The sequence below is a fragment of the Paenibacillus soyae genome, assembly GCF_024623455.1.
GTDB classification, from domain to species: Bacteria; Bacillota; Bacilli; order Paenibacillales; family Paenibacillaceae; genus Pristimantibacillus; species Pristimantibacillus soyae.
In genome coordinates, this window is record NZ_JANIPJ010000007.1 from 173,015 (window position 1) to 288,357 (window position 115,343).

Consider the following 115,343-nt stretch of genomic DNA (forward strand, 5'->3'; position numbering starts at 1 on the left):
AGATTGCCGCCATGGCGGAATCCGGCGAGGCGTTCCGCGAGGTTCCGCTCGGAGAAGGTAGCGTGAACTGGGATGCGTACCTGCAAGCTTTGAACGATATCGGGTACAAAGGCTATCTCACGATCGAACGCGAAGTGGGAACGAACCCGGAGCGGGACATACAGCTTGCGGTCGAGTTTCTGAAGAAATATAGAGGTTAACCGAAGGAACACCCTGTCGTATCGATGTTGAATCGGTATGGGCGGGGTGTTTTTTTATCCGAATAGCGATTTCTGCCACAGGAAATAATAGGCACAAGTCGAAACAACAGGTGGTTCCTAGTGGACAGAAACGCAGACAAGCCAAAGGAACAGGATGCGATATCGGCTGATCTGGATCAAAATATACCCAAGCTTATGAGCGTGTTCGCCGGCAGCTCGGATCTCATCCTCAAGCATTGGAGCTATGGTCCGGACTATCGTTATCGCGCTTGCTCCGTCTATTACAACACCCTCGTCCAGCAGGATGCAACCAATTACATGAAGCTGTCCCTGCAGGATCAAGAGGAGCACGAGGTCGGTCCGGGGACGGAAGTGACGTTGGAGGAGCTCCGGCACTTTTTCGAAAACCATGGCGCATCGGCCCGAAAAGCGGAAATCGTTCAAGATTATCAGACGCTTATCGAAGAAGTGTCAAGCGGACGGCTAGTCATTCTGTTCGACGGCTGGAATAAGGGGCTAAGCTTCCTGGCGCAATCCGTGGAAACGAGGCAGGTCAACGAGCCGGTTAACGAATCCGTCGTGATGGGTCCCCGCGAGAGCACGGTCGAGAATCTGCAGAAAAACCTGGGACTGCTCCGCATGCGGCTTAAGACGCCGAAATTCAAGATCGAGATGGTCAAAGGCGGCGGAGACACGCATACGGCCGTCGCTTACGGCTATTTGGAAGGGACCGTGGACGGCGAACTGCTCGCCGAATTCAAGCGTCGGATGAGTCAGATCGAAACGGTAGAAATATTGGAGACGTCCTATATCGAGCAACTGATCGAGGATTCCGTCTTCTCGCCGTTTCCCCAGCACCGTTATACGGAAAGAACGGACATGGCGGTCGCCGCCCTGCTGGACGGGAAAATTATCGTGCTGGTGCAAGGGACGGGGGGCATCTTGTTATGTCCCGGCTTGTTCACGGAATTTTTCCAATCCAGCGAAGACTATTACCAACGGACGGTCATCTCGACGATGATCCGCTGGCTGCGCATCATTGCGTTTATAATCGCTCTGACGCTCCCGAGCATTTACATCGCGTTGTCAACCTTCCATCCGGAGCTCATCCCGACGGTTCTCCTGCTCGCGATTTTGAACGCGCGGGAAGGCATTCCGCTGCCGGCTTTTTTCGAGGCGCTGCTGATGGAGTTTTTTTTCGAGCTGATGCGCGAGGCCGGCGTCAGGCTGCCCCGACCGGTAGGCTCGGCTGTCAGCATCGTCGGCGCGCTCGTCATCGGCGACGCGGCGATCAGTGCCGGGATCGCCTCTCCGATCATGGTTATCGTCGTCGCGCTTACGGGAATCGCCTCCTTCTCCCTGCCGCAATACGGCATGGCGATCGCTCTTCGCATTTTGCGTTTCCCGCTGATGATCAGCGCGGCCATGCTAGGCGGCTTCGGCATGATGATCTGCTTTTTGTTCATCTTGCTGCATCTATGCAAGCTGCGGTCGATCGGCCAGCCTTATCTGGCCGGCATGGCGCCGCTGAGGCTCCGCGATTTGCGAGATATCCTGATGCGCTTTCCGCTCAAGACGCTTATCCGCTCCCCTCGCAATTTGCATAAACGTTAAAAACGGGAGGATCCGATGGCATACAAAACCATCACGTTACTGCTGCTGGTAAGCGTCGTCCTAACCGGCTGTTGGAGCAAAAACGAGCTGACGGAACGCGCTTTCGTCATGGGCGTCGCCCTTGATTTGCGGGAGGACGGAAAAATCGAGATGCTGACGCAAGTGTATCGCCCTTCCTCCGCCGAAATCGGCAAATCGACCTCCACGGTTGTCGGAGCGAGCGTCAACATCAAGACCGTGGACGATACGGTCATGGAGGCGATACGCGACATCCCGATCCATCTAGGCAGGATGGCGCAATGGAGCCATATGCGCGTCATTATTGTCGGGGAAGAACTTGCCAAGAATATGGATATGATGCAGGTGCTCGATTTGTTCTACCGGGACCATGAGCCGAGGTCCAGCGTTTCGCTCATGATCGCGAAGGGTAAGGCGGCCAAGATTTTCGAGAAAAATCCTCTCATCGAACAGACGACGTCCCAGCAAATTTTGCGTACGGAGGAATCCGCCTACCACAATGCCGCGAAGACGCTGGACACAAGGCTGTTGGACCTGGCGCGCAGCATGAAGAGCGCACATCCCGACACGACCATCGCTTACGTATACGAAGACACGAAGACGACGCATATGTTCTCGGCCGCCGGACTAGCCCTGATCCAAGACGGCAAGATGAAGGACACGCTCCCGGCAAGCAAGGTGGAAGGCTACCTCATGCTGGTCGACAAATATAAAACCGGCGTCGTGGAAATTCGCTGCCCGGGAAAGAAGAACGTCGGCGAGACCGCGGAGCTGCTGGCGCTCGACTCCCGCATGAAGCACCGCATGCAAGGCGACAATGTCGCCGCCTCCGTATCCATACAAGGCGAAATATCGATCAACGAGCTGAGATGCACCAAAATCGGGAGCAAAGAAGAGGAAGAGGCGTTTGTAGGCAAAGTTGAAGCTGAAGTGAAGCGGCAAGCGCAGCAGACTCTTCAGATTCTGCAGAAGCAGAAGATCGACGCGATCGGCCTCGGCAACCTGATCTACCGCAAGAAGCCGAAGGAGTGGGAACGGCTAAAGGCGGATTGGAATAACACGTTCGCCGCCATACCGTTCGAAGTGAAGGTGAAGCTTAAGCTGATAACGGGCGGGACGATTAGCAGCAAGACGTTATCGAAACAAGCAGGCGAAGGGAGCTGAAGCGAAGGATGTATGAGCGAATGCTGGTTTTCGCCGCCGCTCTCGTCGGAATGCTGCTGTACGACGCCTTGTCGCTGAGAGGGAAAATGACGCCTCGCGGAAAGCTGCTGTACGGCTTGATCGTCTGCGCGTCGTTGTATGCGGGCATCGACTATGTCATGGCCTGGGACGCCATCGACTATCTGGATGTGATGACCCTTCCCTTCAAATCCGCAGCGGAGGCTATCGAGGCAACGCTGAAAACGAACTGGGACCGCTAAGTATTCGCAACCGACAGGAGGAGGTAAGCCGCATGAACAAGGAGTGGATCAGCCATGTGCAAGCCGGAGTGCTCTTCTTCGTCTTTATGACCGGTTCCTCCATCATCAACATACCGGGGCCGCTGATCGCCAAAGCCGGCAACGGGGCGTGGATATCGCTTCTTCTGTCGGGAGCCTGGGGCTTCGGCGTGCTGGCCATGCTGCTGTACCTGTTCAGACGGTTCCCGGACCTGTGTTACGTGGATTACAGCCGCAAGCTGATCGGCAAGCTCCTGACGCTGCTTTTCGGCCTGATGGCGCTCACCTTTCTGTTCCAAATGCTGTCGGCGATCGTTATGGACGTCGGCTTGTTTATGGTCACCTCGATGCTGAGGGAGACGCCGGTGTATGCCTTCACTTCGCTGATCCTTCTTACATCCGCCCTGACGGCGAGGGCGGGGATCGAGGTCATCGCCCGGATGTTCATGATTATCATGCTGTTCAGCGTTTTTTTTATATCCATTACGCTGATCCTGGCTATTCCGGACTATCATCCCGAGTTCTTGCAGCCCGTCGTTCCGAAAGGATGGAATCCCGTCCTGCACGGCGCTTATTTCACCTTCGGGTTTCCGTATGCCGAGGTGTTCGTATTCGGCATGCTGATGCACCACGTGGCGAAAGGGGACAGAAAGAAGCTGCCCGCATCGATGCTGATCTCGCTGGGGCTTAATTTGATCACCTTAATGGTATCCGCGTTATGCTCGATCATGATTTTCGGCCCCTATGCCGGAGATTTGCCTTATGTCCTGTTTTCGGTCGCGCGGCTTGTGGAATTTCAGGAAATCATTCAACGGATCGAATCCATTATCGGCATGTCGCTTATTCTGGGCTCTTATATGAAGGCAACGATTACGCTGTATGTCATCTGCCTGTTTATCGGACGGCTCTTCGGCATGGAGGATGGCACGGCGCTTGCTTTGCCGGTCGCCTTCTTCTGTTTTCTAATGGGTCTCGTCACCTTCGACGGCCCGGCTGCATGGGGGATGATCGTTACGGCGGTGCACCCGCTGTGGGCATTCACGGTTTTCTTCCTGCCTCTATTGACTCTAACGGCCGTTGCGGCGATCAGGAGGAAGGTGTAGCGTCCATTTTGCTCCCGAATAAATCCGAGTAATGAAATTGACTTTAGGTATAGGAATACGCCGGACTTAAGGTTATAATCGGTAATAGTGTATAATCAATCTAATCGGCCCACGGGCTAAATCTACTCGGTAAGGAGTTAATGGGAAATGGCAAAAACGCTTATTTTCGGGCACAAAAACCCGGACACGGACACAATCACATCGGCAATCGCATACGCGGAGCTGAAAACGAAGCTAGGAGCGGACGTCGAAGCGGTTCGCCTCGGCGAAGTGAACGGCGAAACGGCATACGCGCTTAAATACTTCGGCATCGAGGCGCCTCGCCTGGTCGAGAACGTGGCGGACGAAGCGAAGGACGTTATTCTGGTTGACCACAACGAGCGCCAGCAAAGCGCGAACGATATCGATAAAGTGCGCGTCGTCGAAGTTATCGACCACCACCGCATCGCGAACTTCGAAACGGCGGGCCCTCTGTACTTCCGCGCGGAGCCGGTAGGCTGCACGGCTACGATTCTGCTGAAGCTGTACAAAGAGAACGGCGTCGAGATCCGCAAGGAAATCGCGGGCCTCATGCTGTCGGCGATCATCTCCGACTCCCTGCTGTTCAAATCGCCGACTTGCACGGATCAAGACGTGGCGGCGGCTCGCGAGCTGGCGGCTATCGCAGGCGTTGACGCGGATGCGTACGGCCTGGACATGCTCAAAGCAGGCGCGGACCTGAGCGACAAAACGATCGAGCAGCTGATCTCCATCGACGCGAAGGAATTTTCGATGGGCAGCTACAAAGTGGAAATCGCGCAAGTAAACGCGGTTGACGTGAACGACGTGTTGAACCGCCAAGCGGAGCTGGAGACGGCGCTGAACGGCATTATCGCTTCCAAAGGCCTGGACCTGTTCCTGCTGGTCGTGACGGACATTCTGAACAACGACTCCGTCGGTCTGGCTCTCGGCAACAAAGCGGAAGGCGTCGAGAAGGCGTTTAACGTGAAGCTGGAGAACAACAAAGCGCTGCTCAAAGGCGTCGTATCCCGCAAATCGCAAATCGTGCCTCCGCTGACCGAAACGCTGAGCGCGATGTAAGCTAGGCCATACTTATTCCATAAGGATGCTTGAGGCAGTCCGAAGCTTCTTCGCGAAGCTTAGGGCTGCCTTTGCGTTACCATTGTAATAGAAGAGAGGAAAGAATCGGCATGTTCGAAATTAGAGAATATACCATGGAGAAAATGAAGGATCCTTACGGCATCTTATCCGGCGAGCGCTTCGAGCTGTATTTGGAGATGGAGGTGGACGAGGAGGACGAGCTGCACACGGAGGAAGGCGTCCGTCTACGCGTTGTTTATGTCAAGGAGCAGTCAGGCGCTTCCCGCATCGTAAAATATGAATTTTTGAACGCGGGCAGCGGCGCCTACATCGATATGGAGATGACCGAAGAAGAAGAAGCGTTCATCGACGCCTTCTGCAAGGAGCGTCTGGAATTGCCGTTGGAGGAATAACGCCCGTTTCGTTCCGCATAAGTTTCATAAGAGAGCCCTATACGCTGCAAGAAGTCCCATAATAAGGCATAGGGAGGGGATACTCATGCGGGAGCCGTTCCGGAACGAGCCGTTTACCGATTTCACGATCAGCGACTCCATTGCAGACTTTGGGGCCGCGCTGCGCAGCGTGGAATCCCAGCTTGGCCTCGAGTATCGTCTGAAGATCGGTTCCGACCGCATCGAAACGACGAACAAGCGGAAGTCGATTAATCCTTCCGAATTCAAGCAGGTCGTCGGCATCGTCTCGCAAGGCGACACCGAGCATGCGCACAAAGCGATTCTCGCCGCCGCCGCCGCTTTCGAGGAATGGAAACGGGTGCCGCCTGCCGCGAGGGCAAGAGTTCTGTATAAAGCGGCGGCCATATTGCGCCGCCGTAAGCATGAGTTCTCCGCGTGGCTTGTGTTCGAAGCGGGGAAAAACTGGGCGGAAGCAGACGGCGATACGGCGGAAGCGATCGATTTTCTGGAGTTTTACGGCAGGGAGATGGAGCGTCTTGCGGAGCGCCAGCCGCTTGTGCCGCTTGCGGGCGAGGACAACGAGCTGACCTATGTGCCCCTGGGAGTCGGGGTCGTCATCCCGCCTTGGAACTTCCCGCTTGCGATTATGGCGGGCATGACGATGGCGTCCGTCGTCGCGGGCAACACCGTCGTCTTGAAGCCGGCAAGCCCGACCGCGGTCATCGCGGCGAAATTCATCGAGCTGCTGGAGGAAGCGGGCCTGCCCGACGGCGTCGTCAATTATTTGCCCGGCGCGGGCGGGGATATCGGAGATTTCCTGGTCGAGCATCCGCTGACGCGCTTTATTTGTTTTACGGGCTCGCGGGAGGTCGGTCTTCGCATTAACGAACGGGCGGCCGCGGCGCGGCAGGATCAGAAGTGGATCAAGCGGGTCATCGCGGAGATGGGCGGCAAGGACACGATCATCGTGGCGGAGGATGCGGATCTCGATCTGGCGGCGGACGCGATCACGGCGTCGGCCTTCGGTTATTCCGGCCAGAAATGCTCGGCTTGCTCGCGCGCGGTCATCGAGGAGTCCGTCTATGAGGACGTGCTGGAGAAGGTCGTGCGGCGGACGGCGGCGCTGAAGATCGGTCATGCTTCGGAGCAGGCGACCGCGATCGGACCCGTTATCGACGAGAGGGCCTACATTAACATTCTGAAATATATCGAGGTTGGCCGATCGGAAGGGACGCTCGTGCTGGGAGGCAACAAAAGAGGCGGCACCGGCTATTTTATCGAACCGACGATTATCCGGGACGTCGCGCCGTACGCGAGAATCGCGCAGGAGGAAATTTTCGGGCCGGTGCTCGCTTTCATCAAGGCCGCCAACTTCGACGCGGCACTCGATATCGCGAACAACACGGAGTACGGCTTGACCGGCGCCGTCATCTCGCGCGACCGAGCCAAGCTCGAGAAGGCCAGAGACGAGTTCCACGTCGGCAACCTGTACTTCAACCGCAAGTGCACCGGCGCGCTCGTCGGCGTTCACCCGTTCGGCGGCTTCAATATGTCCGGCACCGATTCCAAGGCGGGCGGCCGCGACTACTTGCTGCTGCTCACCCAAGCCAAAGTCGTATCGGAGCGATTTTAGCGGTTGTTCAACTTTTATTTAAATTTATAACGGAACGGAACTCACAGACCTTATCTGCGCTTAAAATCGCATTTTTGGATTCTTACGGAACTATGAGCCCTTATTCATCCGAAAAGCCCGTGTCTACGACCAGAATGGCGCAGATAGCGGCGTTCAGTTCCGTTAAAGGCCACATACCACCAGAAATAATAAGGAATAACGTCTGTGAGTTCCGTTAGCTTTATAGCCTAATCTTAAAAGATTTCTTAGTTAGGGGGTACAGCCACTTCACGCCGCTCGGCGTGAGGGTATCCGCCGCGAGATGGGACAAGTACCCCAGCGCGGCCGTAATGGCGACGCCTTCAACTCGCAGGTCCTGCTCGAGTCCCGTGCCCAGCCACCACCAGAGCGGAAGGATCCATACGGTGTGCGTCATGCCTCTATGAGCAAGCCATGGCGCCCAGGCGATGAAGAGGCCAAGCCCGATCAGCCATCCTTCTCCCCGCATGGCGCCTAGCCCTGCTGCGCCGACGCCGATGAGGCTGACAAGCGCGTTCCGTATCGCGCCCGAGCTCATGGTCAGGCCGATCAGCATGGCGGCGATGCCGGCGCACGCAAGCTCCAGCCGAACGGAATGTCCGGCAAGGAATAAGTAGAGAACGGCCGCCGCGCACAGGCAGCCGCCCCATAGGGCGAGCTTGCGAATTTGCCTGCTTGCTTTGGTCAGCTTGCCGCTCAGCATGCTGGTCCCGTCCAGATCCGCGGCAAGCGCGGAGAATGCGGCGACGCCGATATACGTGAATCCATTCGATAAATCCGGCGAGAAGTAGACCGCCGCTCCCGCGCCGACGGCGACTCCGATCGCCAAATGCGTTTTTCCCCTCATTGCTTGTCGATTGCCCCCTCTGACTGACTGTCGATGAACGTCCTGCAGCTGCAGCTACTGCTCATCGTTCTATAGATGCTCCTTGTTGATCTGTTCGTTCCGCACCATTTGCTCGAGCTTCTCGACGAGTCTGTCGTGAACCTCATCCCTCTTGCGGAATCCCCAGAACGCCTTCCGTTTCTCCGCCTTCAGCAGCTTTAGCAGATACAGCTTTTCTTTTAAAGTCAGCATGCGCGGCCGCCTCCTTCCTTCGCTTCTATTAGTATAAGCGATTTGAATGCCGATAGGTCTAAATTTCCTTTATTTACCTAGGCTTTTGGACGCCATATAATAGAGCTTAGCAATGTGATTCGAATGGATGAGGGGCGTTGAAAGGCATGAATACCGAGTTTTTGGCAGGGTTTATACAAGCGGCGGAGTTGAAGAGCATAACGAAAGCAAGCGAAGCCATGCATATCTCGCATACCGCGTTAAGCAAGCAGCTGAGAACCTTGGAGACGCAATTCGACGTACGGCTGTTCGTCCGTTCCTCCCATGGCGTGGAGCTTACGGATGCCGGCAAAATCCTATACGCATCCTCCAAGCGGCTTCTGGATCAAGTGGCCGAGCTGGAGCACCAATTAACGCCTTATCGAATAGGCCGCCGCTTAAAAATCGCTTCCGTTCCGGATATCGCGATGAAGTACCTGGTAGCTGCGCTTCCGATGCTTCAGGAGCAAGGCCATGAGGTGGAGATCGTGTATCGGCAATCTACGAAAGAGGTCTACGAGATGCTGATCGAAGGGGAGGCGGACATCTGCGTCGCCGAACGATTCGGCACGCATCCGTCCATCTGGACCGGGGAGCTGGGGAGGGAGCCGCTGCACGTGGTCATGCCGAAGGATCATCCCTTATCCAGCCTGGAATCGGTCACTCTGACCGAGTTAAGCCGCCACCCGCTTGTCTTATACAGCAAAGGCTGCACGATAAGGGCCGCGCTGACCCAAATGTTCGGCGGCAGTCAAGAGTCGATGCACATAAAAACCGAGGTTGGCTTCAGCGAAGTCATCCTCGGTTATGTGGCAAACGGATCGGGCGTCACGGTATTGCCGGAAGGCTTTATGGCCGCCGTATTCGCCGATCAATTGGTGTATCGGCCTCTCGACCACCCCGATGCTCACCGCTCGATTGCCGTGGCCAGCTTGAACCGCGCCAAGGGGCAGCGATTCCTGAGGCTGATCGGTTAGTTAGCCGCGACGGGCGTCTTAATCCCGAACAGCTGCAGGGAGATATAAGGATACGTGTTATAGCGGAAGGCTAGCTCTAATTCAAGCAGGGTGAATCGTTCAATCGTCCGGTTGTTCTCCAGCTTGCCGGCGTGCAGGAAACGGAAGGGCAGAGGGGTGACGGCCTCCATGAACGCCTTAACAGCCTCTTCATCGTTACCTGTAACGAGCACATCGCTTACTTGACCCTCATGAACGGGCTCGTCAACGACCTTGAAGAACGTGTTTTTGAAGGCGCCGATAACCGAGGACTCCGGCAGCAGCGCTTGAAGCTGCTCGGCGGAGGACTCGCCCCAGGCCGTCGTGAATCCGCTGAAGTCGGCGTTAAACGGATTGGAAATATCGACGACGATTTTTTGCTTCAGCTGCTCCTTGTGCGCGATCGCCCATTCCTTCAGGACGGCCGCATGAAAAGCGGGAATGATGATGTCCGCCTGCAGCGCCTCCTCGTTCGTGCTTACCGTTACGTTCGATAGCTGCAATTGACGCGCCAGCTCCTTTGTTTCCTCCGGGCTGCGCGAGCCCCAACGAACCGGATGGTTCCCCTTCTCGCTCAGACGTTTCACCAGCGCTTTCCCCATATTGCCTGTTCCCAGTACCGAAATGTTCATCTTCACTCACTCCTCTTCTTTGATTGCTCTTAGATTACCAAGGATCGGAAGCCTGCAGAAGCGCCGTAATTTCGGAGCGCTGCAACTTTTGGTTTCGACCACGCATGACCCCCCAGGTCAAAATTTTACCTCTCGCAGGTCAGAATCTCGCCTTCGAATGCCCGGCAATTTCATTATTATAGAGTCAACTTACTAGATTGCTGAGGTGATTGTTGGTGGAACCCGCAAAATCGATTCTCCCGCAGGGGCAGGTTAAGCCCCGCAGATTCTGGTCGCCCCGCCGCAAGGAGGCGCTCGTCGGCTGGCTGTTCCTGCTCCCGGAAATCGCGGGCATGCTGCTTCTGAACGTGTTCGCGCTTCTATTCTCCCTATACTTAAGCTTCTCGGAGTGGGACCTCCTCTCCGGCATCAAAGGCATCAAATTCATCGGCTTGGACAACTATGCGAAGATGTTCCAAGACGAGGCGATCGGCCAGGCGCTGAAGAACAATCTGCTCTACACCGTCTTCACCGTGCCGGTCTCCATCGCGGTCGCGCTTGTGATGGCCGTGCTTATACACTCGAAGGTGTACGGCAAGGATTATTTTAAGGTCGTCTTCTTCCTGCCCTACATCTCGTCGATCATCGCGATCGCCGCGGTATGGAGCGCCCTGCTGCATCCTTCGCTCGGACCGGTTAACCAATTCCTGCTTGAGCTCGGCATAACGAACCCTCCGAAGTGGCTCGTCGATCCGAAGACGTCGCTCCTCTCCATCGCGCTGATCAGCACGTGGGCGGGCATCGGGTATACGGTCATCATCTACATGGCGGGTTTGACGAATATTCCTGCCGATCTGTACGAGGCGGCGGACATCGACGGCGCTTCTTCCCTGCAGAAGTTTTTCAAAATAACGGTGCCTCTGCTTCGTCCAACGACGTTCTTCCTGTTCGTCACCATGCTGATCGCGTCCTTCAAGGTGTTCGACATCATCGCCTTCCTGACCGAAGGCGGGCCGCATAATTCCTCGACGGTGCTCGTATTCCGGATTTACGAGGAGGGCTTCCGCAATTACAACATGGGCTACGCCTCCGCAATCTCGTGGCTGCTGTTCGCGATCATCGGCATCCTGACGGCCGCTACGTGGAAGATGAGGAAGGAAGACGCCGCATGAGAACCGTCACGAAGGAGGAATCCGCTTGTTTGCTCAACAGCTGAAAAAAAACGCGTCCAAAATCATCGTCACCGCTATTATGGGGGCTCTGTCCATCTTCTTCCTTGTTCCGTTCATCTGGATGGTATCGTCAGCCTTTAAGTTCGAGAACGACGTCATGCGCTTCCCGATAGAGTGGATTCCCGAGACGATCAACGTCGTCTACAACTTCAAGGCCGTATGGATGGGCAACGTGCCGTTCTACTTGTTTTATTGGAACTCGATCAAGGTGGCGCTCACCGTCACGCTTATCACGCTCGTGTTCTCGTCCATGGCGGCGTATTCGTTCACGAAGCTGCAGTTCAAGGGGCGGGATCTCGTCTTCCTGCTGCTGATCTCCTATATGATCATTCCGGCGCAGGCGACGCTCATTCCGAGATTCATGCTCATTCGGTGGATGGGCTTGTACGATACGCATGCTGCGCTTATCCTTATGGATATGTTCTCGATTTATTTCACCTTCCTGCTGCGCCAGTTCATGCTCGGGGTGAACAACGACTTTATCGAAGCGGCAAAAATAGACGGGGCGGGCTACTTCCGCATCTTCTGGTCGATCATGCTGCCGCTCTGCCGGCCGGTGCTGGCGACGGTCGCCATCATCAAGTTCATCTGGACGTGGAACGACTACCAGAATCCGCTCATCTTCCTGCTCGACAAGAAGCTGTATACGATCCAGCTCGGCATGGCGCTGTTCCGCGACGATTATACGAACAACTACGCCATCATGATGATGGCCTCGCTGTCCGCGATCATTCCGCTGCTCATCGTGTTCGTCATCCTGCAGCGGCAGGTCATCAACGGCATCGCCCTCGGCGGCGTCAAAGGGTAGAACGGCCCCGAAAGGTCAAATATTTTCTCTTCGCACCTAAAAATTGTACACGCCGGGCGGCGCTACGGATTCTATAATCAGTTGCAAGCAAGGCCATTCCATTCACAACCTCAAGGGGGAAGAGCAAGTGAAAAACAAAAACGTCATGCTGATTCTTAGCCTTATGCTCGCCATCGTCACCGTCCTCAGCGCCTGCGGCAATTCGGGCAATTCGGGCAGCAACTACGGCAACAACCCGGAAAGCGGCAGCTCCGCGGTTCCGAGCAACGCGCAAGGCGGCGGCAAGTCCGAAGAGCAAGTCACGATCAAATATTACAACTGGGACAACGAAGCGACGGCTCCGAACACCCGCGCCATGCTGGACGAATTCGAAGCGGCGAACCCGAACATCAAGGTCGAGCACGTTGTGCTCGTGCCGGGCAACTCGGTCGAGATGCTGAAGAAGCTGGACTTCCTCATCTCCTCGGGCGAAGCGATCGACGTCATCAGCGTTCCTAGCTTGGACGCGGTCGTGGAGAGAGCCTCCAGAGGCGCGCTCGAGCCGCTGAACAAGTACTATGAGGCCGAGGGACTGGTGGCGGAGGATGAATATTACGTCAACCCGCAAATCGACGGCCAGTACTACGGCATGCAGAACACGACGACCTACCAATTTATCCTGCTGAACAAAAACGCGCTGGACGAGGCCGGCCTTCCGATTCCGACTTACGGCTGGACATGGGACGACTTCCGCGAGTACGCGAAGAAGCTGAACAAAGGCGAAGGCGTCGACAAACGTTACGGCAGCTACTTCCACACATGGGAGCTGTACATGAACCCGCCGGCTCAGACGGTCATGCGCAACCCGTTCCGTTACGAAGACGGCACGACCAACTTCTCCGATCCGACATACAAATATTTCTTCCAGCTCCGCAAGGACATGGAGGCGATCGACCAATCGGCCAAGCCGTATGCGGACGTACTGGCGGCCAAGCTGAACTACCGTACCGAGTTCTTTAACGACGATGCCGCGATGGTTCTGTCCGGCAGCTGGATGGTTCCGGATCCGGGCAACCTGGAGCAATACCCGCATGACTTCGTGACGGCCTTCGCGCCGGTGCCGCTTCCTCCGGCAAGCGCGCAGCCGAAGGATTACGAAGGCGGCAAATATTTCGTAGGCGGCGGCCATCTGACAATGGGCGCGACCTCCAAGCACAAAGAAGCGTCCTTCAAGCTGATGCGTTTCATGACGACGACCGATTCCGAGCACCGCACGGAGTTCTCCGGCTGGAAGAAAGCCGACTCGACCGCGCTGCTTGACCGCCTCATCGGCGAGAACAAAAACATGTACGACGTGGAATCGCTGAAAAACACTTTGTTCGGCGAAAGCATCGAATACCTCGACGCGTCCCAAGTGGTGACCACGTTCGGCTCGCAGCTCGCGAAGGTGCTGGCCGACAACTTCAGTAAGTTTATGCTGGGCAGCGACTCGGTGGACGATATCCAGAAGGCGATGGCCGAGGAAGCGACGAAAGTGATCGAAGAAAATACGAAGTAAGGCGGCTGCAGAGCCGTCTCTAAAAAAGGCATCTACTCCAGATTTGCGGGGGTAGATGTCTTTTTTGTTGACCGGTACGATTGCCGCGGCGGCTTAACGGAACGGAAAGACGTTATTCGCCGGAAAATGAGAGCTTTTGGGGAGCTTGCGGAACTGAGCGCCTTTATTTCACGCGATTCGACTAGATTTACCTTTGAAACGGGCAAATAACGGCGTACAGTTCCGTTACCTTGAAAAAAATGCTTTTTTATGCGAAATAAGGTCCCTCATTTCCGTAAGCAGCCAGAGTATGACTGACACAGCCATAGCGAATCCGGCAGCGCCGCGGCGGTTTCGACGATCGCGGAGCGCTTTTTCTCGCGAAAAGTAAAAATTTTACCCCCAAAGACAAAAAATCGCACTATCTAAGGCAAGGCTCGCTCCCTATAATGAGGGGTATAACCGACCAGCCAAAGGGTGAAACGATGAAGAGACTATTCCGCAGCACGTACTACAGCAAAATTCAAGTGTCGTTCATCCTTCTCATTCTGCTTCCGATCGTTACGGTCACGATCATTTCGTACACGGTGAACCGGAACGCGAGCATGGACAATATCGCGCTGTCGAATAAGAGCATATTGCAGCTTATGGAGCAGGATATCGAGGAGACGGTCAGCGATCTGGCTTACGCCTCTCTCATTTTCGTCGAAAATGATCTGCTGAAGCCTTATTACAAGCACTACGCGGAGCTGGACGGCATTAGCAACTTCCAGGATTACGAGATTTACAGCGGCATCGAAAGCCTGCTGAACCTCGTGTCGTTCAAAGCGTCGCCCAATCATATTCATCTGTTTATCGCCAACGAGAAAGGGCTGATCATCTCGACTCCCGGCTTCTTCGCAAGGGGGAAGAGCATCGATGAGCTCGAGGATCATTGGAAGCAGATTCAAGCCAAAGATAATTTGGCCAATTCAAGCCATTTCCAATGGCTCGGCGCCGTCTCGTCGGAGAGTTATCCGGAGAAGTTTTTTTACGGGACGCGGGTCATCCGCGACACGGGAACGGGCCGCGTGCTGGCCGTGCTCAACATTGGCATTTCCGAAAACTATTTCAAAGAATTGTTTGATCCGATCAAGACGGGCAAGTTCGCCTTGTTCAACAGCGACGGCGAGCTGTTCGCCGGATCGCCGGACGTGAGCTTATCGGCTCCCGGCGACAAGGGGACGATCATCCGAAGCAGCGCATCCATCCCGATCGTCGACTGGGATCTTGTCTTCGAGACGCCGAAGGCCGACGTCGTCGGCCAGCTGACGAGAACGTTCTATATTAGCGGGATAATCATCGCGGTGTCCATGGTTCTGTTCCTGCTACTGTCAATGCTTCTCGCGCGCAAGCTTCACAAGCCGATCCATAAGCTGCAGCGCATCGCCGTGCAGTTCGGAGGCGGCAACCGCTCGATGCGGTTCCAGGTGTCGGGCGAGGATGAGATCAACGATCTCGGCCGGACGCTGAACGACATGCTCGACCAGATCGAGGAGCTGATCGCGAACATGGCCAGAGAGCAGGACGAGAAACGAAGAATGGAGCTCCAGACGCTCGCGAACCAGATCAGGCCCCATTTTCTGCTGAACACGCTCAACGCGATGAAGATCAGCCTCATTATGGGAGGGGATCAGGTGCACGGGGAGAAAATCAACTCCCTAATGTCGCTTCTTCGCAACTATCTGAAGATGGACGAGCCGTCCTTCCTCCACGAGGAAGTCGAGGTGCTGCGGCATTACGTCAGCCTGATGGAGATGCGCAGCGACATGCGGATTCGCTTCGAAGCGTCGTTCTCCGAGGAAGCGGGCATGTGCCGCATTCCGAAGCTGCTTCTGCAGCCGATCGTGGAGAATGCCATCGTGCACGGCTTCCTGGAGCGGGACGATCATTCCGCCATCGTCCTGCGCGCAGAGATCCAGCAAGGAGATTTGGTCATCGCGGTGGCGGATAACGGCATGGGCATGGACGAGGCGGCAATTGCCGAGATGAACGCCAAGCTGCAGGCGGAGGGAGCGGCCGAGCACCGGGACCCGGATCATATCGGCGTCCGCAATATCTTGCAGCGCATGAAGCTGGTTTACGGGGAGGCGGCGGCCTTGCGTCTGGAGAGGAACGAGGAAGGCGGCTTGACGGTCTGCCTGCACATACCGGTTATGGAACGAAGCTTGCCCGCGGGAGGCGAACACGATGTATAAGGTTCTGGTTATTGACGATGACGCGCTGATGCTTAAATATTTGCGGGGACTGGTAGACTGGCGGTCGCTTGGCTTCGGCCCGCCCCTCGAATCCTATTCGAGCGTGAAGGCGCTCGAGCTGTTCAAGCAGGAGAAGCCGGACGTGGTCGTGACGGATATCGGCATGCCGCAGATGGACGGATTGCAGCTGGCGGAAAAGTTCAAGCAGCTGAAGCCCGACGTCCGAATCGTATTCCTCACCTGCTACGAGGAGTTCGACTACGTGAAAACCGCGCTCCGCATGAACGCGGACGATTATTTAATCAAGGATAAGCTCGTCGCCGCCCAGCTCGAGGACGCGCTCGCGAAGTCGATCGGCAACCTGAAGCGCGAGGAGAAGATGGAGGCGAAGGAATCGTACGAAGAGGATTTGGTCCGGAATCTGGACGTGCTCAAAACTTCTTTGTTCGAGCGGCTGACCCGCGGCGGGGACATGGACGCGACCGTTCAATATGCTAGGCGCCTCGGGATCAAATGGACGTACGGCGCGTTCCGGATGAGCGTCGGCCATATCCCGTTCTCCAGCCTGCTTGACCGGTACAAAACAAAGGACGCGGAGCTGCTCCTCTATTCCGTTTATAATATCGCATCGGAAATAGCGGTCCAGTTCGAAGGGATTACCGTCTTCCGTTACCAAAGCGGAATCGTTGTTCTACTGAACCATAAGAGCGGGACGGCGGCAACGCCGCACAGCTACTTGCAGAGCTTCCTCTCGCTGGTTAAGCGGCAGGTCCACGAGCTGCTGCATATCGGCATTCGTTTCGTTAGTCCCGTCGCCGAGCTGGCCCTGCGCGATATGGCCGATATGTACAGGAAGCTGATGCGAGGGAGGCTGGAGCTGTTCTACGACAACGCTCCCCTCTCGGAGTGGAAGCCGGACCGCGCGGGCATGATCTTCTATCCCGCGGCAAGCGGCGCGGACGTCTACGGCCGGAAGCTGGAGAAGGCGATAGCGGAAGGGGACGGAAGGGCCGTGGGCGAGCTGCTTCGGGCCATGCGAATGGAAGCGGAGGAACAACGAATGCAGCCCAAGGAGTGGATTGGAGCCTGTACCGGAATGGTCCGGACCTTGGAGCTGCGGTTTGCGCCTAGCGCTAGGGACGAATCGTTCTACCAATCGATGGAAGCCGCGCTGAACGCCGACGATTTGGTTGGACTGATGGCTTGGAAGCTGACAGGGCTCGCGGAGCCGGGCAGGAAGCCGGTCTATGCGCCAGGGAAAGTGGAGCCGAAGCTTCAGGCCATCGACCGGTTTATCGCCGACCATCTCGAGGAAAACGTCAGCTCGATCGACATCGCGGAGTATTTGGGACTCAATCCGAGCTACTTCTCCCGGTATTTCAAACGTTTGACGGGCGTCAACTTTACCGACTACGTGCACCGGTACAAAATCGGCATCGCGGAGCAAATGCTCCGGGGGACGGAAGAAACGGTCGAGATCGTGGCGGCCAAGTTCGGTTATTACGAGAGAAGCTACTTCTCCAAAGTGTTCAAGAAGTATACCGGCAAGACGCCAACCGAGCTTCGGGGCGCGTCGTCGAACTAAATTAGAAGAGGGAGAGGAATACGATGTCCAAGTTATCGGCATTGCCCGTTCCAACGGAGCATCAGCTCAAATGGCAGGATTACGAGCTCGGGATGTTCTGCCATTTCGGCATCAATACGTTTTGCGATCAAGAGTGGGGAGAGGGAGGCGACTCGCCCGAGTTGTTCAACCCATCGCGGCTGGACGCGCGCCAGTGGGTGCGCACGGCCAAGCAGGCAGGCTTTCGCTATTTCGTCCTGACGGCGAAGCATCACGACGGCTTCTGCTTATGGCCGACGGCCACGACCGATTATTCCGTCGCGTCCAGCCCATGGAAGGACGGAAAAGGGGATGTCGTGCGGGAATGCGCGGACGCTTGCCGCGAGGAAGGCATCGGCTTCGGCCTGTATTTGTCTCCGTGGGATCGGCATGAGCCTTGCTATGCGGACAAGGAGGCCTATGACGCCTTCTATATGAAGCAGCTCGAGGAATTAATGACGGGCTACGGCCCGCTGGTAGAGGTATGGTTCGACGGAGCGGGGTCCGAAGGCCGAGAATACGATTGGCCGTCGATCGTCGGACTCGTGAAACGGCATCAGCCCGAAGCCATGATCTTCAATATGGGCGCGCCGACGATCCGGTGGGTCGGCAACGAAGACGGTCTTGCGCCCTACCCCTGCTGGAATACGGCGCAGTCGGCGAAGGTCAGCATGTTCAGCGACGCGTCTCTGCAGTGGCTGCCGGAAACGCCAAGCTGGGTGCCGGCGGAATGCGACGTGCCGATTCGCAAGGACCGGTGGTTCTGGCATCCGGACGAAGAGCATTTGCTGCTGTCGCTCGATCAGCTGATGGATATTTATTACCGTTCCGTCGGCCATGGCGCGACCCTGTTGCTTAACGTGGCGCCGGATAACAGCGGCTTGATGCCGGAGGCCGACGTGCGGAGAGTGACGGAGCTTGGAGACGAGATTCAAAAGTTGTTCGGTACGCCGGCCGCGGAGGCGTCGGGGGCGGGCATGCAGCTCGAGCTCGCGCTTGAGGCCGGCACGGCATTCGACCACGTCGTCTTAATGGAAGAGATTCGTTATGGGGAGCGGGTGCGGTCGTATGTGCTCGAGGCAAAGCGGGACGGCGAGTGGCGCGAGCTTGCGCGAGGCAGCGCCATCGGCCATAAGCGGATCGAGAGGACGGGCCGGACGGCCGCGGACGCGATCAGGCTTCGTGTCTTGGAAAGCGTGGAACAGCCTTTGATCCGCAGCCTCTCCGTTTACCGCAACGATTAACCAAAGTCCCCTGGAAGGGGAAGAGGAGGAGCTAAGCTTGCACGCGAGCCGATTGGAATGGAAGGATAAGCAATATGAATTAGGCGGAGAACCGCTGCGCATCATGTCCGGCGCGATTCATTATTTCCGGGTCGTGCCGGAGTATTGGGAGGATCGCCTTCTGAAGCTGAGAGCATGCGGCTTCAATACGGTGGAAACGTATGTGGCTTGGAACGTTCACGAGCCGAAGGAAGGCGCCTTCTGCTTCGAGGGAATCGCCGATCTGGAACGGTTCGTTCGGCTGGCGGGAGAGCTAGGACTGTATGTCATCGTACGGCCTAGCCCGTATATTTGCGCCGAGTGGGAATTTGGCGGCTTGCCCGCCTGGCTGCTCTCGGACAGCGACATGCGTCTTCGTTGCTTCGATCCCGCTTATCTCGCCAAGGTCGACCGCTATTATGATGAGCTCATTCCGCGGCTGGTGCCGCTGCAGTCCACGAACGGCGGCCCGATAATCGCCGTGCAGGTGGAGAACGAATACGGCAGCTACGGCAACGACACGCGTTATTTGGAATATTTGAGAGACGGTCTGCTTGCCCGGAGCGTAGATGTCCTGCTGTTCACATCGGACGGTCCGACGGACGAGATGCTGATCGGGGGGACGATCGAAGGCGTTCATGCGACCGTTAACTTCGGCTCGCGGGTAGAGGAGTCGTTCGGCAAATTCCGGGAGTACCGGGAGACGGAACCGCTCATGTGCATGGAGTATTGGAACGGCTGGTTCGACCACTGGATGGAGCCGCATCACGTGCGCGACGGCGGAGACGTGGCCGAGGTGCTGGACCAGATGCTGTCGGCAGGCGCGTCGGTTAACTTCTATATGTTCCATGGCGGTACGAATTTCGGCTTCTACAACGGAGCGAACCATATCAAGACATACGAGCCGACCGTCACCAGCTACGATTACGACGCGCCTCTGACGGAGTGGGGCGATATCACGCCGAAATACGATGCGATTCGGGCCGTCATGGAGAAGCATGGCTTCGAAGCGGGCTGTCCGCTGCCCGAGCCGCTGCCGAAGCGTTCTTACGGGAAGGTAGCGCTGAGCGAATCGGGCCAGCTATTCCCTCAGCTCAGTAAGATGGGGAGCCCGGTCGACAGCGTCTGGACGCTCCCGATGGAGAAGGTGGGTCAAGCTTACGGATTTATCCTCTACTCGACGTGGGTGAAGGGACCGCGCGCCGGCCAGCAGCTTCATATTCAAGAGGTGCGCGACCGCGCGCAGGTGTTCCTCGGCGGCAAGCCAATCGGCGTCGTAGAACGCTGGAATCCGCAGCCGCTTGCGCTGGAAGTGCCGGCCGAGGGAGCGCGGCTCGATATTCTGGTCGAGAACATGGGACGCGTCAATTACGGTCCGCTGCTCCGCGACGCCAAAGGCATTACGGAGGGCGTGCGCATCGACAATCAGTTCCAATTCGATTGGACGATTACGCCGCTGCCGCTGGATGGCGACATGTTGTCGCGGGTGACGTATCAGGAAGCCGCTGCGCCGAATGAGAATCAAACGGCTGGCATGCCGGCCTTCTACAAAGGAAGCTTCGAAGCGGAAGAGGCTTGCGATACGTTCCTCCGCTTCGACGGCTGGAAGAAGGGCGTCGCGTGGGTGAACGGCTTCAATCTCGGACGCTATTGGGAAGCGGGACCGCAGAAGGCATTGTATGTTCCTGGTCCGCTGCTCCGCAAAGGCGCCAACGAAATCGTCTTGTTCGAGCTGGAGGGCGCGGCCGAAGACGCAGCGGTGACGCTGACGGACAAGCCGGATCTTGGCCGAATCGAGGCCGTGGACGATTCGTTCCTTAATTTCGTCGGCGAGGATGAGGCGGAGCAGGCGTAGGAAAAGGGGCTCGGTTTCTAGCTTCAGGTATTGGCTTGGCTTGGCGTTCATTGTTTTTCGCAAACCAGCTTTGCTTGCTTCACTCCGGCCATTTCGCCTTATCGCCTCGTATGGCGACGGCTCCCGTCAAATGCTATAATGAGCCTTAACGATAAAAGGTTTGGTGGGATGGAACATGACGGTAACGGAGAACGGCATCGCGCAGGCGTCATGCGACGACGCCTGCGGCGGAACGGAAGCGGATATCGGCAGCGTGAAGGAGAAGCTGGTGGACGATCATACGGCCGTCGAGCTGGCGGATCTGTTCAAGGCGCTCGGGGATCCGACTCGCATTCGGATCCTTCACGCGCTGCTGCAGTCCGAGCTATGCGTGCATGATCTGACCGAGGTGCTGGAGATGGGACAGTCGGCAGTTTCCCATCAGCTTCGGCTGCTGCGCAACATGCGGATCGTCAAGCGCCGCAAGGTCGGCAAAACCGTCTATTATTCGCTGGACGACGACCACGTCGAGCAATTGATCGTCCTTACGCTTCAGCATTTGAAGCATGAATAAGACCGACAGGCAGCTCGCCATTATGCTTGAATTACAGCGAAGCAAGGTATTGAGGGCGGAGGATTTGGCTTCTCTATTCGAGACGAGCGTTCGTACCGTCTACCGGGACATTCAGGCCCTAAGCGAAATGGGAATTCCGATCATAGGAGCCCCTGGACAAGGCTATTCTCTGATGGAGGGCTACTTTCTTCCGCCCATCGGCTTTTCGGCCGAAGAAGCGGTCGCTCTCCTCATGGGCACCGATTTTATCGAACAGCGGCTGGATGGGGATTACAAGCAGATGGCAAGGACGGCCAGGCGCAAGATCGAAGCGATTCTACCGGAGCCCGTACGAGTCGAGTCGACGCGCGTCAGGGAAACCATGCGGCTTCTGCATTCTAGCGAACCGATAACCGACCTGAGGGAGAAGGACTATGTAGGACAAATACGCCATGCCATATTGGAACGGAGGAAGCTTAGTTTTACGTACCGGAAAAAAATGCCCGAAGGGGACGGCAATCGGAGCAGTAAACGGGAGGTCGCTCCGTACGGCCTGGTCTTCGCGCAGGGCAATTGGATAGTAATGGCTCGCTGCGATCTGCGGGGGGATATCCGCCATTTCCGCTTGTCGCGAATGACGGAGCTTGCGTTGCTGGATGAGCGCTTTGTCTTGCCTGCCGGGTTTAACCTGAACCAATACCGTCCGCCGGACGACCGCAACGAGCGCGTGTTGATTCGAGCCCATCCGGAATGGATGGATAGAATCATTGAAACCGCCAACTTCTATATCGAATCGGCGGAGGAGCGAGTGGAAGGCATGATCGTCCAGTTTCGAGTTCGATCACCGGAGGAGCTGCTGTATCTGATCCTCGGCTGGGGAGGGGAAGTTGAGGTCTTGGAGCCGGAATCCTTACGCCGCCGGGTTCGGGAAGAGGCCGAAAAAATGTGGAAACGCTACTGACATGCTGTTGTCAGTAGCGTTTTTTTATACTTGGAGTATTCCAAATTTGAATGAGGAGTGGTATAGATATGAAAACGACAACGGAAGCATTGCAGGCGTTTGAAGCAACGGTCGGGCGGTATTTGGCCGAATTGGATAGCCTCGAGATGGAGCAGCTGCGTGCGTTGCCGAATGAAGAAGACTGGTCGATCGGACAAATGTATATGCATTTGATTCAGTCGGCCCAATTCATGCACCTGGCCAATGTTGACCATTGCCTGGCCGGAAACGAAATTGTGCAGGAGGGAGCGGGAGAGAAAACGGACGCTGGCAAGGCCGTGTTCGAGCTTGGCAGCTTCCCGCCTATTCGGATACGGGTGCCCGCCTCTTCGCAGTACACACCGCGGCAGCCGGAAAGCAAGGAGCAGCTAATCGAGGGCCTTCGCGGCGTCATGGAACGGATGAGACGTACGGAAATCGTTTTGAAGCAGGCGCCGGAAGAAAATAAAATCCTCCATCCGCGCCTCGGCGCGCTGAACGCCACCGAGTGGTTCTTGCTGATAGAGATGCATTACAGGCATCATCTGCTGCAGCTGGAGCGTTTGAAGGATTTTTGGGAGAAGAGAGAAAATACTTTAGGGAGAGTAGAGATTGAACATAAACAAACGTGAGGAGCGTGATTATGATTAACGAAGAGATTCAAGAAATCATCGGCAAATATGTAGCGGCCTACAATACATTTGATATGGAAGGTATGATGAGCCTGCTTCATCAAGATATCGTCTTCCGGAATTTCGCAAACGGTGAAATGAATGCAGAGACCTCAGGAATACAAGAGTTTAGAGAGTTGGCAGAGAGGTCTGCGCAAATATTCTCGAGCCGATGCCAGACGGTTACGGATTGGCTTATCGCGGACGGGAACGCGGAAGTACAAATTGACTACGAAGCCATATTGGCTGTCGATTTGCCTAACGGGCTAAAGGCCGGTGAAAAAATCCAATTAAAAGGCAAGTCTGTATTCGAGATTTTCGAAGGAAAAATAGGAAGAATCGAGGATTACAGTTAATCGAGGGATTAGAAAATACCTCGCTCTTTGTGAGCCGGGCGAGAAGCGGGTAGCCGTTTTTCTCCGGCTTTTTTTCTTGCTCTATATATCGATTGCGATCTATTATTCTCATATAAGAGAAAAATTTTCCATAACAGTGCCGAGAGGGGGATTCGTATTGGAAGCTCTAATTAGAGAAGCGCAGACAGATGAAATTCATATGGTCCACCAGATCATGATTATGGCCTTCGAGGAATACCGTGGGAAGCTAACGCCGCCATCCGGGGCGCTTTCCGAAACGGTCGATGATATTATCGGAAAAATAGCGAAGGGTGGCGGAGCCATTATAGCGGAGGTAGACGGAATCCCCATCGGATCTGCACAATACGTGTTTTATGACTCCTATGTTTACATAGGGAGAGTCTCCGTTCTGCCTTCTCACCGTGGATTTGGCATTGGACAAAAACTCGTTCGATACATCGAGCAAGCTGCAAGGGATCGGGGTATAAGCGAGTCGAGACTTGGGGTGCGGTTATCTGTTCCGAGTAATGTGGCGTTCTACAGTAAACTCAATTACGAGATTGTAGAGAAACACGCCTACCCGGAAGAAACCGATTACTGGTACATCATGAAGTGTTCGTTAGCAAGCTAACATCGCAATCTAACACCGCAATCCAACAAGGCGACAGCCGGTCACATGACCGGCTGTTTTCTCATTTGAAGGAGCCCCAACCTCAGCCTTTGACGGAGCCGATCATAACGCCTTTCTCGAAATACTTCTGAAGGAACGGATACAGCACGAGAATCGGCAGCGTCGACACGATGATGACGCCGTATTTGATCTGGTCGGCATATTTCTGCGCATAACCGCCCGCCGCCCCGCCGGTGCCCGCGCCGCCCGCGAACACCTGGTTCGACAGCAGAATATCCCGAAGTATGATCTGCAGCGGCTTTAATTCGTTATCCCGGATATAGATGAGCGCGGTGAAAAAGTCGTTCCAATGACCGACCAGATAATAGAGTCCTACAACGGAGATGAGAGCTTTGGACAGCGGCAGCGCCACCTTCACGAAATAGACGAAATGCGAGCAGCCGTCCATCGCCGCGGCCTCGTACAGCTCAGGAGGTAGAGAAGATTCGAAGAACGTCCGGGCGATAATCAAATAGAAGACGTTGACGCAAAACGGAATAATGAATACCCAGAACGTATTCGTCAGGTGCAGGTCTTTCATGAGCAGGTAAGTCGGGATCAGTCCGCCGTTGAAAAACATCGTGAAGACGAACGCGAACATAATGAAACGCCGGGCCTTGAATTCCTTTCTTGACAGCACATAGGCCGCAGGCAGGGTGAACAGCAGATTGACGAGCGTTCCGGCAATCGTATAAAACATGGTGTTCCGGTAGCCGGTCCAAATCCGTTCGTCTCGGAAAATTTCATTGTACCCGAAGAAGCTGGTTCCCTTCGGAAACAACAAGACCTTGCCGGTCGACACCATCGTGGAGTCGCTTACGGAGGCGATGACGATAAAATAAAGCGGGTAAGCGACCGCCAAAAAAATCAATGCGCATAACGCGATTAGCACGGCCCGAAAAACGATTTCGCCGCTGCTGAGCCGATGACGAACCATTGGCTATTCCTCCTTTGCCTAAGCGTTAAAACAGGCTTGTATTCGAAACGCGCCTGGATATGGCGTTCATTCCAAACAGGAAAATAAAATTGATGACCGTATTGAACAAACCGATCGCGGAAGCCATGCTGAACTGGTTGGACACGATCCCGATTTTGTATACGTACGTCGCGATCACCTCGGACACCGGGAGGTTCAGCGCGTTTTGCATGAGGAATATTTTCTCGAAGCCGGTGCTCAGAATGTTCCCCATGCTGAGGATGAACAAAATGATAATCGTCGGAACCAGCGCCGGAAAGTCGATGTAACGGATCGTCTGCCACCGGCTCGCCCCGTCCATTTTGGCGGAATCGTAAAGCTGCGGATCCACGGTCGATAGCGCCGCCAAATAAATAATGCTGTTCCAGCCGCAATGCTGCCAAATATCCGACAGGACGTAGGTTGGGATAAACGTGTTGGTCGAGGCGAGCAGGTTGATGTGGCCGAGTCCGGCGGATTTCATGAGATGACCGACGATGCCCGTCTCCGGCGACAGCAGGACGTTCAGCATCCCCACGAGCACGATGACCGAAATGAAGTGGGGGAGGTACACCGTCGTTTGCATAAGCTGCTTCGCTTTTTTCCTGCGGATCTGGTTCAAAATAAGCGCCAGGACGATCGGGGCGGGAAAGCCGATGACGATCGTCGCGAAGCTGATGAAGAACGTATTCCGCATCAAGTCGGCGAACAAATAACTGTCGATAAACTGCTTGAAGTAGTGAAGGCCTTGCCATTCCCCGCCGGTAAGCCCCTTGCTGAAATCATAATCCCGGAACGCGAGCTGCACTCCGTACATCGGGATATAGCTGAAAATAAAGATGATCGCGATGGCGGGCAACACCATGATCCATAATTGATAGTCGCGTTTGAGCGTGCTGAAAACCGATCCCGAGCGCATCGAAATCCCTCCTTGCGGAAGAAGCCGCTCCCATTAAGAGCGCGGAGCAGCATTCTTCCGTCAGTGATTTAGTTAATTCGTGCTCTTGTATTCATCATAGTATTTCTGCATGATTTCGAGATTTTGATTGAGACCGGCCTTCTTGCTTTCATTCACGTAGGCATCCCATTCATTCTCGACTCCGCCTTTCGTGACCCACTTGGCAAAGCTGGCGTTGGCCAGATTCATCACGTTCGTGTTGTTCAGGCTCATCGTGTTATTGTCGGCCGTCTCGTATTTGATGAACATGGCCGGATAGACGTCGGTTTCCGGGTTGACCTGCGAGAGCGCGTCCTTCAGCGGCTCCGAATGCGTCAGCACCTCCTGCATGTCCTTGCCGAGCGTCAGCTGCGTCGAGTCGGAAATATAGAAGGCGCCGTTATCCGCCCACGTAGAGGTCCACTTCCACGTTCCCGGATCCATCTTCGCGTCCTGCGGCGGCAGCACGGCATAGGTTCCGTCGCCGTTGTCCTTGATGTTCGGACCGATCGAGCCGAACAAGACCTGGATGCCTACCTTCGGGCTATACAGCTCGTTGATGAATCGCATCGCCGCTTCCTTGTTTTTCGTTTTCGCGGACATGACGATATGATTGATGCCGAAATTCAAGGAATAGTAATCATAGCTCCAGGACAAAGGCCCCGAATAATTAGGCGCCTTAAGCGGCGGCAGCGACGCGTACTGCGGAGCGAGCTGCTCGCCGAACCGGTCCGACGCGACCCAGCCCCAGGTAAAGCCGACCTTCGCCGTATCCCCTTCGCCGCGGGCAACCGATTGGAACTTCGTATAGTCGTGAGTGAACACCTCGGGGTTGATCAAGCCGGCTTTGTACAGCTTGTTGAGGAATATCACCATCTCTTTGTAGCGCTCATCGGTCAGGAAGTTTTTCACTTGGCCGTCCTCGACGAAATAGCCCTGTCCGCTTACATCCGAAGCAAGCGTAATGCCCATGCTCCCGAGAAGCACGGCCGGATTGAAATACCCGCCGATACCGCCCGGCCAGTCCATCGGGATCTCGTCGCTCGAATCCCCGTTGCCGTTAGCGTCTTGCTCCTTGAACGCGACCAATACGTCATAGAGCTCATCCCAGGTAGTCGGCGTGCTCAAGCCGAGATTGTCGAGCCATTGCTGGTTAATGTACTGCCGGTTGACGGTATCCGGCCAGAACGCCTGATATTTCGGCAGCCCGAAGATGCGGCCGTCCCGCTGCGTGGCGATCGCCTTCGTCTCCGGCTTCTCGGAGAACATCTGCTGGACGTTCGGCGCCTGCTCCACGAGCTCGGACAAGTCCTGGAAGAGGCCCTGGAACTGGGCGAAGTCGGCGTCCGTAATGACGTTCGGCCCGACGAACAAGTCCGGAACGTCGCCGCTGGCCAGCATCGTGCCTTTCTTCTGTCCCCAGTCGGCCGTAATTTCCTGCCATTCGATATCGACGCCGGCCGCGTCCTCCACCTGCTGGAGCCATTCCATCTCGCCAAGCGGCTTCGTGAGCGCATGCTTGGTAATGATGGCCGTCAATTTCACCTTCTCGCCGTCTCCGCCGCCGTTGCCGGAGGAACCGTTAACGCTTTCATTTTCGTTCCCCCCATTAGAGCCTGAACAGCCTGCCAGTATTGCGGATACAACCAGAATGAGTGACAGAAGCCCGTAGATCTTTTTCCTCATTACGATACCCCCTTCAATAGTGTGGCAAGCAAAATCTCAAATCTGTCAGCGTATGTTGAGTTCGATTTCGCTTTGCCCCCTCACTCTAGCTCCTCGGCCGGCGGGGAGTAAACGGGCAGTTTTTGAGCGGTCGCCATTTTTTGAAAGCGCTTCTCCTCGCAGATCTTGAAAGCGCTTGCCGATAGTGGGGATTCGGGCCTTCGAAAAACTGCATATGTTCAAAAAATGGAACCGCTACGCTTGCCTGTGGGTATCCCGGTATTGCCCGGGCGTCGTGCCGGCGATTTTTTTGAACGCGCGGATGAAGCTCGACGTATTTGAATAACCGGCCTGCTGCGCGATGGAGTCCAGCGTATCGTCCGTGCTTCGAAGCAGCTGGATCGATTTTTGGATGCGAAGCCGGTCGATATATTCCTTGAAATTCTGACCCATGGTCCGCTTGAAATGATAGCTGAAGCCGGAGAGCGACATGCCGAAATGGTCGGCCATCGTCTGCAGCGAAAAATCGTGGTCCATCCCTTTGCGTTCGATCAACGCCAAAATGTCCTCCTGCGACGCCGTCCGGGAGGACGGCAGCGTAAGACGGATAATGTCGCATAGCTTGCCGCAGCTATCCCGCATAATTCCGGCCATCTGTTCGATCGTATAACGCTTCTGGAAGGCGGCATCCGTCAGCAAGAGCAGGCTGCCGTCGTCGTGGCGGAACCTCTGAAGACCGTTGATCACGACGCTAATCGTATTCAGATATACCGTTCTCACCATATGCGGAGGCATCCCGTCGCTGACGAAGTAGTCGATAATCCGTTCCGTGACCGACTCGGCGACGCCGACGTCATTTTTTAAGATGGCCATCTCGAGCGACTGCAGCAGCTCGGCGAAATAAGAAACCGTGCCCGTCTGCGCAACCTCGATCTCGTCGAACGCGAGCATCGCATACTGCTTCCGTATACGAAGATGCTCGGCCGTGCGCACGGCCCGCAAATAAGACAGATGGACGCCTTCCGGGCGCAAGGCGCTTTCTGGCGTGCCAATGCCGATTAGGGAGCGCGCGCCGGTCTTCGCGGCCAGCTCGCGTTGAAGCTCGTCCAGATAAGCTCTTAACGGGAAGTCGGCTGCGTGGCTGCAGATGAAGATCATCTCCTGCTTATAGATGCTTTTGAAGAAGTAACCGTTCGTTCCCTCCGGCAGCCTCTCCTCCGCCATTCGGCAATGCTCCGTCACGCTGCAGTCGCGCGCGTCCTCCTCAAAGGAGAGGACTGATACCGTCACGAGCGGCCCGTCGATGATTACCCCGTATTCGGCGGCTTCCCGCCCGAACGACTCCCAATCCTCGAAATGGCCGCTCGCCAGCTCGAATAGCAGGTTATCCCGCATAATCGGCAGCGTCCGCCTCACGCTTTCGTCCAGCTTGCTGTTGGCGGTGGATAGCCGATCGAGCGCATATTGGATCGTCTCGATTTCGTTCATAGGCTTCGGCTCACGGTGCTCGAACGCCTCCATCGCGAGGCTGACCAGCCGCTTGATCGGATGATAATTTTTGCGCATGGATACGTAGATGACCACCACTTCCGCAAGTAGGATCAGCAGCACCAGAACCACGGTATTCCTCTGGATCCCGCGGATGCTTTCCAGCGATTCGGATACGGGCAGCAGGCTGACGTACTGCCAGCCGTTCTTGTCCGACGCGTTATAGGACACGATGACGTCCCGCCCGTCGATCCGATGGATGCCCGAGCCCGAACCGCTCTCGCCGAGGGCGGATACCAGCGTTTTGAATTCGTCGGAGTTCTCGTAAGCCGCGGAATCCGAGGCAACGAGCTGGCGGCCCTTCTCGTCGAAAATGAAGAAATCTCCGTTGTACGACTCCGATACGGACTTCATCATGCGGATGACCGTCTCTTCCTTGACCAGAATAAGGACCGCTCCGGGCGAGTTTGCTCCGCCGAGGGGAAGCGGCAGCAGGAAGGTGAGCATTCGCATCCGGTTATTACCCGGAATAATGACGTCCTCAGCAGGCCTGACTGCAGGGAGCATAAGGCTGTCGAGCTCACGGAACATCTCCTCGTGCGGCCAGCTCTCGTAATAATAGCCGACCCCGCGGCGGGCGAAGTCGCCTACATTGTAAACGCTTCCAGTTTTGGCGAAAAGGTAGCCGATATTTTTGACGTACAACAGCGTGTTGTCGATAAAATCGTCCGTCGCGTTATATTTTTTCATTTCGTTCGCGATGACGATCCGTTGATAGTCGTTCTCCTCGGCCGCGTACAGCTTCAAGTCCCGATTCTGCAGCAGCTCCGTGGGCAGGTCGTAAACATAGCGCGTAAAAATGTCCATGGAGGTCATAAACTGTTCGGTCACGTGCGAGTTCCATTCCATCTCCTTATCCTTCGCGTTCTTCGCGGAATGCGGATAGTAATAGACGAGAATGACCGTGGTGGGCAGCAGAAGCACCAAAATATACGAGATTAGAAATTTAGCCAACAAACTGGTTTTTTTCAAGCAATCCGACTCTCCTCCAGGGTAGGATTGAAACACATATTGGAAAAAATATACCACAGCGTGCGGAAAAAAGCTTGTGTCTGGGGGAAGGTCTCTGAACCTATGGGTATAGGTAGCCGACGGATAGCCGCCCCTTGTACCTAGTGGAACTGAGCGCCCTTATTTATAGGAAAATAGGCCATTTGGGGGGACTAGCGGAACTGAGCGCCCTTATTTCCTCGATTTTGCTTAGAATCACCATGAAAACAGGGGAATAACGTCTCTCAGTTCCGCTACCATTAAAAAAACGCTGAATTATCCGAAATAAGGGCTCTCAGTTCCGCTGCATGGAGCTCAACCTGGAAGGTGCAACCAACCATACTTATGGAGCGTTGAAGTTAGGGTAACCGTTGGAGAGCTGTACAGAAGTAGGGAGGGGAGATAAAGTGTTTAGAAAAGAAGCGCTGTTTTTTCTGCTCATTCTAATTGGTCTGCTCCTTATATCCAACAGCCACCTCGGCTATTCGTTTGGAGACAGCGTGTTTAGAGCGATTGGAATATCGCCGTGGACTCAAGGAGATGATTCAGGGCTGCACATCTCGGTAATAGCCGGATTCCTTGCCCTTGCTGCCGGCTACATGGGCGCGGTGAAGTTTTATCAAGCGAGGTTCCCGAAAATTCGGAGCAGGATCATACTGAGCTGCATCGCATTCGTGCTTCTGTTTCCGATTGTGACCGAGAATGCAATGATTCTTCGTCATTATCATTCCTATTCTTTCTCCTCCGTCGCTTTCTCCGAAAAGAACAGCCAATGCAGCTATCAATCGGAAGGAGCGAGTGTAAAAGCGAATTGTACCTTGACTCTCATCAACTATGGGCAAGAGAAGGTTTTAACAATTAGACCTTATCCCATTCAAAGTCCAATGAAGCTCAAGCTCGATCCGATATTGATTACGCTTCCTGCTCATCAGAAGCTCAGCATTAGCACCGATTTTGACGGCAGATTGCTAGAGGAAGCTAGCCTCTCCGGTTGGTCGAACGACATCGGCATTGAAATCGAGTTCAGCGGCGTTAAGAAAAAGTACGGCAAAGAGATCGACTATGAATGGACTGCGGGGTAAACGTAAATGAACAATGGACTTCAAATCAGGATTGGCTCTGCTCATGATTTAGATATTCTAGCGGAGCTTAACAAACAGCTTATCGAAGATGAACAACATGATAATAAAATGAATTTCGATCAGTTGAAAGAGAGAATGCGATCTTTCATTAGTACAGACTATTCCTCCTATATATTCGAGGAAAATGGCGAAGCGGTAGGCTATGCATTAGTCAACCATTCCAGACAGCCCTTGTATGTAAGACAATTTTTTATATGCAGAAATTGCCGGAGAAGAGGCTATGGCAAGCAGGCCTTTCATCAGTTACTCGGCCTATTAAATGCCAAAAGTTTAGATATTGAAGTGATGACTTGGAATCATCGTGGGCTTGCATTTTGGAAGTCACTTGGATTTCAAGAGAGAAGTGTTTATATGAGATTTGAGGATACAAATGAATAAAATATTACGCTATATCAAGGTGGAAACACCCTGTTTATGGGTGGAGAAACAGAAAACAGATTTGGGGAGTTCGGTCAACTGGCAGTAGATCACGGTCCGGCGGCGGAGTAGGTTCATGCGGTAGCCGAGTGTAGCAATATTTATGGTTCGTAATACTTTCGCCCTGTTCGCCTCCTGGAAAATATGGGATGATGCATTTACCAGGGCTCGAGGTTACTAGCCGCGGGTTCTGGTCTTCAGGCTATTGCGATCCTTCCTTCTAACTCAAACTGGCGAATTAGGGTCGCAGCTTTCCTGAAGAGTCTTTTTTTTCGGGGGACTTACCATGATAAATTCGATTTATTTGCGCAGAGCGGGTAAGGTAATCATGGACCAAGAGCCAAGCACGGATGTGGTCTCGAAGGCTTGGCTGGCTACCGCAATGAACAATATCGAGGCTTTAGGTTATCGGCTCACTTCCCGCTTGACGCGGGCGTTGAGCCAACTATCCAAGAGAGACTTTGAAGAGTTCTACAAATGGATCCTTGCCGATCTGAAGACGATGGTCGGGGCTCATGTTCCGTATCGGCCCATGTACCCGGGGTTTCCCGATCAAGTGATGCAGGAATCCGATGCGGACCTCTATCTGAACGCCATTTATCATTACTACACCCTGCTTCTTCCTATTAATGAAGGCGAGAGCAGAACAATGCCTTTGAATGGGGAAGCACAACGTTTCAAAATCATCGATCTGGGATCGAGGGCGGAGTTTAACGTATTAATCCGCCAGTTGATGGAAGCCAAAGGGTCAATCTCCGAAGCCGATAAAGAAGACATAGATCATGCGATTAGATATGCGGAAATCGAAGAAATAACGGAGCTTCTCCCTCCAGAGATTCCATTCAAGGAAAACGCGGCATTCGTGGCAGGATTGCTATGGAAGCATGGCAAGGCGGATGCGAGTGTAATTGGGCAGTTCATGAAGACGGCGACCGACGTCCTGCGCCTGGCCGTCGCCTGGTCCGGCGGCGATACGAGCCTTGCCGAGGCGTGCCGTTTCCGCAAGTTCACGCGCCCGGAGAGAAAGCTGCTCCTCTCCCTGCTGGAACAATGCGATCCGATGACGGAGGACATGCTGCGATACAAGCCGCGCTGGATTCGCTTGGGCGAAATCCTCCATCCGTCCGAATATAAGCACCGATTTCCGCGATCTCGGGAAGCCTTCGATATTTTGCGTAACAATAAGCCTTTCGTAACGTATAACAGCAGCGTCGAGCTCGCCTTTCAATCGAATCAAATTTGGATGCTTATCGAGTTGCTGATGCTGCGCCCAGGCGAATTCGCCAGAAGGCTGGATCAGCTAACGCGTTCTACGGAACACGCAGAGTACGTCGTTCTAGCATTTGAAGAGGTTGTCCACGATGTCTCGACGCCCGTGCTGCTTCAGGTGAAATCTCATTTCGCGCATCGCAAGGAACCAATGAAGCTGCGGACTTTTTTCCCTAAAGGCAATGTGGCCAAAGCATACGCGATTCCCCATTCGCTCCCCGAGATCGCGGCAGAGATATGCGGGTCTATTGTAGAGGTTTGCGAACGGGAGCTGCTTCGACGTTTCTCCATGCTGCCTCCGCTTGGCAAGACGTTTGTCGATCCGCGGTTGAAAGAGTATCTGGTTCCGTTCTCCGAGCGTTCGGCCAGCAAGGCGCTTCGCACTATCGTTCGAGGAAGCCGGGTGCCGATGCCGGAAGGGGATACGATTCGTTTCTTCAACTGGTGGAAAGAGGGGAATGTCAATGGTCAGCCGACGGGGCGGGTCGATATTGACTTATCTGCCGTCCTATACGATCGAAACTGGCAGTATATCGAGCATATTTCGTATACGAACCTTCGCTCCTCCAAATATCTAGCCGTTCACAGCGGGGATATCGTGTCTGCGCCACATGGCGCGTGTGAATTCATTGACCTGCACATCCCGTCAATCGTCGAATACGGCGGACGGTACGTCGTAGCGTCTCTTCAATCGTTCACGGAGCAGCCGTATCGCGATTTGCCGGAATGCTTCGCGGGGTGGATGATGCGCAGAAAACCGGGTTCCGGCGAGGTCTTCGAGCCAACCGCGGTGGTCGATAAGATCGACTTGACGGCTGATACGCAGATTGCGATTCCCGTTATTATGGATTTAGTGAAGCGCACCGTCATTTGGACCGACCTCGCTCTTACCCGACATCCCGATTACTACAATAACGTAGAAGGGAATCGACGCGGGATGTCGCTTATGGGCCATGCGATGACCGAATTAAGAAAGCCGGATTTATTTGATCTGTTCCAGATCCACGCGAAGGCGAGAGGAGAGCTCGTCGAGACCGCGGAACAGGCGGAGACGATATTCGCTTCGGACAGAGGCGTGACCCCGTTCGATATCGAGAGGATCATGGCGGAGTATTTGGCTTAGAGGTACATGTTGCCAAGCCTTCGGTTCTAATTGGAGGAGCCTGCGTAAAGCGGGCTCTTTCTGTTTTTTCGTTATCTCGTGTATTTCTCAACTGGATCTGTTGCAGCGTTAAAGCTCCGTATATCTCTATGATGATTGACCTCGTTTTTGGTTTGCACCATAGCTCCCCACACCACGAAAACAAGCGTTAATAATCCCATAAGCGCATAAGCGAGTTTAAAATAGTCAAAATAGAAGCTTAATGCGATACCAACAACGCTAAGCAGCAATAAGAACCACGGCGTATTACTCCCATAATGCTCTTACTGATATTGAAACGTCGTTAAGTTAGTTACAGTATATAGGGTTAAACCATATTCAAAGCGAGGTGTCCGCTCCAAGATGACGAGTATAGAAGCCAAAGATGATTTAAGGGCGGAATTAAGATTAATCGAACAGTGGGAGCAAGAACAGAAGGATCTCTTTTTCTGGGAAAAACTAGGCAGGCTGCCCTTCGCCATTCTAGACCGGTTCACCCCGAAGTTCGTCCAGGACAAAATAGGAACGGCGCTTGATGAGCTCGGCAGCTACATTCAGAACGGCGGACGCTATTTGATCAGCAGGCGGGATGATGCAGCGGCGTTGGATCAGGTCGCCCAGCTTCCGCTCAGCAGAATGGATGAGATGGCCGACAGCATTATCCAATCAAGCACCAAAACAGCAGCGGTGCAAGGCGCAACGACGGGAATCGGCGGGATCTTTACGCTTGCTATCGACATTCCGCTCCTGCTCGGAATCTCGCTTAAAGCGCTGCAGGAGATCGCGCTCACCTACGGCTATGATCCGACCGACAAATCGGAGCGGATTTTTATCGTCAAATGCCTGCAATTCGCCTCTGCCGACATCGTGGGCAAAAAAGCCATTCTGGATGACCTTGCCGCTTTCCATTCGGGCGAGAAGAGCGGGCAGGTTATGTCTCAGCTGCAGGGCTGGCGCGAGGTCATGCTTTCGTACAGGGACAACTTTGGTTGGAAAAAGCTGTTCCAGATGATTCCGATCGCTGGTATGCTATTCGGCGCTTATCTCAACCGATCAACGCTCCAGGATGTTTCGGAGACGGGGAAAATGATGTACCGGAAACGCAGAATTCTCGAAAAATTGAAGAGTATCGAACAATCCTGAGCCTTACAAGGAGCAGCTTGCGCAGCTGCTCCTTTTTTATTGGCCGCGGAATAGGCGGCTTTAAGATAGGGGATTAGTAAAAAGTGGTTGCGGCAAGCACGGAGATTATTTATAATACATATGAGCATGTATTCATATATTGTGTTCGATAATTGGTTCAAAGAGCAAGCGAAGCGGGAGGGACGACATGAGTAATCTTCACGATCGCGGAACGCGAAATAAACATGAGCAAGGAGATAGCTGCGGGCATTCTCATTCTCACGAAGGAGCGCACGATCATTCGCACGGACATGATCACAACCATGATCATAGCCACGAACACGGTCACCATCATCACGGTCATCTCGGACATCACCATCACGGTCCGAATAACAAAGCGGGATTGGCAATCGCTCTTATCATTACGTCCGGCATTATGCTTCTCGAGTTTGTTGGCGGGCTCGTCACGGGATCGCTGGCGCTGCTTTCGGATTCCGGTCATATGCTGAGCGATGCGGGCGCGCTTGCGCTCAGCCTTGCGGCGATGTGGTTCGCGGCGAAGCCGGCTTCGCCCAATAAGACGTACGGGTACTATCGTTTTGAAATATTGGCGGCGCTGCTCAACGGCGTCACATTGTTCGTCATAGCGGGCTTCATCATCGCCGAGGCGATCGAGCGGCTTCAGAATCCGCCCGAGGTGGCGAGCGGCTCGATGATGTTGATCGCCGCGATTGGTCTGCTGGCGAATTTGATCAGCGCTTGGGTGCTGATGCGCAAAGGAGACGTGCACGGTAATTTGAATGTGCGCAGCGCTTATTTGCATATTTTGGGGGATGCGCTCGGTTCGGTCGGGGCGATAGTCGCTGGATTGGTCATGATGGCGTTCAATTGGTACATTGCCGATCCGATCATCAGCGTCATCGTCGCCTTGCTCATTCTGAAGAGCGCTTGGGGCGTCATCCAGGCGACGGTTCACATTCTGATGGAGGGTACTCCCGTCACGATCGACGCCGCGCAAGTACGCAAGTCGCTCCTCGATATCGAAGGGGTCAAGGATGTGCACGATCTTCATATTTGGACGATTACGTCGGGGCTTGATTCCTTGTCCTGCCACTTGCTCATCGAGGATGGCGCAAGCAGCCAGAGAGTGCTTCAAGAGGCGGTCAAGCGGATCGAAGAAACGTTTAAAATCCAGCATACGACCATCCAGGTGGAGAAGTCGCAGCTGCAGCATTCGGAGATGAAGGTATAGTTGTTGTTATAAAAAAACGGCGTTCGAATGGGCTTTGAACCATCCGAACGCCGTTTTTTGTTATCTCGTCGCCGCGATCGACTTGGATTTATAGACGACGGATGCGATCAGGTAGCAGACGATGCCCCAGATGCTCATGATGCCGATCCCCATCCAGAAGGTGCTGGACAGGATGCCGTTCGCGTAGATTAAGCCGTCCCGCATGCCATCGACGAAATAGGTGAGCGGCAGCAGCTTCGGTACGATCTGGAGCCAATCGGGCAGCGTGTTGACGGGGAAAAACACGCCGCTCAGGAACATCATCAGCATGCTCGCGATATTCGCCATGCCCATGTAGGCTTCCATCGTCTTGCTGAAGGAGGAGAAGAGATATCCCATTGCGCTGAACACAAGCGCACCGACAATGAACGCGATCAGCAGGCTGAACACGTTAATATGCAGCGTTGCGCCGAACGCGAACACGCCGACCAACGCGAGGCACACGATCTGGATGATGCCGAGCATCAGCCTGACGAACATGCCGGCGAGGCCGAATAAGCCCATCTTGGCCGGCGTCATGCGCATCCGCTTCAGAAGGCCGCGCTTACGCATATCGACGATCTCGACCATGCCGAACAGTCCGCCTTGCGCCACGGACAAGCCAATCATGCCCGTCAGCAGGAAGTCCTGGTATTTCACGTCATCCGCGGCGGAAGTAATGGATTCCATGCTGACGGAGTAGGTCGCGGTCGCGCCCACGGCTGAGAGATTAGCCTGCTGAACCAGCGTATTCAGGATGCTGGATACCGCTTGCGTTGTCGCGCCGGCTTCATTGGCCCGGTTGACGTACAGGCCGACATCGGATACGCCTTCTTGACCGGGCAGGACGATTAGCGCGTCGACGTCCTCGTTCTCGACCCATTCTTTACCCTGCTCGATCGAGACGGGCTGTTCGTCCTTTACTTCAAGCACGGGAATGGATTTCAGCTGCTCAAGCAGCATGGCCGAGGAAGCGTTCGGGGAAGGGTCCGCCACGGCAATCGTCGCCTTGAAGTTCCCCGAGCCGCCTCCTCCGAAGATGATCATGAACAGAATCATTAGAATGACGGGGAAGAACACGCTCCAGAACCAGGTCTGCTTGTCTCGGAACATCATCTTCACCTGAGCTGCGAACATGCTTGCGAATTGTTTGGCGGCCACCCCTAATCCCTCCATTCCTTGCCCGTGAACGCGATAAAGACATCCTCCAGGCTCATTTCCCGAATTGAAATTTGTTCGACGCGGTAGCCTTTATCCTTCGTAAAACCGAACAAGTCGTACAGCGTCTCTTCCGGCTTCGTCGTCCATAGCTTGAGCGAAGCGCCTTCGAGCTCGGTGCGGACGACGGCAGCGTTCTGTCTTGCCGCTTGCTCCGTCTCCGCCGCGGCTGTCGCGCCGTCAAGGAATGACAGCCGGACCTCGCGTTCCTTCGTCAGTCTATCGATCAGCGCGGCGGGCGTGTCCAGGGTGACGATTTTGCCTTGATCCACGATGCAGACCCGGTCGCTCAGCTTCTCCGCTTCTTCCATGTAATGAGTGGTAAGGATCGTTGTTTTGCCGATTTGCTTCAGCTTCAGCACAATGTCCCATATGTTGCGGCGCGCTTGAGGATCGAGACCGGTCGTCGGTTCGTCAAGGAAAATGATTTTCGGATCGTTGATCATCGCGAGCCCGATCGCAAGCCGCTGCTTCTGGCCTCCGGACAGCTTCTTCACATGCTTGTTCCGCTGGTCGGTTAAGCTGATCATGTCCATGACCTCCGCGGCCGGGCGGGCATGAGGATAGAAGGTCGCGAACAGCTCCAAATTTTCTTGCACGGTGAGCAGATCGAACAGCGCGCTGGATTGAGGCTGCACGCCGATTTCCCTTTTGATGCGGTCCTCGTCCTTGACCCAGGTTAAGCTTCCGAACCGAATGTCGCCGGAGTCGGGGGGCAGCAGGCCTTCGATCATTTCTAAGGTGGTTGTCTTGCCGGCTCCGTTCGGGCCGATAATGGTGAATATTTCGCCAGGCTCGACGGAGAAGCTGATCTCCTCCACGGCTCTCACGTCGCCAAACGACTTGCGCAGCCGGTTCACCTCGAGTACGGGCATCGCTGGATCACTCCTTTTTAATAAACATCCTCATTAGTCCTGTCTAAGTCACATTGTACTCTTAAAAAAGGCTGCCGATTACCGTCCCGAGAATGCTGTCTTCTCCGTCTGGAGACCGAGTTCAAGAGGGTTCGGGCGCATCGTATCGAATTTATGTAGAAGATGGATTGGATAGAACGAAGGAGAGTGAAGCGAGGATGAAGACGATAAAATGGGGGATCATCGGGTGCGGCAACGTCACCGAGGTGAAGAGCGGCCCCGGGTTTCAGAAGGCGGAAGGCAGCTCTCTCGTCGCGGTCATGAGGAGGAACGGCGAGCTGGCGGCCGACTATGCGGCGAGACATGGCGTACCGAAATGGTATGACGACGCGGACCAGCTGATCGCGGATCCCGAGGTGGACGCGGTGTACGTGGCGACGCCGCCGTCATCTCATAAAGAATTCGCGATCAAATGCGCGGAGGCCGGGAAGCCGGTGTACGTCGAGAAGCCGATGGCGCTAAGCGGCGAAGAGTGCGAAGAGATGATCGCGGCTTGCAAGGAGCGAGGCGTGCCGTTATTCATTGCCTACTATCGAAGGGCGCTGCCTTACTTCCTGCGGATCAGAGAGCTGATAGAGAGCGGCGCCGTCGGCGAAGTCCGGTTTTTGTCCATGACGCAATACCAGCCCGCGCGGGTGGAGGCCGGCGCGGCAGAGCTGCCGTGGCGCTTGGATCCCGCTGTAGTCGGAGGCGGACTGTTCGTCGATTTGGCCAGCCATACGCTGGACATTATGGACTTCCTACTCGGGCCGATTCGGTCGGTACAAGGCGCGGCCGGCAATCAGGCGGGCTTGTACGCGGTCGAGGACATCGTGACGGGAAGCTTTGTCTTTGAGAGCGGCGCGCAGGCGACGGGAACCTGGTGCTTCAGCGCATACGATTATTGCGACAGGAATGAAATTGTCGGGAGCAAAGGGAAGATCGTGTTCTCGACCTTTGGCAACGACCGCATCGAGGTGGTGACGGCGGCAGGCACAGAGGTCATTGAGATGGAGAAGCCGCTGCACATCCAGCAGCCGCTCATCCAGCTGATCGTCGACGAGCTGCGCGGCGGCGCGCCGAGCCCCAGCAAGGGCGAAAGCGCGATGCGGACGAGCCGGGTCATGGACGAGCTGCTGCGCGGGTATAAGGCGGGGCGGCCATAGATTTAGATTTGAAGTTCGAAGTTCCGGTAAGGAACGGCACGGATTAAAAAGCTGCTGCGAAGGCGATTGCGCCTCGCGGCGGCTTTTTTTTCTGGTCGGTGCTTCGCTCCGGTTAGCTGCTCCAGCCCGGATAGGCGTTTCTGGCACGCTTATTCGCTTCAGAATGCGCCTCCGGGGAGCAATAGGCGTTTCTGACACGCTTAATTGCTCCAGACTGCGCCTCCGAGGAGCAAAAGGCGTTCCTGGCACGCTTATTCGCTTCAGAATGCGCCTCCGGGGAGCAATAGGCGTTTCTGACACGCTTAATTGCTCCAGACTACGACTCCGAGGAGCAATAGGCGTTCCTGGCACGCTTAATTGCTCCAGTCTGCGAATTCGAGGAGCAATAGGCATTTCTGACACGCTTAATTGCTCCAGACTGCGCCTCCGAGGAGCAATAGGCGTTTCTGACACGCTTATTCGCTTCAGAATGCGCCTCCGGGGAGCAATAGGCGTTCCTGGCACGCTTAATTGCTCCAGTCTGCGAATTCGAGGAGCAATAGGCGTTTCTGACACGCTTAATTGCTCCAGACTGCGCCTCCGAGGAGCAATAGGCGTTTCTGACACGCTTAATTGCTCCAGTCTGCGAATTCGAGGAGCAATAGGCATTCCTGGCACGCTTAATCGCTCCAGACTGCGACCCCGGGGAGCAATAGACGTTTCTGGCACGCTTATTCGCTCCAAACTGCGACCCCGAGGAGCAATAGACGTTCCTGGCACGCTTAATCGCCTTAATGGCGGGTGATGAGGAGCGAGTTCCCTTTCAAATGTTCAACTAATTTCAACAAAACAAGTATTGTTAAATTAATTGTTTACAAAAATCACTTCAACAAATATAATCAAAATTAAATGTAAGCGTAAACATTAAAAAATGTTGAAACGCACACAAGATCGCTTGCAAATGAAATGAAGTGGGGGATGTAGGATGCGCAAGTTGCGGAAAAGAAAAGCGGTAGCGGCGTTGACGCTCGCGGCGGTGATGGCTCTGTCGGCATGCTCGGGCAATGGCGGCAACGGAGGCAGCAATGGAGACGGCAGCGGCAACGCGGATAACGCGGGCAACAAAGGTGCGAGCGCCACAGACGCGGCAAACGGAAACAACGCCGGCAGCACGAAGGAGCCGCTCGCGATCAGCATGGCGCTGATGGCCGGACCGAAGACGCCGGACTCGTGGGCGGAGAAAACGCTCGAGAGCGAGCTGAGCGCCAAGCTGCAGCGGGAGGTCGACGTGAAGCCGGTGTTCCTGCCGGACTGGTCGGAGCTGAACACGAAGATCAATCTGCTCATGAGCGCCAAGGATACGCGGCCGAACATTCTGTGGACGGGCGACACGAAGGAATTCTCGAAGTGGGTGGACGCGGGCATCGTGCAGGACGTAACGCCGGCGCTCCAGCAGCATGGCCAGGAAATCATCAATTACTATACGAAGGAAACGTTGTTCTACCATTGGGATTCGAGCGGCAAAATGTACCGGATTCCCGGCGACGTGCCGGAAGCCAGCTACATGACGACGATTCTCCGCAAGGACTGGCTGGATAAGCTCGGCTTGCAGGAGCCGAAGACGCTGGACGAATACGTCGCCGTCCTCCGCGCGTTCACGAACGAAGATCCGGACGGCAACGGCAAGAAGGACACATACGGTCTGTCCGGCGACAACTATTACCGGTCGTTGACGCCGTTCTTCTACGCCTATGGCATCGACGTCGAAAACTTCATTAAGCAAGAGGACGGCACCGTCAAGTTCGGCTCGGTCATGCCGGAGGTGAAAACCGTGCTGGAGCTGCTGCAGACGCTGTACAAGGAAGGCGTCATCGATCCGCGCATGTCGACCGCCGCGAACAGCGACGACGAGAAGGTGAACGACGTGTTCGCATCGGGCAAAGTCGGCTCCTTCTATCGCTTTGTCGACTACTTCAACCCGGGTAATACCGCAGCGGTTTCGTTCAAAAAGCTGAATCCCGATGGCGAATACATCTCCATCGATCCCGTCGCGGGACCAAGCGGCTTCGCCTCCGATCAACCGGATCCGGGCATCGGCTGGTGCTACCTCGTCATCACCGACACGACGGACGTGAACGGCGCCGTCCAGGTGCTGAACACGATGGCGACGCCGGAGACGTTCAAGCTGTTCACGTTCGGCAAGGAAGGCGAGCACTACGAGATGAAGGACGGCGTCTTCACGCCGACGATCACGCCGGACGAAGGCAACAAGCTCGGCCTCGGCAATTTCGGCTGGTACGTCCAGCGTAAGGACGCGGCGAATATCAAAAATACGGAGGAAGTTACAGCGATGTTCGAGAGCAAGATCGAGACGTCGAAGCCGATGCGCGACAAGATCGTCGTGTTCAAGGCGCTGAACCGTCCGGAGTGGGACAAATATTCCGCCGACATTAAGAAGGTGCGCGACGAGCTGTTCTGGTCGATCATTACGGGCAAGAAGCCGGTCAGCGCGTTCGACGATTTCGTGAAGCAGTACGAGAAGCTGGGAGGCAAGCAAATCGACGAGGAAGCGGCCGGCCTGTTCGAGAAGCAGCAGCAGGAATACGTGCAATACGAGGCTTGGTACGAAGAAAATATCGAGCCGTTCAAATAAGCCGGGCTGCCGGAAAGGGTGAGCGGAGTGGAAACGATCCAAGCGGAAGCATCAACGAATAAGAGCGTAACGGCAGCCGCCTCCGGCAGACCGCTGTGGAAGGATCTTGTCCGGGATAAGTATCTGTATCTGCTGCTTATCCCCGGCATGCTCTTAATCCTTCTGTTCCGGTACGCGCCGATGTACGGCATCGTCATCGCTTTTCAGGATTACAACATTTTCAAGGGAGTGGGAGGCAGCGAATGGGTGGGCGTGGGCCAGTTCACCCGTCTCTTCGGGTCGCCGGATTTCTACGAAATATTGCGAAACACGGTGCTCATCAGCGTCTACAAGCTGGCCGCGTCGTTCACGATTCCGATCGTGCTGTCGCTGCTGCTGAACGAGCTGAAAAACCTGGTGTTCAAACGGTTTACGCAGTCCGTCATTTATTTGCCCCATTTTATATCATGGGTCATCTTCTCCGGCATTCTGATCTCGTTCCTGAACCCGGTGGATGGGCTAATCAACACGATCATTACGCGGTTCGGCGGCGCGCCGATCGATTTCCTGGGCAGCAGCGACTACTTCCGGTCCATTCTCGTCGTCAGCGACGTGTACAAGGAGGTCGGATGGGGGACGATCATTTATCTCGCGGCGATTGCGGGGGTGAACGCGGACTTATACGAAGCGGCGCGTATCGACGGCGCCCACAAAGGGCAGCAAATGTGGCATGTGACGCTGCCGGCAATCCGCCCGGTTATTCTTATTCTCGTCATTCTCAGCTTGGCGAACATCCTGGAAGCCGGGTTCCAGCAGGTGTTCCTGCTCTATAGCCCGCTCGTCTACGACGTCGGCGACATTCTGGATACGTACGTGTACCGCGTCGGCATTCAGGAGGCGAATTACAGCTACGCGACGGCGGTCGGCCTGTTCAAGTCGCTTGTGGCGATGGTGCTGATCGTGACGGTCAACAAGCTGGTGAAGCTGAGCGGACAGGACGGACTATGGTGAAGGGGGCATTCGCATGAGACTGACAACCGGGGAAAAAGTATTCAGCGTCCTCAACTATCTCTTTTTTATCGTCGTGATGCTGCTTATGATCTACCCGTTCTGGTATATGATCATGGGTTCGTTCAGCGATTCGGCATACGTCGCGGACGGAGGCTTCTTCCTGACGCCGGCGGGCTTCTCGCTCGCGGCCTACAAGGCGGTGCTGCAGAACGTGTCCATCCTGTCCGGCTTCAAGGTGACGGTCATCTCGACGGTCGGGGGCACGGTCATTGGCACGTTCCTGACGGCGACTACGGCTTATGCCATTTCCAAGAAAAGACTGCGGGGACGGATGATATTCTCCTTCCTTATCCTGTTCACGATGCTGTTCAGCGGCGGACTCATCCCTTCTTACCTGCTGGTGAAGGAGCTGAACATGATCGACACGTATTGGGCGCTTATCTTACCGTCTGCGATCGGAGCATGGAACATCTTCGTCATGCAAAGCTTCTTCCGCGGCATTCCGGAGGAGCTGGAGGAGGCGGCGAAGATCGACGGGGCGAACGACCTGACGGTCTTCTTCCGCATCGTGCTGCCGCTGTCGAAGGCGGTGCTCGCGACGATCGGCCTGTTCATCGCCGTGTGGTACTGGAATGATTTCTTCTCTTCGGTGCTGTACGTGACGGAGAAGGACATGTGGCAGCTGCAGATGGTGCTGAAGGATCTGATTAGCAACACGTCGAACGCGATCGCGCAGGCGGGCATCTCGATCAGCTACCAGGGCGACGTCAACGAATTTACGATCAAGATGGCATCGATTATCGTGTCGAGCATTCCGATTTTGGCGGTGTATCCGTTTCTGCAGAAGCATTTTGTGAAGGGCGCGTTAATCGGGTCGGTGAAAGGTTAATTGAATCAACAAGGAGGACAACGAGGTGTTCAAAAAAACGATGACCCTGCTGGCGCTCATGGCGCTCATGCTCCAGACCCTGGCAGGGGCTTCCGCCTATGCGGCAGAGGAAGAAGCCGGCGGCGATTGGACGTCGGTTCTGGACGGTTATATTACGGTGGATCCCGTAAGCAAAGACAAGCTGCTCGAAGGCGGAGAGGAGTACCGCTTCGCATCGCTCAACTATCCGGGCGGCGTGGGGGATACGGCGTTCGCGCAGGAAGACGCGATCCGCACGATCGCGGCGATGGGCGGCAAGGTAACGCGGGTGTACGTGCTGTCGGTGAAGAAGTACGACAATTCGAACGCCGCCACGGCACACGTGCAGGGACCGGACGCGAACGGCGTCATGCAATTCAACGAGGACAGCTTCCGCAAGCTGGACCAATTCCTGGCCCTGGCGAACAAGTACGGCGTTCGCGTCATTCTGCCGTTCGTCGACCAGTGGCAGTGGACGGGCGGCATCGAGAGCTACGCCGTGTTCCGCGGCTATCCGATCAGCGGCGACGCGGCCAATGATCCGGATGCTTGGAACTTTTATACGGACGAGCGGATCAAGTCCGATTTCAAGCAAGTGATCGCATACACAATGAACCGGGTGAATACGATAACGGGCGTAACCTACAAGGACGATCCCGCCATTCTCGCCTGGGAGACGGGAAATGAGCTGGGCGGCTACAACCAAGACAAGTTTCCGCAGGCGTGGACGACGGAGATGGCGGCGTTCATGCAGGAGCAGGAGCCGAAGCAGCTGGTGCTTGACGGGCGGTTCGGCATTCATCCGGACTCTTTGACCGACCCTAATATCGACGTTGTGGGCAACCACTTCTATACGGGTAACTTCATCGATAAGGTGAATGCGGACCGGGCGATGTCGGCGGGCAAGAAGCCTTATATTCTCGGCGAATTCGGCTTATATACGAAAGCGGCTCCCGTAGACGCCTTGTTTAACGCGGCCTTGCAGAACGGAACTAGCGGAGCTCTGATCTGGAGCCTGCGTCCGCATAAGGACGACGGCGGCTTCTACTGGCATGACGAGGATCCGGGCAACTGGTCGTCCTACCATTGGCCGGGCTTCTCTTCGGGAGACTGGTACGACGAGACGAACATCATCCGCACGGTGTACAAGTACGCGCATTTCATGGATGCGAATGATCCGGGCAAAACAACGCCGGTGCCGCCGATTAAGGCTCCGGAGACGACGCCGGTGCTGTTCCCGATCGACTCGGTCGGCAACATCAAGTGGCGCGGCTCCGTCGGCGCGGCAGGCTACGAGGTGCAGCGCTCGGAGAACGGCGCCGACTGGACGACCGTCGCGGCAAGCTTCTCGGACGGCGGCCGGGCGGGAACGCCGGCTTTCCATGACGAGACGGCGATCACCGGCACGACGTACCAATACCGGGTAAGAGGCGTCAACGAAAGCGGCCAATCCGAATGGTCCAATGTCGTGGAGACGACGGCGAAGCACGTCATCACGGACGAGCTCAGCTTGCTGTACAACGATAACGAGAAACGCAAGGTATACGCGTATGATCATTCCGCCAATCTCACGACGCAGGCGGATGTATGGAATGAAGTGGGTCAAGGCTTCAAAGCACTGGTCGCTGGCCCTGAATTCGGCTACTTGACCTACGGGTCGCCGGTGCCGATCGAGTCGTTGACCGTGACGACGCTCGGAACGGGCGTTTCGCAGTTCATGGCCTCCGCGAGCAACGGCGGATTCGTAACCGTCGAGGAGTCCGCCATCGCCGTAACCGGCGAAGCGGGAAGCAAGACGTATACGCTGACCGGGCTGCCGGAAGGCACGAGGTTCGTGAAGCTGCTTATTCCGGGCAATTCTTCGCTGCGGATCGACCGCGTCGATCTAGAGTATATCTATGAGGGCGAAGGGCATATGCCGCTGCCTGTGATCGAGCGGAATGGCTTTGTCGTCGACGAGGAATTCACCGCATTGCCGGACGGCTTGAGCGAGAATCTGACGGTTACGGAAGACGGCCTGATTTCCGGGAACGGCGAGGAAGGCTATGTGCTGTACCGCACGGGCGGCGATATCAACTCCTACCGCGTGGTTGGCCGTGAAGAGGCGAGCGCGGAGCTGCTGCGATTCGCCGTTTCGCTGGACGGCGTTCACTTCACGGATACGGTTCCGGCGGTTCAACGCGATGTCGGCGGCGAAGGAAGCGGGACAACGATCTATTCCGACTTCGCGGTGGACGCGGGAACGCGATATTTGAAGGTGATTTTCCCTGCTGATGGTGAAAGCGCCGGAGCGGCTGTCTCCCGAGTGGAGCTCGGCTACGGCGTCAACATGATTCCGCTGACCGACAAGCCTCCGGTTAACGTGCTGGAGGATGCGGAGTATTATTTTGGCAAGGATGAGTCGCTGAAGGCTGCTTTTACAGTCAACGCCGTCGGCGACACGATCGAGCCGTCGATTACGACAGAGCATAAGAGCAACGGCAGCTACGGCATGCAGCTTGACTACGAATTCGGCGCTAACTACTATGCAGGCGTCACGAAAACGCTGGCGGGAACGGACTTGTCTTCGTTCGACGCGCTCCAGGCGTGGGTGAAGGGCGATGGCTCGGGCAACAAGCTGACGTTCCAATTCCGCTTGGCCGACAACTCGGTCTGGGAAGCGGTTAAGACGCTGAACGGCACGGAAGGACAGACGATTCAGGTCAAATACGACGAGTTCGCGCAGCCCGAATGGGATACGCCGGTCGAAGCGATGGACATGAGCGACGTCCGCGAGTTCTCGTTGTACGTGAGCTCGGATGCGGCAGCCACCGCGAATGCGGGAACCGTTTATTTGGACAATATCCGCGTCGCGAGCTCCACGAAGCTGGATAATTACGAGAGCTACGGCGGCTACGATACCCTCGTGCAGAAGGCATACAGCCGCAACACGGGCGGCGGACAGTTCGACGTCTCGCTGACGAGCGAGCATAAGTCGGAGGGCGCTTATGGATTGAAGCTGGACTATGACGTTGCCGCAGCGGGTTACGCGGGCGCGACGCTAAGTCCGAACTATCTCGGCCTGAATGGCTACGACGGCTTCTCCATGTGGTTCAAGCCGGACGATTCCCGCAACAAGCTCGTCATTCAGTTTACGACGGAGGACGGGAAGTATTGGGAGACGTCGACGACGATCAAAGGAACGGACGCCCGCCTCGTGTACGTGCCGTTCTCGAAGTTCAGGCATCCGGGCTGGTACGGCGGCGATCCGAACGCGACGCCGGACGTCAGCAAGAAGATTATCGCGTTCTCGACGTACATTAACAAAGATGAGGGCGTAACCCGCGAAACGTCGGGCACCGTCTATATCGACGACATTAACGGCGCGGACTTCGAGGCGCGGCTTGCGTCATCCGAGGTTTCGATCGAGGCGCAGGACGGAGCTTCCGTAACGGCATTCCCTTATACGGTTGCAGGCATGGGGCCTGCCAATGAATATGTGGCTATCGCGGTCGGCCAGCAGAAGTTCTATGCGCTCGCGGATAGCGAAGGAAACTGGACATACGATATTCCGCGCATGGTGAACGGCGAGGAACGCGTCATTAAGGCGGCGGTCGAGCTGTATGACGAGACGGCGGTCGTATCGGATACGGTTACCGTCAACGTAGACGTGCCGGGCAATACGTATCAGGAGGAGACACCGGGCGGAGGTGAAGAGGAGCCTCCGGTTGATACGACCAATTATGCCGTCAACGGCGGCTTTGAGGTAGTCGCGCAGGAAGGCGTATGGCCTCTGCTGCCGCAAGGCTGGAGCCATGTCGACGCGGCAGGCGAAGCGGTCACGGACGGCAAAGTGAAGCTGGAAGGCAACGCTCGGACAGGCAACTACAAGCTGGTGCATTATAACGGAGGGCCTTACGAAGCCATTACCTCCCAGACGGTAACGGGTCTGAGCGAGGGAATCTATGAAGTAACGGCATGGACGCAATCCAAGACTGGCAATCCGCAGCTTGCGGAAATGTCGGTTCGCTCGGACGACGACGATGCGGTCGTAGAGGCGATTGAACCGGGCGAAGGCACTTGGGTTCAGCAGAAGCTTACGAATATCGCCGTGACGAATGGAACGCTTACAATAGCATTCCGTTCGAAGAACGTAGCAGGCGATTTCTGGATTGGCGTGGACGACGTGGAGCTTCGCCGGATCGGCGACATCAACTACGCGGCGAACGGCAGCTTCGAGAGCTTTACGGCCGATGTGAGCACCGGAGCGCTGCTGGCGGACCAGTGGGAGAGCGTCGATGCGTCCGGCGAACCGGTGACGGACGGTACGGCGAAGGTGGAAGCCTCGGCTTCGAGCCATAGCGGCGACTATCAGCTGGCGCACTGGAACGAAGCGGCATACGTGGTGACCACATCGCAGGAAGTAACCGGTCTGAAGGACGGCGTGTATGAGCTTAGGGCGTGGACGCGTTCCAAGGGCGGCCAGACCAAAGCCGAGCTGACGGCTTCCGGTTACGGCGGCGCCAAGCTTGTCGAAGCGATCGAAGCGGGCGAATCGACTTGGGTGCAGCAGAAGATTAGCGGCATCGAAGTAACCGAGGGCAAGCTGACTATCGGTATTCATTCCGATTCTCCAGCAGGCATGTGGATCGTAGTCGACGACGTCGAGCTCGTGCGTACCGGCGATTTGCCGGATGACGGCGGCGGCAATGGCGATGGAGATAACGGCAATGGCAACGGCGGTAACACCGGGGGCGGCGGCGTGATTATGCCGGGAGCTTCAGATGAGCCGAAGCCTTACACCAAGGCGCAGATACAGGCTTCCATGAAGGACGGCGAAATGGCGCTGACGGCGAATGAAGCCGGCGTGCGCATTCCGGCGGATATTGCGAGTTGGATCGGCGAGAACGAGCTGCGCGTGCAAGCTGGAGGCGCCGAGCTTGTGATTCCGGCCGGAGTGCTGGAGCAGCTGGCGGGACTTGTTTCCGAGGGCGAGCTTGCGGACGCATCGATCGAAATCGCGATGACGAAGCTGGAGACGGATGCCTACGGTCAGCTGCTGGACGAAGCGGCCGAGAAGCGCGGCGCCGTCATCAAGTCGGCAGGCCATGTCTACGAGTTCAGTCTGCGCGTCATAGACGCTGCGGGAGAAGCCGCGGAGCTCTCCGAGCTGGCATCGCCTGTAATGGTTAAGCTTCTTAAGGACGCCAAGGGAGCAGACGGGTTTACGGGCATCTATTACATTAGCGATAATGGCGATATCGAATACGCGGGAAGACTGACGGAAGACGGCTATATCGTTGCGGCCGTTCAGCACTTCAGCAAATATGGCGTTTTAAGCTATAGCAAGTCCTTCCAAGACGTTGCGGATACGCACTGGGCAAGCCATGCGGTGAAGGAGCTTGCGGCGATGGGCATCGTTCAGGGCGTTACGTTCGATGAGTTCCGTCCGGGCGGCAGCGTGACGAGAGCCGAATTCGCGGCCATGCTCGTACGCGCGCTTGGTCTGCAGGCTGATGGCGAAGAAGAGCCCGCCTTCGCCGATGTCGCTGCGGATAGCTGGTATGCGGGCGCGGTTGCGGCAGCGGCGGAGTATGGCATCGTGCAAGGGCGCGGCGGGAACTTATTCGCGCCGGAGGTCACCATTACCCGCGAAGAAATGGCGGTCATGCTCGTGCGGGCTGCGGAACTCATCGTTGGCGAGCCGCTTGTCGCGGAGGAGGACGCCATCTTCGTCGACGGCGGTGAAATTAGCGAATGGGCGAAGGACGCGGTGAACGTCGCGTACGCTCTGGAGCTGGTGCAGGGCGACGAGATGGGCCGCTTCAAGCCACAAGGCACCGCGACAAGGGCGCATAGCGCGCAAGTCATCCATAGACTGGTGCAATAAGCCAATTGTAGAGGAGGAGCTGCCGAATTCGTTACGGCGGCTCCTTCTTTTATATAGGTGACATCGAAAAAGCGTACATAAATTTTATTTACAGTTGAAATTTGTTGAATTTTTTTATAAGGTATAAGAGATTAGTGTAATCGCATCGGGAACTACTTCGAGAGCTTATAAGGCTATAGCAGTTGAGCAGAGATGGGGGAAGTCGGAATGAACAAGGTTACGCTTCAGATGATCGCGGACCGGTTGAACGTGTCGAAGGCGCTCGTGTCCAAGGCGTTGTCGGGGGACAGCGCCGTGAACGAGGGCACGAAGGAAACGATCTGGAAGACGGCGGAAGAGATGGGCTACCGGTTCAAGAAGCCGAGAAAATTCGATATCGAAGTGAGCAGCGGCATGATGGCCGTCATTATGCCGAGAGCTTACCTCGACGATATGGAGTATTGGGGAAACGTCATTCAGGGGATCGAGAAGGAGCTGCTGGAGCACAATTTCAGCATGCTGCTGTCGAGCATCGATATTTCTCAGCCGCCGAAGGAAGGTCTGCTGTCCACGGTCGAGGATCATAAGGTGCACGGCGCGATCGTCATGGGCCACCTGCCGCAAAACTATATCGACGCTTTGAAGGACAAGCATTTTCCGTTTATTATGCTGGACGCGAATTCTCATGATCCGGAGCTCGATCATGTGCTTGCGAACAATTATCTCGGAGCGTACGAGGCGACGACCTATTTGCTTGAGCAGGGGCACCGCCACGTTGCGTTTGTCGGCGATCCGGATACGACCTGGAGCTTCAAGGAGCGCTACCGCGGCTTCCGCGAAGCGGTGACGGATTACGCCAAGAGCTGCGGCGATCCGGTGTGGGCGAAGCAGATAGGCGGCATCGGGGTGTCGGGTACCGGTATGTACACGCATCCCGAGCTCGATCAAGGCATCGAGGACAGCGTGAAGCAAGCGGCCCCGATAACGGGCATGTTCTGCGCCAACGACCTGACGGCCTTCGAGACGATCAAACGTCTGGGAGAGCTCGGTCTTCGCTGCCCTGACGACGTGTCGATCGTCGGCTTCGACGATACGACGCTGGCGAAGCTGCTGCGTCCGAATCTGACGACGGTCAAGGTACCGAAAGCCGCTATCGGCGCCCGGGCGGCGGAGCTTATCCTAAGGCGTATCCGCCATCCGCAAGTGACGCCGGGACTCGTGATGCTGTCCACCGAGCTGGTGGAGCGGGAGTCGGTGCGCAGACTTGAGCTTGCGAGCGAGTAAGTGTGTAGATTTCAAATAACCGAATCTTTTGAAAAGCCGAGCCGTACGACAACCGTGCGGGCTCGGCTTTTTTTGCGACAACCTAGCCCGCGTACCCGTCTCCATCGCCGCTGCAGCAGTGATTTTAACTCTAGAAATTTTGTTGAATTATATTTTTTATTAAAAATTAAAAATAGTTGAAACAAAAGTTTACGTATGTTAATATTACGGTGTAAGCGATATTATTCGATACGAGGGGGATTCACAATGAGAAAGTCCATGTTGACGCTGCTTAGCATCGTGATGCTGGCCATGACGCTGGCGGCGTGCGGCGGCAATAACAACAACGGCAGCAATACCGGGGGCGGCAACCAAGCGACGCCAGCCGCAAGCGAAGAAGCGTCGAGCGGAGGCGCGGAAGGCGAAGAGATCGGCGGCACGATCACGTTCCTGACGAACCGCACGGACATGGTCGACAAGGAGTACGTCGACTACGCTAAGCGTTTCAAAGAGAAATACCCGAACGCCGAAGTGAAATTCGAAGCGGTAACCGATCACGACAAGACGATCAAGATCCGCATGTCTTCCGGCGAATTCCCGGACGTCGTCCTCATTCCTACGATTCCGAATTCCGATTTGCCGAAATATTTTGCTCCGCTTGATGATCTCGGCCTGAACGACCGCATTTACTTCAAGGATTACAAGGCGTACGAAGGCAAGGTGTACGGCATCTCCGCCGGCGCGACGACGACGGGCATCGTGTACAACAAGAAAGCGTTCGCAGACGCGGGCATTACGGAAATTCCGCAGACGCTCGACGAGTTCTACGCAGCCGCCGAGAAGCTGAAAGGAAGCGGCGTCGTGCCGCTGGCTTCGAACTTCAAGGATCAATGGCCGCTGTATCCATGGGCTTCCGAGGTCGCTTCCTCCATCGCGGGCAACGCGAACCTGAACAACGAGCGCGGCGCTTCGGACGCTCCTTACCAGATGGACAACGCCTACGGCCAAGCGCTCACGATCATTCGCACGATGTACGAGAAGGGCTACCTGGAGCCGGACGTCAACTCGACGAACTGGGAGCAGTCGAAGAAAGACGTAGCAAGCGGCAAGTTCGCCATGTACATGCTGGGCAACTGGGTCATTCCGCAGGTCGCGTCGAGCGGCACGACATCGGATAACGTCGGATTCTTCCCGCTGCCGTACGACAACTCGGGTAAGATCAACGTCGCCCTGGCTCCAGACTGGGCATACGGCGTCAATAAGGACAGCGAGAACTTGGCAACGGCCAAAGCATTCGTGAAATGGATGGTGGAGGAATCCGGCTACGACGACTTCGCGGGCTTCATCCCTGTACTGAAGGACAAAGAACCGAACGTGCCGCAGCTGGCGGAATTCAACAGCTATAACCCGGTTTACATCGAAGCGGTGGCGGACGACGAGAAGGTAACGGCAATCGTCAACAAAGCTCAGATCGTCAAGGAAGCGCTCGTGCAGGAGTTCGTCCTGTCCAAGGATCCGCAAAGCATTCTCGACAAATACAACGCGGATTGGGCAAAGGCGAAAAAAGCGCTCGGCGAGTAAGGCCATCTAGGCCGAAGGAAGCTTGGCCGAACGAAAGGAGCGAGCAGCCGGGCTAGAGCCGGCTGCCCGGACTCCGCGGCGGCGTCCGGGAATGGAAGGAATGGAGTGGACCTATGAACAACCTGTCCTACAGCACGCAGAGAAAAATCATCTTGATCGGCTTTCTGGCGCTCCCGCTTGCGCTGCTAGCCTTGTTCACCTACTATCCGGCCGTCCGGCTGGTGGTTCAAAGCTTCACCGATTGGGACGGCATCAGCGATTCGAGCCGCTGGATCGGCTTCGACAATTATAAGGAAGTATTCGTCAATCCCGACTTGTTCGGCGTGTTTCTTAACCAAATTCCATACGTCATTATCGGCATCATCCAAAATATTATCGCGATCCTGTTCGCGGTCATCCTCAATTCGAAATTACGGGGCAGAAACGGCTTCCGCGTCATGCTCTTTCTGCCGTTTATAATGAACGCCGTCGCCGTCGCCTTCATGTTCCAGTACGTGTTCGACACGACGAACGGCTCCCTGAACGCGCTGCTCGGGTGCCTCGGGCTGGAGTCGCTGCAGCAGAGCTGGCTCGGCAACGAGTCGATTGTCAACTTCTCGCTCGCCTCTATCGGTCTGTGGCGTTTCATGGGCTACAACATGGTCATCTATCTCGGCGCCATGCAGTCTATCCCGGGCGATATGTACGAAGCGGCGAAAATCGACGGAGCGGGCCGGTTCCAGACGCTATGGCATCTGACGCTTCCGAACCTGACCAAAATTATTCAGCTGAACATGTTCCTGACGATCAGCGGGGCGCTCGCCGTTTTCGACTTGCCGTTCGTCTTGACCAAAGGCGGCCCGGCAGGAGCGAGCGAGACCTTCCTCATGAAGACGATCGAAACGGCTTTCCAATTCAACAACTTCGGGCTCGCGTCGGCCATGAGCGTCGTGCTTCTCATTATCACGGCCCTCTTGCTGGGCATTCAGAACGCGGTTATCGGCAAAGGAGGGGATAAGGCGTGACAACAACTAGAAGATGGGATCCGGTGCAAACGCTCAAATACGTCCTGCTGATCATCGGCGCGTTCGCCGTCTTTTTCCCTCCCTATGTCGTATTCGTCAACGCGTTTAAGGGACCGGACGAAGGGGCTTCGCCATTCGCGCTTCCGGCAAGCTTCCTGAACTTCGATAATTTCGCGACGGTCATGGAGCGCGCGAACATTCTTCAGGCTTTCTCCAATACATTCATTATCGTAGCGGCTTCCTTGGCCGGGAACGTGCTGCTCGGCACGATGGTCGCTTATGCGCTCGGCCGGTTCGATTTCAAAGGGAAAAACGTTATTCTCGGCGCCTTCCTGTTCGCGACGATCATCCCGACGATTACGACGCAGGTCGTGGTGTTCTCGCTCATTCAGTCGATGGGACTGTACAACTCGCTGTCAGCGCCGATCCTGCTGTTCATCGGAGCGGACGTCATCCAGATCTACATCTATCTGCAGTTCATCCGGAACATTCCGTACGAGCTCGACGAAAGCGGCATGATCGACGGCGCAAGCCTGTTCCGCATTTATCGAAGCATCATCTTCCCTCTGCTTGGGCCGGCGACCGCGACGCTCGTCATCTTGAAGACGATCAATATTTACAACGAGCTGTATATCCCGTTTCTCTACATGCCGAAGCAGGAGCTGGTCGTCGTCTCGACCTCGATCATGCGGTTTGCGGGCAACAACCAAGCGCAGTGGGGCTTCATCTGCGCGGCCATTCTCATCATCATGATTCCGACGGTGCTGCTGTACTTGTTCCTTCAGAAATATATTTTCTCCGGCGTCATGAACGGAGCCGTGAAAGGCTAGAGACGCCGGCATGACCCGATTACTCCTACTACTTAACAGCAAGGATGGATGACATTGCATTCGAACTCATTCGTAACCAGGGAAGGCTCGCGCCTTATGCATGGCGGCAAGCCGTTCCGCTTCGCCGGTCCGAACATTTATTGGCTAGGCCTCGACGAGAACGTCGGCGGCGTGGATTGGCCGACCGAATACCGGGTCGTGAACGCGCTCGACACGGCGCTTGAGATGGGAGCGAACGTCGTGCGTTCGCATACGCTCGGCGCATCGCACGGTCATCCCAAGGCCATTATGCCGGAGCCGGGCGTCTTTAATGAAGAAGCGCTTCGACGAATCGACTTTGCCATCCATGAGGCGGGGAAACGCGGACTGAAGCTCATTATTCCTTTCGTATGCAACTGGGATTACTACCATGGCGGCAGGCTCACCTTCGCCAGATGGGAAGGCTCGGACAACGCGGAAGATTTCTATCGCTTGCCCGGCTGCATCAACCTATTCAAGCTGCATATTGCCGCTATCATTAACCGGGTAAATACGCTCACCGGCATCACGTACAAGAACGATCCGACGATCTTGGCCTGGGAGCTTGGCAACGAGCTGAATGACGCGCCTGCCGCGTGGGTGGAGGAGATCGCCGATTATATCAAAGGCCTCGACGGCAACCATCTCGTTGCCCACGGCAAGCAGTTCGGGCTCGATCGCGACAAGCTCGCCATCGGCAGTCTGGATATTCTCGACGTGCATTATTATCCCGCGAACGCGGAAGAGACGGTCGCCGACGCTCGTGAGGTCGATCAAGCGGGCAAGGTGTACATTCAAGGCGAATACGGCTGGCCGGATGCGGATCTGGACTCTTTCTTGGCCGCGGCGGAAGGCGAGCCGACGGTGGCGGGCACGTTGTTCTGGTCGCTCTTCCCGCATGGGGACAACGGAGGCTATGTCCAGCATTTCGACGGGTTCTCCGTTCAATACCCTGGAACGGCCTTTAACGGCGAGCTGACATCGCGCATCGGCAAGCTAAGAGAGCATTTGTTCCGCATGCGGGGGCTGGACGTTCCGGGGCATTCGATTCCGCGCGAGCCGGAAATATTGTCCGCCGAAGGCGCCGTACGCTTCAAAGGAGTCGTCGGAGGTGCTTCCTATACGCTCGAGAGGTCCTTCGAGGGAGAGGGCGGCCCATGGACGACCGTTTATGACCGGAGGCCCGCGGATTATGCCGAGTCGTGGATCGACCCGACGCGCATTCATACGAAACCCGCTTATTACCGGGTTAGAGCCCATAATGTGGACGGCGCGGCAGGAGGTTACTCCGCCGTTTATCGTTCGGATCCATTTAACCCGTAGCGGCTGGCAGGGCCGGCTTGGCGTTTCGAAGACGAGATGCCAAGCCGGCCTTTCGTCTGCTGTTTCCCGGTATTGAAGACAGCAATAATCGCCCTAAATGATCTCAAGAAAGGGGACGTTTTGTCCGATCGCCCTCTCTTATAATGGGAGCAGAACGAGAGAAAAGGGAGGAAATTGAATGATCAAGAAGAAGTCGAAGCTTCTGCCGTTATCCTTGCTCGCCGTGATGCTTGCCGCTTGCACCAATACGAGCGAGCCTGCCGGCGGCAATCGTCCGAACGGAGCGGAGGCAGGCACGGGACCGCTGAACGTAAGCATTACGCTGATGGGCGGTCCCAAGACGCCCGATGCCTGGGTAGAGACGGCGCTGGAGGAGGAGCTGTCCGCCAGCTTGAACCGAAAGGTCGATATGGAGAATATGTTCCTTCCGGGCTGGAGCGATTACAAAACGAAGCTGAATTTGATGATGGGCGACCGCAAGAGCATGCCGGACATTCTATGGCACTCGGATATGGAGAAGGAATACGCCAGCTGGATTCAAGCGGGCGTGCTGGTCGATCTTGTCCCGCATCTGCAGAGGCATGGCCAGAACATCCTCAACTATTATACCGAGGATACCCTGTTCTACAGCTGGGATAACGGGAAGATGTTCAGAGTGCCCGGCGACGTGGCCGAGCTGGGCTCCATGACGACGATGCTGCGGAAGGATTGGCTCGATAAGCTGCAGCTTCCGGTGCCGACTACGATCGATGAATACATCGAAGTTTTGAGAGCGTTCACAACGGAGGATCCGGACGGCAACGGCGAGCGGGACACCTACGGCTTTGTCGGAGACCATGATTGGCGGGCATTCGCTCCGTTCTTCTATTCGCGCGGCGTCGATGTCGACCAGTTTCTGGTTCAGGAGGACGGAACGGTGAAATACGGCGCGACGATGCCGGAAGTGAAGGACGCGCTGAAGCAGCTGCAAGAGCTGTACGCGGAAGGCGTCATCGATCCGAGAATGGTAACGCCGAACGTAAGCGCCGGCGATCTGTTCGCCGAAGGTAAGGTTGGTTCGCTCTATTACTGGGTGTCTTTCCTCAATGAGGGTCATCCGAAGCAGATGTCGTTCAAGGAAATAAATCCGGGCGGGGAATATATAGCCCTCGAGCCGATGAAGGGGCCGGCCGGCTTCTCCGCGGACGTGCCGTCGGACGGCAAAGGCTGGAGCTTCGTGTCGGTAACCGGCGCGGCCGAAGAGCCGGAGGCGGTCGTGCAGGTGCTGAACCAGATCGCTTCGAAGGAGACGAACACGTTGATCAAGTTTGGCAAGGAAGGGGGAGCATTACAAGCTGGACAACGGCGTATTCGTCAACCTGATCGACGAAGACAAGGGGAAGCAACTCGGCCTCGACAACTATACGTGGATCATTACGCGCAAGGATGAAGCGAATATCAAAAACACGCCGGAGGTCATCGAGCTGTATGATCGAAGAATCGAAACCTCGCAGCCGATGAGGGACAAAATCGTGTTTTTCAAATCATCGAACCGAAAGGAATGGTCCGAATATTCGGCGGACTTGATCAAGCTAAGAGACGAAACCTTCTACGGCATTATTGCCGGCAACCTCGATATCGGCGCTTTCGACAGTTTTGTGGAGCAGTTCTACAAGCAGGGCGGCAAGCAAGTGGAAGAGGAAGCGAATCTTCTGTACCAATCGCAGCGAGAGGAGCGGGAGCGGTTCGCCGCATGGTACAAAGAAAACATCGAGCCTTATAAGAGGTAGAACATGATATAAAATTAATTTCCGAGGATGTGAACAAGGATGGCCAGAAGCGCGATATCAGCGGCGAATCGCTGGAAGTATATGAAGCGCGACAAATATTTGTATTTGCTCATGCTGCCGGGGCTGTTCCTCATCTTCTTGTTCAAATACGTGCCGATGTACGGCATCGTGATCGCCTTCAAGGATTACAACATTCTTCTTGGCGTATTCGACAGCCCATGGGTAGGACTTGACCAGTTCGAGCGTTTGTTCCGAACGCCCGATTTTATTCAAATATTCCGCAACACGTTTCTAATCAGCCTATACAAGCTTGTATTCGGCTTCCCGGCGCCCATCATTCTCGCGCTGCTGCTTAACGAGCTGCGCAACGGATTTTTTAAGAGATTTACGCAATCCGTGCTCTACTTGCCGCATTTCTTGTCGTGGGTTATCTTCACGGGCATTATCGTCGCGTTCCTGAATCCGGTTGACGGAGTCGTGAATTACGTCCTGAGCGCGGCTGGCATGAAGACGGTTAATTTCATGATCATCCCGGAGTATTTCCGGACGCTGCTGGTCAGCACTCACATCTATAAGGAGATGGGCTGGGGCACCATCATCTATTTGGCGGCGATGTCCGGGGTTAACCCGGACCTGTATGAAGCCGCGAGAGTGGACGGGGCGAACAAATTCAGGCAAATGTGGCATGTCACGCTGCCGTCGATCCGTTCCGTCATTCTCATCCTGATGATTCTCGATCTCGGCAGCATACTGGAAGCGGGATTCATGCAGGTGTTCCTGCTGTACAATCCGCTTGTGTATGATGTGGGGGATATTATCGATACGTACGTGTACCGGGTCGGCATACAGAGCGCCAATTACAGCCTGGCTACCGCGGCCGGCTTGTTCAAATCGGTCATTTCGCTTGCCCTGATCTACACGGCGAACAAAATCGTGCAAAAGTCCGGTCAGAACGGGCTATGGTGAGGAGGGGACGGCATTGACTGGCATGTCGCGAGGCGAACGATTATTCGGCATTATCAATTATTCGATCATGCTGCTGCTCATAGCGGCCATGATTTATCCGTTCTGGTATCTCGCGATGGCGTCGTTGAGCGATCCGAAGCTGACGGCGCTCGGAGGCTTGTATTTGCTTCCGAAGGGCTTCACTTGGGATGCTTATATCACGGTGCTTGGAGATACGTCGTTCTGGTCTGGATTCCGGGTGTCTATTGTTGTCACGATATTAGGCTCCCTCATCGGTACCTTTCTTACGGCGGCGACAGCGTACGCGATCTCAAAAAACAGGCTGCAAGGAAGAATGGCCGTATCCTTTTTGATCTTGTTCACGATGCTCTTCAGCGGCGGGCTTGTGCCTAATTATTTGCTGCTCAAGGAGCTTGGCATGCTGGATACGTTGTGGGCGCTTATTATCCCCGGCACGTTATCCGCCTTCCATATATTCGTGATGCGAAGCTTCTTCGTCGGTTTGCCCGAGGAGGTGGAGGAGGCGGCCAAAATAGACGGGGCAAACGATTTGACCGTCTTCTTCCGAATCGTGCTGCCGCTGTCAAAGGCGGTGCTTGCGACAATCGGCTTGTTCATGGCCGTCGCATACTGGAACGACTTTTTCTCCACCATCCTGTATATTACGGATAAGGAGAAATGGCAGCTTCAGGCCGTTCTGCGTAATTTGATCGACCAGGCGGTGCAAAGCTCGAGCAACGGTCCGAACGGCGACCAAATTCATGTGTCGGCCTTTACGGTCCGCTCGGCGTCTATACTTCTTGCGACGCTGCCGATCTTGCTCGTGTATCCGTTCCTGCAGAAGCATTTCGTCAAAGGTGCCATGATCGGATCCATTAAAGGATAAAGAGAGCAAGCCCCAAGGGAGATGGACGACATATTGTTTTTGGGTATTTTTTTGGCGATGTTCGCGGCGGGGCTGCTCCTTGGATTTGTCGGCGCCGGCGGCTCGGGCTTTATTATATCGATCCTGACGACGATATTCGGCCTGCCGCTCCATACCGCGCTTGGAACCGCGTTGTCGGCGATGATCTTCTCGTCCGTATCCGGAACGATCAGCCATTACCGGGAGGGCAACATCGTGCTGCGGAACGGGCTTGTCGTTGGCGTATTCGGCGCATGCGGAGCCTGGATATGCTCCCGGATATCGGTTGGAATCGACGAAGGAGCGCTGCAATACATGACGGCAGCCGTCTTATACCTTTCTTCCGGTCTGTTATGGCTGCGCATGTACGCGGTCGGTCGGATGAAAGCGGAGGCTCCGCTTCCGGGAGAGACGGCTGCGGCGGGGGAGGGGCGACGTCCCTTGCCGTGGCTGAAGGGAGGCGTCATCGGATTGGCTTGCGGCGCGTTGTCCGGCTTGTTCGGCGTCGGAGCGACGCCGTTCATCCAACTTTCGTTGATGGCGTTCATGAAGATGAAAGTTTCGCAAGCGGCTGGAACGACCATGCTTGTCATCGTTCCGATCGCGGTTGCGGGCGGCGCGGGATTTTACGGCTCCGGCCATTTGGATTTGAAGCTGCTTGCCGTCGTGCTGGCTGCCATCACGGCGGGCTCGTACATCGGGGCCAAATTTACGAAGCGCCTGCCGAGTGCCATGCTGAAGGTGTCGATGGTTACCATTCCGATGCTGGGGGCGACGCTGTTGCTATTCTAAACATTTGCAGGGGAGTGGGTCGTCATGGCTTTTATGCAAGTCGAGTTCTATTCGGAGGTGCTGGCGCTCGCCAGCACGATTCAGGTCATTGCGCCCGAACGGTCAAGCGCGGGAAAGGAGGTGCCGGCCGACGGATACCCGGTCCTCTATTTGCTGCATGGAGGATCGGACAATCATACAAGCTGGCATCGCTTCAGCTCGATCGAGAGATACGCCGCGGACAAACGAGTCATCGTCGTCATGCCATCGGTCCAATACAGCTTCTATACCGACCAGAAGCTCGGGTTCCCGTATTTCACCTATTTGTCCGAGGAGCTGCCCGCCGTCGTGGGGCATCTGTTCCATGGGTCGGGCCGCCGCGAGGACACCTTCGTGGCAGGGTTGTCGATGGGCGGGTACGGCGCCTTCAAGCTGGGGATTAACTGCCCGGAGAAATTCGCGGCTGTCGCGAGCCTGTCGGGCAGTCTCGACCAGCGCGACAGGCTGGGTCCGACGCCGTCGATCAACAACGAAATGATGCTGCGCATGGCGCATTATACGTTCGGCTCCATGGAGGAATACAGCGGAAGCCGGAACGACCTGGCGCACGTGCTGGAGGAGCATCTCCGAACGGGAGTACGGCTTCCGAAATTTTATCAAGCTTGCGGAACGCTTGATCATAATTACGAAATCAACCAGTCCTTCTATCGGCAATTCGGCGGCAGGCTGGACCTGACCTGCGAGACGGCCGAAGGCAGAGGACATGAATGGGACTATTGGGACGAACAAATTCGCCGGGTGCTCGAATGGCTGCCGGTTCGGGGAGGAGATCTATCATGAAAGTAATTGGAGTAATATGCGGAGACAAGTGGCATCCTGCGGCCGACGTGCTGGCCGGACTTCGGGAAGCGGTCCCGAGCGGGTTCGAGCTGGAAGCATTGGCGCCGGAGGCGCGGCTGTCCGTCGAATGGCTGGCAGACAAGGATGCGGTCGTGCTCGCGAAACTGAACCATACTAGCGAAGAGGACGAGTCTCCCTGGCTGACCGCCGGTATTAAGGAAGCGATTATGGACTACGTGGCGGGAGGCGGCGGCCTCGCCGTCCTTCACGCCGGAACCGTCGGCTACAAGGAGGACCCGACGTTCAGCCGGTTCATTGGGGGCGTATTCGCTTATCATCCGGAGCCTTGCCGGATTACGCTTGGCGTTAAGCCTTCGGCAGCGCCGTTCCCCGTCCAAGACTCGGCGGATATCGAGATTTACGACGAGCATTACATCATGGATATGGCCGATGATTCGCCGCGCGTCTTTATGACGTCCGCCTCGGAGCATGGCATGCAGGCTGCGGGCTGGACCAAGCGGCATGGCGCTGGCCGGGTTTGCGTCTTAACGCCTGGGCATTTCCCCGATGTGTGGCGGCAGCCCGGTTACCGGGAGCTGCTGAGCCAGGCGCTGCGCTGGTGCGCGGGCGAAGCGGGAGAGACGGAGCCGCGCGGATGAGCGCCGGGTTTGTCGTCGTCGTCGGCGCCGAGCATAAGGCCGCGGAGCGCTTGTGCCGGCTTTGGTTATCCGAGGGCTGGACGGTGCTAGCCTCCTTCACGGGAGAAGGAGGGGGTGAGGATCGGTCCCGCTATGAGGATTTTGGAGGAGATTCTCGTAAGCTGCATACGATTGCTATCGATCCGCGGGATTCCGAATCGGTCCAGTCGCTTTCCGAGCTGGCCGCTAGCGTCATGGAGCGGATCGATATGGTGGTGGTCGCCATCGACAGGCGAAGGGAAACGCGGCTGCGGGACGGGATGTCGTGTGAGGATGTCCTGGCGATGTATGAATATAACGCGCTAGCTCCGCTTCGAACGATCGAGGCGCTTCTGCCGCTTATGGAGGACGGGATGAAGCGTTTATGCTTCCTCTCCGATGTCCGGGGCAGCTTCGCGGCGGGGCATGGCTCCGATTACGCAGGATACGGGATGTCGCTGGCCGCCAAGCATATGTCCGTCAAGATCATGTCCAATTCTCTAGGACCTAGAGGTTATACATTCCGAATCCTGACGCTGAACGGAGAGCGGGAGGGCTTCGGTTTGACTGAAGAGGCGGCGCTTAGGGCTAGCCGCTGGCTGGCCGATTTCACGGACGAATCGCTGCTGAAACTCGAGAATGAGCTTGCGGAGCCTGTGCCGTTCTAAATGGAGGGAGGAGATTGCATGCATACGGCATTCGTAACCGGCGCGGACCGGGGACTCGGGCTGGAGCTGACGAGAGGGCTGCTGGAGCGTGGCTGGCGGGTTATTGCCGGGCGATACTTGGAGAACTGGCATGAGCTGACGGAGCTGGCCGGACGACATGAAGGCAGAGCGGTCGTCGTGCCGCTCGATATCGGCTCGGACCGGTCAGTACGGGATGCGGCGAATCTGGCCGGCGCTTCGGCGGACGCGATCGACCTCGTCATTCACAACGCGGCGGTGTCGACTTCGCTTAAGGATTTGACCATTGCGGGCGGGTTGAACTATGAGGATATGATCCGCATCTACAATATTAACGCGATTGGCATGCTTCGCGTTACGGAAGCGCTCCTGTACTTGACGGATGCGGGAACGATGAAGAGGCAGTGCATCGTCTCGTCGGAAGCGGGCAGCATCGAGCGCTGCAGCCGCGAGGCATGGTATGGCTATTGCATGTCCAAAGCGGCGCTTAACATGGGAGCCGTGCGTCTGCATGAGAATCTGCATGCCGATGGCTATACCTTCCGTCTGCTGCATCCGGGCTGGATGAAGACGTACATGTCCGGCTCGAAGAACGAGGAGGCGGAGCTCGAAGCAGATGTTGTGGCGGAAGCGGCTCTGCGTTATTTTATCGGACCGGGTGAAGAGGATCATAGGCTTGTGATGAAGGATTGGGCAGGCGGAGAGTGGCCCTGGTAAGGATTCGGATGTGTCTGCGGCGTGCTGGGTGAGGAGGATGAGCATGGAATATGCGTACAAATTGATCGAGCTGCAAGAGAATCTGCCCATTCGGCTTGTCATGCACCGCCGCCGGAGCTACAGCTACCACTGGCACAAGGAGCTGGAAGTATTCGTCGTGCTGGAAGGATCCGTCGTTATTGAGACGACGAAGGCTCGGTACACGCTCAGGGAAGGCGATATTCTTATCATGAACAGCAACGAAATTCATGCCTCCCATTGCCCCGGCTATGCCGACGCCATTCTGATCGTGCAGATGGATCTGGCTTTTCTGAAGCCCTTCGGGTATGACTTCTCCCAAATCATCGTGCAGCGCGAGCGGTGGATCGATCCGGAGACCGTGCGGAGAATCAAGAGGGGACTCGCGAGCATCGTGCTCGAGATGTGCCGGAAGGAGAAGGGGTATCAGGCGCAGGTGATGTCGCATGTATACCAGTTCATCAGCGACTTGCTGCGCAGAGTTCCGCACCGGACACGCCTGGACGCGCCGGACATCATGTCCGCCGTGGATTTCAACCGGCTGAACCGGATCATCGCTTACGTGAACGACAATTACCATTTGCCGATCAGCTTGAAGGACGTGGCCAAGGAGGAGTTTCTGAGCGCCTATTATTTGTCGCACTTCTTCAAGGACAAGGTTGGACTGACGTTCTCCGAATGCCTGAACCGGGTGAGGCTGCAGAAGGCCGTAGAGCTGCTGCTGTCCGAAAGCTCGATGACGGTCACCGAGCTGGCGCTGAGCGTCGGCTTTCCGAATGTCAAATCGTTTAACCGATGCTTCAGGAACAAGTACCAGATGAGTCCGTTTCGGTACAAAAAAACGATATTGGGCAGCGCGGGCGAAGCGGGCAGCGAGCTCGGCGGGCTGGCGGGCTCTTCGGCGGAAGCGCAGCAGCACCAGGATCTATACAGCGGTTTTATTATAGAGAAGATACAACGGTTGTTTTGATCGAATCCGATAGAGGTTTCTGGCGGCTTAACCGCTCCAGACTAACGCCTCCGGGGGCAATAGGCGTTTCTGGCACGCTTAATTGCTCCAGACTGCCTCTCTGAGGATCAATAGACGTTTCTGGCACGCTTAATCGCTCCAGACTGCCACCTCGAGGAGCAATAGACGTTTCTCGCACGCTTAATCGCTTCAGACTGCGCCTCCGAGGACAAATAGGCGTTTCTGGCGCGCTTAATTGCAACAAGTGGCAGCCTCGAGCCGCTTCGAGCGCCAACAAGCACTCACGGAAAAAAACAAAAGCCGCCAAGGCGCATCATGCGCCTTGGCGGCTCTTTACTTTTGCTCTCTTTATGAGAGGATCAGCACGCCGAAGCCCTCCAGCGTGACCGCGCCCTCTACCGTACGGCCCGTCAGCAGATCCGTCTTCGCTTCGCGAAGCGTGATTGCAGCCTCCTCCTCCGCATAGTTCAGCAGGAAGTACAGCGGGCCGCCGGCGTCTTCGCGGATGGCGAGCTCAACCTGCGGCGGCAGCTCGAGAACGCCGTCCGCCGGCGAGAGCAGGCCGATCCGGGCGATGATCTGCGCCGCGGAAGCATCGTCGAACACGGCGCCGTAGTACCACGCTTCGCCTTGGCCGAACGTGTTGCGCGTCACGGCCGGCTTGCCGGCGTAATAGTCGCTGGCGTACGTCGCTATAACCTCGGCCGACTCGCTCTCCGTCAGCAGCACGTCGTTGAAGCTGTCGGCGGCGGTCTCCGAAGCGGGGACTCCGTTCGCTTCGTCCGCGAGCCAGCTCATGCGGACCGGGGTGCGGGTGCCTTTCACCATCGTGAATTCCTCGACCGAAATGCCGCACAGCTTGGCGGCCGCACCCGGGAACGGGCGCATATAGCATTGGGCTCGTTCGTCCTTGTAGCCGGTCCGGCAGGCGAAGACGACGATACCGCCTTGGCTGACGTACTCCTCGAGCAGAGCCGCCGTTTCGTCCGTCATGATCGCGGCATGCGGATAGATCAGCGCTTTATAACGCTGCAGCTCCGTTAGCGTTGTCCCCTTCCGAAGATAAAGGTTGTCGCTCGGAATATGCCGGCGAGTCAGCGCTTTAAACCATTCGTTGCGGCTCTTCCAATAGAACGGGCCATACCACATGTCGTATTCGCCGTCCCATTCGTTGTCGTAATCCCGCACGATCGCGATCTCCGCCTTGTAGGAGGTACTGGCGATGCGCGGTCCGGCTTCGGCAAGCTCGCGGCCGATGCCTCTCGCCTCCCGGATACGCCGATTCTCCCGATTATGGTAATCGTTCAGGCCGTGCCAATACATCTCATGGCCGAATGCGGCGGTCCGCCAGCGGAAATAGACGACCATGTTGGCCCCGTGCGCGATGGACTGGTACGTCCACAGCCTCATCTGGCCTGGCTTCGGCGACGGCATGTCCATCCGGTTCACCCAGCCGCCCGGACCCGCTTGCTGCTCCATAACGCAGAACTGCGGAGAGATGGAGCGAACCGTGCTCAGCGTCTGGCTCCAGCCCCGGTCGGCCAGCGGATTCTGCTCGTCGGGGTTCTGGGAGATCGTCGAGAACTGCGGGTAAGAATCGTAGCTGAAAAAGTCGAGCTGCTCCTCGGTAAGCCGATGGCTGTCGAGATGGCCGAACAGACCGTTGGTTGTAATCCAATGATTAGGCGCGATTTCTCGAATCAGATCCACCTGCACCTTTGCGAAATCGATGACGCTGTCGGAAATAAACCGTTTCTCGTCCAGGTACAGATGCGGATTCGGCTGCTTGCCGGCCGTCGTCTGACGGGACAGATGCACCTGCGACCAGTCCGTGTACGTCTGGCTCCAGAATACCGTTCCCCACGCTTCGTTAAGCGCCGCGAGGCTGCCGTATTTCCGTTGCAGCCACACGCGGAACGCGGCATGGTCCGCTTCAGAATAAAACTCGGAAATCTCGCAATTGAATTCGTTGTCGATCTGCCAGCCGACGATGGCCGGATGATCGCGATAATGCTCGGCCATCTTGCGGACGACGATCGCGCACAGCTCCCGATATTTCGGGCTGTTGTAGTTGTAATGCCGCCGCAGGCCGTGCTCTATCGTTTGGCCGTTGAAATTGACGTTCAACACTTCCGGGTATTTCTGCGTGAGCCATGCAGGCGGCGTAGCCGTCGGGGTGCCCATAATGATGCGGAGTCCGTGCCGGTGCGCGGTGTCCAGGGCTCTGTCGAACAGCTCGAACGAGAAGACGCCTTCTTCAGGCTCGAAGATCGACCAGGCGAATTCGCCGACGCGGACGATCGAGATGCCGAGCTCCGCCATGCGGCGGAAATCATCCTCCCACAGCTCCTCCTTCCAGTGCTCCGGGTAGTAGCAGACGCCAAGGCTTAGCCGATCGAGCGCGTTTGTATGTTCTGTCATCCAGGTTCCTCCCACAAGTCAAAATATTGCGATAAGTTAATCCATGCCTTAAGTGTAAATCGCTTATCAATTGCCGTATATGACAACATCTTGCGAAGTATAGTACAATATTGCTAAAAGAGATTAGAGAGGAGGTGCGTCATGCACATTCATCGCATCGTGCCGAAGCCGTCGTATCCGCTGTATGTCTGTTATCCCGATATGTTCGGCCGATACGCCGAATTCCCGCTGCATGAGGAACGCAGGGAATCGGGAGCGCTCCAGGAATACAATCTGCATCTGGTATTCGGGGGCAGCGGATATGCGGTCGGTCATGGGGGAGAGAGGGTCGAATTGAAAGCGGGGGAAGGCTTTCTGTACGCGAAGGAAGCCTTCCAGCAATACGGCTCAAGCCGGTCCGAGCCGTGGGATGTCAGATGGATTCACTTCACCGGAGCTTTGCCGTCCGGCATATTGAGAGCGGCGGACGAAGCGGGGGCGTGGTTGTTCTCGTTCTCGGGAATGACAAGAATCCGCGAGCTGACCGACCGCATGTACGAGCTGAGCGATCCATTCGGTCTGGAGAGCGAAGCGGCCATCTCGGCTCTGTTGTACGAGCTGCTCGTCCATCTGGACCAGGATACCGAAAGCCTTACGGGTGCGGCTACGCTCCGGAAGCGGAATGAGATTCGCGAAGCGGCGGACACGATCCGCGGACGGTGCCAAGAGCCGTGGGACATCGCCCGGATGGCGGAGCTTACCGGGTACAGTCCGTACCATTTCCTCCGCTTGTTCCGCGATGTAATGGGAAGAACGCCGAACCGGTATTTGACCGAGTGCCGATTGTTGGAAGCCAAGCTGCTGCTCGCCACGACGGGGCTCGCCGTGAAGGACGTGGCGGAGCGCATCGGATTCTCGCAGGCCAGCTATTTCATCCGCGTGTTCCGCGGCGCGGAAGGCTTATCCCCGTCAGCTTATCGAGAACTTCACGGGCGCCATGGTCATTCCTAACCGGCGTATACGGAAAACTGTCGGTGCCATCCTCGGGATTCGGTGATAGAATGGAGCATATGTCGCCCGCCGCATAGAGCGGGACGGACCTCGGGGGGAGAGCTTGACGGAATGTGGCTTACTTATTCGATTTTGGCGGCGATCGGCTTCGGCCTCAGGGGCATTCTCTATCATTGGACCAGCCAGAAGCCGCTCAGCCGCAATGCACTGCTATGCGGCACGTTCACGATGGGCGCGGTTATCAATTTGGCGCTCGCTCTGCTGACGGATGCGGAATGGACGGCGGCTTGCCTGATCGGCATTCAAATGGGGCTGTTCTCATTCGGCGCCAACGCCAGCATGTTCAAAGGGTTCGCGGTCGGCAAGGCGTCGCTCGTAGCCATACTGACGGCCCTGCCGTCCGTCGTGGTCGTGGCCGTCGCCTATTTGTTGTGGGACGAGAGGCTGTACGCGATGCAGCTTGTTTCTTTCCTCGTGATCGTAGGCGGCGTGCTGCTCGTACGGTATTCCAATGACTTGTCGCTGCGCAATCTGCAAGGAGCGCAATGGGGGCTGCTTGCGATGCTGCTGTTCGCGGGGAACGATCTGTCGGGCAAATGGTCGACGATCATGGAAGCATCGCTTTATCCGACCATGGTCATGATGTTCACGTCGGGCGCGGCCTGCTTCGGCTTATGGTGGCTGAAGGACCTGCGGATGCCGGCTTCCGGAGTTGCGGGAACCGTCGTCATCGCGGCGGTGGAAACGAGCGGGCCCAAAGGCGACGCAGCGAGTCCGGCGCGCTGGAGCGATAAGCGCGCGTTCTTCGTCGGGATGGCGATCGGCATCACGAACACGGTCGGGATGATGCTGATCATTACCGCATTCGACCTGGGCAAGGCGGGACTCGTATCGGCCGTCGTGGCGGCGAACGTGCTGCTCATGCTGTTGTACACGCGTTTCGTGGTGAAAGAGAAATTCAAGAGCACGGAGCTGGCCGGCATCGTGCTGGCGTTCGCGGGTCTAGTCTTAATGCGATTATTCGGCGAATAATAATAGCGTTCATAATAAGCTGCAAGGACAAGGACTGCCTACCGGCGATAAACGCCGGTAGGCAGTCCTTGTTTTCTTTTTTTGCAAGGCGCTCCTCTGGCGGGATAATAAAGGTAATGATTGGTTAAGTTACGCATAGATACCAATCAGCAGGAGAAGATATCTATGCCGCATCGGAGCTTCCAGTCAGGAAGCATTAAACCCCGCTATTCCAAAGGACATATATCGGTATTCGGCATCAATTCGGTCTATCCCCGCACGCCGTGGATCGCGGCTTGGTGGTCGGCTGCTTTTCCGGGCTTCGGACACATGTTTATCGGGAAGTACATGCATGGATTTGTGCTCATTATATGGGAGCTGGTGGTCAATGGCCAATCCAATCTGAATATGGCCATTGCCTTGTCCTTTCAGGGCAGGTTCGAAGAGGCGAAGGCTGGCATCAACCAGGAGTGGGCGCTGCTTTATGTGGCGGTTTATTTATACAGCATATGGGACAGCTATCGCTGCGCCGTGGAGATCAAAAAAAGCCACGTGCTGGCCGAAATCGAAGACGCCCCGATCACGCCGTCGGATGTCAGCTTTTTTGATGTGATTGTTTTGGATAAGAAGAAGCCTATGGCCGGGTTGTTCTGGTCCTTCTTGACTCCGGGCTTGGGACAGCTGTACGGCGGCAGCACGATCGTCGGCACCTTCGTGTTGGCCTGGTGGATCTTTGTATGCTACAAGGCTCACGCCGTTCGCGCATGGCTTTATTCGTTCATAGGGGATTTTGACGGGGTTCACGCGATCGTGGATTGGCAGTGGTTTCTTTTTTTGCCTTCCATGTTCGCTTTCGCCGTTTACCAGGCCTACGCTTCCGTCGTCGAAAACAATACGTTATTCGATATCGAGCAAACACGATTTCTTAGAGTGAGGGCTGAAAATTTGGGACAACTGCACACGAGTCATACCGAAACGATACAAGTTATCGCTACCTTCGAGCACTCGCCGTTCGTGGAGATGGTCATTCACGATATCGAGAAGCTCGGAATACCGCACCAAAACATTGTGGCTTTGCCGCTTGAAAACCTGGAGTCGGAGACCCATATCCTTGACTCCATTCATCGGGTCGATGGCCGAAGCGTTCTGGACGGAGCCATGATGGGCGCTACGATTTTTGCGGTGCTAGGGGCTGTATACGGATTCGTCTTGCACTGGGGGCCCATTATTTGGGGGTTGATTGGCTTGGCAGGCGGTTTCATCTTGGGATTGTTGATCGAATTAGCGGTGAGCAAGAAAAAAGTGAAAGGGAGTGCGGGTCCCAAAAGCGAAGTTGTTGTTGAGGTGACGTGCGCTGCCTCCCTCCAGCACCAGTTGATTAAAGCTTTAAAATCGAGAAAGGCGAGAGGCTATATCATTATGCCTAGTCGATAGAGATTTGGGAAACAACGGAAGAGAGCTGCTGGACGGTGATGGCAACCGGCCCCTTCAGCTCCTTTTTGTGTGCAAGGATTCGATTGAATCTACCAGAATGTGGTATGGTTAATATAGTAGTGACTCGGTTTACGGAATAAGGCGGGGATGACTTGAAATTATATGTGGCGCGGCATGGACAGACGGAATGGAACGCGGCAGATCGAGTATGCGGAGTGACGGATGTTGAATTAACGTCCCATGGAGTCGAACAAGCGGAGTTAATGGCCGAAAAACTAGCGGAGAAGCGGCTGGATATCATTATATCTTCGCCGCTGAGCAGGGCAAGGAAGACGGCGGAAATCATTGCGCGGAGACTGCAAAAGGAGGCTCTTGTAGATCATAGGCTCGTTGAACAAAATTATGGGATATTCGAAGGGGCAAACCGGAAGGACGAAAGCTTTAAGCAAGCCAAATCCCAATTCCCAAACCGATTATCCGGCGGAGAATCAATCCTTCAAGTATCCCAGCGGGTATTCAATTTGTTAGATGAGACGAAAGAGAAGTACAGGAATGAACAGGTGCTGCTCGTTTCTCACGGCAGTGTCTGCAGAGTGATACACGCCTATTTCAACGAGCTTTTGAATGAAGAGTTTTACGCTTACTATTTGGGGAATGGCGAATGGAGAGAATACGAGTTTGAAAAATAGAATTCATATTATGGGCGCGTCTTTGCATGAACATTGGATGGCCGATCTGGCTTGTCCGATCTTGAGGTTCGAAGGAGAACATTCGGTTAACGAGCGGGTAAGCATCGTGCTCGATTATTTGGGGAGGGGAGATACGCGGAATGAGATTGTATACCGATCCTAGAGGAGAGGCTTACGAGCAAGCTATCGATTTGGCGATTAGAACCTCGGAATGCTTTGTGCTCAAGGAGCATGTTGGTGGTTGGGCCGGCATAATGCGAAGTGGCGGCTACAACGATGTAGTGGAGGCGTTGAGGCCCTATCTGGTGAAAACAATCGAGCTTCAGGATGCCGGCATGGACGAAATTATACAGATGCAGAGAGCGTACCGCAGCGATGCCTTTTATACCGCGGGAACCTACCACATGTACAAATGCTGCGAAGAAAGCGGGTTAGTGCTGAAGCGAGCGGCGAACCGGCTGGCGGATTGGATCTATCCTCATTTGCCGGAAGACTTGTGCTTTTTGAAGGAAGGCGACGGGGACTATCTCTTCTCCATCGTTCATGAGAAGATGTACGGCATGGATGTGACGGAGACAGAGGCTCTCGAGCTGATGGATCGGGTTACGGGGCTTTTTCTGGAATTGGAGCGTCACCAGGATTTGGAGTATCTGCTTGACGATGCGATCAAGCATCGCACCGACAAGCTGTATATAAGCGGACATAGACTTACGGAGCTGCCGGAGCGAATCAAGGAGTTAACGGAGCTCCGCGAGCTGGAGGTGTTCGAACAGGATCTGTACCGCCTGCCGGAAGGGCTATTCGAGCTAAGCAAGCTGGAACGGTTGGCAATCATGACGGCCGATTTGGAGGGCATTCCCGCATCCATTGCCAAGCTGAAGAGCTTGAAGGAGCTTCGCATTTATTGCGGGAGCTCGGACCGGCCCGCGCCCGGCTGGAAGGTCAAGCCGAAGGAGGAAATCAGCCTGAACCGCATTCCGCCGGAAATCGGCGAGCTTCAGATGCTGAAGGAGCTGACGATTCAATACTCCGCGATTCATAAGCTGCCTCCAGAGCTTGAGAAGCTGAAGCGGCTGCGGGTGCTGAATGTGGGAAGCTGCAAGATCAAGCGGAAGCCGGCCTTCCTTAAGCGGATGAAGCAGCTGAAACATGTAAGCGTGTCAGAGGGGTTGTATTAAATTTCATGTCGGGGGAAGCGAAAAGGGGCAGCCAAGGACGGAAAGTTGGTCCATAGCTGCCTCTTTGTCTTGGTAATCAGATGGTTTCTCTACGAGCTGCCGAATCCATCAGCTCAACAATAAACTGCGCGACGCCGTCATCGTTATTGCTTTGGGTATGATGCGTCGCCATTGCTGCTAGAGCGGGATGCGCGTTCGCTACCGCCACGCGGGCCCCTGCTGCTTCGAACAGGCCGATGTCGTTCAAGTTATCTCCGAACACGGTTAGCTGCTCCGGCTTGCAGCCGACGTAAGAGGCCCACTTTCGCGCGCCTTCTTTTTTGTTCGCGTCCGGATGGCTGAATTCGAGGAAATAGTGATTATGGATGTAGTTGTCCTTCATGATGTGGATACACACGCGGTTTCCGTACTGCCCTCGAATATGGGCTTCTAGAGACTCCAGCTCCTCCAAGTAACCAATGTAGGTGATGATCAGCGTGCGGCAGGTCTCGGGACAAGTCAGCTGCTCGAGCTCCGTGAAGCGCGGATCGTTCGGGCGGCTTGCGTAGAAGGCCAAGTCGCCTGTCCGGCTCAACCGTTCGTGGAACACCTTCTCTTGGTCATCCGAATCCAGAGCGAACAGCAACGGAGTTAGCCCGTATGTTTGGCCGATGGCCACGATTTCGTTCGTAATTTCCCTCTCCAGCCAAGCGCCGTCGATGACCTGCTGCGTCAGCGGGTCGATCAGCATGGCGCCGTTGTATAGAACGAGCGGATGCTTCCAGGGAATCGCGCCGACTGCGCGGTTCGAGCTGATGTAGCTTCGCGCAGTCGCGTAACCGATGATGGCGCCGGCCTCAATGGCCTGAGTCATGACTTGCTTCGAGGCTGGCGACAATGTGGCGTCCGAACGGAGCAGCGTGCCGTCCAGGTCGGTTAGAATATAGGATGTCATTGCGAGATTCGCCCTCCGATTACTAATGGAATGATTATCCATACAGCATCGCACAGGGCGCGCGAGGCGTCAATATGGCGGACAGCGAGTGCGCTGCGCGGGGGAGTAACGATCAGAGGTGTCGTTATTGGAGCGAGCAGCGGACAAGGCGGCGTAGTAACGATCAGAGGTGACGTTATTGGAACGAACGGGCGGCCGCGCAGGACAGTAACGATCAGAGGTGTCGTTATTGGAGCGAGCGGGCGGCCACGCAGGACGGTAACGATCAAAGGTGTCGCTATTGGAGCGAGCAGGGGGCAAGGCGGCGTAGTAACGATCAGAGGTGTCGTTATTGGAGTGAGGGGGCGGCTGCCCCTCGCATCCCGCATTGCCTCTCCTGCCTGCGTAGCGCGGCCACCCGCGCCTCCGCTTGCGGGCCCTCCCTGCGCGCCCTCCGTCCTCGCGACCCTCCCGCCGCGCGTTACACCGCGGGCAGCTCCGCCTGCAGCGCGGCTCGCTTGCGGAACGCGGAGCGCGAAAGCAGCACGCTCAGCTCGAACAAGCCGCAGAGCGGAATCAAGATAATGAACGCCGACACGAAGTCCGGCGGCGAGATCAAATTCGCGACGATTACGAGCACCAAGTACGCGTATCGGCGGGACTTGCGGAGACGGTCGGGCGTGAGCAGGCCGATCCGCGTGAGGAACATGACGACGATCGGCAGCTCGAAGGCGGCCGCGATCGGCAGCACGATATTCAGCATGAAGCTGAAATATTGCGTAGCGCCGTATGTTTCAACGAGGTTCAGTTTGGTTGAAATATCGCTGACGAAAGCATAGCTGATGGGCAGCAACACGGAATAGCCGAAGGCGATGCCGATTATTAGGCTAACCGCGCTATAGGGTACATACCGCAGCGCGGCCGAACGTTCATGGGGATGCAAGCCTTGCTTCACGAAGCCCCACAGCAAATAGAGGGCGGTGGGTAACGTCACGATCGAGGCGATGACAAGCGCGATGTTCATGTACATGCGGACGCCGTCGAACGGAGAGAACACATTCCATTCGAGTCCGGAGGCTGGCGGGCTGCTCTTGATATAATCCAGTACATAAGGAGCGGCGAACAGGCCCCCGGCCAAGCAGACGGCGAACACGATCAGGATGGCGATCAGCTGCTTGCGGAGCTCTACGATATGGCTGAGCAGCGGCATGAGGGGCATCTTGTTCATACTCGCCTGCCTCCTTCGCGCCGATCGCGCGCGCTTCTCTCTTTCACCATGCTTTTACGAAGCTCGAACGTATGGAAGCCGTCTCTAAGCTTCCGATGAATTTCCTTCAGCAGCTCCACGTCCTCGAACGAAAATTTCCTCGAGCCGCCCGACGATCTCTCCGGAAATACAAGCTGTCTGTCCTCGTAATAGCGAATTTGGCGCTCCGTCAATCCCGTCAGTTGTTTCACAGTACCAATGCTCATGACCTTAAGACTCATAGCCTCGCCTCCTAGATCGAATGTTGAACTTTTCGAACGAGCACTTACATCTTGTTACATACACGTCAGGATACTTCACATTAATTGCTGTTGGGTGAGATTTTAGCAAGTGTCCTTTCCGTTTGACAATGGTCATTGCGAACTAACAAAATCAAATATGGAATAAATTATGTGATTTCTATAGGAGGATTAGCCCATATTTAGGAAGTTTATCGAATCGCCATTCCATTGAAGAAATTTTTTATGTAAGAAATCCTTACAAAATTTTGGTCATGAGCGAATTCCCCATGTTATCTTCTCGGTGGGTCCACAACGAAGCCGATGAATGGGAGTGAGCGGGATGGAATCGACCAAGACGCCGGAGATGTCCAGGCGGCAATTTCTAAGCACGGTAGGGAAGCTAGGCGGAGGCGCGGCGGTGTTCAGCATGATGGGGACATTGGGGCTGTTGACGCCGGAGACGCTGAAGGCGGCGGATTACGAGCCGCCGGATAAGAACGAGCTCGCGATGACCAAGCGGAACGGCAAGAAGGTCGTCATCCTCGGAGCGGGGGTTGCGGGCATGACGGCCGCATACGAGCTGGGGCTGGCGGGCTACGACTGCACCATCCTGGAAGCCCGTGCCCGTTCGGGGGGCCGGATCTGGTCGGTTCGCCGGGGCACGACGGTAGCGGAGCTCGGCGCGGCCAAGCAGGTGGCGAGGTTCGACGACGGTCTCTACCTGAATGCGGGGCCGATGCGGATTCCGCAATTCCACGTCACGATGGAGTACATTCGCAAATTCGGGATTCCGATCGAACCGTTCGGCAACGTGAACGACCATGCTTATTACTATAACGAGAAAGCCGGCGAGCTATCGGACCGGAAAGTAAGGAAGCGCGAGGCCAAAGCGGATATACGGGGCTATGTCAGCGAGCTGATGGCGAAGGCCGTGAATCAGAACGCGCTGAACATGCCCCTCACGCCGGAAGAGAAGGAGAAGCTCGTCGCGTATCTCCGGTCTGAGGGCGGGCTGGACGCGGATTTGTTCTACAAAGGCTCATCGCGCGGCGGCTACAAGGATGAGCCAGGCGCGCGTCTCGATGCCGGCGTCATTCGGGATCCGTTCAGCATGAAGGCCATAATCAACTCTGGCTTCGGCAACTATTTAAGCAGCGAATACGGCTACGATCAGCAGATGATGATGTTCCATCCGGTCGGCGGCATGGACGCGATCTCGAACGCGTTCGAGAAACGGCTGAAGGGCAAGATCAAGTTCCATTCGGAAGTGACCGAAATCAAACAAAGCGGCAGCGGCGTAACGGTCAGCTACAAAAATCTCGCCACGGGCGAGACGAGTCAAATCGAAGGGGAGTATTGCATTTGCACGATCCCGCTGTCCGTTCTGAAGAAGATCAAGGCGGACTTCTCGCCGGATATGAAGAAGGCGATCGACAGCGTCGGCTACGCTTCGGCAGGCAAGATCGGCTTGCAGTTCAAGCGCCGTTTCTGGGAAGAGGACGAGCAAATCTACGGCGGTAACACGCTGACCAATATGGATATTTCGTCGATCTATTACCCGCCGACAGGTTACATGCAGAAAAAAGGCCTGCTCCTTGGCTATTACGCCTTTGGCGGGAACGCGGACAGCCTCGGCAAGATGACGTTCCAGGAACGGGAGGCGCACGCGCTGAAGCAAGGCGCGAAGATTCATCCGCAATACTTCAAGGAATTCGAGTCCTCATTCTCCGTCGATTGGAAAAAAATCAAATACAACGAAGGCGGCTGGGTATCCTACTCCGGCGATCAGCGCCAGACCGTCTATCCGACGCTTTGCAAGCCGGACCGAAGAGTGTACCTGGCGGGCGAGCATATCAGCTACATTACGGCATGGATGGCGGGAGGGATCGAATCGGCCCGGGCGGTCGTCACCGACATTAACGAGCGCGTTATGAAGGAATAAAAAAGAGAGGTCGTGAAACGATGGAATTGAAACGCAACCTGAAAGTTATTGTAGCGACGGCTTTGGTATCCTGCTTCTTGGGAGCTTCCGTCTATGCGGCCGCTACGCCGAATAAGCTTCCGCTGACGCCGATCCACGAGCCAGAGTTCTACGGAAGTCCGAGCTCGTCCATCGCCAGCGCGGTAGCGGTGCCGGAAGGCGTGGCCACCTTCATGACAAGCGGCACGGTTCCGCCCCTGCTCAACAAGGACGGCAAGACGGTATACGAGCGTTACGGCAACACGGAGAAGCAGGCCGAAGGCATTCTGTTGAACATCGAGAAGCAGCTGAAGGAGCAAGGGCTGTCCCTGAACGACGTCATTTATCTCCGGGTATACGTCACTCCGGACGCGGCGCTGGACGGGAAGTTCGATTACACGGGCTGGTTCAACGCGTACGCGAAATTTTTCAACACGGAAGCTAATCCGGTCAAGACGGCAAGGTCCACCGTCGGTGTGGCGGGACTCGTCAATTCGGATTGGCTCATCGAGATCGAGGCGGTCGCCGCTTACCCGAAGAAGCATAAACAAGATTAAATGAACACGCAAAGGGGAGAATGCTGATGCTTCAAAACATTGGATTTCCGGGATTGCTTATGATATTGGTCGTGGTGCTCATCATATTCGGACCGTCGAAGCTGCCGGAGCTTGGCCGGGCGGTCGGACGAACGCTTCACGAGTTTAAGTCCTCCGCCAAAGAGCTGGTGTCCGACACGAAAGAGGATGTCGTCGAAAAGCAGGAAACGGTCAAGCAAAGCTGACCGGATGACCGCAAACGCTCCATTCCGAGACAGCCGTTCCCCTCCAATAGGAGGAGGACGGCTGTTTTTTTGCGCGAGGGGGATTTCTTTTTGGCGTCGCATTTGTGTATAGTAATGGCTACGGATCACTAGGAAGGAGGCGCAAGCGGTGCTGGGGAGCTGGGGAAGTATCAATACGCTTCGCAACCAAATCTTTATCGGATTTATGTTCATTATGGTCATGGTGCTCGCTTCGGTCGGCTATTATGCCTACGATCAGGTATCCGTCCTGCTGAAAAACAACGCCGAAAAACACATTCAGCAAACCGCGGTTCAAGCGACGGGCAAGCTCGACGTTCTGCTGAGGGGCATCGATACGTTCACGGCGGAAATCGCGACAAGCGCCCAGGTGCAGCGAATGCTTGCAAATAAAATCGACGGCGGCGAGATCAGCTTCGCGGAAAGGCAGCTTCTTCAGCAGGAGGTGCGCAAGGAAGAAGCTTACGCCACGGGTATCCGCTCGATCGAAATTTATTCGGCCGATTTCGAACGGCTGCTGCCGCTGACGGACGTTAACCTGCTGAGCCGGGTGCCCATCGACTGGATCACGAAGGTGAACGACGCCAGGGGCGATATTGTCTGGCTCGGGCTGGACGAGCGGTTTCCGGACGTCGTGATCGCGATGCGCCAGGTGCGCCTCGTCGACCGCTCGTTTTCGTTCGGCGGCTATATCATGGTCCATATCGAAAAAAGCTATTTCGGGTTGACGGAGGCTGTTAACCCTGCAAGCGCTGCCATCTCGAATCGGGAGTCGATGGGGCTGATCGACGGCGAGGGGCGCATTATCGCATCCGATTTTGCGGACGAAGCGTTTATGGCCAGCCGGCTGCAAGAAGGAATGGGAGAGACGGCCTCGCTCGACGGCGAAGATTATTTTGTCGTGAAGAAGCGATCGGAGAAGACGGGGTGGAACATCGTTATTCTGACGCCGGTATCCTACGTGATGGAAGGCATTACGGTGCTGCGAACGGCCATTATCGTATCGGTCGTGGTGGGTGGCGTGCTCTTCCTTATTCTGACGTTTATTCTGTCGACGATGATTACCCGTCCGATACTGAATCTGATCAAAGCTATGCGGAACGCGAGATTCGGTACGCTGAAGCCGATTCCCGTGACGTCCGCCACGATGGAAATCGACGAGCTCGGCAATACTTACAATCAAATGGTCGCGTCGCTGAACGAGATGATCGAGGTCGTCTACCAGAAGGAAATCATTCAGAGCCGAACCGAGCTTAAGGCGCTGCAGGCGCAAATTAATCCGCATTTTTTGTTCAACACGCTGGAGGCGTTCTATTGGGCGCTGGACGAAAAGGGGGATGAGGAGCTCGCCCAGGTCGTCGTTGCGATGTCTGGTTTGTTCCGGTATGTCATAAGCCGGGCGGACGAGGATGAATGGGTAACGGTGAGCGACGAGCTGGACCATGCCGAACGTTATTTGAAAATCATGAAGATGCGGATGATGGACAGGCTGTCATGGCGCATCGAGGCCGACGAAGCGAGTCGGCGGACGCCGATTCCGAAGCTGCTCGTCCAGCCTCTCGTCGAGAATGCGATTCTCCATGGGGTGGAGCAAAGGGTCGGTCACGGAACGATCGCACTGAAAGTCATGCCTTGCGAACGGCCGGGCTATACGCGAATCGAAGTATCGGATGACGGGCCGGGCATGGACGAGGACAAGCTCCGTTCCTTGCTCGCGAACCTTGAACTAGGCTATGCGGGCGCAGCGGAAGCGAAAGGTACGGGCGTCGGGCTCGCAAACGTTGAGAGAAGGCTAAGGCTGTATTACGAGGATGAAACGGACGGCTTGGAAATTCGAAGCGAGGAAGGCCGGGGGACGACGATGGCTTTCCGGATACCGAACGAGCTTAAGGGGAGATAAAGGTTGAAGACGATATTGGTCGTAGACGATGAACCGAGAACGCGGGAAGGCATACGCAAAGTGTTGGAGGCATGGTCCGGCGGGAAGCACCGGATCATGACGGCTTCGAGCGGAGTGGAAGCGCTCGAATGGATGCAAGAACATGCAGCGAATCTTCTGATCACCGATATTCGCATGCCGGAGGTGGGCGGGCTGGATCTAATCGAAAAAACAAGCGCCATGTCCCATCCCCCCGTCACGATCATCATTTCCGGGCATCCGGAATTCGATTATGCGCAGAAGGCGCTGCAATACGGCGTGATGGAATATTTGCTCAAGCCGCTGGACAAAATAAGGCTTGTTCAAGCGGTTGAACTAGCCCTGAAGCGCGAGGAGGAATTGCACCGGATCGAGCGCATGGAGAAGTTAATCGATAAGAAGTTGCTAGAGACTGCCGAGAATGCGAAAGTATACAGTCCGCAAGTCCAGGAAGCGATCCGCTATATCGAAGAGCGCCTTGCGGAGGCGATTTCTTTGAAGGATGTAGCCGAGGCGCTGCACATGAACGCAAGCTATTTCAGCGTGCTGTTCAAGGAGCAGACGGGGCTTACGTTTACGGAATACGTAACCCGGCGCAGAATTCAGAGAGCGAAAGAGCTCCTTGGCGGGACAAGCCTGTCTGTCTCGCAAATCGCCGAGCAAGTAGGCTATCAGACGGACAAATATTTCGTGAAAGTATTTCGTTCTCTGGAAGGCAGCAGTCCTGGACAATACCGGAAGAGCGTCTCGGAATCCGGGGAGAGGATCCAATAAAAGTAGAACTTTTCCCAATGTGCATGACCTTATCGCCGGATGGGCACGTTGCTACAATGTAGATGTGCAGGAGAAATCCGAACCACATCAACGAAAAAGGGGATGTAAACGTGTTCAAGAAAAAATGGACGACGCTCATGCTGACATTATGCCTTGCGATTATCGCGGCAGGCTGCGGCAACAATGCCAATAACGGCGGCGCAGACACGAATGGGGCTGCTAATGGCGGCTCGAATGAAAGCGGTAACAAAGTAACGGTGAACTTTATGCATCTTTGGCCGGAAGGCGTATCCGCCGGTCAGAACAAAATCGTCAACCAAATTATCGAAGCATACCAAACGGATAATCCGAACGTCACGATCAAACAGGAAGTGCTGGATAACGAGCAATACAAAAACAAATTGAAAGTGCTGTCCGCGTCCAATCAGCTTCCGGACGTAGGCGTTACCTGGGCGGCTGGCTTCATGCAGCCTTACGTAGAAGGCAATCTGTTCACGCCGGTCGACGATCTTCTGAGTGGCGAGTTGAACGGCAAGTTCGTAGCAGGCACTACGGAAGCTTACGCGATGAACGGCAAGACTTACGCGCTTCCGCTGGAATTCAACATCGCTCCGGTCTACTACAACAAAGCGATCTTCGAGCAGTACGGTCTTGAAGTGCCGCAAACATACGAGCAATTCAAAACCGTCGTAAAGACGCTGACTGATAACGGCGTTGCGCCGATCGCGCTTGGCAACAAAGACCGCTGGACGGGATCGCTTTGGTACATGTACCTTGCGGATCGCATTGCCGGCCAAGAAACGCTGGCGAAAGCAATTACGGGCGAAGCTTCCTTTACGGACGCTGGTCTCGTGAAAGCAGCCGAGGAAGTGCAAGCTCTGGTAGACGGCAATGCGTTCGTCAAAGGCTTCAACGGACTATCCAACGAAGAGGCGAAGTCCGAATTCCTTAACGGCAAAGCAGCCATGTTCCTGATGGGTACTTGGGAGCTCCCGAACTTCACGACGAACGAAGACATTCCGCAAGAGTTCCGCGACAGCGTAGGCTTCTTCAAGTTCCCGACGGTGGACGGCGGCAAAGGCAACATCGACAGCTGGGTAGGCGGTCCGGGTGTGGGCTTGTTCGTATCGGAAAACTCTGAAGTAAAAGAAGAAGCGAAAAAATTCGTGGAATACTTCGTGACGAAATGGGGCGAGCAATCCGTAACAGGTGCAGGCGTCATCCCGGCAACGAAGGTGGACACCGCGACTCTGGAGCTGCCGCAGCTCTACATCGATCTCTTCAACGAAATGAACAAAGCAAGCAGCATTACATTGTTCGCCGACGTGCAGATGAAGGCGGACGCGGCTGAGACTCATCTCAATCAAATTCAAGCGCTCTTCGGCAAGGCGGCGACGCCGGACTTATTCGCTGGGGAGCACGATAAAGCGATATCCGCAGGGAAATAATCGGTTAACAAGCAGATAGAGATAAGGTTACGCTTATCCGGCCGACAGGCAACAGGCACGGCCGGATAAGCTTTTCCTCATGAAGGAGAGAGAGAGGAGTCGGAGCAAGTGAATAAGGTTATGTCCAACAAAAAGATTATCGCATTATACGTATTGCCGGCATTGCTGCTTATTCTAGCCGTCGTATATATTCCGATCATCCTCACCGGTTACTACGGCTTGACCAAATGGAATGGGATCGGAAGTCCCGACTATATCGGCTTCGATAATTATGCGGCGCTTCTGAAGGACACTGCGTTCTGGAACAGCGCGTGGCATTCGTTGCTGCTGGCTTTGTTCTCGGGGCTCAGCTTGATTCTGTATTTGGCTATCGCCATGGTTCTTGCCTCCAAGATCAAAGGCGCCAACCTTTTTCGCAAAATTTATTTGATTCCCATGCTGCTGTCATCCGTGGCGATCGCCCAATTGTGGCTAAGAATTTATCATCCGACGAACGGGATTCTGAACAGCTTGCTGGAATCCATTGGCTTCGACAATCCCCCCGCATGGCTGGCAGAGCCTAAGCTTGTGCTGTTTGCCCTGTTCATTCCGATTCTGTGGCAATATGCGGGCTTCTATATTCTGATTTATTATGCGGCTCTTAAGAACATTCCGGCCTCCCTGGAGGAAGCCGCGAAGATCGACGGCGCAAACGCGCTTCAGATCGCATGGAAGATCAAGCTGCCGCTCGCCATGGAGGTCATCAAGGTCACCATCGTGCTTGCCGTTGTAGGCTCGCTCAAATATTTCGACCTGATTTACGTCATGACGAACGGTGGACCGAACGGCGCGAGCGAAGTCATGGCCTCGTATATGTACAGTGAAGCGTTCAAATCCTACGATTTCGGCTACGGCAGCGCGGTTGGCTTCTTCCTGCTCGTGTTTTGCTTGGTAGCGACATGGCTCATTCGCAAATTGACCGCAACAAAAGATACGATTCAATATTCGTAAGCTAAGGAGGGAATTCAACATCATGACGTCCGGAATCGCATCGCCGATGCGCAAGGGAGCAGAGGGCTCCGGATCAGGCATGGCTGGGAAGATCGGTTACGCACTGCTGTATATCGTTCTCATTGCCGTAGCGGTTCTTCAACTGTTTCCTCTGGTCTGGCTGCTGTTCTTCTCGCTCAAAAACAATCAAGAAGTGTTCGATCTCCCGCCCCTGTCCCTGCCGATGAACCCGCGTTGGGAAAACTACGGCAAAGTATGGAGCGCAGGCAATATCGATGTTTATTTCGTTAACAGCGTATGGATTACCATTGCGGCGACGGCGCTAACGGTCATCATCGCCAGCCTCGTGACGTTCGCGATCACGCGCATGAAGTGGAAAGGAAGCTCATTCGTGCTCGGTCTGTTTATGGTCGCGATGATGATTCCCGTCCATTCCACTCTGATCCCGTTGTTCAGCATGTTCAACAAAGCGAACCTGATCGATAATCCGATTTCGCTCATCCTGACGTATGTCGCGTTCAACATGCCGATCACGATCATGATTTTGCTCGGCTTCTATTACGCGCTGCCGAAGGAAGTGGAGGAGGCGTCCGTCATTGACGGTTGCTCGGTTAACCGCATGTTCTTCCGCATCGTCTTGCCGATGACGAGCTCGGTGCTCGCGACTACGGCGATCATCAATATCATCTACAATTGGAACGAGTTCATCTTCGTCAATACGTTCATTAGCTCGGATGAATTCAAGACGCTGACCGTGGGCGTCCAGAACTTCATCGGGCAATACACGACGGATTGGGGCGCGATCGGCGCGACGCTGATGATCAGTATCCTCCCTATTCTGCTGGCGTTTCTGTTCCTCAGCGACCGGATCGTGGAGGGCATCGCCGCCGGATCGGTGAAGGGATGACTTGAAAAAAGGGCTGTTCCTCAGTCAGGGCGACTGAAGGAACAGCCCTTTGCTATTTTATTTCTGCAAGCCGTAGATGTCGTACAATTGATCCATTAGAATATTGGCCGCCTTAATGCCGCCCGCCGTATTCCAGATCGCGTCGTCCACTCTGTAGATCTGTTCGTTCTTCGCTGCCTCAAGATTCCCGAACAGCGGGTCGCTCGTCCATTCTTCCTCGGTTTTGGTAGCCGCGCCGTCGCCGGTCTCGTAAGTGAAGAAGATGATTCGATCCGCGTCGGCCTCTGGAAGGCGTTCCTTCGTAATTTCGTCGACGAACGCGTCCTTCGCGTTTTTGGTCATTTCGTTGCGGGCAATGCCGATCTTCTCGAAGATGACGCCGGAGAATGTATTGGTATGATAGACGCGCGTCTTGTCGGCCATGAACCGAATGACGGAGATGGTATCGTTCAGCTTGTCGCCGGCTTTACCCTTGAAGTCCTGAATGCGCTCGTCGAATGCGGTTAGCAGCGCTTCGCCTTCGGCTTGCTTGTTCAGCGCCGTCGCGTAGAGCTTGAAGTTATTCTGCCACTCGCCTCTCAGATCCTCCGCGAATACGGTTGGAGCGATCGCTTTCAACTGCTCGTACACTTTCTCTTGGCGCATCTTGTTGCCGATGATCAGATCCGGCTGGAGGCTGGCGATGACTTCAATGTTCGGCTGGCTCTCTTCGCCGACTACCGTTACGCCTTCCATCTCGGCCTTAATGTGCTCGTACCAAGGATCGCCCGTCCAGGACCTGACGGCTCCTACCGGCTTCACGCCGAGAGCAAGCAGGGCTTCGGTTCCCTCGTTCGTCAGAATGACGACTTTCTGAGGCGTTCCTTTAATGGTTGTCGTCCCCATCGCGTGGACAACCTCGTAGGACTCGCTTGCGCCGTTCGACGCGCTGTTATCCGCCGGTTGGTTAGCCGAGCTTCCGTTGTTCGCGTTATTCGCATTGCCGTTTGCGCCGCCGTTCGCGCCGCAGCCCGCAAGCAGCACGACCATAATCAGGACCGCTAAGCTCCATAGCGCTCCGCGCTTCTTGTTTCTTGCATTTTCTCTTACCATAATGAAAGTATCCCCCTGCGCTTATGCGTGTTTATTGAAAATCGTTATCACTTATAACACAAAACTATAGCGGGTTCATGGTACAGTGTCAACAGAAAAAATGAGAACGATTATCACATTCGTTGACAGAAGGTGGCCCGTCCACTAAAATGCATATGAACTTATATGATTCGCTTAATCTTGTAATGGAAAGAGAGTCCATATGCGCATAATTGGTTTCATAGGGGCATTATTGCTGCTTGCGGCCGCGATGGCGGGAAGCATTGCTTGGGGCGTCACGGACATCCCGATGCGGACGGTATGGGCGTCCTTCGTCCATTACGACGGGAGCAACGAACATCTGATTATCCGAACGGCGAGACTGCCGCGCGCGCTGATCGCGGCCGCGGTAGGCGCCTGTCTGGCCGTCGCGGGGGCGCTCATGCAGGTCATTACCCGCAATCCGATCGCTTCGCCCAGCACGCTCGGCATTAATTCGGGAGCGTCTTTCTTCATTATAATGGCAGCGGGCTGGCTGGGAATAAACGGATTGCAGTCCTTAACTTGGGTAGCCTTTCTTGGAGCGGCGGTGAGCGGCGGCATCGTCTTCTTGCTTGGCAGCCTCGGGAGGGACGGCATGTCGCCGGTTAAGATTACGCTCGCTGGAGCATCCGTCGCGGCGTTCTTTCACTCCATGACGCAAGGGCTGATGTTATCCGACGGCAAGATGTTCGATCAGGTGCTGATCTGGCTGGTAGGCTCGGTCGCGGGCAGGGACATGGACCAATTGGCCGCGGTCTGGCCGTATATGGCGGCCGGGATGGCGCTCGCTCTGCTGCTCTCCAAGGATTTGAACGTGCTGTCTATGGGAGACGAGATCGCTTCAAGCCTGGGTCAGCGAACGTCGGTCGCCAAGGCGCTGGCTGCGCTGGCCGTCATCCTGCTGGCCGGCGGCTCGGTTGCGGCGGCAGGACCGATCGCTTTCGTAGGCATCATTATTCCTCACATCGTCCGCTATATAGCGGGCAACGATTATCGCTGGATCCTCCCGTACAGCGCCGTTCTCGGCGCGCTGCTGCTGGTGTCGGCGGACTTGGGCTCCAGGTATATCGCAATGCCTAAGGAAGTGCCCGTCGGCGTTATGACCGCGATTATCGGCATTCCGTTCTTCGTCTATATCGCGAGGAAAGGAAGGGGGACAGCATGAGCAAGCATCGTACATTTCGTTCGGCGGGGCGCGCAAGATCGCTGCTCCCGGCATCGAGAGCCGCTCGGGTAACGGTCGTCCTGTCCGTCATCTGTCTGGCGGCCATTGTTATCTGCACGGGGACGGGCAGCCAGTTCATTTCGCCTTACCGCGTTCTTCAGGCCATCTTCGGACAGATGCCTTTCCTTCAGCATCTATTCGGTGAAGCGCCTCCGATGGATCAGGTCGTCGTGACGAAGCTGAGGCTGCCGAGAATCGTCATCGCCGTGCTGATCGGCGCTTCGCTGGCCGTTGCCGGGGCCATTCTGCAGGGCGTCATTCGCAATCCGCTGGCTTCGCCCGATGTTATCGGCATTACGGAAGGGGCCTCCTTCGGCGCGGTTATGTTCATATTCCTGTTCGCAGGCAGCGTCTCCATTCATTGGATGCCGTTCTTCGCAATAGCCGGGGCCATTCTTATAACCGCGCTGCTGTACGCGCTGGCGTGGAAGAAAGGCGTATCTCCGCTTCGTCTTGTGCTGATCGGCATCGGCGTCTCGGCGGCAGTCAAGTCCGTCTCCTACATGCTGATCATTGCGGGTCCGCTACAGCTCGCCGATCGTTCCCTAACGTTCATGGCTGGCAGCATCTACGGCATGTCATGGGACAAGGATGTTCTGACGCTGCTCCCTTGGGTGCTTGTCCTGCTGCCGGCAGCTTGGGTGCAAGCGCGTCATGTCGATATCCAAGCGCTTGGCGACCAGCTCGCCGGCAGCGTCGGAGCGCATGTACAGAAGCAGCGGCTGCTGCTGATCGGCTTAAGCGTGGCGCTGGCCGGAGCGGCGATTTCCATCGGAGGGGCCATCGCTTTCATCGGTCTCATGGCGCCGCATATGGCCAGAAGACTGGTCGGTCCATCCTTTCGCTACGTGATGCCCGTAAGCGCGCTGGTCGGCGCCATTCTGTTATTGACGGCGGACCTGGTAGCCCGCACGGCCTTCCTGCCGCGCGACGTGCCGGCCGGCGTGTTCACCGCCGCGATCGGGGCGCCGTTTTTCCTCTATTTGCTGTATCGCAATCGCAATCGCTATTAGCCGTTAAGCAAGACCGTTCGTATCCACTGGGATGCGGCGGTCTTGTTTTTTTCGTTAAATGAGGGCTCCGTATAGGAATGTTGTATCTTGCCCCGCAATGTTTATAATTAAACTATTGAAAGGTTTACGACTAAAGCATTTAAGCGGTAGTTCAAACGCACTTTAAGAGACGGGGGTTGAACAAAGACATGCTTAAGCTGTTTCGATTCTTGAGGCCCTATCGAGCGGTTATCGCGTTCGTTATGGTGCTCATCCTGCTGCAGTCGCTGTCCGAGCTGTATTTGCCGACGATCATGGCGGATATCGTGAACATCGGCGTTGTGGACGGGAATACGGCGTACATATGGAAGATGGGCGGCTTCATGCTTGCCGTCACGCTGGCCGGCACGGCCGTGTCGATCCTGGCGAGCTATCACTCTTCGAAAATTTCGTCCGCGTTCGGACGCATCGTGAGAGGCAAAGTGTTCGCCCATGTCGAAAAGTTCTCGCTTCGCGAATTCGGCGAGATCGGGACGGCTTCGCTTATTACGAGAACGACGAACGACATCAATCAGGTCCAGCAGGTGCTTATGATGATGCTCCGCATGATGGTTATGGCACCCATGATGTGTATCGGCGGCATTATTATGGCGCTGTACAAAGATGCGGAGCTGACGGTCGTCCTTCTCGTCGCTATGCCGGTGCTTGCCGGCGCGATTTGGCTTGTTGTCTCCAAAGGGCTGCCCTATTTCAAAGTCATACAGAAGAAGCTCGACCGCTTGAATCTCGTTCTTCGGGAAGGGCTGACGGGCATCCGGGTTATCCGTTCCTTCAATAGAACGGAACACGAAAAGACCAGATTCGAGGAAGCGAACCGCGATTTGATGGACACGGCCGTCAAAGTCAACCAGATCATGGCGGTTATGATGCCGCTTATGATGTTAATCATGAACTTCTCGACGATCGCGATCGTCTGGTTCGGAGGTCTGCGCATCAACGACGGGGCGATGCTTGTGGGCGATTTGATGGCGTTTATTTCGTACGCGATGCAGATCATGTTCTCCCTGCTCATGTTTTCGATGATGTTCGTTATGGTTCCGAGAGCTTCGGCTTCCGCCGTGCGTATCGGCGAGGTGCTCGCGCTGGAGCCGACGATCGAGGACCAGCCGGCCGCGCGGGGCGGCGGCTCGAAGATGGCGTCCGGCGAAGTGGAATTCCGCGACGTATCGTTCAGCTATCCGGGGGCGGAGCGTCCCGCCTTATCCGGGCTTACCTTCCGGGCGAAGCCCGGCGAAGTAACGGCGATCATCGGAGGCACGGGCTCCGGTAAGACGTCGCTGCTTCATTTGATCCCGCGGTTCTTCGACGCGGCAAGCGGCACGGTGCTGGTGGGAGGCAGGGATGTTCGCAGCTGGACCCAGGAGGAGCTGCGGAGGAACATCTCGCTCGTTCCGCAGAAGGCGGTATTGTTCTCGGGCACGGTGAACGCCAATATCCGTTACGGCAAGGATGACGCGTCCGAGGAAGAAATTCGCAGGGCGGCCGCAACGGCGCAGGCGCTGGACTTCGTCGAGGCGATGCCGGAAGGCTTCGAGTCCGAGCTGTCACAGGGCGGCGTCAATCTGTCGGGCGGGCAGAAGCAGCGGTTGTCGATCGCGAGAGCGCTCGTGCGGAGACCGCTGGTTTATTTGTTCGACGACAGCTTCTCGGCGCTTGACTACAAGACGGACGCCAAGCTTCGCGGGGCTCTGAAGGAAGAGACGAGGGACGCGGCCGTGCTGATCGTCGCCCAGAGGGTAAGCACCGTCATGGACGCCGATCGGATCATCGTGCTGGACGAAGGTCGGATTGCCGGCATTGGCCGTCATGGCGAGCTGATGGAGGGCTGCTCCGTCTACCGTGAAATCGTGGAATCGCAGCTGTCGGAGGAGGAGATTGCATGAGTCGGGAGCATAAAGAAAATCAAGCCGGACCCGGCGCCAGAGGCGGTCCTCCGGGCGGCAGGCCGATGGGCTTCGGCGGCCCGGGCATGATGGGCATGCCGGGACAGAAGGCCAAAAACTTCAAAACGTCGCTGAAGAGGCTGGCAGGTTACTTGCGGCCGTTTCGGATGCAACTGGTTGCCGTCATCGCCGCCGCGATTTTGAGCACGGTCTTCTCCATTATCAGCCCGAAAATATTAGGCGAGGCGACCGATATTTTGTTCAACGGCATGATGGATAAGGTTCAGGGCGTCGCGGGCGCCGAAGTGGATTTTAAGGGTATCGCTTATATTTTGGCACTGCTTGCGGGACTGTACGTCATCAGCGCCGTGTTCGGCTTTTTCCAGCAATATTGGATGGCGGGCGTGGCGCAGAAGGTCGTGTACCGGCTTCGGAACGAAGTGAACGAGAAGCTGGGGCGGCTGCCGCTTAAGTTTTTCGACGCGCGTTCGAACGGGGATATTCTGAGCCGCGTCGTGAACGACGTCGACAACATCAGCAACACGCTGCAGCAGAGCTTAACGCAGATGATTACTTCGGTCATTACGCTGATCGGCATTATCGTCATGATGCTGACGATCAGCCCGCTGCTGACGCTTATTCTCGTGCTGACGCTGCCGCTCAGCTTTATCGTCATCGCAATGGTGGCGAAGCGGTCGCAGGTGCATTTCGCCAGCCAACAAGCCGAGCTAGGGTTGTTGAACGGCCATGTCGAAGAAATGTACACGGGACATACGGTCGTGAAGGCGTTCGGCAGGGAGAAGGATTCCGTCGAGCAGTTCGAATCGATAAACGGCAGGCTGTACGAATCGAGCTGGAAGGCGCAGTTCATCTCCGGCATCATTATGCCGCTGATGGGCTTCATCGGGAATATCGGGTACGTGCTGATCTGCGTCGTCGGCGGTATTCTGGTAACGAGGCAATCGATCACCGTCGGGGACATCCAGGCGTTCATCCAATATGCCCGCCAATTCACGATGCCGATTACGCAGACGGCGAACATCGCGAACATTATCCAATCGACGATCGCGTCCGCGGAGCGGGTATTCGAGCTGCTGGACGAAGAGGAAGAGACGCCGGACGTCTCGCGCGCCAAGCTGCCGGCTTCGCCTCGCGGGGATGTCGAGTTCCAAGCGGTGAATTTCGGATATAACGCGGATGCTCCATTAATCGAAAATATGAATATCGCCGTCACTAGCGGCCAGACGGTTGCGATCGTTGGACCGACGGGAGCGGGCAAGACGACGCTCGTCAATCTGCTTATGCGCTTCTACGAAGTGAACGGCGGCGCCATAACGATCGACGGCCGCGATATTCGCGACATGGAGCGCGCCAAGCTGCGGAGCTTGTTCGGCATGGTGCTTCAAGACACGTGGCTGTTCAACGGCACGATCAAGGATAACATCGCGTACGGACGCGCGGGCGCTACCGAAGAGGAAATCGTGCAGGCCGCGGTGGCCGCGCATGCCGATCACTTTATCCGGACGCTGCCGGAGGGCTACGAGACGGTGCTGAACGAAGAGGCGTCGAACATCTCGCAGGGCCAGAAGCAGCTGCTGACGATCGCCCGCGCCATCCTGGCCGATCCGGCGATCCTCATCCTGGACGAAGCGACGAGCAGCGTCGACACGCGCACGGAAATCCAGATCCAGCATGCGATGAACCATCTCATGCAAGGCCGTACGAGCTTCGTCATCGCCCACAGGCTCTCGACGATTCGCGACGCCGATCTGATTCTCGTCATGGACAAAGGCTCGGTTATCGAGCAAGGCACCCACGAGGAGCTGCTCGCTCGCGGCGGCTTCTACGCCGACCTGTACAACAGCCAGTTCGCCGCGGGGGCGAAGCTGGGGGCGGGGTAGCTTTATGATAGGAAAGCCGGACTTCCTGAGGGGGAGTCCGGCTTTATTTTTGCAATCGACCACACTCCCCCGGACCGTTAAAGCGACTCTCAGTTCACTAATTGCTCCAACCGCCGCCCCAACACATTTGAGCGGCCCTTAGTCCTTTGGTAGTCGGTAAGAACGCATAATTCTGCCCGGAATGGAACATTTTTTTCTTATTGACACCTCCCAAATGCGGTGCTAAGATAAGTCTATCGAAATTCAAACTAAAGCACTTGGTATTATTGGTTATAAGTGATGGCATTGACCATTCTAATGGAGATGTATGTTTTCTCGTCGCAGGATTCCGCGGTTTGCCGCGGAGTCCGGCCGGAGAAGACGTGCATCTTTTTTTGTTGGCTTGGTCGATCCTCCGCCGATAACCATCCCATGGGCAGAAGGAGGGGGCGTAATATGAAAAAACGTCGATGGTTGACGCTGCTGTTCGCGGTTGTCGTCGCGCTGGTCAGCGCTTGCGGAAACTCCGGAACGGCCGGGAACGAAGGAACGGCTCCTTCCGCGAATAGCGGAGGAGAGAAGCAGGCCGCGGAAGGCGGCGCAAGGGAAGCGGAGAAGGATGGATCGGCGGACAAGGAGCCCGTTACGCTGACGTTCTGGAATTACGGCAACACGATCACGGATACGGAATTCAACAAGCTGATCGTGGAGCCTACGAAAGCCAAGTATCCTCATATCACGCTGGAGCGGATTAAGACCGACTCGGAAACAACGCCCGAGGATCTAATATCGACCGGCCAAATCCCGGACATTATTTACACGAGCAGCGGCCCGTCCTACTACCGGTTTTTGGATATCGGAATCGTGCAGGATCTGGATGAGCTGATCGAAAAGCATCAGATTGATACAAATCGTATTAAGCCGGCCATTCTGGAATCGATCAAAAGCTTCACGCCGGATGGGAATTTAATCGCCATACCGCTCTCGTTCAATCTTCTTATCACTTATTACAACAAAGAAATTTTCGATAAATTCGGCGTTCCCTATCCGTCCGACGAGCCGCAGACGTGGGAGGAGTGGCTGGAGCTCGGACGGAAGCTGACGGTGCAGGATAACGGGGTGCAATATTTGGGTATCGACCTTGGCGGTCCCGGCAACCTGGTCCGGAGCCTGGACGTCGGCAACGTCGATCTGTCAACCGGCAGATCGGCCTTAAGCGATCCCGCTTGGACGCAGGTGTACGACCTGCTTCGGAAGCAATATGAAATACCCGGCTTCATCGGGCCGGAGAACGAGATCGTATACGACAGAGTGACGTTCATGGAGGAGAGAAGACTTGCGATCCGGCCGTCTTTCCTCGCGAACATGGTCGGCCCGCTCGAGGAGCTGCGACAGAAAGGCATTGAGCTCGACTGGGACATCGCGCCTGCCCCGCATTTTGGGAACGGAGAAGTCGGCGGAAGCATTCACTCTTTGATTCTCTCCAATCAGAGCAAGCATAAGGACGACGCGTTTCTCGTGTTGGCCGAAATCTTGTCCGACGAGACGCAAAGATTGGTTGCCCGCAACGGACGCGTTCCTTCCATCGTGAATCCGGAGCTGGAGAAGGAGTTCGGCGCGGATATCGAGGTGCTTAAGGGCAAGAAGATCGAGAACGTGTTCAAGCTGACGGCGAAGCCGAACAATCCGCCGCATCCGCTAGATAACGATCTTGGCGACGTGCTGACGAAGGCGGCGGAGGATATCGCGCTCGGCGGCAAAGACGTCAATTCCGCGCTCCGCGCCGCGGAAGAAGAGAGCAATCGGCTAATCGAGGCATGGGAGAAAACGAAGTAACAAAAACGCGATCACGCGAATGATGAAGACGGAGGCGTTGGCATGAGCGGGGAAACGGCATTGCAACTGACAGCGGACGTGCTGGTGATAGGAGGCGGGCCGGCGGGCGCTTGGGCGGCATGGAGCGCGGCGTCCAAGGGCGCGAAGGTCGTGCTGGTGGATAAAGGGTATCTCGGTTCGAGCGGGGCGACCGCGCCAGGGGGCACGAATTTATTATATTTGCCTCCCGACAAGGAAATGAGGGAGAAAGCGGTCGAGCAGCGGATGAAGTCGGGCGGTTATTTGTCCGAAGCGCGCTGGATTCACCGCGTGCTGGATCAGGTCTACATTAATTTGGAGCGGGTGGAGCAGTGGGGGTATCCCTTCGTCAGAGACGAAGACGGCGTTCCGCAGCGGAACCATCTCCAAGGTCCCGAATATATGGCGCTTATGCGCAAGGTGGTGAAGAAAGCGGGCGTAAAAGTGCTCGACCACGCGCCGGCGCTGGAGCTGCTTGTCGACGACAACGGCGTTGGCGGCGCAAGGGGCGTTCTTCGTCAGGCTGACCAAGAATGGGAGGTCCGTGCGAACGCGGTTGTCATCGCGACGGGAGGGTGCGCCTTCCTGAGCAAGGGACTCGGCTGCAACGTGCTGACCGGCGACGGTTATCTGATGGGAGCGGAGGTCGGCGCGGAGCTGTCCGGCATGGAATTCTCCCGCCGTTACGCGCCGGCGCCGGCATTCAGCTCCAATACGCGTTCCCGGCTGCTCGGCTGGGCGACGTATTACGACCAGGACGGCAACGAGCTTGGCGGCAGCCGCAACGGGGATTTCCTCGCGGAGAGGCTGCTGCAAGGACCCGTATACGCCATCATGAACAAGGCGGATACGCCCGAGAAGCAAGCCATCCTGCGCTCCTCCCACGCGATCTTCTTCCTGCCGTACGACCGCGCCGGCATCGACGTCTTCACGCAGCCATTCCCGTTGACTCTTCGTTATGAAGGCACGGTGCGCGGAACGGGCGGGCTTCGCATCGTCGGGGACCAATGCGAGACGACGGTTGCGGGGCTGTATGCGGCGGGCGACGCCGCGACGAGAGAACGGGTGACGGGCGCCGCTTCCGGCGGAGGAGCGTTCAACGCGTCGTGGGCGATCTGTTCCGGCACTTGGGCGGGCGAAGGCGCCGCGGAGCATGCGCTGAAGCAGTCCAGGGACGCGGACCGGAGGCAGCTCCGCTCGGCAGGGCGCTTCGGATTGGCGGACGGGCAAACGCTGCCGCCTTCGTCCAGAGTAGAAACGAGCGAGCTGGTGCAAGCGATCCAGGATCAGGTTCTGCCGCTTCCGATCAACTATTTCCGCTCCGAAGCCGGTCTCGCCGCCGCGCTCAACAAGCTGAACAGCTACTGGCCTAGCGTGAACGAGCAGGCGCCGGCCACCGTCCATGACCGCGTGCGCGCAAGAGAAGCGGCCGCAATGGCCGCGACGTCAAGATGGATGTATACGGCGGCGCTGGCCCGCAAGGAGACGCGAGGGGGAGGACTTCATCTGCTCGCGGAATATCCGGAGCTGGATCCGAACCAGCATTACCGGCTTCTCGTGTCGGGTCTCGACAGCATTCAGACAAGACCGGACCGCGCCTTCCTCGGAGCGGCGCCGGCAGGATCCCTTACGGGAACAGAACAGGGGGCTTGAGCCGCATGATTGAATTAGTAAGCGCCGAACGCTGCATCGGCTGCAACCTTTGCGTCAAAGTATGTCCGACCAACGTCTTCGATAAGACGGAGCACGAGCCCGTTATCGCCAGGCAATCGGATTGCCAAACCTGCTTCATCTGCGAAGCGTACTGCCCGGCGGACGCGTTATACGTCTCGCCGTACGCGGATGAACAGATCGCGGTGGACGAAGCCGAGCTGGCCGGCAACGGCGTGCTTGGCAGCTGGAGGGCGACAATCGGCTGGGGACCCGGCCGCACGAAGCTTGCCGCTCTAGACAAAACGCCGTTCATCGACCGCATTCTTCCCGCCCGCACGATCCGCGCGGCCGGCGTTTCGGACGTCAGGACGCCGACCACGGGCTAGCACACGAGCCGATCCGGTTCGCGCGCCGCGCCGCCAGCCGGTAAACCGGAGGCGCTTATCCGAGAGCTGACAGAAAGTTCGTCCGGATAGGCGCCTTCTTGTTTTCATACCATCCCTATTCGAAAGGATTGAACCCAATGAGCATCGTATCCAACGAGCAGCAAAGCCAATCGATCGAAACAACTTATAGTCCCGAGGTGGAGGCATCAAGGAAGCCTGACCACCCGGTCCATCCTCTTATTCTGAATCGATGGTCCCCCCGTTCCTACGAGGAAAAATCGGTAACCGACGACGTTCTGTTCACCGTGCTGGAAGCGGCGCGCTGGTCGCCGTCCTCCGGCAACCAACAGCCTTGGCGGTTCTACGTAGCGAGAACGGAGGAAGAGCATGAGCAATTCCGCAAATTCATTAAGCCGCGAAACCGTCTATGGGCGGATAAGGCTCCGGTGCTTCTGCTCCTTGCTTCGGTGAAGGTGAGGGAGATCGGCGAGCCTAACGGCGCGCATGCCTTCGACGCGGGAGCGGCTTGGGCAACGCTGGCCTTCCAGGCAAGGCTGCTTGGCTTGTCGACGAGAGCGATCGGCGGGTTCGAGCATGACGTTGCCAGGGAAACGCTCGGCACGCCGGATCATATCGCGCTCCATGCCGTCATCGCGCTCGGCTATCGCGGCGAAGCGGATGCGCTGGACGAATCGTTTCGCGAGGCCGAGAAGCCGAACGGAAGACGTCCGCTTGCCGATAGCCTTCTTCCGATTCCAACTGGCGGAGAGGAAGCTTAACCCGAACGCGAAGCGAGGGTTTACCAATCGATAACCAAGAACGAGAGGATGATGGGCATGTCTCGAAAAGTGGAAGTAACGGACGCTTGGCTGAAACGCATCATCGACCAGGTGCAAGGGCTCGCCTACGGCGTCGTGCAAATAACGGTGCATGACGGCCAAATCGTGCAGATCGACCGGACGGAGCGCAGCCGATTCGATGCGGCTAAGGCGCCTTCGACAGGCGCGAAGCGCAAATGACAGGGCCGGCGGAAGAGAGGTTAACCGCCGACGTGCTCGTTATCGGAGGCGGACCAGCCGGCGCTTGGGCCGCGTGGAGCGCTGCCTCCCACGGCGCGCGCACCGTGCTGGCCGACAAGGGCTATCTCGGAACGAGCGGCGCGACGGCTCCGGGCGGGACGGGGTTCCTCTATGTGGAGCCCGACCGGGAGAAGCGGGAGAAGGCGGTTGCCGAGCGGCTGAAGTCCGGAGGCTTCCTCTCGGAATCGCCTTGGATTTATCGCTTGATGGAGCAGGCCTACCTGAACATTCAGCTGGTGGAGAAATGGGGCTATCGATTCCCGCTCGACGAGAACGGCAATCTCTATAAATCGCATATGCAAGGTCCCGAATACATGGAGTTGATGCGCAGAGTCGTGCGCAAAGCCGGCGTCACGATTCTGGATCAGCATCCGGCGCTCGAGCTGCTTGTCGACGAACATGGCGTCGGCGGAGCAAGAGGCGTGAACCGTCTGACCGGGGGTTCATGGGAAGTGCGGGCGAACGCCGTCGTCATCGCGACGGGCGGCTGCGCCTTCCTGAGCAAAGGCCTAGGCTGCAACGTGCAGACGGGAGACGGTCAACTAATGGCGTCCGAACTAGGCGTCGAGATGTCCGGCATGGAGTTCAGCCGCCAATACGCGACGACCGCCGCGTTCAGCACGATCACGCGCAATCGCGTGCTGGGCTTTGCTTCGTTCTATGACGGTGAGGGCAATCTCATTCACGAAGGCGGTCCAAGAGAGGATCATTTTTTCGCGAAGCACTTGGCCCAAGGACCCGTCTACGCGAAGCTGACCCACGGCAATACGCCGGAGAAGCAGGCCATCATCCGGGCGTCGACGCCGCTCTGGTTCGTGCCCTTCGACCGTGCGGGCATCGATCCGTTCACGCAGAGCTTCCCGATTCAGATGCGTTACGAAGGGACGATCCGGGGGACGGGCGGAATCCGGCTGACCGGGGATTATTGCCAGACCTCCGTGCAGGGGCTGTTCGCGGCGGGCGATGCCGCTTCGAGGGAGAAGACGGCCGGAGCCAAGTCGGGAGGCGGCGCGTACAACGCGTCCTGGGCGATCGCCTCCGGGACCTGGTCGGGGAAGGGGGCTGCCGAACACGCGCTGGCGCAAGGGAAAGACGCCTCGCACCGCAACGTCAAGCCGGCGGGTCGGCACGGACTTGCGCATACGGCCGATTCCACCGCTCCGATTCCCGTCAGGGAGGTCGTGAAGGCGGTACAAGACGAAATGTTCCCGCTGCGGATTAATTACTTCCGCAGCGAGCCGGTTCTGGCCGGAGCGCTGGAACGGCTTGACCGGCAGTGGCCGCTTGTGCAGGGCGCGGTCGGTCCGTCGGCGACGGGGCGCGTGCAGGCGAGGGAAGCGGCCGCCATGGTCGCGAACGCCAGATGGATGTATACGGCCGCTTTGATCCGGAAGGAAACGAGAGGCATGCATACGATGGCTGAATATCCGGAGCTGGACGATTCGATGAACCGCAGGCTTCTACTCTCCGGCATTGAGAGGATTGCGCACCGCTGGGAGAGCGTGCCGTCGGGCGGCCAGACGGTTCCTCCAGTCACGGTAAAGGAGGGGCTGACGGTATGATCGAGCTTGTAAGCGAGGAGCGGTGCGTCACGTGCGGGCTCTGCGTCAAGGTTTGCCCGACGAACGTATTCGACGCGGACGATGCGGGACTGCCCGTCATCGCCCGCCAGGAGGACTGTCAAACCTGCTTTATGTGCGAGGCTTATTGCCCCGTGGACGCGCTGTTCGTGGCGCATCACGCGGACGAGAAAGTGGAGGTAACGGAGCAAGACTTGGTGGACCGCTCGATGCTCGGCAGCTGGAGAGCGATAATCGGCTTCGGCAGCAACGGCAAGGTTTCGATGGCGGCCAGCGACACGACTCCGATCCTGCGAAGCGTCAGGCCGGGAGCGGGCGGCAGAGGGGAAGCGCAACGACAACGGAATACGACCGTTTGAGCGGAGGAGATGGGGATTTCATCGTCGGATGAAAGCCTGTCTCCTTTTTTGTTTTCATAAAACCTATTATTCTGATAAGAAAAGGTGGAAATTCGATGAAGAAAACGAGTATAGCGCTTATTGCGGCGGCCATGCTGCTATTGGCCGGATGCGCGCAATCCGGCGGTTCGGGAAGCGCGGATCAAGCCGGGCAGCCGGAGACTGACGCCAAGGCCACGGAGACGGCGGAGTCCGCTTCCCCGAGTCCCGACGCTAAGGAACAAATCGAGCTGACGATATTCAAATACGGAGGCGTCACGCTGACGCAGACCGAGGTCGAGGCGTATTTCGCCCCCGTGGAGGCGAAGTTCCCCCATATTCAGATCAAGCTGCTCGACATCCCGGAGGGGGATCCGATCGAGCCGCTGCTGACGGCAGGCACGATTCCGGATCTGATCTTCGGCGGGAGCTACGGCGAGCTGAAGGAGAAGGATCTGCTGGCCGATCTGGCTCCGCTTAAGGAGAAATACGGCTACGACGAAAGCCGTCTGAAGCCGGAAGTCGTCAGCGCGATTAACCAGTCGTCCGAGGGCAATCAGTTCCCGTTCTCCGTCAACTTGCCGGTGCTGTACGTGAACAAAGATATTTTCGACCGGTTTGGCGTTCCTTACATTAACGAAGTGAAGACGTGGGACGAAATTATCGATATTGCCAAGCAGCTGACGCGTACCGAGGACGGAGTGAATTACATCGGCATCGATCTGTCGCCGACGAAACTGGGCAGCAGCCTCTCTCTAGACATTATCGATCCTGCGACCGGGCAAGCCGCGATTACGAACGCCGAGTGGACCAAGGTATTCCAGACGATTAAGAAGCTATACGACATACCGGGCTTCGTACAGGGCGACGATTACCGGCACGACGACAAGGACGACGTGTTCTACGTCGACCAGAACCTCGCCATGTATACCCACAATCTGGCGCAATTGGTCGGGCCCCTGGAGGAGCTGCGGCGGCAGGGCGTAACGCTGAACTGGGATTTCGCCCCGCATCCGAACTTCGAAGAGGCGCTCGGCACGAGCCTCGAAATCAACGTGCATCGGTTCGGCATCACGAAGGGCGGCGCGCATCAGGAGGAAGCTTACCAGGTGCTGAACTATCTGCTGTCGGATGAAGTGCAGCGATTGGTCAGCCGGAACGGCCGCGTCTCGGTGCTGAACAACCCGGAGCTGGAGAAGGAATTCGGCGCGGACGTCGAGGTGCTGAAGGGCAAAACGATTGAAAACATCTTCAAGGCGACGCCGCGCAACCTGAACGCGGAGAACCCTTACGAGCGGAAGATTACCTCTTACATCGGCGAAGCGGCCGAGGCTGTCGCAATCGGCGGAGCCGACGTCAACACGGCGCTGCGCGAAGCGGCGGAGAAGATCGATAAGGATTTGGAGACGTTGAAGAACACCAAATAGGATCACAGGCAGTAAATGAAACAAGAAGAGCTTGCCCCCGCCGTGACGGCGAGGAGCAAGCTCTTCTATTAGGCGGATGAACCCGGAACCTTGTCGTAACGGACGGCAATCTCATCGATGCCGCTCAGCGTGATACGGTGCAGCTGGTTCGGATCCTGCTCCGGATATTCCGCGAGCGCGTGCATCGCCCTCGTCTCCTTGCGTTCCAGCGAAGCCGTATGCATCCATCGGGCGGTGGCGGCCATGGCCGCGATCTCGCGCGATCGGACTCGCTGTTGGATGCCTCCGCGTTCGCTAAAGCTTCCGGCAATCGGCCATAACGCGTTCAGCCGCGCGAGCGAGCCTTGAAGGGAAGGGACGTTGCGGAAGTAGTTGATCTTGAGCGAAACTTCCTGCTGCACGGCCGCTACGAGCTCCTTCTGGCTAGGGCGGGAGCTGTCGGAAGCAGGCGCGCCGACGGCTACGGAGCCGCTCGTCTCGCCAGCCTGAAGGCCGTACCGGCCGGCAGGCCGCAAGTCGCGCGATCCGGCATTCCGGCTCTGTGCCAGCGCGTAAGCGGCCGCGGCCTCTCCCGACCATGTCCCGGAGCAGATCGCCCAAGAAGCGTTGAAGGCGCCGCCGCCGGACATGCCGCCCATCAGCCGCTCCCGCGAAGCGGCGTCGCCCGCGGCGTACAAGCCGGCGACGGTCGTGGAGCAGTCCTCCGAGACGAGGCGGATGCCTCCGGTTCCGCGCACCGTTCCTTCGGCCCGAAGCGTCAAAGGGAACTTCTGCGTGAACGGATCGATGCCGGTCCGGTCGTAAGGCAAGAAGAATACGGCATGCGAGCTTCTCAAAATCGCTTGCTTCTCCGGGGTGTCCGCCTTGTTCAGCATGGCATATACGGTCCGTCCTTCGCTTACGGCTCTATGAAGAATTTGTCCGCGGTTGCCGTCGCTATTCAGCACGTTGCCTTCTTCGTCGTAATAGGTCGCCCATCCCAGCAGCCGGCCCCTGGTGATGGTGCCGAAAGCGGCGCTCGGCGCGTACGCGCGGCTGAACTCCATGCCGGAGAGCTCGGCTCCGAGCTCGGAGGCCATGAGCAGCCCGTCTCCCGTCAGCACGTTGCAGCCGAGGCCCTTGCTCAGGAAGGCGCAGCCGCCGGTTGCCAGCACGACGGCGTTCGCGCGGACCTCCCATTCCTTGTTGTCGAGCCGGGACACGCCTCTGGCCCCGCCGACCCCATGCTCGTCGACGAGCAGCTCGAGCGACGGGTGATGGTCGAGCACCTTCACGCCGGCCTTCAGCACGACCTTGCGCATCAGATTCATGTATTCCAGTCCTTGCAGATGACCGCGCTGGGGGACGCCTTCCTCGTCCCGGACGAACGGATACCCCCATTTCTCGATGCGTTCGAGATTAATATACACTTGATCGAGCACGCGGTAGGTCCAAGATGGCTCCGACAGGAAACCGCCGCCCTTGAAGCGCTGCTCGACTGCTTGATCCCGAAGCTTCTGGTCGGGCGGCAGATACAGCAGATTGGTTCCGCCGGGAGCGGTCGCGCCGCTCGTGCCGAGATAACCTTTGTCGACGAGCGCGACGTTCGCTCCATTCGAAGCGGCGCTCCAAGCCGCCCAGGCGGCGGCGGGGCCGCCGCCGATCACGAGCACGTCCGCCGTGAGCTTTACATCGATTTCTCCCATCGTCGTCGCTCCTCCTTTACTCCGGTTTCGTGACCTTTAACGTCTCCAGGTCTTTGCGGATGGCGTCTTCCGCCGCGCGGATGGCCGTGTTCACATCGGTACCCTTCAGCGCGATATCGGAGAACGCCTGCGCCAGATGCTTGGAGATGTCGTTCTCCCAGCGATGCTGGTTCAGGACCGGCGGCGTCGTTTTGAAAATATTTTCGATCTTCTTGCCTTTCAGCACCTCGATGTCGGCGCCGAACTCCTGCTCGAGCTCCGGCTTGTCGATGGCCGGCACGCGTCCGTTGCGCGCGACGATGCGCTGAACGTCGTCGGACAGGATGTTCGCGAGCACCTGGAAGGCCTCGTCCGGATGCTTGCTCACGCTGGAGATGGAGACGGAGTGGACGTTGGCCGCTTTGCCCTGGCCGATATTGTCCGCGAAGTTCGGAATCGGGGCCAAATCCCAGTTGAGCGGTTTGCCCCCGGCGCGCAGCTCTTCTAGCGGACCGATCAGATTGGCCAGAAGGGTAGGGCGAATCGCGAGATTCTGATCTACGATAAAGGAGTCCCGGCTGTATTCGAATTGCTCACCCTGCACGTAGCCGGGAATTTGGACGCTCTTCTCGTACGTTTCGAACACGCGTCGCCATTGCTCGGATTGCAGAGTCGGCTCGCCGGTCTCCGGGTCAAGGGCGAAGATGCCGTAGCTGCCCTGCAGCGTCGCCGGGCCGTTGTTCAGATCGGTGCCGATATACTGGACGCCGCCGTCGCTGCGCGTCAGCTTCTGGGCGATGGCCAGCAGTTCGTCCCACGTGATCTGTTCGTCCGGGGGATACGGCACGCTGAATTTATCGAAAATGTCCTTGTTATAGAACAAGGCGGCAACGTTGGATGAGAACGGAAGCGTGAAGATTTCTCCGTTCTTGGAGAAGTTCAGCACCGAATCCAGCAGAACGGGCTTCAGCCGCTTCGTATCGAAGCCGTGCTTCGCGATCAGCGGCGTCAAATCCGCCAGTGCCTCCAGCTCCTGGAAGGCATAATAGGAGCCGCTCGTCTGATAAATGATGTCCGGCGGCTCACCCGAGGTAAGCACCTCGGCGGGCGTGACGCCCTCGGCCGGCACGACTTTCTCTAGCGTAATATGAGGAAACTTGTTTTTGGTCGGCTCGGCGAAGAACAGCTGGAATTCGGTATCGGTAAGCGTGCCGCCGCCGACGCAGAACCTCAGGGTAATCGGCTCAGGGCTAGCGCTTGGTTCAGCTTGCGTGCTGCTCTCCGGCGATGCGGACGGGGCGGCGGACGGATCCGAGCCGGAGCTTTGGCCTCCGTTGTTCGATGCCGCGCAGCCGAATAACAGCAGGCTTAGCAGAATGATGCTTGTGAATGTCGTCCATCGGTTTCTCATGGATAAACCCCTTTCGTTTGAAGTGCGTTCATTTCCGGTTATTCGCCCGGGCTATCGCGCCGCACTGCCGGGTCTGGGCGGAAGAATGCGATTAATGAATTCCGTCGTGTCGACGGAAGCGAGCTTGGTGCGGCCCGGTCCCCAACCGACCGTCGCCCTCCAGCTTCCCAGCAGCCCGTTCGCGATCAGGCTTTCTTCTTCGACGTCCACCGCGACATCGGCGTAGGGCGATACGTACAGCGCGTCGGCCGGGCAATGCGCTTCGCAGACGAAGCAGGTTTGGCAGTCCTCCTGGCGTGCGATGAAAGGCAAGCCTTCCGCATCCGCGTCGAACACGTGGGTCGGGCACACCTTCACGCAGATCCCGCACCGGATGCACCGGTCGTCGCTTACGAGCTCAATCATGTCGTTAACCTCCTTCTGAATGACTCATCCGGTCATGCGCCACATCGCGAAAACAAAAAAAGATGCTCCACGACAGTGGGCATCTCCGCTCATACGGTTGATTGGTTAGGAAACGATATAATTTCCATAAGTTTACTCGGATATAAAACGATCATACCGCCACTTGGGTGTTTGGTCAACCATAAAAACAAGATTGACAACAAAGGAAAAGACTGTTAGCCTACGAATATAACCAAGTAACCTCATTGGAATACACAGAATGTGAGGAGGAATGAGCTTGTCCCTTATTCGAGAATGGGTTTCGTACGGCGGCAACAACCGGTTTACCGGTTATGCCGCGAGGCTGCAAGGATTGAGGGAGACCGCGCCGGCCGTCATCGTGCTGCAGGAAATATGGGGGGTGGACGCGCATATCCGCAGCGTCGCCGACCGCTTCGCGGCCGCCGGTTACATCGCGTTCGCCCCCGACTTGTTCGCGGACGGAGGAACGCGCCCGGAAGCTTTGTCCCCCGATCGGATCGATCTGGCCAAGTCGTTCCTGAACACTTTGCCATCCGCTTCGTGGCGGAACGCCGGCGCGAGGCAGGTGGCGCTGACCGAGCTTCCTCCCGATGAGGCCAGACGAATCGAGGAGACGCTGAGCCGGGTGCTGAATCTGTCGGGTTGGCGGGAGACGTTCAACGAAAAGACGGCCGCAGCCGCTTCGTTCCTGCGCGGCGAGCATGCTCCAACTCTCGGCCAAGGCGTTGCCGCCGTCGGTTTCTGCTTGGGAGGAGCACTGGCCGCCGAGCTTGCGGCGCATGACCAGGAGCTTAAGGGCGCCGTGCTGTTCTACGGAGGTTTCCCTTCCGACGAGAACGCCGCTCTTATTCAGGCGCCGCTGCTCGGGTTTTACGGCGAGAGGGACGAGAGGATCACGGGCGCCGTGCCGGCGTTCGCCGAGCTTGCGAAGAAGCAAGGCAAGCGGTACGAGTACCATGTTTATCCGGGAGCCGGGCATGCTTTCTTTAACGATTCGAGGCCGAGCTATCATGCGCCTTCCGCGAGGGACGCTTACGCGCGTACGCTGGGCTTCCTGAACCTGACGCTTAAAGGCTAAAGTACAGGTCGACTTTTTAAACGAATACGATATTGACCGTTCAAACGGAGGTTGCCTTGGCATCAAGGATAGACTTCTGTTTTTTATTTTATCGATAAGGAGTGTTGCGGATTATGTCGGAACAAACGTTAAGATCGGAATCGTTTGAAATCCCCCTCAGCGGGGGGCTGAAAGTAAGAGGCCGCGTGAAGACGCAGGAGAATGGCGTTCGCAAGCCGGTCGTCGTCGTGGCTCACGGCTTCCGGGGATTCCAGGACTGGGGCTTCTGGCCGGACGTGACGGAGCGGTTCGCCGAAGCGGGTCTGTACGCGGTCAGCTTCGACTTCTCCCGCATCGCGGCATCCGAGGAAGGACTGAACGACGCTCGCGTAGCCGAAGCCAGTACCCTGTCTCAGGACGTGCTGGACCTGGGGGCCGTTGTCAGGCAGCTCTGGCAAGGCCAGCTGCCGCTGGGACAGGAGGCCGATCCGGCGAGAATCGCCTTGCTTGGACACAGCCGGTCCGGCGGCAGCAGCATTGTGTTCGCCAACGAAAATCCGGAGCTGGTCGGGGCGGTTATCGTATGGAACGGCGGCCCCGGACCGGTCAAGGCATCCACGGACTCGGATTTGACGAAGGTCCAGCTGGCCGTGGCGCTTGATTACGAATCGAATCCCGAGCGCTTCGACATTACTTCGCGATTCAGCGGGCTCCGCCAGCCGGCTTTGATCGTCCAGGGAGACCGCGACAGCGAGCGGCTGCTCGAATTCGTCGACAAGCTGAAGGAGATCGCGCCTCATCAGAGCTACGTTTCGATTCAAGGCGCCGACCATACCTTCGGGATCGCCCATCCGTACGAGGGCTCGAACGAAAGGCTTGACGCGGCTTTCGAAGAGACGGTCGCGTTCCTGAAGAGAACGTATCCTTTGAAATAACGGAAGAAGGAGGCTATCCGCAGGGTCCGTTGGGACCTCGGCGGATGCCTCCTTTTTTTGTCGGGTATACGGAGCCATTCGTTTATTTGTTATCCGCCGCTTTCAGCCTCGCGACCTCCGCGTTGATGTTCTCCTCAAGCGACCTTAGCGCCGTATTGACGTCCACGCCGTCCAGCGCAAGCGATTTGTACGCCTCCGTCACGTATTTCGCAACCTGCGGCTCGTATTCATGCGGGCTGTGAAGCTGCACGCCCCGCGCCTTGAACACGTTCTCGATCTTCTTGCCTTGGAGGTCGGGCACATCGGCTCCGAACTGCTTCTCGATCTCCTCGTTCGCGATCGACGGCAGCCGGCCGTTGCGGGACAGAATCGTCTGCACCTCGTCGGACAGAATGTTCGCGAGCACCTGGAACGCTTCGTCCTTATGCTTGCTCTGGGCCGAAATATAGAGCGAGTGGATGTTGACCTCCTTGCTGATGCCGAGCGCGTCCGGGAAGTTAGGGACGGGAGCGATATCCCAGTTGATCGGATCGCCCGCCTGCCTCAGCTCCTCCAGCGTGCCGACCATGTTCGCGATATAGCTCGGTCGCATAGCGAGCACGCGGTCTTTGATGAACGAGTCTTTGTTGTACAAATACGTGTCCCCCTGCACCGTACCTGGCACCTCAAACACCTTCTTCTGGAACTCGAGCACTCGGGCCCACTCCGGCGTGTTCACGATTGCTTCTCCCGTCTCGGGATCGAGCGTGCCGAGCGCCAAGCTGCTCTGGAGATGGGAAGGACCGGATGCCACCTCGAGTCCGATATATTGCGTGCCGTTGTCGTTCCTCGTGAGCTGTCTGCCGAGCTCGAGCGCTTCGTCCCATGTCATCTGCTCGTCTGGAGGATACGGAACGCCGAACTTGTCGAAGATGTCTTTGTTGTAATAGAGGATCGTGTCGTTGTCGTTGAACGGAAGGGCATGCAGGCTGTCGCCGCTGTCGCTGAAGTCGGTGATCGATTTCAGAATATGAGGCTTGATGCGGCTCACGTCGAAATCGTATTTGTCGATCAGCTCGTCGAGCGGATACAGGATATCGAGATCCTCGAGCACGTAGTACGTGTTTACGCTGGCGTAAATGATATCCGGCACTTGTCCGGCGACGATCAGCTCCGGCAGCCCGGTTCCGTCTGGCGGCACGATCCTCTCGAGCGTGATATGCGGGAATTTCTTTTTGGTCGGTTCCTCGACCATCAGCCTGAACTCCGTGTCGGACAGGTTAATGCCGTTGACGAAGAACGTAAGCGTAAGCGGCTCCGGCTGATCCGCGGCGCCTGTCTCGCCCGGCTCGGCGGAGGCGTCGCCCCCGCTGGAGGAGTCGCCGCCCGAACCCGCGCAGCCGGCGATGATCCAGGCAAGCACGAGGAGGAGGAGCATGTTTTTTATTAATAAGGATTTCATGGGAATACACTCCTTTTTCTGTCGTCTAGGAAAGGAAAAGGCGCGCTTCCGAAACTGAAGCGCGCCTCCGATGATACGGTGGGTATCGGTATGGTCAATTATTGCCTGCCAGCATGAGCGGATGCTTCGTTATGGGCGTGCGTCCGGGTCCCCAGCCGATCTTCTCGCGGTAGCTGCCGATCAAGCCGCGGCTTTCCAGATCGTCCTCCGCCGCAATAACGCTCGCTTCGGCGTCCGGGGCGACGTACAGCGCGTCGACCGGGCAGTACAGCTCGCACATGAAGCAAGTCTGGCAGTCGTCTTGGCGGGCGATGACGGGAATGTTGCCGTCAACCCGGTCGAAGACGTTGGTCGGGCACACGGAAACGCAGAGATTACACTGAATGCATTTGGATTCGCTGACGATTTCGATCAAACAAGAACGACCTCCTCCGCTACCTTTGCCGTTCGAACCTTGATGTCGTCCAGACCGCTGCTGATTAGGCGGAAGCGCTGGCCGGCATCGAGCGCCGGATAATCGACGCGCTTGTGCATGCCGCGCGTCTCCGTCCGCCGTTTGGCCGAATGGTACATCCAGCGCGTGGTTGCCGTCATCGCGGCGCTCTCCCGCGCTTTATAGGCCTGGCCGTCCCGCGCGACCGGTGTTTCGCGGATATCCTTCCAAAGCGCGTCGAGTCGGTTCAACGAGTCGTCCAGCACGCTTTCCGTCCGGAACAGGTTGCGGTCGTACGGATGCGTCACGTCTTTGATCTCTTGCACGCGCTCCGCGGTTTTGGCCGCGTGGGAAGCGGCGCCCCGGTCAACGAGCGGGGTGGACGAAAGGCCGCGCAGGTTACGATTCGTAGCATTGACCCCTAGGGCAAGAGCGTATTCCGCCGCTCCCCTGCCGGAGAACGATCCGGAGGACATGGCCCACGCCGCGTTATGGCTGCCGCCACCCGTAAAGCCTCCGCAGATCAGCTCCCTCGTCGCCGCGTCGCCCGCCGCGTAGAGACCGGGGACGATCGTGGCGCAGTTCTCGTCGACGATATGGATGCCGCCGGTGCCGCGCACGGTCCCTTCGAGGCGCAGAGTGACCGGGAACAAGTCCTTGAACGGATCGATGCCGTGCCGGTCGAACGGGAGGAAGAAGTTCGTCTGTCCGACCCGCAGCCTCGGAATGATGTCCTCCGGCGCCTGATCGAGCCTCGCGTAGACCTGCCTGCCCTGCAGCAGGTTGCGGGCGATGACGGAGCGGCCTCGCTGCGAGCCGGCGCCTTCCACGATGGTTCCGTCCTCGTAGTAGAACGAGGCATAGCGGTAGTAGGCCGTTTTCGTAACGGAAGAGAAGGAGGGGGAGATCGCGTACGCGTTCGAAAATTCCATGCCCGACATTTCCGCGCCGGCTTCGGCCGCGAGAAGGTAGCCGTCGCCCGTCAGCACGTTGCAGCCGAGCGCCTTGCTGAGAAACGCGCAGCCGCCCGTCGCGATGACGACCGCGCCTGCTCTTACTTCCCATGGCTCGCCCGATTGCGTTCGGACTCCTCGCGCTCCTCCTACGCCATGATCGTCCGCGAGGAGCTCGAGAGCGGGGCTGTGGTCGAGAATTTTCACCTTGGCCTTCAGCGCGAGCTTCCGCATCAGCTTCATGTATTCGGGCCCTTGCAGCCCGCGAACCACTTGCTTGCCCGTCTCGTCGACCGGGAACGGATATCCCCAATCGGCCAAATTATGCATTCTCTCGAACGCTTTATCCAGCACGCGGTTCATCCACGAATCCTCGGCGAGGCGTCCTCCCATCTCATAACGGCTCATCTTGGCTTCGTAGCGCAGCTGCGCGTCCGGCTGCACATACCATACTCCGGTGCCCGACGGCGCGGTCGCGCCGCTGGAGCCGCAGAAGCCCTTGTCCGCCAGCACGACCCTTGCGCCTTCGTTCGCGGCGGATAATGCCGCCCATACGCCGGAGGGGCCCCCGCCGATTACCAACACGTCGGCTTCCAAGCTCACGGCTGCTTGCGACTGCTCAATCCCCATTCATTCATCCTCCCTTTCGCCATAACAAAAATAAGCCAGCCTGAAACGGCCGCGAACGCGACGGCTTCCAGCTGACTGGTCAATTCGACTCACACTATTCATAGCGGTGTTGTCGGATATGTGGCAATAGCGTAGCACGCCCTCCGAAAGGCTGTCAATAGATCATGCCCGGCAAAAAAAGATGGAAAAATTGTATTGTGCGATTCGCCATGCTGTGCTATATTGGTTAAAAGCAAGCAAATCACTTGGATTAATAGGAATTGCGTTAATCAACCGTACAAACGGAGATGCGCTTTCGGTCCTCATTCGGCCGGAAGCGCATTTTTATTTCAACCAGACAGGGGGACGTAGGATGGCACGCATCGTAAACAACATTACGGATTTGATAGGGGATACGCCTCTGGTCCGGCTAAACAAGATTGTGCCGGAGGGCAGCGCCGAAATTTATTTGAAGCTGGAATTTTTTAATCCCGGCAGCAGCGTGAAGGACCGAATCGCCATCAGCATCATCGAGGAAGCGGAGCGCGAAGGGAAATTGAAGCCCGGCGCGACGATCGTCGAGGCGACGAGCGGCAATACGGGCATCGGCATCGCGCTGGTCGCGGCCGCAAGGGGATACCGGGCGATATTGGTCATGCCGGAGACGATGAGCCTCGAGCGGCGAAACCTGCTGCGGGCTTACGGAGCGGAGCTTGTCCTGACGCCGGGAAGCGAGGGCATGAAAGGCGCGATTCGCGTCGCCAAAGAACTGCTCGACAAAAACCCGGACTACTTCCCGGCGCAGCAGTTCGATAACCCGGCCAACGTGAAAATCCATCGCGAGACGACGGGGCCGGAAATCATCGAGGCCATCGATTCGCTGGACGGCCGCCTGGACGGATTCGTCGCGGGCATCGGAACCGGCGGCACGATTACCGGGGCGGGAGAGGTGCTGCGCGGACGGTATCCGGATATTCATATCGCGGCCGTAGAACCGGCGGCATCGCCGGTATTGTCGGGCGGCAGCCCGAGTCCGCACAAAATACAAGGCATCGGCGCAGGCTTCGTGCCGTCTATTCTGGATACCGGCATTTACAACGAGGTCATCCAGGTAACGAACGAGCAGGCTTTCGAGACGGCCCGTCTGGCTGCAAGAACCGAGGGCATTCTCGGCGGGATCTCGTCGGGCGCGGCGATATATGCGGCTCTACGCCTCGCGGAGAAGCTGGGAGCGGGCAAACGCGTCGTGGCCGTCATCCCGAGCAACGGCGAACGGTATTTGTCGACGGTTCTGTACGCGGAGGAACAGCAGGCCTAGGCTGCCGCGTCAGGGGATCTATTAATCCCACTTGACAGGTAGGAATAACGTGTTATTATCCGAATAGAATCATATAGCGAAGTGATCGACTGGACGCCCAGAGACATTTCCCTCTCCTGCAGGAGCTTGGAAATGTCTCTTTTTTGCATGCGCGAAGCGCGGCGGACAAGGAATAAGCATCATGAACCATCCACATATAGGTATGGCAATCCTATTATTTCGAGGAGGAAAAACATTATGGCATTTACGCTTCAAATCGGGCAAGAGGCTCCGGATTTCGATCTGCTCGCGACGGACGGCGAGCGCTACAGTCTAGAGGATTTCGCGGACGCGAAGGCGCTTGTCGTCTTCTTCACCTGCAATCATTGCCCGTTCGTGAAAGGCTCGGACGAGGTAACGCGCCAGACCGCGCTGAAGTACGGACCGCAAGGCGTCGCTTTCATCGCGATTAACTCGAACAGCTCGACTTCGTATCCGGAGGATTCCTACGAGAAAATGATTGAGCGGATCGACGAGCATAAGTTCCCGTGGACTTACCTGCACGACGCCAAGCAGGAAGCCGCGCTGGCTTACGGGGCGCTGCGTACGCCGCACTTCTACGTGTTCGACGCGGACCGCAAGCTGATCTATACGGGACGCGCCACCGACTCGCCGAAGGACGCCGAGAAAATTACGTCCTATGACCTGGATAACGCGCTGGACGATTATTTGACCGGTCGCGAAATCGCGGTGCCGCTCACGAACCCTCTCGGCTGCAACGTGAAATGGGAAGGCAAGGACAAACGTTGGATGCCCGAAGAGGCTTGCGACCTGGTGCTGCACTAACGGCTTTCGTTTCGATGCCGGGACTTCCGCGCCGTCCCACCCGGGAGGTATGGCGGAGGTCCTTCTTTCCAAATTTAATTCCAACTAAATCTATGTGAATAATGACATAAGTGTATCGACCGTATAAACGGAGATGTGCTTCTCTCGCATTGGGCCACAAATCGCCCGGAGGAGCACGTCTTCTTTTTTTGTACAACGAAACACGAACTTCAAGTCACAGGGACAAAAAAAGAGGAGAATGAACATGAGAAAAACGGGCTTTGTTTTATTGGCGCTAATCCTGCTGCTGGGCATTCTGGCCGGATGCAGCGGCGGCAACAACGGAAGCGGCGGCGAGCAAGCCGAACCATCGAGCCAGTCGTCCGCGGGCGGCGAACAGACCGAAAGCGGCGAGAAGCCGGTGACGTTGAAGGTGCTCCGCGCCGGCATCACGGTGACGGAAACGGAATTCGAGAAAGTGCTGGTCGAGAGGACGAAAGAAAAGTTCCCACACGTCACGCTGGAGTGGGTGGACGCGCCGGAGGACGTGGAGCTGGAGCCGCTCATCACGTCGGGAGAGGTGCCGGACATCATGTTCGTATCCACCTCGTCGATCGCGACCACGCTGAAGGATCTCGATCTGGCGGAGAACCTGCAGCCGTACATCGAGAAGCATGGCACCGACTTATCCCGTTTGAAGCCGGTGGTGTTGGATACGATCACCAAGTATTCGCCGGAGGAAGGGCTTGCCGCCATTCCGTTCTCGGTCAACTTGCCGGTGCTCTTCTATAACAAGGATATTTTCGATAAATTCGGCGTCGCCTATCCGCCGAACGAGCAGATGAGCTGGAACGAGGCGATCGAGCTCGGCAAGCAGGTGACCCGCAGCGATAACGGCGTCGATTACGTCGGCATCGATTTGTTCGGCGCGAGCAACATCGCGACGGGACTCGACCTGTTCATCGTCGATCCGGAGACGGGCAAGGCCGACGTGACGACGCCGGAGTGGCACAAGGTGTTCGAGCAGCTGAAGAAAAGCTACGAGGTGCAAGGCTACATCGGCGCCGACGGTCGATACCAGTACGCGAACGACGACGACATTTTCTACAACGAGCAGAATCTGGCCATGGTTGCCTACAATATCGCCCATCTGCTGGGACCGCTCGAAGAGCTGCGCCAGCAGGGCGTGGAGCTGAATTGGGATTTCGCGCCGTTCCCGAACTTCGAGGAGAACCTCGGCACTGGAAAAGCGGCGAACGTGCACTCCCTGATCGTTACGAAGGCAAGCCAAAACAAAGATATCGCGTTCCAGGTCATCGCGAACGTGCTGTCCGACGAGTCGCAGACGGCGCTGGCCAAGGTTGGCCGCGTGCCGACTGTCGAGGGCAAGCAGTTCGAAGACGTATACGGCCAGGACATTCCGGTGCTGCAGGGCAAGACGGTAGAGAACATCTTCAAGGCGCCGCCGCGGAACGTGATCAGGCCTCATAAGTTCGAAAGCAAGGTGCGCAAATTCCTGGAGGAAGCGGAGAAGAACATCGCCGTCGGCGGCCAAGACGTCAACACGGCGCTGCGCGTCGCCCAGGAATCGATCGAGAAAGAGCTTGAAACGCTGAACAATACGAATTAACAGGAGTCGGCTGCCGCTCGGAGCCGATCCAGCAACAGGCAGGGAGCGCCGCAGCGACTGAGGCGCTTCCCTCGCTATCTATCCGGAGGTGGGACTGGTGGCCAGCATCTCGATCCAGCATTTGTATAAACGGTACGGCAAAGACAAGCAAGCTGTGGTGAACGATTTCCATCTGGATATTAAGGACAAGGAATTTCTAGTGTTCGTCGGACCTTCCGGCTGCGGCAAGTCGACGACGCTGCGCATGATTGCCGGGCTTGAAGACATATCCGAAGGCGAGGTGTACATCGGCGAGCAGCTGGTGAACCATCTGCCGCCCAAGGACCGCGACATCGCCATGGTGTTCCAGAACTATGCGTTGTACCCGAATATGAGCGTCTACGAAAACATTGCATTCGGCTTGCGCCTGCGCAAGCAGCCGCGGCATGAGATCGACCTCGCGGTGCGCCGCGCGGCGCGAGTGCTCGAGATAGAGCCTTACTTGAACCGGAAGCCGAAGGAACTGTCCGGCGGACAGCGCCAGCGGGTCGCTCTGGGCCGCGCGATCGTCCGTGAGCCCAGCGTGTTCCTGATGGATGAGCCGCTCTCCAATCTGGACGCCAAGCTGCGCGTGCAGATGCGCATGGAGCTGATCAAGCTGCACAAGACGCTGGGCGCCACGTTTATTTACGTGACCCATGACCAGATCGAAGCGATGACGATGGCCGACCGGATCGTCGTCATGAAGGACGGCGTCATCCAGCAGATCGATACGCCGGAGACGGTGTATACGTCGCCTAACAACCGGTTCGTGGCAAGCTTTATCGGTTCGCCCGGCATTAACTTCATCGAAGGCAAAATAACCGAAGGGGCGGGAGACAGGCTGCATTTCTCGACGAGCCGGTTCTCGCTGCCCGTGACGAAGGAAGCGGCCGAAGCCATGAGGCGGCATAACAAAGTGGACCGGCGCGTGACGCTTGGCGTCCGCCCCGAGCATGTCGGTCCGGAAGGCTTGTATTCGGACTCGGTGTTCACGGCGGTCTACAAGGTCAGCGAGCTGATGGGAGCCGACCGGTTCCTGCATCTCGACATCGGGCAGGACAGTCTGCTCGTGGCCAGAGTGGACGCGCATTACCGGTGCGAGGAGAACGAGCGGCTGCGCATCGTGCTCGATATGTCCAAGGCGCTGTTCTTCGAGCCGGACAGCGGCGAACGTCTCAAGTAAGCGGGAAATCGGAAGGAGAGGGTGGAAAGATGCGAACATTCGGCAAAAAGCGGTTCTTCTATTCGGGCTTGGTTCTCCTGGCCGCGATCCTTCTGGCGCTCGCGTTCGGTCTCGGATTCTCGAACGCCGGAGAAAGCGCGGGCGGCGGGCCTTACGACGTCAGGCTGGAGCTTGAGGGCTTCCGGGCATGGAACGATACGTCCATCGCGGAATCGGAGCTCGAGCCGTATTACGCCGACGTGCTGGCGAAAGCGTACGAAGGAATTCCGAACGGAAGCAAGCGAGTTGCCGTGGACGCGGGAACGCCATCCGCCCGTTCCGACGGATCGGTGCTGAGGCAAGGAGACTACGAAGGGAAAGACGACGTGCTTGTCTGGAATTCGATGGACACCCATTGGGCGGAATACGAAGTGAACGTGCCGGAAGAAGGCTTGTACGAAATTCACGCGACCTACTTGCCGCTTAAGGGCGAAGACCGGACGCGTCCCGTTGTCTGGGACGTCAAGATCGACGGGAAGCGCCCGTTCCGGGAGGCTTCCTCCATCTCGTTGTACCGGCAATGGAAGGACGCGGGCGAAATCGAGAAGAACGACGACGGGGACGAGATCAGACCGGTCGCGGCGGACGTCTCCGGCTGGCAGACATTGCCTCTCGTCGATTCGGGAGCCAATTACGCCGAGCCGTTTAAATGGCATTTCACGAAGGGCGTCCATACGATTCGGGTAGAAGGCTACGAGCCGGTCGCGCTCGCGGAGCTGGCACTTGCGCCGCCTCGGGAGCTGCCGTCCTACGCCGATGCCAAGGCCGCTTATCCGAGCGCAGCGTCGCCGGACGTTTCCGGCATCGTTCTTCAGGCGGAACGGCTTACGTGGAAGAACGATCCATCCATCGTCATGATGTGGGATCGCGACTGGCGCACGGTGCCGCGCGCGGAAGGGCGGATTACGTACAATACGCTCGGAGGCGTAAGGTGGGATTGGCCGAACCAGGAAGTGACGTGGGACTTCGAAGCGCCCGAAAGCGGCCTGTATAAGATCGGATTGCGTGCCTTGCAGAACCGGTTTTCGCAGAAAGCGTCGTTCCGCACCATTCGGATCGACGGCGAGGTGCCGTTCAAGGAATGGCTGACCTACCGGTTCCCGTACGATTCGGCCTGGCAGAGCGTTGTTCTGTCCGACGATGCGGGCGCTCCCTACGAGGCGTATCTGGAGAAAGGAACGCACACGCTTTCGATCGGCCTCACGCACGCCGCGGTCAGCCCGATCGTCCGGGGCATCGAGAACTTGAGCGCGCTGCTCCGCGATATCGACAGAGACCTGAGCAGGCTGACGAGCGGGCAGACCGACCGGAACCGCACCTGGAAGATCGACCGCGATTTGCCGGGGCTTCGCGAACAGCTGGGGCAGGTCGCCCATAACCTGGATGTGCTTGCGGACGCGATGACGGAAGTGAACGGCCGCAAGGACAGCGCGAGCGAGGGCTTCCGCTCGTCGGCGGGCGACGTGCGCGCGCTGCTGGAAATACCGGACGACATTCCATACCATGTGGACGAAATCAGCTCGATCACGGAGAAGATCAACAACTTCGTCGTCAATCTGCACAAGCAGCCGCTGCAGCTTGACGAAATTTATATCGCGCCGGCCGACCAGGCGTTTCCGGATATGCTGGCATCTTGGGGAGAGCAGGCGGTCGGCGTCGCGGCCAACTTCTTCTATTCCTTCAACACAAGGCAGAGCCTTGGCGAGATGGATCCGAACGAGCTGAACGTATGGGTGCTGCGCGGCCGCGATTACGTGACGCAGCTGCAGGATCTCGCCGACGAGACGTTCACGCCGGTGACCGGCATCAAGGTGAAGGTCAATCTGCTGCCGAATCCCCAGCTGCTCGTCATGTCGAACGCGGCGGGGCTTCAGCCCGACGTTGCGCTGGGGCTCAATCAGGATTTGCCCGTCGACTACGCCATCCGGGGCAGCGTGTACGACCTCAGCGAATTCGGCGATTTCGACCGGATTTACGGCAAGTTCAGTCCCGGCTCCTGGCAGGCGCTGTATTACGACAAAGGATATTACGGACTGCCGGAGACGCAGTCGTTCCAAGTGCTGTATTACCGCAAGGACATCATGAGGGAGCTGGGCTTGGCCATTCCCGAAACGTGGCAGGACGTGTACGACATCCTGCCCACGCTGCAGCAGAACGACATGAATTTCTACATGGACCCCCAGGAGTTTCTGCCGTTCATCTCGCAGAACGGCGTCGAGTTCTACACGCCGGACGGTTTCGCGACGGGCCTCGATACACCGGATGGATTCCGGGCGTTCAAGCAGTGGACCGACCTGTATAACATGTACGCGATGGAGAAGCAGGTGCCGAGCTTCTACCAGCATTTCCGGAGCGGGACGATGCCGATCGGCATCTCGGACTACAACATGTACGTCCAGCTGGCGGCCGCGGCGCCGGAGCTGAACGGACGGTGGGGCATCGCGCTTATTCCCGGCGTGCAGAAGGAAGACGGCACGATTAGCCGATGGGCCGGCGGCCAGCAGACGACCGGCGTTATTTTCCAGGAATCGGAGAAGAAGAAGCAGGCGTGGGAGTTTCTGAAGTGGTGGGTTTCGACCGATACGCAGGTGAGGTACGG

Annotated in this window: 97 protein-coding genes and 1 pseudogene (2 of these 98 running past the window's edge); 78 read left to right on the forward strand and 20 right to left on the reverse strand. The window is 56.6% G+C overall.

Going from position 1 to position 115,343, the window contains the following annotated elements:
- The 8 genes from NQZ67_RS11980 to pruA all read left to right on the forward strand — a co-directional run.
- On the forward strand, positions 1-200 hold the 3' end of the coding sequence (locus NQZ67_RS11980) for a sugar phosphate isomerase/epimerase family protein (protein WP_257445725.1). 691 nt of this gene lie to the left of the window's left edge; the window shows 200 of its 891 coding nt (coding positions 692-891); its start codon lies beyond the left edge, outside the window; its stop codon occupies positions 198-200.
- 120 nt (positions 201-320) lie between these two features.
- Positions 321-1,814 (forward strand): spore germination protein, encoded by a 1,494-nt coding sequence (locus NQZ67_RS11985; protein WP_371825293.1) that lies wholly within the window; start codon positions 321-323, stop codon positions 1,812-1,814.
- Between the two features lie 15 nt (positions 1,815-1,829).
- On the forward strand, positions 1,830-2,996 hold the full coding sequence (locus tag NQZ67_RS11990; RefSeq protein ID WP_257445726.1) for a Ger(x)C family spore germination protein: 1,167 nt from the start codon (positions 1,830-1,832) through the stop codon (positions 2,994-2,996).
- Positions 2,997-3,016: 20 nt separating this feature from the next.
- A complete protein-coding gene (locus tag NQZ67_RS11995) occupies positions 3,017-3,256 on the forward strand; it encodes a hypothetical protein (RefSeq protein WP_257445727.1) in 240 nt (79 codons plus the stop codon).
- Between the two features lie 32 nt (positions 3,257-3,288).
- Entirely contained in the window at positions 3,289-4,377 is a 1,089-nt protein-coding gene (locus tag NQZ67_RS12000) for a GerAB/ArcD/ProY family transporter (protein WP_257445728.1), read from the forward strand.
- A gap of 147 nt (positions 4,378-4,524) precedes the next feature.
- Entirely contained in the window at positions 4,525-5,457 is a 933-nt protein-coding gene (locus tag NQZ67_RS12005; protein WP_257445729.1) for a manganese-dependent inorganic pyrophosphatase, read from the forward strand.
- Positions 5,458-5,567: 110 nt separating this feature from the next.
- Positions 5,568-5,870, forward strand: a complete 303-nt coding sequence (locus tag NQZ67_RS12010; protein ID WP_257445731.1) for a DUF6509 family protein — start codon at positions 5,568-5,570, stop codon at positions 5,868-5,870.
- 85 nt (positions 5,871-5,955) lie between these two features.
- Positions 5,956-7,503, forward strand: coding sequence for an L-glutamate gamma-semialdehyde dehydrogenase (gene pruA, locus NQZ67_RS12015; RefSeq protein WP_257445733.1), 1,548 nt, complete (start codon positions 5,956-5,958; stop codon positions 7,501-7,503).
- 220 nt (positions 7,504-7,723) lie between these two features.
- Here the strand turns inward: pruA and NQZ67_RS12020 are convergent, their stop codons facing one another.
- Both NQZ67_RS12020 and NQZ67_RS12025 read right to left on the reverse strand, forming a co-directional pair.
- A complete protein-coding gene (locus NQZ67_RS12020; protein ID WP_257445735.1) occupies positions 7,724-8,368 on the reverse strand; it encodes a metal-dependent hydrolase in 645 nt (214 codons plus the stop codon).
- Between the two features lie 69 nt (positions 8,369-8,437).
- Positions 8,438-8,599, reverse strand: coding sequence for a hypothetical protein (locus NQZ67_RS12025; protein ID WP_257445737.1), 162 nt, complete (start codon positions 8,597-8,599; stop codon positions 8,438-8,440).
- A gap of 146 nt (positions 8,600-8,745) precedes the next feature.
- Between NQZ67_RS12025 and NQZ67_RS12030 the strand changes: the two genes are divergently transcribed.
- Positions 8,746-9,594, forward strand: a complete 849-nt coding sequence (locus NQZ67_RS12030) for a LysR family transcriptional regulator (protein ID WP_257445739.1) — start codon at positions 8,746-8,748, stop codon at positions 9,592-9,594.
- Here the strand turns inward: NQZ67_RS12030 and NQZ67_RS12035 are convergent.
- A complete protein-coding gene (locus tag NQZ67_RS12035) occupies positions 9,591-10,244 on the reverse strand; it encodes an NADPH-dependent F420 reductase (RefSeq protein WP_257445741.1) in 654 nt (217 codons plus the stop codon). The two genes, NQZ67_RS12030 and NQZ67_RS12035, sit on opposite strands and share 4 nt — an antisense overlap.
- 215 nt (positions 10,245-10,459) lie before the next feature.
- Here NQZ67_RS12035 and NQZ67_RS12040 point away from each other — a divergent pair, with 215 nt between their 5' ends.
- The 12 genes from NQZ67_RS12040 (at position 10,460) to NQZ67_RS12095 (ending at position 23,905) form a co-directional block, all read left to right on the forward strand.
- On the forward strand, positions 10,460-11,395 hold the full coding sequence (locus tag NQZ67_RS12040; RefSeq protein ID WP_257445743.1) for a carbohydrate ABC transporter permease: 936 nt from the start codon (positions 10,460-10,462) through the stop codon (positions 11,393-11,395).
- A gap of 79 nt (positions 11,396-11,474) precedes the next feature.
- Positions 11,475-12,263, forward strand: coding sequence for a carbohydrate ABC transporter permease (locus tag NQZ67_RS12045; RefSeq protein ID WP_257445934.1), 789 nt, complete (start codon positions 11,475-11,477; stop codon positions 12,261-12,263).
- Positions 12,264-12,408: 145 nt separating this feature from the next.
- Entirely contained in the window at positions 12,409-13,800 is a 1,392-nt protein-coding gene (locus NQZ67_RS12050; RefSeq protein WP_306812833.1) for an ABC transporter substrate-binding protein, read from the forward strand.
- Between the two features lie 464 nt (positions 13,801-14,264).
- On the forward strand, positions 14,265-16,016 hold the full coding sequence (locus NQZ67_RS12055) for a cache domain-containing sensor histidine kinase (protein WP_257445747.1): 1,752 nt from the start codon (positions 14,265-14,267) through the stop codon (positions 16,014-16,016).
- Complete coding sequence (locus NQZ67_RS12060; RefSeq protein ID WP_257445749.1) at positions 16,009-17,601, forward strand: response regulator transcription factor; 1,593 nt, start codon at positions 16,009-16,011, stop codon at positions 17,599-17,601. The genes NQZ67_RS12055 and NQZ67_RS12060 overlap by 8 nt, the downstream gene beginning before the upstream one ends.
- A gap of 23 nt (positions 17,602-17,624) precedes the next feature.
- Complete coding sequence (locus tag NQZ67_RS12065; RefSeq protein ID WP_257445751.1) at positions 17,625-18,863, forward strand: alpha-L-fucosidase; 1,239 nt, start codon at positions 17,625-17,627, stop codon at positions 18,861-18,863.
- 103 nt (positions 18,864-18,966) lie between these two features.
- On the forward strand, positions 18,967-20,736 hold the full coding sequence (locus NQZ67_RS12070; protein ID WP_371825296.1) for a glycoside hydrolase family 35 protein: 1,770 nt from the start codon (positions 18,967-18,969) through the stop codon (positions 20,734-20,736).
- A 175-nt stretch (positions 20,737-20,911) separates the two neighbouring features.
- Entirely contained in the window at positions 20,912-21,289 is a 378-nt protein-coding gene (locus NQZ67_RS12075) for an ArsR/SmtB family transcription factor (protein ID WP_257445755.1), read from the forward strand.
- Positions 21,282-22,229, forward strand: coding sequence for a helix-turn-helix transcriptional regulator (locus NQZ67_RS12080; protein WP_257445757.1), 948 nt, complete (start codon positions 21,282-21,284; stop codon positions 22,227-22,229). Before NQZ67_RS12075 ends, NQZ67_RS12080 begins: the two co-directional genes overlap by 8 nt.
- Positions 22,230-22,297: 68 nt before the next feature.
- Complete coding sequence (locus tag NQZ67_RS12085) at positions 22,298-22,879, forward strand: DinB family protein (protein ID WP_257445759.1); 582 nt, start codon at positions 22,298-22,300, stop codon at positions 22,877-22,879.
- An 11-nt stretch (positions 22,880-22,890) separates the two neighbouring features.
- Positions 22,891-23,274: a nuclear transport factor 2 family protein gene (locus tag NQZ67_RS12090; RefSeq protein WP_257445761.1), complete on the forward strand. Its 384-nt coding sequence runs from the start codon at positions 22,891-22,893 to the stop codon at positions 23,272-23,274.
- 157 nt (positions 23,275-23,431) lie between these two features.
- Positions 23,432-23,905 (forward strand): GNAT family N-acetyltransferase, encoded by a 474-nt coding sequence (locus NQZ67_RS12095; RefSeq protein WP_257445762.1) that lies wholly within the window; start codon positions 23,432-23,434, stop codon positions 23,903-23,905.
- An 82-nt stretch (positions 23,906-23,987) separates the two neighbouring features.
- Here the strand turns inward: NQZ67_RS12095 and NQZ67_RS12100 are convergent, their stop codons facing one another.
- The 4 genes from NQZ67_RS12100 to NQZ67_RS12115 all read right to left on the reverse strand — a co-directional run bounded on the left by NQZ67_RS12100 (position 23,988) and on the right by NQZ67_RS12115 (position 30,021).
- Positions 23,988-24,881, reverse strand: a complete 894-nt coding sequence (locus tag NQZ67_RS12100) for a carbohydrate ABC transporter permease (RefSeq protein WP_257445764.1) — start codon at positions 24,879-24,881, stop codon at positions 23,988-23,990.
- Between the two features lie 25 nt (positions 24,882-24,906).
- Positions 24,907-25,818, reverse strand: a complete 912-nt coding sequence (locus NQZ67_RS12105; protein WP_257445765.1) for an ABC transporter permease — start codon at positions 25,816-25,818, stop codon at positions 24,907-24,909.
- Between the two features lie 72 nt (positions 25,819-25,890).
- On the reverse strand, positions 25,891-27,522 hold the full coding sequence (locus NQZ67_RS12110) for an ABC transporter substrate-binding protein (RefSeq protein ID WP_257445767.1): 1,632 nt from the start codon (positions 27,520-27,522) through the stop codon (positions 25,891-25,893).
- A gap of 234 nt (positions 27,523-27,756) precedes the next feature.
- Positions 27,757-30,021: an AraC family transcriptional regulator gene (locus tag NQZ67_RS12115; protein ID WP_257445769.1), complete on the reverse strand. Its 2,265-nt coding sequence runs from the start codon at positions 30,019-30,021 to the stop codon at positions 27,757-27,759.
- A gap of 425 nt (positions 30,022-30,446) precedes the next feature.
- Between NQZ67_RS12115 and NQZ67_RS12120 the strand changes: the two genes are divergently transcribed.
- From NQZ67_RS12120 to NQZ67_RS12140, 5 genes are all read left to right on the forward strand, one after another.
- On the forward strand, positions 30,447-31,121 hold the full coding sequence (locus NQZ67_RS12120; protein ID WP_257445771.1) for a hypothetical protein: 675 nt from the start codon (positions 30,447-30,449) through the stop codon (positions 31,119-31,121).
- 6 nt (positions 31,122-31,127) lie between these two features.
- On the forward strand, positions 31,128-31,559 hold the full coding sequence (locus tag NQZ67_RS12125; RefSeq protein ID WP_257445773.1) for a GNAT family N-acetyltransferase: 432 nt from the start codon (positions 31,128-31,130) through the stop codon (positions 31,557-31,559).
- A gap of 325 nt (positions 31,560-31,884) precedes the next feature.
- The gene (locus NQZ67_RS12130) at positions 31,885-33,990 is read left to right on the forward strand and encodes a TerD family protein (RefSeq protein ID WP_257445774.1); all 2,106 of its coding nucleotides are present in this window, start codon (positions 31,885-31,887) and stop codon (positions 33,988-33,990) included.
- Between the two features lie 381 nt (positions 33,991-34,371).
- Complete coding sequence (locus tag NQZ67_RS12135; RefSeq protein WP_257445776.1) at positions 34,372-35,151, forward strand: EcsC family protein; 780 nt, start codon at positions 34,372-34,374, stop codon at positions 35,149-35,151.
- Positions 35,152-35,338: 187 nt separating this feature from the next.
- The gene (locus NQZ67_RS12140) at positions 35,339-36,382 is read left to right on the forward strand and encodes a cation diffusion facilitator family transporter (RefSeq protein WP_257445778.1); all 1,044 of its coding nucleotides are present in this window, start codon (positions 35,339-35,341) and stop codon (positions 36,380-36,382) included.
- A 60-nt stretch (positions 36,383-36,442) separates the two neighbouring features.
- Here the strand turns inward: NQZ67_RS12140 and NQZ67_RS12145 are convergent, their stop codons facing one another.
- Together NQZ67_RS12145 and NQZ67_RS12150 are read right to left on the reverse strand one after the other, a co-directional pair.
- Entirely contained in the window at positions 36,443-37,561 is a 1,119-nt protein-coding gene (locus tag NQZ67_RS12145; protein WP_257445780.1) for an ABC transporter permease, read from the reverse strand.
- Between the two features lie 2 nt (positions 37,562-37,563).
- Entirely contained in the window at positions 37,564-38,493 is a 930-nt protein-coding gene (locus NQZ67_RS12150) for an ABC transporter ATP-binding protein (protein WP_257445782.1), read from the reverse strand.
- A gap of 197 nt (positions 38,494-38,690) precedes the next feature.
- Here NQZ67_RS12150 and NQZ67_RS12155 point away from each other — a divergent pair, with 197 nt between their 5' ends.
- The 19 genes from NQZ67_RS12155 (at position 38,691) to NQZ67_RS12245 (ending at position 64,391) form a co-directional block, all read left to right on the forward strand.
- Positions 38,691-39,677: a Gfo/Idh/MocA family protein gene (locus tag NQZ67_RS12155; RefSeq protein WP_257445783.1), complete on the forward strand. Its 987-nt coding sequence runs from the start codon at positions 38,691-38,693 to the stop codon at positions 39,675-39,677.
- Between the two features lie 964 nt (positions 39,678-40,641).
- Complete coding sequence (locus NQZ67_RS12160) at positions 40,642-42,309, forward strand: type 2 periplasmic-binding domain-containing protein (protein WP_257445785.1); 1,668 nt, start codon at positions 40,642-40,644, stop codon at positions 42,307-42,309.
- A 27-nt stretch (positions 42,310-42,336) separates the two neighbouring features.
- A complete protein-coding gene (locus NQZ67_RS12165) occupies positions 42,337-43,299 on the forward strand; it encodes an ABC transporter permease (RefSeq protein WP_257445786.1) in 963 nt (320 codons plus the stop codon).
- Positions 43,300-43,312: 13 nt separating this feature from the next.
- Positions 43,313-44,188 (forward strand): carbohydrate ABC transporter permease, encoded by an 876-nt coding sequence (locus NQZ67_RS12170; protein ID WP_257445789.1) that lies wholly within the window; start codon positions 43,313-43,315, stop codon positions 44,186-44,188.
- A gap of 25 nt (positions 44,189-44,213) precedes the next feature.
- A complete protein-coding gene (locus NQZ67_RS30625) occupies positions 44,214-50,075 on the forward strand; it encodes an S-layer homology domain-containing protein (RefSeq protein WP_257445791.1) in 5,862 nt (1,953 codons plus the stop codon).
- Positions 50,076-50,282: 207 nt separating this feature from the next.
- The gene (locus NQZ67_RS12180; protein WP_257445793.1) at positions 50,283-51,338 is read left to right on the forward strand and encodes a LacI family DNA-binding transcriptional regulator; all 1,056 of its coding nucleotides are present in this window, start codon (positions 50,283-50,285) and stop codon (positions 51,336-51,338) included.
- A 246-nt stretch (positions 51,339-51,584) separates the two neighbouring features.
- Positions 51,585-52,898 carry an ABC transporter substrate-binding protein gene (locus NQZ67_RS12185; RefSeq protein ID WP_257445794.1) on the forward strand — a complete coding sequence of 438 codons (1,314 nt, stop codon included), beginning with the start codon at positions 51,585-51,587 and terminating at the stop codon, positions 52,896-52,898.
- A 113-nt stretch (positions 52,899-53,011) separates the two neighbouring features.
- Entirely contained in the window at positions 53,012-53,902 is an 891-nt protein-coding gene (locus NQZ67_RS12190; protein WP_257445796.1) for a carbohydrate ABC transporter permease, read from the forward strand.
- Positions 53,899-54,732, forward strand: coding sequence for a carbohydrate ABC transporter permease (locus NQZ67_RS12195; RefSeq protein ID WP_257445797.1), 834 nt, complete (start codon positions 53,899-53,901; stop codon positions 54,730-54,732). Before NQZ67_RS12190 ends, NQZ67_RS12195 begins: the two co-directional genes overlap by 4 nt.
- Positions 54,733-54,786: 54 nt before the next feature.
- Positions 54,787-56,073, forward strand: a complete 1,287-nt coding sequence (locus tag NQZ67_RS12200) for a glycoside hydrolase 5 family protein (RefSeq protein WP_257445798.1) — start codon at positions 54,787-54,789, stop codon at positions 56,071-56,073.
- 178 nt (positions 56,074-56,251) lie between these two features.
- Positions 56,252-57,502, forward strand: a complete 1,251-nt coding sequence (locus NQZ67_RS12205) for an extracellular solute-binding protein (protein WP_257445799.1) — start codon at positions 56,252-56,254, stop codon at positions 57,500-57,502.
- A 379-nt stretch (positions 57,503-57,881) separates the two neighbouring features.
- Positions 57,882-58,808, forward strand: a complete 927-nt coding sequence (locus tag NQZ67_RS12210; protein ID WP_257445800.1) for an ABC transporter permease — start codon at positions 57,882-57,884, stop codon at positions 58,806-58,808.
- Positions 58,809-58,830: 22 nt separating this feature from the next.
- Entirely contained in the window at positions 58,831-59,694 is an 864-nt protein-coding gene (locus NQZ67_RS12215) for a carbohydrate ABC transporter permease (protein ID WP_257445936.1), read from the forward strand.
- 33 nt (positions 59,695-59,727) lie between these two features.
- The gene (locus tag NQZ67_RS12220; RefSeq protein ID WP_257445802.1) at positions 59,728-60,504 is read left to right on the forward strand and encodes a sulfite exporter TauE/SafE family protein; all 777 of its coding nucleotides are present in this window, start codon (positions 59,728-59,730) and stop codon (positions 60,502-60,504) included.
- A 24-nt stretch (positions 60,505-60,528) separates the two neighbouring features.
- A complete protein-coding gene (locus NQZ67_RS12225; protein WP_257445804.1) occupies positions 60,529-61,323 on the forward strand; it encodes an alpha/beta hydrolase in 795 nt (264 codons plus the stop codon).
- Entirely contained in the window at positions 61,320-61,982 is a 663-nt protein-coding gene (locus NQZ67_RS12230; RefSeq protein WP_257445805.1) for a ThuA domain-containing protein, read from the forward strand. The genes NQZ67_RS12225 and NQZ67_RS12230 overlap by 4 nt, the downstream gene beginning before the upstream one ends.
- A complete protein-coding gene (locus NQZ67_RS12235) occupies positions 61,979-62,668 on the forward strand; it encodes an SDR family oxidoreductase (protein WP_257445806.1) in 690 nt (229 codons plus the stop codon). The genes NQZ67_RS12230 and NQZ67_RS12235 overlap by 4 nt, the downstream gene beginning before the upstream one ends.
- A gap of 18 nt (positions 62,669-62,686) precedes the next feature.
- A complete protein-coding gene (locus NQZ67_RS12240; protein WP_257445808.1) occupies positions 62,687-63,403 on the forward strand; it encodes an SDR family NAD(P)-dependent oxidoreductase in 717 nt (238 codons plus the stop codon).
- 43 nt (positions 63,404-63,446) lie between these two features.
- On the forward strand, positions 63,447-64,391 hold the full coding sequence (locus tag NQZ67_RS12245) for an AraC family transcriptional regulator (RefSeq protein ID WP_257445810.1): 945 nt from the start codon (positions 63,447-63,449) through the stop codon (positions 64,389-64,391).
- Between the two features lie 348 nt (positions 64,392-64,739).
- Here the strand turns inward: NQZ67_RS12245 and NQZ67_RS12250 are convergent, their stop codons facing one another.
- A complete protein-coding gene (locus NQZ67_RS12250; protein ID WP_257445812.1) occupies positions 64,740-66,812 on the reverse strand; it encodes a beta-galactosidase in 2,073 nt (690 codons plus the stop codon).
- A gap of 141 nt (positions 66,813-66,953) precedes the next feature.
- On the opposite strand from NQZ67_RS12250, the gene NQZ67_RS12255 reads away from it, so the two are divergent.
- The 6 genes and pseudogenes from NQZ67_RS12255 to NQZ67_RS12280 all read left to right on the forward strand — a co-directional run bounded on the left by NQZ67_RS12255 (position 66,954) and on the right by NQZ67_RS12280 (position 72,114).
- Positions 66,954-67,802, forward strand: a complete 849-nt coding sequence (locus NQZ67_RS12255) for a helix-turn-helix transcriptional regulator (RefSeq protein ID WP_257445814.1) — start codon at positions 66,954-66,956, stop codon at positions 67,800-67,802.
- Positions 67,803-67,913: 111 nt separating this feature from the next.
- Entirely contained in the window at positions 67,914-68,834 is a 921-nt protein-coding gene (locus NQZ67_RS12260) for an EamA family transporter (RefSeq protein WP_257445816.1), read from the forward strand.
- 165 nt (positions 68,835-68,999) lie between these two features.
- The gene (locus tag NQZ67_RS12265) at positions 69,000-70,247 is read left to right on the forward strand and encodes a hypothetical protein (RefSeq protein WP_257445817.1); all 1,248 of its coding nucleotides are present in this window, start codon (positions 69,000-69,002) and stop codon (positions 70,245-70,247) included.
- Positions 70,248-70,399: 152 nt separating this feature from the next.
- Positions 70,400-70,936, forward strand: a complete 537-nt coding sequence (locus NQZ67_RS12270) for a histidine phosphatase family protein (protein WP_257445818.1) — start codon at positions 70,400-70,402, stop codon at positions 70,934-70,936.
- A gap of 19 nt (positions 70,937-70,955) precedes the next feature.
- Positions 70,956-71,099, forward strand: a pseudogene (locus tag NQZ67_RS12275) (hypothetical protein); the annotation flags it as partial.
- Positions 71,077-72,114, forward strand: coding sequence for a leucine-rich repeat domain-containing protein (locus tag NQZ67_RS12280; RefSeq protein WP_257445819.1), 1,038 nt, complete (start codon positions 71,077-71,079; stop codon positions 72,112-72,114). The pseudogene NQZ67_RS12275 and the gene NQZ67_RS12280, both read left to right, overlap by 23 nt.
- Positions 72,115-72,190: 76 nt before the next feature.
- Here the strand turns inward: NQZ67_RS12280 and NQZ67_RS12285 are convergent, their stop codons facing one another.
- The 3 genes from NQZ67_RS12285 to NQZ67_RS12295 all read right to left on the reverse strand — a co-directional run bounded on the left by NQZ67_RS12285 (position 72,191) and on the right by NQZ67_RS12295 (position 74,515).
- The gene (locus NQZ67_RS12285) at positions 72,191-73,048 is read right to left on the reverse strand and encodes a Cof-type HAD-IIB family hydrolase (RefSeq protein ID WP_257445821.1); all 858 of its coding nucleotides are present in this window, start codon (positions 73,046-73,048) and stop codon (positions 72,191-72,193) included.
- 460 nt (positions 73,049-73,508) lie between these two features.
- Entirely contained in the window at positions 73,509-74,255 is a 747-nt protein-coding gene (gene tatC, locus NQZ67_RS12290) for a twin-arginine translocase subunit TatC (RefSeq protein ID WP_257445822.1), read from the reverse strand.
- Positions 74,252-74,515: a MerR family transcriptional regulator gene (locus tag NQZ67_RS12295; protein WP_257445824.1), complete on the reverse strand. Its 264-nt coding sequence runs from the start codon at positions 74,513-74,515 to the stop codon at positions 74,252-74,254. Before NQZ67_RS12295 ends, tatC begins: the two co-directional genes overlap by 4 nt.
- A gap of 340 nt (positions 74,516-74,855) precedes the next feature.
- Here NQZ67_RS12295 and NQZ67_RS12300 point away from each other — a divergent pair, with 340 nt between their 5' ends.
- The 8 genes from NQZ67_RS12300 to NQZ67_RS12335 all read left to right on the forward strand — a co-directional run bounded on the left by NQZ67_RS12300 (position 74,856) and on the right by NQZ67_RS12335 (position 83,311).
- Positions 74,856-76,457: a flavin monoamine oxidase family protein gene (locus NQZ67_RS12300; protein WP_257445825.1), complete on the forward strand. Its 1,602-nt coding sequence runs from the start codon at positions 74,856-74,858 to the stop codon at positions 76,455-76,457.
- A gap of 20 nt (positions 76,458-76,477) precedes the next feature.
- The gene (locus tag NQZ67_RS12305) at positions 76,478-77,032 is read left to right on the forward strand and encodes a RidA family protein (protein ID WP_257445826.1); all 555 of its coding nucleotides are present in this window, start codon (positions 76,478-76,480) and stop codon (positions 77,030-77,032) included.
- 26 nt (positions 77,033-77,058) lie between these two features.
- The gene (locus NQZ67_RS12310; RefSeq protein WP_257445827.1) at positions 77,059-77,256 is read left to right on the forward strand and encodes a twin-arginine translocase TatA/TatE family subunit; all 198 of its coding nucleotides are present in this window, start codon (positions 77,059-77,061) and stop codon (positions 77,254-77,256) included.
- A gap of 151 nt (positions 77,257-77,407) precedes the next feature.
- Positions 77,408-79,174: a cache domain-containing sensor histidine kinase gene (locus tag NQZ67_RS12315; protein ID WP_257445938.1), complete on the forward strand. Its 1,767-nt coding sequence runs from the start codon at positions 77,408-77,410 to the stop codon at positions 79,172-79,174.
- A gap of 3 nt (positions 79,175-79,177) precedes the next feature.
- Positions 79,178-79,966: a response regulator transcription factor gene (locus NQZ67_RS12320; protein ID WP_257445829.1), complete on the forward strand. Its 789-nt coding sequence runs from the start codon at positions 79,178-79,180 to the stop codon at positions 79,964-79,966.
- A 110-nt stretch (positions 79,967-80,076) separates the two neighbouring features.
- Positions 80,077-81,414 carry an extracellular solute-binding protein gene (locus tag NQZ67_RS12325; protein WP_257445830.1) on the forward strand — a complete coding sequence of 446 codons (1,338 nt, stop codon included), beginning with the start codon at positions 80,077-80,079 and terminating at the stop codon, positions 81,412-81,414.
- Positions 81,415-81,522: 108 nt separating this feature from the next.
- On the forward strand, positions 81,523-82,404 hold the full coding sequence (locus tag NQZ67_RS12330) for a carbohydrate ABC transporter permease (protein ID WP_257445832.1): 882 nt from the start codon (positions 81,523-81,525) through the stop codon (positions 82,402-82,404).
- A 46-nt stretch (positions 82,405-82,450) separates the two neighbouring features.
- Positions 82,451-83,311 (forward strand): carbohydrate ABC transporter permease, encoded by an 861-nt coding sequence (locus NQZ67_RS12335; RefSeq protein WP_257445940.1) that lies wholly within the window; start codon positions 82,451-82,453, stop codon positions 83,309-83,311.
- 57 nt (positions 83,312-83,368) lie between these two features.
- On the opposite strand, the gene NQZ67_RS12340 is transcribed toward NQZ67_RS12335, so the two are convergent.
- Positions 83,369-84,403 (reverse strand): ABC transporter substrate-binding protein, encoded by a 1,035-nt coding sequence (locus tag NQZ67_RS12340; protein WP_257445834.1) that lies wholly within the window; start codon positions 84,401-84,403, stop codon positions 83,369-83,371.
- A 202-nt stretch (positions 84,404-84,605) separates the two neighbouring features.
- On the opposite strand from NQZ67_RS12340, the gene NQZ67_RS12345 reads away from it, so the two are divergent.
- The 12 genes from NQZ67_RS12345 (at position 84,606) to NQZ67_RS12400 (ending at position 98,820) form a co-directional block, all read left to right on the forward strand.
- Complete coding sequence (locus NQZ67_RS12345; RefSeq protein WP_257445836.1) at positions 84,606-85,589, forward strand: FecCD family ABC transporter permease; 984 nt, start codon at positions 84,606-84,608, stop codon at positions 85,587-85,589.
- Complete coding sequence (locus NQZ67_RS12350; protein WP_257445838.1) at positions 85,586-86,662, forward strand: FecCD family ABC transporter permease; 1,077 nt, start codon at positions 85,586-85,588, stop codon at positions 86,660-86,662. Before NQZ67_RS12345 ends, NQZ67_RS12350 begins: the two co-directional genes overlap by 4 nt.
- Positions 86,663-86,850: 188 nt before the next feature.
- Positions 86,851-88,584: an ABC transporter ATP-binding protein gene (locus NQZ67_RS12355; RefSeq protein WP_257445841.1), complete on the forward strand. Its 1,734-nt coding sequence runs from the start codon at positions 86,851-86,853 to the stop codon at positions 88,582-88,584.
- Entirely contained in the window at positions 88,581-90,485 is a 1,905-nt protein-coding gene (locus NQZ67_RS12360; protein ID WP_257445845.1) for an ABC transporter ATP-binding protein, read from the forward strand. Before NQZ67_RS12355 ends, NQZ67_RS12360 begins: the two co-directional genes overlap by 4 nt.
- Positions 90,486-90,920: 435 nt before the next feature.
- A complete protein-coding gene (locus NQZ67_RS12365; protein WP_257445847.1) occupies positions 90,921-92,300 on the forward strand; it encodes an ABC transporter substrate-binding protein in 1,380 nt (459 codons plus the stop codon).
- A 42-nt stretch (positions 92,301-92,342) separates the two neighbouring features.
- Positions 92,343-93,971, forward strand: a complete 1,629-nt coding sequence (locus tag NQZ67_RS12370; RefSeq protein WP_257445849.1) for an FAD-dependent oxidoreductase — start codon at positions 92,343-92,345, stop codon at positions 93,969-93,971.
- A gap of 5 nt (positions 93,972-93,976) precedes the next feature.
- Entirely contained in the window at positions 93,977-94,357 is a 381-nt protein-coding gene (locus NQZ67_RS12375; RefSeq protein ID WP_257445854.1) for a 4Fe-4S dicluster domain-containing protein, read from the forward strand.
- 137 nt (positions 94,358-94,494) lie between these two features.
- Positions 94,495-95,136, forward strand: a complete 642-nt coding sequence (locus NQZ67_RS12380) for a nitroreductase family protein (protein ID WP_257445857.1) — start codon at positions 94,495-94,497, stop codon at positions 95,134-95,136.
- A 57-nt stretch (positions 95,137-95,193) separates the two neighbouring features.
- Positions 95,194-95,376 carry a YezD family protein gene (locus NQZ67_RS12385; RefSeq protein WP_257445859.1) on the forward strand — a complete coding sequence of 61 codons (183 nt, stop codon included), beginning with the start codon at positions 95,194-95,196 and terminating at the stop codon, positions 95,374-95,376.
- Positions 95,373-96,998, forward strand: coding sequence for an FAD-dependent oxidoreductase (locus NQZ67_RS12390; protein WP_257445862.1), 1,626 nt, complete (start codon positions 95,373-95,375; stop codon positions 96,996-96,998). The genes NQZ67_RS12385 and NQZ67_RS12390 overlap by 4 nt, the downstream gene beginning before the upstream one ends.
- Complete coding sequence (locus NQZ67_RS12395) at positions 96,995-97,375, forward strand: 4Fe-4S dicluster domain-containing protein (protein ID WP_257445865.1); 381 nt, start codon at positions 96,995-96,997, stop codon at positions 97,373-97,375. Before NQZ67_RS12390 ends, NQZ67_RS12395 begins: the two co-directional genes overlap by 4 nt.
- 95 nt (positions 97,376-97,470) lie before the next feature.
- Positions 97,471-98,820 carry an extracellular solute-binding protein gene (locus NQZ67_RS12400; protein ID WP_257445868.1) on the forward strand — a complete coding sequence of 450 codons (1,350 nt, stop codon included), beginning with the start codon at positions 97,471-97,473 and terminating at the stop codon, positions 98,818-98,820.
- 68 nt (positions 98,821-98,888) lie between these two features.
- Here the strand turns inward: NQZ67_RS12400 and NQZ67_RS12405 are convergent, their stop codons facing one another.
- Genes NQZ67_RS12405 through NQZ67_RS12415 form a run of 3 tightly spaced genes read right to left on the reverse strand, consistent with a single transcriptional unit; the run spans position 98,889 to position 102,300 of the window.
- A complete protein-coding gene (locus NQZ67_RS12405) occupies positions 98,889-100,505 on the reverse strand; it encodes an FAD-dependent oxidoreductase (protein WP_257445870.1) in 1,617 nt (538 codons plus the stop codon).
- Between the two features lie 16 nt (positions 100,506-100,521).
- Positions 100,522-101,895, reverse strand: a complete 1,374-nt coding sequence (locus NQZ67_RS12410; RefSeq protein ID WP_257445874.1) for an ABC transporter substrate-binding protein — start codon at positions 101,893-101,895, stop codon at positions 100,522-100,524.
- 51 nt (positions 101,896-101,946) lie between these two features.
- Complete coding sequence (locus NQZ67_RS12415) at positions 101,947-102,300, reverse strand: 4Fe-4S dicluster domain-containing protein (RefSeq protein ID WP_257445876.1); 354 nt, start codon at positions 102,298-102,300, stop codon at positions 101,947-101,949.
- A gap of 271 nt (positions 102,301-102,571) precedes the next feature.
- Between NQZ67_RS12415 and NQZ67_RS12420 the strand changes: the two genes are divergently transcribed.
- A complete protein-coding gene (locus tag NQZ67_RS12420; protein ID WP_257445878.1) occupies positions 102,572-103,399 on the forward strand; it encodes a dienelactone hydrolase family protein in 828 nt (275 codons plus the stop codon).
- Positions 103,400-103,512: 113 nt separating this feature from the next.
- Entirely contained in the window at positions 103,513-104,313 is an 801-nt protein-coding gene (locus tag NQZ67_RS12425; RefSeq protein WP_257445879.1) for an alpha/beta hydrolase family protein, read from the forward strand.
- An 82-nt stretch (positions 104,314-104,395) separates the two neighbouring features.
- On the opposite strand, the gene NQZ67_RS12430 is transcribed toward NQZ67_RS12425, so the two are convergent.
- From NQZ67_RS12430 to NQZ67_RS12440, 3 genes are all read right to left on the reverse strand, one after another.
- Positions 104,396-105,754, reverse strand: a complete 1,359-nt coding sequence (locus NQZ67_RS12430) for an ABC transporter substrate-binding protein (RefSeq protein WP_257445880.1) — start codon at positions 105,752-105,754, stop codon at positions 104,396-104,398.
- A gap of 94 nt (positions 105,755-105,848) precedes the next feature.
- Complete coding sequence (locus tag NQZ67_RS12435) at positions 105,849-106,169, reverse strand: 4Fe-4S dicluster domain-containing protein (RefSeq protein WP_257445881.1); 321 nt, start codon at positions 106,167-106,169, stop codon at positions 105,849-105,851.
- Positions 106,166-107,770: an FAD-dependent oxidoreductase gene (locus tag NQZ67_RS12440; protein ID WP_257445883.1), complete on the reverse strand. Its 1,605-nt coding sequence runs from the start codon at positions 107,768-107,770 to the stop codon at positions 106,166-106,168. Before NQZ67_RS12440 ends, NQZ67_RS12435 begins: the two co-directional genes overlap by 4 nt.
- A 352-nt stretch (positions 107,771-108,122) precedes the next feature.
- Here NQZ67_RS12440 and cysK point away from each other — a divergent pair, with 352 nt between their 5' ends.
- From cysK to NQZ67_RS12465, 5 genes are all read left to right on the forward strand, one after another.
- Entirely contained in the window at positions 108,123-109,067 is a 945-nt protein-coding gene (gene cysK / locus NQZ67_RS12445) for a cysteine synthase A (protein ID WP_257445885.1), read from the forward strand.
- A 237-nt stretch (positions 109,068-109,304) separates the two neighbouring features.
- Positions 109,305-109,892 carry a thioredoxin family protein gene (locus NQZ67_RS12450; protein ID WP_257445888.1) on the forward strand — a complete coding sequence of 196 codons (588 nt, stop codon included), beginning with the start codon at positions 109,305-109,307 and terminating at the stop codon, positions 109,890-109,892.
- 244 nt (positions 109,893-110,136) lie between these two features.
- Positions 110,137-111,501, forward strand: coding sequence for an ABC transporter substrate-binding protein (locus tag NQZ67_RS12455; RefSeq protein ID WP_257445891.1), 1,365 nt, complete (start codon positions 110,137-110,139; stop codon positions 111,499-111,501).
- A gap of 97 nt (positions 111,502-111,598) precedes the next feature.
- Positions 111,599-112,705, forward strand: coding sequence for an ABC transporter ATP-binding protein (locus NQZ67_RS12460; protein ID WP_371825294.1), 1,107 nt, complete (start codon positions 111,599-111,601; stop codon positions 112,703-112,705).
- Positions 112,706-112,734: 29 nt separating this feature from the next.
- Positions 112,735-115,343, forward strand: partial view of an extracellular solute-binding protein gene (locus NQZ67_RS12465; protein ID WP_257445894.1) — the 5' portion only. It continues 373 nt past the right edge of the window; the window shows 2,609 of its 2,982 coding nt (coding positions 1-2,609); the start codon lies at positions 112,735-112,737; its stop codon lies off the right edge, out of view.

Excerpts from the sequence above, each read along its gene's own strand:
- NQZ67_RS12375 (WP_257445854.1), top strand. The coding sequence starts at position 93,977 with ATGATTGAATTAGTAAGCGCCGAACGCTGCATCGGCTGCAACCTTTGC.
- NQZ67_RS12035 (WP_257445741.1), bottom strand. The coding sequence starts at position 10,244 with ATGAACATTTCGGTACTGGGAACAGGCAATATGGGGAAAGCGCTGGTG.
- NQZ67_RS12050 (WP_306812833.1), top strand. The coding sequence starts at position 12,409 with ATGCTGATTCTTAGCCTTATGCTCGCCATCGTCACCGTCCTCAGCGCC.
- NQZ67_RS12030 (WP_257445739.1), top strand. The coding sequence starts at position 8,746 with ATGAATACCGAGTTTTTGGCAGGGTTTATACAAGCGGCGGAGTTGAAG.
- NQZ67_RS12105 (WP_257445765.1), bottom strand. The coding sequence starts at position 25,818 with ATGCGCTCGGGATCGGTTTTCAGCACGCTCAAACGCGACTATCAATTA.
- NQZ67_RS12260 (WP_257445816.1), top strand. The coding sequence starts at position 67,914 with ATGTGGCTTACTTATTCGATTTTGGCGGCGATCGGCTTCGGCCTCAGG.
- NQZ67_RS12360 (WP_257445845.1), top strand. The coding sequence starts at position 88,581 with ATGAGTCGGGAGCATAAAGAAAATCAAGCCGGACCCGGCGCCAGAGGC.
- NQZ67_RS12005 (WP_257445729.1), top strand. The coding sequence starts at position 4,525 with ATGGCAAAAACGCTTATTTTCGGGCACAAAAACCCGGACACGGACACA.
- NQZ67_RS12180 (WP_257445793.1), top strand. The coding sequence starts at position 50,283 with ATGAACAAGGTTACGCTTCAGATGATCGCGGACCGGTTGAACGTGTCG.
- NQZ67_RS12190 (WP_257445796.1), top strand. The coding sequence starts at position 53,012 with ATGAACAACCTGTCCTACAGCACGCAGAGAAAAATCATCTTGATCGGC.
- NQZ67_RS12045 (WP_257445934.1), top strand. The coding sequence starts at position 11,475 with ATGGGGGCTCTGTCCATCTTCTTCCTTGTTCCGTTCATCTGGATGGTA.
- NQZ67_RS12185 (WP_257445794.1), top strand. The coding sequence starts at position 51,585 with ATGAGAAAGTCCATGTTGACGCTGCTTAGCATCGTGATGCTGGCCATG.
- NQZ67_RS12210 (WP_257445800.1), top strand. The coding sequence starts at position 57,882 with ATGGCCAGAAGCGCGATATCAGCGGCGAATCGCTGGAAGTATATGAAG.
- NQZ67_RS12055 (WP_257445747.1), top strand. The coding sequence starts at position 14,265 with ATGAAGAGACTATTCCGCAGCACGTACTACAGCAAAATTCAAGTGTCG.
- NQZ67_RS12335 (WP_257445940.1), top strand. The coding sequence starts at position 82,451 with ATGCGCAAGGGAGCAGAGGGCTCCGGATCAGGCATGGCTGGGAAGATC.
- NQZ67_RS12380 (WP_257445857.1), top strand. The coding sequence starts at position 94,495 with ATGAGCATCGTATCCAACGAGCAGCAAAGCCAATCGATCGAAACAACT.
- NQZ67_RS12000 (WP_257445728.1), top strand. The coding sequence starts at position 3,289 with ATGAACAAGGAGTGGATCAGCCATGTGCAAGCCGGAGTGCTCTTCTTC.
- NQZ67_RS12395 (WP_257445865.1), top strand. The coding sequence starts at position 96,995 with ATGATCGAGCTTGTAAGCGAGGAGCGGTGCGTCACGTGCGGGCTCTGC.
- NQZ67_RS12440 (WP_257445883.1), bottom strand. The coding sequence starts at position 107,770 with ATGGGGATTGAGCAGTCGCAAGCAGCCGTGAGCTTGGAAGCCGACGTG.
- NQZ67_RS12230 (WP_257445805.1), top strand. The coding sequence starts at position 61,320 with ATGAAAGTAATTGGAGTAATATGCGGAGACAAGTGGCATCCTGCGGCC.
- NQZ67_RS12425 (WP_257445879.1), top strand. The coding sequence starts at position 103,513 with ATGTCGGAACAAACGTTAAGATCGGAATCGTTTGAAATCCCCCTCAGC.
- NQZ67_RS12010 (WP_257445731.1), top strand. The coding sequence starts at position 5,568 with ATGTTCGAAATTAGAGAATATACCATGGAGAAAATGAAGGATCCTTAC.
- NQZ67_RS12350 (WP_257445838.1), top strand. The coding sequence starts at position 85,586 with ATGAGCAAGCATCGTACATTTCGTTCGGCGGGGCGCGCAAGATCGCTG.
- NQZ67_RS12280 (WP_257445819.1), top strand. The coding sequence starts at position 71,077 with ATGAGATTGTATACCGATCCTAGAGGAGAGGCTTACGAGCAAGCTATC.
- NQZ67_RS12130 (WP_257445774.1), top strand. The coding sequence starts at position 31,885 with ATGATAAATTCGATTTATTTGCGCAGAGCGGGTAAGGTAATCATGGAC.
- NQZ67_RS12065 (WP_257445751.1), top strand. The coding sequence starts at position 17,625 with ATGTCCAAGTTATCGGCATTGCCCGTTCCAACGGAGCATCAGCTCAAA.
- NQZ67_RS12060 (WP_257445749.1), top strand. The coding sequence starts at position 16,009 with ATGTATAAGGTTCTGGTTATTGACGATGACGCGCTGATGCTTAAATAT.
- NQZ67_RS12355 (WP_257445841.1), top strand. The coding sequence starts at position 86,851 with ATGCTTAAGCTGTTTCGATTCTTGAGGCCCTATCGAGCGGTTATCGCG.
- NQZ67_RS12155 (WP_257445783.1), top strand. The coding sequence starts at position 38,691 with ATGAAGACGATAAAATGGGGGATCATCGGGTGCGGCAACGTCACCGAG.
- NQZ67_RS12420 (WP_257445878.1), top strand. The coding sequence starts at position 102,572 with ATGAGCTTGTCCCTTATTCGAGAATGGGTTTCGTACGGCGGCAACAAC.
- NQZ67_RS12075 (WP_257445755.1), top strand. The coding sequence starts at position 20,912 with ATGACGGTAACGGAGAACGGCATCGCGCAGGCGTCATGCGACGACGCC.
- NQZ67_RS12340 (WP_257445834.1), bottom strand. The coding sequence starts at position 84,403 with ATGGTAAGAGAAAATGCAAGAAACAAGAAGCGCGGAGCGCTATGGAGC.
- NQZ67_RS12305 (WP_257445826.1), top strand. The coding sequence starts at position 76,478 with ATGGAATTGAAACGCAACCTGAAAGTTATTGTAGCGACGGCTTTGGTA.
- NQZ67_RS12400 (WP_257445868.1), top strand. The coding sequence starts at position 97,471 with ATGAAGAAAACGAGTATAGCGCTTATTGCGGCGGCCATGCTGCTATTG.
- NQZ67_RS12430 (WP_257445880.1), bottom strand. The coding sequence starts at position 105,754 with ATGAAATCCTTATTAATAAAAAACATGCTCCTCCTCCTCGTGCTTGCC.
- NQZ67_RS12235 (WP_257445806.1), top strand. The coding sequence starts at position 61,979 with ATGAGCGCCGGGTTTGTCGTCGTCGTCGGCGCCGAGCATAAGGCCGCG.
- NQZ67_RS12310 (WP_257445827.1), top strand. The coding sequence starts at position 77,059 with ATGCTTCAAAACATTGGATTTCCGGGATTGCTTATGATATTGGTCGTG.
- NQZ67_RS12300 (WP_257445825.1), top strand. The coding sequence starts at position 74,856 with ATGGAATCGACCAAGACGCCGGAGATGTCCAGGCGGCAATTTCTAAGC.
- NQZ67_RS12125 (WP_257445773.1), top strand. The coding sequence starts at position 31,128 with ATGAACAATGGACTTCAAATCAGGATTGGCTCTGCTCATGATTTAGAT.
- NQZ67_RS11995 (WP_257445727.1), top strand. The coding sequence starts at position 3,017 with ATGCTGGTTTTCGCCGCCGCTCTCGTCGGAATGCTGCTGTACGACGCC.
- NQZ67_RS12365 (WP_257445847.1), top strand. The coding sequence starts at position 90,921 with ATGAAAAAACGTCGATGGTTGACGCTGCTGTTCGCGGTTGTCGTCGCG.
- NQZ67_RS12265 (WP_257445817.1), top strand. The coding sequence starts at position 69,000 with ATGCCGCATCGGAGCTTCCAGTCAGGAAGCATTAAACCCCGCTATTCC.
- NQZ67_RS12250 (WP_257445812.1), bottom strand. The coding sequence starts at position 66,812 with ATGACAGAACATACAAACGCGCTCGATCGGCTAAGCCTTGGCGTCTGC.
- cysK (WP_257445885.1), top strand. The coding sequence starts at position 108,123 with ATGGCACGCATCGTAAACAACATTACGGATTTGATAGGGGATACGCCT.
- NQZ67_RS12150 (WP_257445782.1), bottom strand. The coding sequence starts at position 38,493 with ATGCCCGTACTCGAGGTGAACCGGCTGCGCAAGTCGTTTGGCGACGTG.
- NQZ67_RS12080 (WP_257445757.1), top strand. The coding sequence starts at position 21,282 with ATGAATAAGACCGACAGGCAGCTCGCCATTATGCTTGAATTACAGCGA.
- NQZ67_RS12110 (WP_257445767.1), bottom strand. The coding sequence starts at position 27,522 with ATGAGGAAAAAGATCTACGGGCTTCTGTCACTCATTCTGGTTGTATCC.
- pruA (WP_257445733.1), top strand. The coding sequence starts at position 5,956 with ATGCGGGAGCCGTTCCGGAACGAGCCGTTTACCGATTTCACGATCAGC.
- NQZ67_RS12160 (WP_257445785.1), top strand. The coding sequence starts at position 40,642 with ATGCGCAAGTTGCGGAAAAGAAAAGCGGTAGCGGCGTTGACGCTCGCG.
- NQZ67_RS12085 (WP_257445759.1), top strand. The coding sequence starts at position 22,298 with ATGAAAACGACAACGGAAGCATTGCAGGCGTTTGAAGCAACGGTCGGG.
- tatC (WP_257445822.1), bottom strand. The coding sequence starts at position 74,255 with ATGAACAAGATGCCCCTCATGCCGCTGCTCAGCCATATCGTAGAGCTC.
- NQZ67_RS12170 (WP_257445789.1), top strand. The coding sequence starts at position 43,313 with ATGAGACTGACAACCGGGGAAAAAGTATTCAGCGTCCTCAACTATCTC.
- NQZ67_RS12245 (WP_257445810.1), top strand. The coding sequence starts at position 63,447 with ATGGAATATGCGTACAAATTGATCGAGCTGCAAGAGAATCTGCCCATT.
- NQZ67_RS12135 (WP_257445776.1), top strand. The coding sequence starts at position 34,372 with ATGACGAGTATAGAAGCCAAAGATGATTTAAGGGCGGAATTAAGATTA.
- NQZ67_RS12020 (WP_257445735.1), bottom strand. The coding sequence starts at position 8,368 with ATGAGGGGAAAAACGCATTTGGCGATCGGAGTCGCCGTCGGCGCGGGA.
- NQZ67_RS12205 (WP_257445799.1), top strand. The coding sequence starts at position 56,252 with ATGATCAAGAAGAAGTCGAAGCTTCTGCCGTTATCCTTGCTCGCCGTG.
- NQZ67_RS12255 (WP_257445814.1), top strand. The coding sequence starts at position 66,954 with ATGCACATTCATCGCATCGTGCCGAAGCCGTCGTATCCGCTGTATGTC.
- NQZ67_RS12100 (WP_257445764.1), bottom strand. The coding sequence starts at position 24,881 with ATGGTTCGTCATCGGCTCAGCAGCGGCGAAATCGTTTTTCGGGCCGTG.
- NQZ67_RS12390 (WP_257445862.1), top strand. The coding sequence starts at position 95,373 with ATGACAGGGCCGGCGGAAGAGAGGTTAACCGCCGACGTGCTCGTTATC.
- NQZ67_RS11990 (WP_257445726.1), top strand. The coding sequence starts at position 1,830 with ATGGCATACAAAACCATCACGTTACTGCTGCTGGTAAGCGTCGTCCTA.
- NQZ67_RS12345 (WP_257445836.1), top strand. The coding sequence starts at position 84,606 with ATGCGCATAATTGGTTTCATAGGGGCATTATTGCTGCTTGCGGCCGCG.
- NQZ67_RS12410 (WP_257445874.1), bottom strand. The coding sequence starts at position 101,895 with ATGAGAAACCGATGGACGACATTCACAAGCATCATTCTGCTAAGCCTG.
- NQZ67_RS12405 (WP_257445870.1), bottom strand. The coding sequence starts at position 100,505 with ATGGGAGAAATCGATGTAAAGCTCACGGCGGACGTGCTCGTGATCGGC.
- NQZ67_RS12295 (WP_257445824.1), bottom strand. The coding sequence starts at position 74,515 with ATGAGTCTTAAGGTCATGAGCATTGGTACTGTGAAACAACTGACGGGA.
- NQZ67_RS12370 (WP_257445849.1), top strand. The coding sequence starts at position 92,343 with ATGAGCGGGGAAACGGCATTGCAACTGACAGCGGACGTGCTGGTGATA.
- NQZ67_RS12090 (WP_257445761.1), top strand. The coding sequence starts at position 22,891 with ATGATTAACGAAGAGATTCAAGAAATCATCGGCAAATATGTAGCGGCC.
- NQZ67_RS12385 (WP_257445859.1), top strand. The coding sequence starts at position 95,194 with ATGTCTCGAAAAGTGGAAGTAACGGACGCTTGGCTGAAACGCATCATC.
- NQZ67_RS12025 (WP_257445737.1), bottom strand. The coding sequence starts at position 8,599 with ATGCTGACTTTAAAAGAAAAGCTGTATCTGCTAAAGCTGCTGAAGGCG.
- NQZ67_RS12225 (WP_257445804.1), top strand. The coding sequence starts at position 60,529 with ATGGCTTTTATGCAAGTCGAGTTCTATTCGGAGGTGCTGGCGCTCGCC.
- NQZ67_RS12070 (WP_371825296.1), top strand. The coding sequence starts at position 18,967 with ATGTCCGGCGCGATTCATTATTTCCGGGTCGTGCCGGAGTATTGGGAG.
- NQZ67_RS12455 (WP_257445891.1), top strand. The coding sequence starts at position 110,137 with ATGAGAAAAACGGGCTTTGTTTTATTGGCGCTAATCCTGCTGCTGGGC.
- NQZ67_RS12285 (WP_257445821.1), bottom strand. The coding sequence starts at position 73,048 with ATGACATCCTATATTCTAACCGACCTGGACGGCACGCTGCTCCGTTCG.
- NQZ67_RS12450 (WP_257445888.1), top strand. The coding sequence starts at position 109,305 with ATGGCATTTACGCTTCAAATCGGGCAAGAGGCTCCGGATTTCGATCTG.
- NQZ67_RS12415 (WP_257445876.1), bottom strand. The coding sequence starts at position 102,300 with ATGATTGAGCTCGTAAGCGACGACCGGTGCATCCGGTGCGGGATCTGC.
- NQZ67_RS12140 (WP_257445778.1), top strand. The coding sequence starts at position 35,339 with ATGAGTAATCTTCACGATCGCGGAACGCGAAATAAACATGAGCAAGGA.
- NQZ67_RS12215 (WP_257445936.1), top strand. The coding sequence starts at position 58,831 with ATGTCGCGAGGCGAACGATTATTCGGCATTATCAATTATTCGATCATG.
- NQZ67_RS12240 (WP_257445808.1), top strand. The coding sequence starts at position 62,687 with ATGCATACGGCATTCGTAACCGGCGCGGACCGGGGACTCGGGCTGGAG.